This is a genomic window from Mesorhizobium sp. M0663 (genome assembly GCF_040320585.1).
Taxonomy (GTDB): Bacteria; Pseudomonadota; Alphaproteobacteria; order Rhizobiales; family Rhizobiaceae; genus Mesorhizobium.
In genome coordinates, this window is sequence record NZ_JAMYPX010000023.1 from 1 (window position 1) to 96,407 (window position 96,407).

Genomic DNA, 96,407 nt, shown 5'->3' on the forward strand with positions numbered 1-96,407 from the left:
TGATCGCCGCTATCGCGGTCGCCGCGGCGTAATTATATTCCTCCAGCCGGATGACGATCAGAAGCGGCGCGATCTCGGATTTGAACGGCAGGTTGCCGGCGATGAAGATGACGGAACCGTACTCGCCGACGCCGCGCGCGAAGGCCAGCGCGAAGCCGGTGACAATGGCTGGCGCGAGGCCCGGAAGCAGAACCCGGGCGATGATCTGGAAGCGGTTGGCGCCAAGGGTGGCGGCCACTTCCTCGACCTCCTTGTCGATCTCCTCCATGATCGGCTGGACGGTGCGCACGACGAAAGGCAGGCCGATGAAGATCAGCGCGATGACGATGCCGAGCGGCGTATACGCGACCTTGATGCCGAGCGGCGCCAATAGGCTGCCGACCCAGCCATTCGGCGCGTAGAGCGCGGTCAGCGCGATGTCGGCGACCGCCGTCGGCAGCGCGAAGGGCAGGTCGACCATGGCATCGACGATGCGGCGGCCGGGAAAGCTGTAGCGCACCAGCACCCAGGCGACGATCGTGCCGAAGACGACGTTGACGGCGGCGGCAATGAAGGCGGTACCGAAGCTGATTTTAAGCGCGTTGATGGTACGGCGATCGGTGACGATCGCCCAGAAGTCGGTCCAGCCGAGCGCCGCCGATCGCCAGACCAACCCTGAGAGGGGGATGAGGATGATGGCGTGAGGTAGGCAAGCGAGAAGCCGAGCGTCAATCCGAAACCCGGAATGACGCTCGGCTGTCTGAACCGCCACCCCGCCTTGGCGGGTGTCGTCCGGATCTAGATTTTATCTTACTGCGCTGGCTTGTAGATCTGGTCGAATATACCACCGTCGCCGAAATGGTAAGGCTGCGCCTTCGTCCATCCGCCGAAAATTGGATCGTCGATGCTGATCCGCTTGATTTCCGGCAGTTTGGCGAGATCCTCCGCAGGCACCAGGTCGGGCTTCGCCGGACGGTAGTGGTTCTTGGCGATGATCGTCTGGCCTTCCTTGGAATAGAGATAGCCCAGATAGGCTTCGGCAACTTTGCGTGTGCCCTTGGCATCGACATTGGCGTCGACAACGGCGACCGGCGGTTCGGCGAGGATCGAGGTCGGCGGGATGACGATTTCGAACTGATCGGCGCCGAACTCGTCCAGCGCCAGATAGGCCTCGTTTTCCCAGGCGATCAGCACGTCGCCAAGGCCCTTTTGCGCGAAGGTCACGGTAGAGCCACGCGCGCCGGTGTCAAGCACCGGAACATGGGAATAGAGGTTGCCGACGAATTCCTTGGTCTTGGCCTCGTCGCCGCCATCGTTGGTGTTGGCCCAGGCCCAGGCCGCGAGGTAGGCCCACCGGCCACCACCGGAGGTCTTGGGATTGGACGTGATCACCTGGACGCTGTCCTTTGTGAGATCGCCAAAATCGTGAATGCCCTTCGGGTTGCCCTTGCGGACGAGGAGGACGATGGTCGAGGTATAAGGAGCCGAATTGTTCTCGAACTTCGTCCGCCAGTCGGGATTGATCTTCTTCGTTTTCGAGACGATCGCGTCGATGTCGCCTTGCAGCCCCAGCGTCACCACGTCGGCGTCGAGGCCGTCGATCACGGCGCGCGCCTGGGCGCCGGATCCGCCATGCGACTGCTGGACGGTGACGGTCTCGCCCGTCTCGCCCTCCCAGTGAGCGGCGAAGGCCTGGTCGAATTGCTTGTAGAGCTCACGCGTCGGGTCATAGGACACGTTGAGAATGGTGGTATCGGCAAACGCGAAACCGAGCGTGCCGAACTGGACAGATGTGGCGACCAGCGCGCCGAGCAGTTTCCTGAAATGAGGTTTGGTCATTTCCGCCTCCGTTGAACTCGCGCCAAATCTACCGAATTGATAGAATTTAGATGCATTCACTGTTGCCTTTTTTGGCCTAGTGAAGCAATTTTTCGCCTATTTTACTCTAAATGAGGAATGTTTTTCCTCACACAGCGTGACTCGGGATCCTGGGCTCCCGGAGGCGATAATTAGAAACCGCCAGCCCTTCGGCAATGGCCGCGCAGGGTCAACGAGGGTTTCATCCCACGGTGGCCGGCGGAGCTACTCGGCGCCGACGGGAAAGTTGAAGCGTTCTCTTGGAAACGGCTCGTTTTCCAGCGTGAAGTGCCACCATTCGCGGGCATAATTGTTGAAGCCGCCGGCGCGCATCGCCTCGACAAGTCTTTCGCGTTTGCCGCTACTTCACTGGCGAGCGGTCGGTGAGCCGTTTCGCTCGCCGGGTCGAACACTCGAAGCCAGTGCCGAAATCGAGCATATCGACATCGGTCGCGCCGCAGGCCGGTTTCGGCGCGCTCTTGTGGTCGGTCCGCGCGATCGCGACCTCGACTGTCGATCCGCGCGAATGGGTGGACAGTTCGCCGATATAGCCCTTGGCGATGAGATCCTTGGCGCTTGATGTCACGATGGCTGCCCGTATTGACGTCCGCTGCACTCACCAAGGACGACCCCAATTGGACTGCGCATATTACGCACGCATGGCAACACTGCGCCGCGGTTGCTAGGGGGGGAAAGCAGAGTTGAATGGCGAAAGATTGAGGGTCCAATCGTGATGCGGCGGCGCCCAAATTTGCGACAGCGCGCCAACGGGCAAAGACGACCCCGAGCGGAAGTTCGTTCGTCGAGGGCGAATTCACGCCGATGACCCGAACCCACCCTTCCCGGGGCGATTTGGCGGCCCGAAAGCTGACCTTTAGCGGAACCGGCGGTCGTGACCCTGAAGCGACATTCGCATTGAGGTGGACAGCGAGTCTCGTTGACTGGCTGCCGCATCGGCGCATAGTCGTCGACCAGCACGATGCCCCATTTGGGGAACAGTCGTATGAGGGGAGGCAGGCCATGGAAGTCGCCGGTGGCGCTGGTGCCGACGTTCACGTCCCGTATATTCTCGTCCATTCCGATCGCGAGATCAGGCGTCTCAGCCATCAGGCGGGCATCATTAACCCGATCACGCGAAAAATCTTGCTCTCTGCGGGCATGAGCCCCGCGATGCGCGTGCTCGACGTGGGCTGTGGCGCGGGTGACGTTACATTCCTGGTTTCCGAGATGATTGGCAGCGGAGGTCAGGTCATTGGCGCAGATCGGGCTCCAGCGGCCCTGGCGGCGGCGGAGCGGCGCGCGGCGGCGCATCCAATCCAGAATGTCAGCTTCCGTGAAGGCGATCCCGCGGCACTTTCGTTCGACCGACCGTTCGACGCCGTGATCGGCCGCTACGTTCTGATGTTTCAAGCCGATCCTGTGGCCATGCTGCGTGGCGTCGCTCGTCATCTCCGGCCTGGAGGGACCATCGTCTTCCATGAGCCGGATTGGGACGGCTGTCGATCCAGCCCGCCGGCGCCGACCTACGACCACTGCTGTCGATGGATCGTCGAGACGTTCCGGCGCAGCGGTATCGAGACCAATATGGGTATCAAGCTCGATGCGGCATTCCGCGCGGCTGGATTGACCGCGCCCCTCAATGCACATGGAGGCGGTTGTTGGGGGAACTAATGGCGGCTTCGACTGGTCACACCAGACCGCCGAACTCATTGTCACGATGCTGCCGGAAATCCAGAGCCGGGGCGTTGCGACGGCCGCTGAGGTCGATATTGAGACTTTGGAACAGCGCATGCAGCGCGAAATCGAGGCGGGTAGCGTGATCGTGAGCCGCTCGGAAGTGGGCGCCTGGTCGCACGCCTAGAGCTAGCCATGACACTGGGCGGCTGCCTCTCACGAACGACTAAGGCGCATGTCCGCTCTTGGCGCGATCGAGGCGATGCGGACTTCGCCTACTCAGCAGCCGCCAGTGCGGCTTGGTTGGGTGGTTCTCTGCCGTCTGTCTCCTCGAGCGGAACGAGCAGGCAGCGCCATTAACGGACTAAGAGTGGATTCTTAGCCCGCACTTAGGGTCCGTACAGAAATTTTCGAATCGATTAGATTCATTAGGCCGCGGCAATTGGCCGAATCCCGTCAAGGAACTGAAGCAGTTATTGCCATACGGGCCCTTAGTAGCCCCGCTCAAGATTTACGAGATTGGTGATGTCATTGCCCAACTTGATCTGCTCGCACAGACCTGCCACCTGCGCTATGCCCGAATCGACCCAATAGCTTGCCACATGTGGTGTGATGGTCACCTTCGGATGGGCCCATAGCGGACTCGCCTGGTCGAGCGGTTCCGAGGTAAAAACATCGAGGCAGGCGCCTGACAGTTGCCCAGCGTCAATGGCGTGCAGAAGTGCAGCCTCGTCGACGTGTGCTCCGCGTCCGACATTAACGAGGTAGGCGCCGCGCTTCATCAGACGGAAAGTTTCGGAATTAAGTATTCCTCGAGTTTCGGTGGTCAGCGGCAGCGCGCACACGACGAAGTCTCGTTCAGCCAAGGCCTCCTTAAGCGCTGGGGCACCAGCGTAACAGGCCACATCGGCGATTTGCTTAGGGTTGCGGGACCATGCCGCCGTGCGATATCCCAGCTCGGCGAAGAGTCGCGCGGCCCATCCACCGATACGCCCAGCCCCAAGGATAACGATGCGGGTCTCGCTGGTCTTCCGTGGCGCGATCGGGCGCCATCTCTTCTGGGTCTGTTGGAGAGCATATTCAACGACATGGCGTTGCCGGCACAGTACTCTGAGAACAATGTACTGCACAACCTCAGAGGCAAGTTCGCGGGTCGCCAAACGTACGACGCCAACGCCCGCAGGCAGCTCACCCAGTTGCAAGCCGTCTATGCCCGCGCCGAGATAGGCAACTGCACGCAATCGCGTCATACCTTCAAAAAACCTGCGCGGCGTACCCTTATCGATCAGCACCAAGTCAATGTCGCCGGGATCGCCGTGATGGGGCCATAACCGGAAGTCGAGGCCCGAAACGCGCGCCTTGAGAGATCGCGCCCACTCCCCCGCGTCGATATAGTCGGGGTAATCATTCACCATCAGTAAAGTGAGTGCTTTCACCACTACCTCCTAAACACTCTGTTCGACGTACATCAGCCGGAATGGATCGAAGCGGCTATCCGGGCACGCCAGCCATGCGCATCGCCTCTGCGAAGTGATCACGATCTTCTTGACGACGGAATGGGTTGTTGTCGAGCAGAAGCTGGATGCATCCTTTGGCTGCTTGCTCAACGCCCCCCGGCCTTGCTTTCAGCCTCGCTACTGCTTTTTCCGCCCATAGCTTTGCCTCGGCAAGCCTATCAAGCTTGGCAAGTATAGCTGCGCCGAAAAAAGTCGAATCGATAAAGTAGTCGGGGACTCTGATCCGCGCGGCTAGGGCCTCGGGATACCGCCTTGCGGTAAATAGGGCAGTCGCCTGAAAGGCGATATACCAATCGGGGTATCGTGGATTGAGACGCATTGCCGCTTCGCCGCAGGCAACCGCCTTTTCCCCTTCTCCATACATTGCGAGCATGTAGCTGGCATTGGCGAGGCTGTCGGCATCGTTAGGGTTGAGCATGATGGCGCGATCCACATGTTTCTTCATGCGCTCATAGTCGCCCCGATAGAGGCAAGGCCATGCCAACGCGATGTGGGCTTGATAATCGGCTTCATCGAGCGCGAGGGCCCGTTTGGCGCAATCAAAGGCCATGTCATAAGCGCCTCTACCTTCTGCCGCAATTAGCAAATCAAGCGCTTCCATCTGGTAGGTCACCGCTAAACCGGAATAGGCGCGCGAAAAGCTTGGGTCTGTGGCAGCAGCCTTTTCGAAGTGTTGGCGCGCTTCAAGATTGTTCTGACCCACCGTCCACAAGAGATGTTTGCCGCGCAACCAATGGTCATAGGCGATGAGGTTTTCAGGGTGCTTACGCTTAGCGCGTTCCAAGGAATCGTCTTCGAGGCCCACCGCCAGCATGCCCACGATCCTCTGGGTTATCTCGTCCTGAACCGCAAACATATCGGCAATTTCTCGATCATAGCGCTCCGCCCAGATGTGGCTGCCGGTCTCAGCGTCGATGAGCTGCGCGGTTATGCGCAGACGATTCCCGGCGCGACGAACGCTTCCCTCGAGTACATAGGTCACGCCCAAGTCGCGTGCCACGTCGGGGATCTTCATCGTCCGTCCCTTGTAGGTGAACGAGGAATTGCGGGCGATGACGGACAGCGACCGAAAGCGCGAAAGTTCGGTAATGATGTCCTCTGTGATGCCGTCGGAGAAGTACTCCTGCTCTGGATCGCCGCTCCTATTGACAAACGGCAAGACGGCGACCCACGGCTTATCGGGTAGCGACAGTGCGCGACGCACCAAGGCAGAGGTATCGGCTGGGCGCACTCGGCAAACGCGCACCAGCTGCTCGATGTTCTTCAGCGCCTGCTCGCCCATATCCTCGAACTGCAGATCGAGCCGGTTGCCCAGGTGGTCACGCACTGTGCCCGACACCGCTATGCCACCGGCCGGGGCGACGCTCTCAAGCCTAGCCGCAATATTCACTCCGTCTCCGAAGATGTCCTCGCCCTCGACGATGACATCGCCCAGGTTGACCCCGATCCGCAGTCGGATCGCGCGGTCCTCTGGCATGTCGGCGTTGCGCGCCTCCAGCCGCCGCTGGATGTCGACCGCACAGGCAACGGCGTTAACAACGCTGGGGAACTCAGCCAGAACCCCATCGCCGGTCGCCTTGAAAATCCTACCCATGTGTTCGGCGATCTTTGGATTGACCAGCTCGGCCCGCAGCGCCCTCAGCGTAGTCAGCGTGCCCATCTCGTCATGGCCCATGAGCCGGCTGTAACCGACCACATCGGCAGCGAGTATGGCGGCCAAACGGCGCTGCACGGCGCTCTCGACCACGCTCGGACTCCTCCCACGTGTGACGGCTCCGCTTTGGAGCCCAATCAACTACACAATACCAGCGCCTTATGTCAGGGCAATCGGGCGCTCGGATATGACGCCTCCCATCGGCAAGCCATTAGAAGCTACGACACGTACGGGCGGAATGACAGCTTTGGGTCATGGCCGTGAATTGACCCGGAGCAAGCGAGCTTCTGCTTAGGGTCGACTCTGGCCAGTGCGTGAAGGTCGGCTTAGGAGGCGCGACTCGAATGGCGCGAAATGGCGCGTCCCGCTGGTTCGAACATCCGCCCTCGAGAACGCCCTAAATGAGCGTCAAACGACTTGGTTGGGTGTTTTTTTGCCTTCCCTCTCGCCGATTGGAACGAGAAAGGAGCGCCAAATCCTGACGTACAGACGAACGGTCGATAAGGTCGCGATCCTGACCCACATTTCCAGTGCTTCTTCAGGCGGCCTTCAGAACTGTCTTTCTGACGAGTGCGATTTTGCACTCATCGATGAAAGCTGGCAAGAAATGGAGCGCAATCCAAGAACTGGCTCCGGCCGCAAGCGCTAGCGGAGAAGCTATCTCAATCCGGCCCGCCGTGCACCTTCGCGGATGGCGACAAGCGCGGGCGGATTGGTGACCGGATAGGTTCTGATGAACACCTCGACGGTAAAGCCGGGGAATTCGCTCGCCAATCGGGCGGCGATCTTCGCGGCCTGTGGTACTTCGTCGAGCATCGCATGTCCCATCGACTGGAACAACAGGGTGGCCGGCGAGTCGGGCGGGCTCTGCTGGAACGCCACGACGCTCTCCCGGTAGCGCCCGACCACGAAATTCGTGCGACCAAGCATGCTGAAGTACCAGAGCGGAGCTAGCGGGTTGAGACGTAGAGCCCTCTGGATCAACATGCAGCCCTGCTGCGGATCACCTGTCACCAGTGCTCGGCTTCCGGCAATCATCGCCAGCGTATCGGCATCGTCTGGAGCGGCGGCCAAAGCGCGATCGAGTTCCTCGGCAGCGGCTCCCAAGTCGCCTCGCGCCGCGCGAATGTCGGCCATGCCCTGACGGGCCATGCTGTCTCCCGGATCGAGCAAAAGAGCTTGTTCCATGCACGAGTACCAGCGTTCCAGCGAGACGGATGGATTACTCGCGTACCAGGCTTCGACGGCGTAAGAAAATCCCAACGTCAACCAGGCTCGCGCCAGCCCCGGGTCGAGTTCGACTGCGCGCGACAAGAGACGGATTGCTTCCACGTTCGAGGTGCGGGTGAACACATTGTGCTGTTCGACGCCGAGCAGATAGTAGTCATAGGCACCCAGGCTGGCGGGCGGCTTGCGCCGGATGACATCCCGTCCAAGGTGGGCAAGCTTGCCGCAGCAGCTGACAAGGACATTGACGACGTTCTCGGTGACCATGTCTTGCGTAGCAAACAGATTGTCGGCCGATTGATCGTATCGCGCCGCCCAAAGACCGGCACCACTCCTCACATCGACAAGCTGCACCGAAATGCGGAACTGCTCGCCGGTAGCCTGAAGGCTCCCTTCGAGCAAATAGTCGGCATTCAACCCCCGACCGATGGAGCGCAGATCATCGCGCCTTCCCTTGAACATCAGCATCGTCTGGCGGGCAATCACCGCAAGGGCGGAGTAACGCGCGAGATCGACAATAATATCGGCGGACAAACCGTCGGCAAGCCTTCCCCAACGCTCGTCCGAGCTCAAATTTTCAAAGGGCAGGACCGCGATGACCGGTGGCCCGGAGCCGCCGGGCGACAGACCCTCGAAACGAGCTTGTCCGGACTCTTGCCGGCTCTCACTCGAGAGCAGGCTTGCCAACGCCACTTTGCTGCTAACGCCAAGCTTTCGATAGACCACCGACAGATGGGTTCGAACGGTGGTCGGCGCGATGAACAGCGTCGCGCCGATCTCACGATAGGTCATGCCTTCGGCGAATTTCGCAGCGACCACCCGCTCCCGGTCCGAAAGCCCGGTCAGAGGATTGCCGACTGCGTCAAGCATTGCGTCATTCCGATCCGCGGCGCGTATGGTCGGGAACGTACCGATTTCGCGACACAGCGAAAATACTACAGATGCGGCACCAAAAACACTCCATCTGTACGATCCCGCCAAGTCGTTGCCGCTCCTAGCATCCACGGATCCACAACACGTTGCCCGGTTCACTGTCCAGGCCAGGCAAAATGTCAGGAGGCATCCATGAGAAAGTCATCCGCAGTCGCCGGCATGCTGGTGCTGGCTCTTTCGACCGCGCCAAGTCTCTCCGGCGAAACGACGCCAGTGGGAACGCCAATCTCCATAGAAGCGGTAAGGCTTGCCAGCGACCGCGTCTATTCCGATCTCTTGCGCCGTGCCTATGCGAATGGCTGGCGATACCCACCCGAGCAAATCAAGAGCGGCTTCAAGCGGCATTTCGAGGAAACGAGGCTGCAACTGATCGATCAGGGCTACATCATCGTGCCCGATGTATCGGAAAGTGCTTCGCAGTGACGTTTCTCCGGATCGGGTCTTTGATCACGGCGTGCCTTCATCGGTAATCGCACCCCGCGGCCTTCGTTACTCGTCTTTAGCTGGCGCTGCCGCCAATCCGCCGGACGCGGAGCGAGCGAATGCCACGATTGCCGTCAATCCGTGATGTAGTCGACTATGGCGGCCAGGCGCGCGGCGACGACCGCGCTCATACTGGTCTGTCCCAAAGAGCCGTGCGGTGTGATGGCGAGCAAAACGAGATCGAAGATGTGCCGGCGGATGATCTCACGGGCTTCCGCAGAACCGTTGAGTGGATGCTTTTCGAGTGTGCAGAGATAGCCGCGTAGCAATTGCAGCGCCTCGGATACCCTTGGCACGCGCTGCATGACCGCACAGTCGAGCCCGGCGCCAAGACACCACTCCATCTGGCAAAACGCCAGGGGCAACGCGAAGTTGCCGACTATCTCATGTCGCACGGCGTCGTCTTGCCAACGCCGGCCCCGATCTCAACGAAGTTGGCTTCTGCCGATGTCGAGAAGGGCCGGACCTACTTCACCCGCGCGTGTGACCGTTGCCACAATGCCGAGCCACTGGGAGGGAACAAAACGGACCGAACTTGTGGCGTCGTCGGCCGCGATAAGGCATCCATGGCAAAAATGCGTTACTCCGACGCTTTGCTCGGCTGGGAAGGCGTGTGGACGTAAGAGGACCTGAACAGATATCTCTTCGGGCCCATGCTCACCACGCCGGGCGTTAAGATGGGGATACCTGGTATCTCGGACGAGACCGAACGGGTCGACCTGATCGCGTACTTGCGCACACTCAGTGCAGGCCGATGCCGCCACCCTGAATCGATGATCTCTTGCACAAGTACTGCTACGGACCTGCGTCGGCGGTGATGTCACATAAAGGAGATGGGCTGTCGTTGTGACTTTTGAGAATGATTTCAGGCGATCACGCCGGCAGCAGCTTTCCATTGCGCCATGGCATTCAGGCGGTGAAGATGGATCTGAAAGGGGGCGCGTTTTGAACGGGGCGGGACGAAGAGATTGCGGACTGCAGAGAAGGTCGAGACGAAACGCTGGAGGCTCCCCGGTGATCGAAAGCCTTGCATCATCCGCTCTCGTTTTCGCAGTGGCACATGCGAATTCTCCGCTCTGTTGTTCAAGCCCTTGTGCGACCGGTGCTCGACGCCCGGCATGACTTGACGCCGCGTGCTCCATAGGAGCCGAGCTTGTCGGTGATCATGCGCTTCGGCACCTGGCCCTGCTTTTTCAACAGCCGTGTCAGCAAGCGCCTGGCGGCCTTGGTGTTGCGCCGGGTCTGGACGATCTCGTCGAGCACATAGCCGTCCTGGTTGACGGCCCGCCATAACCAATGCTTCTTGCCGGCGATCGTGATGGCGACTTCGTCGAGGTGCCAGATATCATTTCGACTGGGCTGCTTGCGGCGCAGGCGCCGAGCGTAGTCCAGCCTGAACTTCTTTCCCCACCGACGGATCGTCTCGTAGGAAACGACAATGCCGCGCTCCAGCAGCATTTCTTCGACATGGACGCAGGCTCAGCGGAAATCGATAATACAGCCACACCGCGTGGGCGATGATCTCGGGTGGGAACCGATGCCGTTTGTAGCTGATCTGCGAAGTGTTCATCCCCAGCATCTATCGCAGCGATCCCTGACACGCGGTTGCCGTGACAACGCCCCTAGGCCTCGCTCGATAGCATATTGCGAGCGGCATAGAGTTCGCCAATGAAGTCGGTGATCAAAGTCGAATTGATGCCGTCCGGCGGGCGCAGGAGTAGCGCGCGGAAATTGACGGCTGGCTCGAATGGCCTGGCCAAAATACTGCCGATCATGCCGTCCGCAATGACGGAAGGATTGACCAAGCCGATCCCCATGCCCTTCGCTGCGAGGATGGCGATGGTCAGGCCGTAGGGCGTTTCGATCAGGATGCGCGGCCGCACCCCATGCGCGGCCAGGATCTTGTCCATCGCAAGCCGAGCCGTATCTTCCGGCGACAATGCCAGGAAGGCCTCGTCGGCGAGATCGGCCGGTGTGATTATCTGCTTCCGCGCCAGCCGGTGGTTCTTCGGCATCACGCAGACGGCGCGCGGTGTGGTGAAGACGCTGTGCAGCACGCCGCTGGTGTCGACCTCGTCGGCCGCGAGCCCGATATCGAAACTGCCAGAGGCGACCAGGTCGCGCACGATATTGGAGGTGCGGACCTGATAGCTGATTCGCACCTGCGGATGCCGGTGCGAGAACGCTACGATCGCGCGCGGCACCAGCCCATGCCCGAGTGCCGACAGGGAGGCGACGCGGATGGTACCGGTGCCGACCTCCTTGATCTGGGCCGCCCGCAGCTTCAGCCGGTCGAGCCCGACCAGGTTGGCTTTCACCTCGGCATGGAACAACTCCCCTTCGCGTGTCGGCACCAGCCTGCCACGAATGCGGTCGAAAAGCCTGAAGCCGAGTTCAGCCTCTAGCTTGGCTAGCGAACGGCTGATGGCCGGCTGCGAGGTGTCGAGCAGCGCGGCCGCCGCGCCGGCGCCGCGCGTGATCATGATCGCGTTGAAGACATCGATGTCGCGCAGGTTCATAGTGCAGCCCATATCAAAAGCGAATTAACTTTATCGCTGCGGTCATAGATGGCAATGGATGAGCCCGCTAAGTTTCGCCCATGAACCGACGCGACGACACTTCACATGTCCATCCTCCCAAGCGCTCCGAGGAACCGTTCCAGGCGGTGGCGATGCCGGTCGAGCGAGCCTCGACCGTTGTCTTTGACGATCTGGAATCGTTCGAGCTTCGCGTCGAGCGTCTGTACGACGGGTTCAGCTACGGACTTTACGGCACACCGACCAGCCGGCAGCTCGAAGATCATATCGCCGTGTTGGAATGCGGATCGCGGGCTCTCGTCGTCCCGTCGGGCATGGCGGCCATGACGCTGGCGACCATGGCTGTCTGCCGTGGCGGCGAAAGCGTTCTGATCCCGGAGACGCTCTATGGCCCGGCGCGCGACATGGCCGAGCGTTTTCTTGGCCCACTCGGGATCGAGGCGGTTTCCTACGATCCACGGCTGGACGCAAGTATCGCGGCCATGATCGACGGCAGAACGCGGCTGGTCTGGGCAGAATCGCCTGGCTCAGCCACCTTCGAAGTTCAGGATGTGCCAGCCATCACGGCCGCGGCCCACAAGGCCGGCGCGCTCGTTGCGGCCGACAACACCTGGGCCTCGCATCTGCTGTTCAAGCCGCTCGCTCATGGCGTCGACATCTCGATGCAGGCGCTTTCCAAACACGCCGGCGGCCACGGCGACCTCTTGATGGGCTCGCTCGCAGTGCATGACCATGCCCTGTTCCGGCGCCTGAAGGATACAGCGCGTTTCCTTGGCTATGGCGTCTCGCCCGAGGATTGCGCGCTGTGCGAGCGCGGCCTGATGACGATGCCGGTGCGCATGCGCCACGCCGACGGTACAGCGCGCAAGATTGTCGCCTGGCTGTCGGGGCGCCCGGAAGTCGCGCAGATCTTGCATCCTGCGGAACCTGGCCATCCCGGCCACGCGGTCTGGAAGCGTGACTTCGCCGGATCGGCGGGCGTGTTCTCCTTCGTGCTGCGGCCGGAACTGGCGCCACTGCAATCCGATGTTCTGCGCAGCCTGCGGCTGTTCAGGCTCGGCGCAAGCTGGGGCGGCGTGCATTCGCTGATTGCCGTCAGCGATCCCCGCAAGGGCCGCGCCAGCCTCGACTGGCTGAAGCCCGGCCCGGTCTGGCGCCTGTCGATCGGCCTTGAGGCGCTCGAAGATCTTCTGGCCGACCTTTCTCAGGCCTTCGAATTTTTTGCTGAAGCGCGGCGCAACGGAACCGCCGCGGCCGACGTCAACGCCGCAGAATGACGACAACTCAACGAGAAGGGGAAGATTATGAAACATCAAGGTTTGAAATGGCTCACGGGTCTGGCGATAGGATTGGCCAGCCTGACTACGGGCGCCGTGGACGCCAGCGCGCAGGCGGTAATCAACAAGATCAAGGAGCGCGGCTATGTCAGCTGCGGCGCCAGCCAGGGCGTGCCCGGTCTCTCCCGGCCCGACGAGAAGGGGTATTATCGCGGCTTCGATTCCGATATCTGCCGCACTTTCGCGGTCGCCATCCTCGGCGACAGAGACAAGATCCGTTACGTGCCGCTTAACGCAGGCCAGCGTTTTGCTGCGCTGCAGACTGGGGAAATCGACGTTCTGTCGCGCACATCCACGATCACCTACAGTCGCGATACGGTTGTCCGCTTCGTCTGGATCAATCTCTACGACACGGACGGCATGCTCGTGCGCAAGGCCGACAATATTACCGAGCCCAAACTGCTGGACGGAAAGACCGTTTGCCTGCAAGGCGGTGGCAGCCTGACCGAGAAAGCGATCGAGGAAACCGAGGAAGAGTTCGGGATCGCGATGGAGAAAGTCTATTACGACTCGACCATTCAGGCGCGCGACGCCTTCTTCGGCGGCCGCTGCGATTCATACGTCACCGACGGCACCGCGGCAGCCGGACAGCGTGCCTCGGTGGCCAAGAACCCCGACGACTACGACATCATCAAGGTCGGCAAAGCCGCCGAACCCAATGGCGTCGCGGTCGCCCGCGGCGACGATCAACTCTTCGACGTCGTGCGCTGGACATTGAATGCCCTGTTCTGGGCCGAGGCCAACGGCATCACCTCGCAGAACATCGATGAAAAGCTTGCCTCGGGCAGTCCGGAAGTCAAACGCGTGCTGGGTGAGGAGCCCGGTTTCGGCAAGCCGCTCGGATTGGACGACAAGTGGGCCTACAACGTCATCAAGCAAATGGGCAACTACGCCGAGATCTGGGACCGCAATCTCGGCAAGGACAGCCCGCTAAAGGTCGAACGCGGCCTGAACGCGTTGTGGAAGGACGGGGGCCTCAACTATCCTTTCCCTTGGGATTGAGCCGCATGATGGAGGGGAACGGGCCCGGCGCTCCCCTTCCCTGCCAACGCCGCGAACCGTCGAGGTCGACATGCTGAGCGACGCCAGGACCAGATCGATCATCATCCAGTGTGCCCTGGCCGCCGCGGTTGCCGCTTTCGCTGCCCTGCTCGTCAGCACGACTTTCGCCAATCTCAGGGCACGCGGCATCCCGATCGGCTTCGATTTCCTGACGATGCCGTCAAGGATCGTCATCTCCGAAGCAATCCTCACTTACAAGTCGCGGGACCCCTATTACTGGGCGATCGCGACGGGGCTCGCCAATACGGTCTTCGTCTCCGCGGTCGTCATCGTCTTTTCATCCGCGCTCGGCCTCGTCGTCGGCATCACCCGGCTGAGCAGCAATCCCCTGGCGGCGGGCACCTGCCGCGTATGGGTGGAGGTTGCACGCAATTCACCGCCGATCGTGCTTCTGATCTTTCTCTACTCGCTGTGGTGGAAGGTGCTGCCGCCGGTCGGCGAAGCGCTCAATCCGCTGCCAGGCGTTTACGCCTCCATGCGCGGCTTTGTGGTGCCGGCCGTCAGCATGGACGTCGCCACCGCGGGATTGCTCGTCATTGCTCTCGCCCTGGCACTGGCGGCCGCTGGCTGGGCGGCGGCGAGACGAGGATGGCTGCCACCGCTGACCGCGCCGGCGATCCTCGCGGTTGGCATTGCCGGGCTCTGGCTTGCCGATGCGAAGTTCTCCGTCGACTGGCCGACCTTCACTGGGTCGAACTTCAAAGGCGGCAAGGACCTGACGCCCGAACTCAGCACCATCCTCATCGGGCTGACCATCTACACCACCGGCTTCGTCGCCGAGATCGTGCGTGGCGGCGTGCTTTCGGTCGGCCGCGGTCAGTGGGATGCAGGTCATTCGCTCGGCCTGCCACGCGGCAAAATATTGCGTCTGATCATCATCCCGCAGATGCTGCGGGTGATCGTCCCGCCGCTCAACAGCCAATACATCAACGTCGTCAAGAATTCGACGCTGGCGATCGCGGTCGGCTATCCGGACTTCCTTGCGGTCATGAACACCATCATCAGCAAGTCCAGCCATTCGATCGAGGGCGTATTCATCATCCTCGGCGTCTATCTCGCCCTCAACCTGAGCCTCTCGAGCGCGGCCAATTGGTACAACCGTCGCATCGCCATCGTGGAGCGCTGAACCATGAAGGCCCTGTCTCTTCCCCTTCCGGCCGAGCCAATGCCAGGACAGATCCGCTTCGGCGCCTTGCGGCGGTCCGCCAAGCTCCTGTTCGGCACGCCACTCAATGCCGTCCTGACGCTGTTGTTCGGCGTTCTGCTCGTCGCCACGGTACCGCCGATGCTGCGCTGGCTGGTAATCGACGCCGTGCTGTTCGATCCCAATCCAAGCGCCTGCCGGGTGGCCACCGGAGCCTGCTGGAGCTTCATCTACGCCAAGTCCGGGCAGTTGCTGTTCGGCATCTATCCGCTCGACGAACGCTGGCGCCCCGCCATCGTCTGCGTGCTTATCCTGGCGCTGCTTGCCTGGTCGGTGCGGCCCGCCAGCTGGGCGCCGCGGCTGGCAGCGCTCTGGATGGCGGCGCTCGTGTTGATCTTCTGGCTGATGGCCGGCGGTTTCGGCCTAGCCGAGGTTCCGACCTCGTCCTGGGGCGGCCTGCCGGTGACACTCATCCTCACCGTCGTTGCCATCGGCGTCGCCTTCCCCGTCGGCATCCTCCTGGCGCTGGCCAGGCGCTCGACCATGCCCATGATACGCATCGGCGCTGTGGTCCTGATAGAATCGGTGCGCGGACTACCGCTCTTGTCCATCCTGTTCGTGGCATCGATCATGATGCCGCTGTTCCTGCCCGAGGCCCTCTTGCCTGACAAGTTCGTGCGCGCGCTGGTCGCCCTCACCATCTTCGCCGCGGCTTATCTCGCCGAGGTGATCCGCGGCGGCCTGCAGGCCATCCCGAATGGCCAGTACGAGGCCGCGGCGGCGCTCGGCCTGCCCTTCTGGCGCACGCAATATCTCGTCATCCTGCCGCAGGCGATCCAGGTGGCGATCCCGGCGCTGGCCAACACCATCATCGTCATGATCAAGAACACCAGCCTGGTCCTGGTGGTCGGCCTGTTCGACCTGATCAGCTCCGGTAAGGCGGCGCTGGCAGACCCGGACTGGCCGTCGCCGGCGGCCGAGACGTTCCTGTTTATCGGGGCGATCTTCTTCGCGCTCTCCTTCTCATTCGCCCGCTTCGCCGACTTCCTGGAGCGGCGCGGCCCGACCGCTCACTAGGAAATGCCTTGATGTTATCGTCCGCCCCAAGGCGCGTTCCGTCCATGCCCGATCCCAGCGCTCCGCCTGCTATCCAAATGACCGGCATGAATAAGTGGTACGGAAACTTCCATGTGCTGAAGAACATCAACCTGACCGTCCATCGCGGCGAGAAGCTGGTGATCTGCGGTCCGTCCGGCTCGGGCAAGTCGACGATGATCCGCTGCATCAACCGGCTGGAGGAGCATCAGCAGGGGCAGATCGTCGTCGAAGGCGTCGAACTCAGCAACGATTTGAAGCAGATCGACGTAATCCGCAGTGACATCGGCATGGTGTTCCAGCACTTCAACCTGTTCCCGCATTTGACCATTCTGGAAAACCTGACACTGGCGCCGATCTGGGTGCGCAGGATGCGGCGCGGGCAAGCCGAGCAGACCGCCATGCACTATCTGGAGCGGGTGAAGATCCCGGACCAGGCGCATAAATATCCCGGCCAGTTGTCCGGCGGCCAGCAGCAGCGCGTCGCCATCGCCCGTGCGCTCTGTATGAGCCCGAAGATAATGCTCTTCGACGAACCGACCTCCGCCCTCGATCCTGAAATGGTCAAGGAAGTGCTCGACACCATGGTCGCGCTGGCCGACGATGGCATGACGATGCTGTGCGTCACGCACGAGATGGGATTTGCCCGCCAGGTCGCCGACCGCGTCGTCTTCATGGACCAGGGCGAGATCGTCGAGATGAACACGCCCTCCGAATTCTTCTCGCATCCGCGTCACCAGCGCAGCAAACTGTTTCTTGCCCAGATCCTGAACTAGCGAACCTCTCCCGCCAGCCCATGCGCCGGCCGGATGGGCAGACGCAAATCAGAAATCCATCCGGGGCCTGGTCAGCGCGCAGCGACCTGCCAGACCGCGACGCCGGCCCAGGATCAGGCCGGCGACGCCTTCGATGCTGCGCGAGATAATGTCGAACAAGCGCGGCCGACTCTCGAAGGAATACACCAGGCGTTCGCGAAACAGGATCGACAGCGCCGCGAGTTCCGGCCATTGGTAGATGTTCGGCCCACAACTTCTGCACGTCGACGATCCTGGCGGTGGGCGCTCCGGTCCTGTTTCGAAGATAATGCGCCGCCGGCCGGCGCAGGCACAGCTGCCACGTATTGCAGCAGAGGGCAGAGGACGAGAACGTCGTCCACAACGCAACTCTCGACTCGAAGTCGTAGCTGCATCATATGGCCTGTTCACCAAGCGGACTTTGGGGGCTAGCACGAAGTCGGGCACCCACTTTGGCACCTCCACTTGCGCGAGCAGTAGTCCGCTTTCCTTCGCAAATGCCATGTGGCAAGACGGATGGATGGCGGCGGACAGCGAACATAAAAGCATCTCTGCGAGAGCGTTGGGCATCGCATTATCAGCTGCTGCCCTCGTGCCGCATTTCACAACCCCAGCCTTTGCCCATGCTTCCGAGCGCGGCTATGTCATGCTCCTGCCGACCGGATATTATGTCGTGGGCGGGGCGGTGGCCGTAGCCGCGAGTTTTCTGGTTCTGGCTGTCCTCCCGCCCAGGCTGCTCGAACGCATTTCGGCATCCCGCCTGCCAATTGGTCAATTCGGCGACGCCGCGCGCATTTGGATCAGCACGCTCGCCTTCGCGGTTCTCGCCATACTCGTGGCGGCGGGAATTCTCGGCAGCCGAGATCCGCTGTCGAATCCACTTCCGCTAACGGTGTGGACGCTGGTCTGGGTCGGACTGACATTGCTTCAGGGCGTATTCGGCAATGTTTGGTCGTGGACAAACCCGTGGTACGGGCCGTGGCGCATTTTCTCCAGCGTCTTCCCGGCATTCCGCGATCGCACAATGCCACAAGGACTGGCTTACTGGCCGGCGTTGATTTTGTTTGCAAGCTTCGCCTGGTTCGAGCTGATCTATCCGGCGCCCGAAGATCCGGCGCGGCTTGCGTTCGCTCTCATGGCCTACTGGCTCTCGACCTTCGTCTGCATGATCATCTTCGGCTACGAAGGCTGGAGCCGGCGCGGCGAGTTTCTGTCCGCGTTCTTCCGCATGGTGTCACGCTTCGCCATCGTCGAAACGACGCCGGACCACCCAAGCGGGGGGCGCGCCCTCTCACTCTGCTGGCCTGGAGCGAAATTGTGGAGCGCGCAAGCCTTACCGGCGAGCGGTATGCTCTTTCTGTTGCTGACGTTGAGCTCGGTGTCCTTCGACGGTCTGTCGAAGACCTTCTCTTGGCTGGGCGCGAATGGTGTCAATCCGCTCGAATTTCCGGGGCGCTCGGCATTAGTCGGAATCAACAGCGCCGGTCTTGTGCTGATGTTTATCGCACTTGTCGCCGTGTTCTTCGCCGCAGTGTTTGTCGGTGAGCGGTTGGCCGGGAGCATCTCTTTCGGAAAAGCGGTCGGGCTCCTTGTCTGGTCGATCGTCCCGATCGCGCTCGCCTATCATTTTTCCCACTATCTGACGGCCCTCCTGGTGAACGGCCAGAATGCGATCGTCGCTATTTCGGATCCGTTTGATCGGGGATGGAACCTATTCGGCACGGCGCACATGAATGTCGGGGCGGGAGTGATCATGGGCTCCGATGCAGCGTGGATCATCTGGAACTTTCAGGCGGCGGCGATCATCGGCGGCCATATACTTGCCGTTCTGGTCGCGCATGGGCTGGCGTTCCGTTTGCATCCGGCGCGCAGCCGCGCGGCGCTCAGCCAATTTCCGCTGACCGTTTTTATGGTCGGATATACGGTTTTCGGGCTGTGGCTGCTGTCCACGCCGACGGCCGTCTGACGGCCGCAAGCCACGTATCGGAGGCGTTGGTCGACAGACCTCACGGCGGTGTATCGCGACCTCAAGGACATGCGTCGAACAAAGCCGGTGGTTGGTGAATCGGCAACGCCGGCAGTGCAACTGACTGCTTCACAGTTCTTCGGCCTGATATCTAAGCCGACGGGACGCCCTCGGTGGCCAGACGCCGGAAGATCTGGTCGACTTGTTGCGGCGGCAATTTGGCGCCGCCGTCGAGCCACCAGATCAGCACCGACAGAAAGGCACCCACGACGAACTGGACGATCAGTTCGTTCGGCACGACATCGGGAAGCTTCCTGTCCTTGTTTGCGGCAAGCTCCGCGCGCACGAGATCGCATAGAATCTCGCGGATGCTGCCGAGCACAATAGTCCCACCGCGGCCCCCGGCCAGAGCTCGGTAGAGATCTATATGTTCACGCGCGTGCTCGAACATACCGAGCACGAACCCCAAGCTGCGATCTTTCAGCTCGCCTGGCGCTGCAACCGCATGCCGCTGGCGTTCGACCAGCATGGCGCGCAGATGATCGTCCAGGCCGCTGCGCTTGAGGTCGTCCTTGCTGGTGAAGTGCGCGTAAAAGGTCGATCGGCCGATGTTTGCCTCATTGCAGATGTCCTCGACGGTAATTGCTTCATATCCCTTTCTCAGGATCAAAGTGATCAGCGCATGGTGAAGAGTCGACCGGGTCCGGGCGACACGGCGGTCTATCGTCTTTTCCGTTCCCATGAGCTTTTTCCGTTCAGATGGCAGAGGACCGTGCGGTACCGGACATTCTGCCGCGAATGGTCGTTGACGCGTTCCCGGATACCATGTCAGTTTCCGAACATGATGTCCATCAACCGGCGAGAGTGGCCAAGGAGTCTCTGATGAGAAAACATGGGCATAACAACAGCGGAGCCGGCGCCCCCGGCCGCGTCATACATTGGGCAGCACGCTACGATCTGATGACTTGGCTGTTCACCTTAGGCCGCGAACGCGCCTTTCGCGAAAAGATCCTCCGGTTGACGCAGCTCGAACCTGGAGAGTCCGTCCTCGATATAGGGTGCGGGACGGGAACGCTCGCTATACTTGCCAAGCAGCAGGTCGGGCCGACGGGCACCGTGCACGGGATCGATGCGTCACCGGAAATGATCACCAGGGCGGGTGCGAAGGCTCGAAGAGTCGGTCTGAAGGTCACCTTTGAAAAGGCCGCCGCCCAGGCATTACCGTTCCGGGATGCCGAATTCGATGTCGTAACGACGACGCTGATGCTCCATCATCTTTCTGGCGATGGACGTAATCAGATGGCTCATGAGATACACAGAGTCCTGAAGCCATCCGGTCGCGTACTCGCCGTCGACTTCGTGCAAGCGCCACAGGATGGAGGCTTCATCGATCGTTTCCACCGTCACGGCGTCAGCACAGTCGACGACATCATAACGGAATTCCGGGACTCGGGTCTCAACATCGTCGCTAGCGGCGCGGTTGGCACGAAGAACCTGCAGTTCGTGCTAGCCACGGCGGCCGCCGACGTCGCCCGTATTCGCGACAGGTTTGTCGCTCTCGGCACGGAAGAACCCTCAGGCCCGGCACGGCCTGCAGCCATGAGCCACCTGCACACCATAGGCCTAGTGCTAGGCATCGTCGTGCTGATCGCCATGCACGCAGGCGCGCCCTGGTGGCTATCGTGGCGCGGTCTAAGCGACGCCTCAAATCCGATCTCTTACACAGTGATCGCACTCGTGGCCCTTTTCGTAATCTTCAAGATCGGATTTCTCGGTGGCCTGCATCGGTGGAGCAGAGGCCGCCGCCAGCGTTGAGGCCGCTTGCTATTACGACATCGCGTCTCGCTACGGCTTGTTGGACACGCAGGAGTTCACCTTTTTCACACCCGGCGCGAATCGCGCGTCCGCTCCGGCCTCCCCGCCGTGCGAGGGTGGTGGTAGGCCAATCTAATCCCGTCGCAGCGAGATCAGACGCCGGCAGACGGCGCTTAACGTTATTCTCGGAAGACCAACTGCCATTCGTTGTCAGATCACCGGGCGGTGATCACTCTCAGCCAGATGGCAGGCGGCGACGCCGCTATGAGGAACGGGACGCAGTTGGGGCTCGTCCAACTGGCAGATATCCATCGCCACCGGACAGCGCGTGTTGAACCGGCAGCCCGGCGGTGGATTGCTCGGGCTCGGCGGGTCGCCTGCGAGGATGATGCGGCGGCGGTCGGCCTCAATGCGCGGGTCAGGCGAAGGAACTGCGGACAGCAGCGCCTGGCTGTACGGATGGGCGGGTTCGCGAAACAGCGGCCGTGCCACGCCAGCTTCGGCGATGCGGCCGAGATACATCACAGTCACGTCCGAACAGACTTCGCGCACGATTGCGAGGTCATGCGCGACAATCACGATGGTAAGGCCGAGCTGTCTTTGCAGCGATGTGAACAGATTGACGATCTGCGCCCGGATCGAGACATCGAGCGCGCTCAGCGGCTCGTCGCAAAGCAGGATCGATGGTTTCAAGGCAAGCGCACGGGCGATCGAAACGCGCTGGCGCTGGCGGCCGGAAAGCGAGCGCGGCAGGCGGTCGAGCACGGTTTGGGGCAGCGCGACCAGGTCCAGAAGCTCGGCGATGCGCCGGGGTCGCTCGGCGGAGGAACCGAGGCGATGGATTTGCAGTGGTTCCTCAAGCGCCTGGCAGACAGTCTGCCGCCGGCTCATCGAACCCAGGAAGACGAACTGGACCTCCCGGCTGAACGACTTCCTGTCTGACTTCAACCATTCGGCGCGGTTTCTGCCGGCGATCAGGACCGTGCCTTCGCTCTCCTTCTGCAGGCCGACGATGGTGCGGGCGAGCGTCGTCTTTCCGCAGCCTGACTCGCCGACGATGCCGTGGAAGGCTCCGCGCGGAATGCTCAGATCGATGCCGTCGACCGCCCGGACCGCGCCCGTTCCCTCGCGGTTCTGGAAATGAACCTTCAACCCCCTGACCTCGATTGCGGCGGGATCAGACATGAACTGCAATCCCCTCTCGCCTGATCACGACCGGGCAGGCCACGCGATGCGGATTTGCCGAGACCGATATCGACTGCAGCGGCGGACGGTGTTTTCGGCAACCTGGTTCGACCAGTTCGCAGCGGTCGGCGAAACGGCAACCCGGTTCCAGCCTGATCTGGCTTGGCGGCAGGCCCGGTATCTCGCGGGTCGTCGCCCTTTCGTCGGACCGAAAGTCCGGCACCGATGCAAGCAGCCCGCGCGTATAGGGGTGAACGGGCCGCGTCAGGACGTCCATGGCGATTCCCTGTTCCGCTACCTGCCCGGCATAGAGCACGATGACCCGGTCGGCGACGGAGGCGACCACGGCGATGTCGTGCGTGACCAGCACCACAGCAATGCCTTCCTCGCGCTGGATCTGGCGGATGAGCTCCAAGATCTGTGCCTGGACGGTGGCGTCCAGTGCTGTGGTGGGCTCGTCGGCGATCAGCACGTGCGGTCGGGCCGCGAGCGCCAGCGCGATCATCGCGCGCTGCAGCATGCCACCCGACATTTCGTGGATAGCAATGGTAGCGGTCCTCGGGGTCGGGAATGCCTAAGCGCGCCAACAGCGACACCGCTTGCCTGCGGGCAGCCTCGTACGACAGGCCGGCGAAGCGGCGCGCCTGGCGTGCCAGTTGCGGGCCGATCTTCAGCATCGGATTGAGCGCGCTCATCGGATCCTGAAAGATCACCCCAAAGTAGCGGCCGCGAAGCTCGGACAGTTGCCTGGGCCCCAGCCGATCAGGTCGCTCCCGTCGGCCTGAGCCGTCCCGCGCATCGCTACAGTCACGCCTTCGGGCAGCAGGCCGAGAGGGCCGAGCGTCATGACCGTTTTTCCCGAGCCGCTTTCCCCGACGACCGCCACCGTTTCGCCGGGCCGAACGCTGAATGAGACGCCATCGACCGCCCGGACGGATACGGAAGTTGCATAGAGATCGATGATCAAATTCTCGACGCGTAAATTGGCTTGTCGTCGTCATGTCGAACCCGTTCCCGTTTCGACGGCATCGCGCTCGGCCTCTTCGCGAGCCCGCGCCAGCTTGCGCTTGCGCAGCATTCCCCCGCGAACCGGCCGCGGCACCTTTTGCAGCGCAAATGTTTCACCCAAGAGGTTGAAGCTGACTACAACCAGCGTCAGGGCTAGACCAGGGAGGACGACGAGGCGCGGGAACTCCTCGATGTAGCTCATGCCGTCGACAAGCATCTGGCCCCATTCCGGCGTCGGCGGTGCAACGCCCAGGCCCAGAAAGCTGAGCGTCGCGATGGCCAGCACGAGGGCGCCGGCATCGGCGCTGGCGGGTCCTCACCCCGAAACGCGAAGATGAGGATCGTCAAAAGGTGCCGATCAGCCCCAGCCCGGCCATCCACCAGATGTGCCAGATCAGGGCGAAACCAATGACGACGGCAAAGAAGGCGTTGACGACCCCGACTGGACTGTTCTTCGGTACTTCGATCGGCTCGTACGGGCGCGGTGGCACCGGTTGAGCTTGCTGTGCGTTGGCGCGTTGCTTCGCGACCCAGTAGCTGTCGCGCTCGGCCACATGCGGCAAGACGGCAAAGTTCCAGGCCGGCGGCGGCGACGCCGTGGACCATTCCAGTGTGCGACCGTCCCAGGGATCGCCGGTGACACGAAGCATCTCGCGGTCGCGGATCGAGACAACCAGCTGCACGATCTGGCAGACGATGCCGCCCAGAATGATAACGGCTTATTCGACCACTCGCAACCAGTGTGACCTGCCAACCATGTCTCACGAGCAATGGCAGGCACTTAAGCCAACGCTACAAGAAGCGGAATAATAACCGGCAAGAGGATCCTCCCGGCCCGCCTGAGTAACCAGGGCTGCCGACAGAGCGCTTTCCCACTCACTGCCGGCCCGGTACCGGAAGGAAGGAGCGCAAATCTCTGCTTCGCCACCAGAATGCGCAACGCATCAGGTCCCGCACGCTCAGCTAGATCTGACGTTTAATCATGCGGCCGAGACCCGTTTCGCGAATAGGTCGCCGGCGAACCTGCACGCCGCCTTGTGCATTGAGCTTACTTCTTGCGACACAGGCTCAGCCTCCGCACAAGCTTCCACTGAAAGGGGACACCGCGTCCTGAAGAAACAGCCGGAGGGCGGATTCGTCGGACTTGGGATTTCGCCCGTGATCAACGGAGGGTTGCGCCGACGTTCGGTGGCAGGATCAGCCTCGGGGACAGACGCGAGAAGGAGTTGGGTGTAGGGATGGCTCGGATTCCGGTAGACCTCTTCCGAGCTACCGCTTTCCACCACCTTGCCGAGATACATCACGTAGACCCGGCTCGCCGCCTGCCTGACAAGCGCGAGGTCATGCGCGATGAAGAGGCAGGACACGCCGAGCTTCTCTCTGAGGTCGAAGAATAGGTTCATGACCTGCGCCCGTATAGACAAGTCTAGCGCGCTGACCGGTTCGTCGCAGATTAAAACCCGCGGCTCTACGGCCAGCGAGCGCGCGATCGCGATGCGTTGCCTCTGGCCGCCTGAGAGTTCACGGGTGAATCTGTCCCGGACCGTCGTCGCCAGACCGACTTGGTTGAGGAGCTCAGCGATCCTCCCCTCGCGTTCCGTTTGCGAACGCAAACCTGCAATGATGAGGGCTTCGTTTATGGCTTCGCCCACAGTTTGGCGATCATTCAGCGATGCATAGGGGTCCTGGAACACGTACTGAACTGCCCGACGCGCTTCCCGCAGACGGCGTCCACTCAAGGAGCCGAGGTCGACGCCATCAAAAACGACACGTCCGGATTGGGGTTTTTCCAAGCCGACGATCGAACGGCCGAGCGTGGACTTGCCGCAGCCAGACTCCCCCACCAAGCCGACGATCTCGCCTTGATTGAGGTGGATTGAGACGTCGTTTACCGCTTTGATCGTTTGGCCACGTTTGGCACTTGGAAAGCTGGTGACCAGATGCTCGACTTCGAGTACCGCGCTCATTATGCGCACTCCTTCGCCCGAATATTCAGAACGGGACAGGCGGCTGACACACCCGGAACTGCCGTCGGCAAGAACGGCGGTCGCCGCTCGCCGCAGGCATCCACAGCATATCCGCAGCGGGCCATGAAAGCGCACCCTGTGATCGGCGCGCCAAGGATGGGCGGAACGCCCGGCAATCCACGGAAACGCGATCCGATTGCGTCCTGTTTCCTCGGAATTGCCTCGATGAGGCCCATCGTATAGGGATGCTGCGGCTGAGAGAGTACACGCTCGGTCGGTCCGGTTTCGACGTGGCGCCCCGCGTACATCACCATTACGCGGTCGGCCGCGCCCGCCACGACACCCATGTCATGCGTGATCAAGATCATGGCCATGTCCATTCTGGACTGGATTTCCTTCAGCAGTCGGAGGATTTGCGCCTGGACCGTCACGTCGAGCGCGGTGGTCGGCTCGTCGGCTACGAGAAGTGTCGGCTCGGCGGCAATGGCGATTGCGATCATGACACGCTGTCGGAGACCGCCCGAAAGCTCATGGGGATACTGCTTGAGGCGTATTTCGGGGTCGGACATCCCGACCATCTTGATAAGTTCAAGCGCCCGGGTTTCCGCAGCTCTTGCTGTCATGCCGAGGTGAAGCTCGGCTACTTCGGCTATCTGCCGTCCGACCCGGCGGGCGGGATTGAGCGCGCTCATCGGGTCCTGGAAAATGAAGCCAATGGATTTTCCGCGCAGGCTGCGAAGCGTTTCATTGTCCGATCCGACGAGCTGGCGGCTGTCGAACAAAATGGTGCCCGATATATCCGCCTGGACGCCCACGGGCATCAGGCCGAGAGGCGCAAAGCAGGTGACCGTTTTGCCGCTACCGCTTTCTCCCACAATCGCGAGGGTCTCTCGGCGGCTCAGTTCATAGGCTACTCCGTCGACTGGGCGGACCACGGTATGCGCCGTCAGCAGGTCTATGGTCAGATCTTTGACGCGGAGTATCGGTTCAGAACTCATGGCCGTGCCTCCTTGGCCCAGAATGCGGTTACCCGGCGGCGGGCCGCGAGCATCCGGGAGGTCAGCGGCTTCGGAACTCTGTTGAGGGCGACCGCTTCACCGAGGATGTTGAATCCGATGACAGCTAAAGTCAGGGTCAGTCCCGGCAGGATGACCTGGCGCGGATCGGACTCGAGATATGGAAGCGCGTCGACCAACATCTGTCCCCATTCAGGCGTCGGCGGCTGGATGCCCAGCCCGAGGAAGCTCAACGTTGCGATTGCGAGCGCGACTGCTCCGGCGTCGGCCGTGGCATATACGAGCACCGCCCCGATCGTCGTGGGAAGAAGATGGACAAAGTAAATGCGAACGGGACTTGCGCCCAATACTCTTAGGGCCTCCATGTGGGGCTTGTTCATGGTGTTGACAGCCACGGCCCGGCTAATGCGGGCGCTACCCGGCCACCAGGCGAGCGCGAGCGCGAGGATCATGTTCCAGTAGCTGACTCCGGCAATGCCGATCACCGCAAGTGAGACGATGAGGCTGGGGATTGCCTGGCCGACGTCAACGATGCGCATCAGCAGTTCGTCCGTCCAGCCCCGCCGGTATCCGGCAATCGTGCCGATGGCGATGCCGATGGCGTGCGCGCACACAAGGACGAGACAGACTCCGACCAGCGACGTCCGAGCCGCCACAATCAACCTGCTCAATGTATCGCGCCCGAGATGGTCGACTCCGAAGGGATGGGCGAGCGTCGGGCCCTGGCCAGCGATCAGCAGGTCTTGCGCATTGGGATCATGTGGCGCGATGTAGGGTGCGAGCAGTCCCAACAGAACGAACGCGCCGATAGTAAATACCGCCGAGCGCGGGAAGGCGCCAATGGCCTTCAGGAGTGGTCTGACTGGCTGCATGTTCAGCTCCTTTGAAGTCTAAGGCGCGGATCGGTCAGCGTAATGCAGATGTCGACCACGACGTTCAGGATGATGAAGAACGTGATGAAGACCAGAAGGCAGGCCTGCACGACCATGAAGTCGCGGAATCTCACCCCGGTCAGGAAGAGGTCGCCGATGCCCTGCCAAGCGAACAGAGGTTCGACAACGACCGCGCCCACGACCATCGTCCCGATCTGCGTTCCCAAGGCGTTCAAGTACGTCGGCGCGATGTTCGGGATCGCGTCGCGAACCAGAATACTCGTCCTTGACAGTCCTTTGCTCATGGCCGTTAGGACATAGGGTTTGGCCATCGCCGCCTCGAAGCCAACTCGGACGACGCGGCTCAGAACTGCTGCGGGAAGAAATCCCAGAGTGAGCCATGGAAGCACCCAACTGACGGGTCCGGCAAACCCGAAGGTCGGAAAGACGTGCCACGTGACCGAAAAGGCGTAGACCAGCAGTGCTCCGACGAAGAAGGACGGAGTCGAAGCGCCCAGAAGAGCGCTCCCTCGGGTGACCACGTCTGGCGCCCTATGTGCCCAGAGCGCGCCTACGAAGCCGACGAACAGGCTCAGCAAGAAAGCCACGACCGCTCCGCCCGCAACGAGGGTGGCGGTCGCGGCAAGGCGGCTCTTGAGGGACGCGCCGACCGCCTCGCCCGTCTTGTAGGAAATGCCGAAGTCGCCGTGGATCGCTCCGTTCAGCCAGAAGCCGTAGCGTTCGAGAAGCGGCTTGTTGAGCCCCAATTCCTCCTCGACCTTGGCGATATCGGCTTTGGTGGCCGTCGGCGTCCGCAGCTCGGCGATGAGTATCGCCACGTTGCCCGGAGCGGATACCACGAGCGCGAAGCATAGAACGGACGCCAGAAACAGCAACAAGACTGCGTTGCGGGCCCTTTTAGCGATGAAGGCGAACACGGCCGTATCCTACTCCGCCAGTGTGATATTCTCGTAGGGCATGTCGTACTCGGTCGCGGGGCTCTGGAAGCCCTTCACCCGAGCGGCATGCGCCCATATGCCCGGAACGAAGAGCAGCGGCGCGATGGCGTCGTTGTCGTGCAGCCAGTCATAGACCTTCTGTAGAGCTGCTTCCATCTCGCCTTCGGGCGCGGACATCGCGGCGAGCACCAACGGATCGAGGTGCTCGGGGTCGATGAAGAGCTTGCCGTCCACGCCGTTGTCATAGGTGGATAGGAACAGGCCCACCACAGTCCCGAAAGGTTCGTATGGCGCGCCGAACGTCTGGAAGAAAGCGAGATCGAACTTGCGCTCCGGAATGTCGCTGTGCCGCGACGCATGATCCACCGAGCGGATCGTGAGCGTGACGCCAATCTCCTGGAGCTCGGACTGGATCACTTCCGCGACGGATCGGGACCCCGGTACTTGCTCCTCGCTAACGACCAGTTCAATGGCAAGGTCCTTGCCGTCCTTCTGCCTGACAGGCCCCCCGACCCAGCCTGCCTCCTCGAGCAGCGACTTTGCGGTCTCGGTATCCCGCCTAGGCACATCGAAGCGCTTCCCCGAATACGGAACGGTTTCGGAGAACAGGTTGCCAGTGGAGGTCGCCAGACCGCGGTAAAGCACTTGCGAGATCGCAGCCCGGTCGATGCCGAGGTTGATCGCCTTGCGGACTTTCGGGTCCCTCAGCGCTTCGACGCGGGAAGTGTTGAAGGCCATAATCATTGTGGTGGTGCCGGGATGGATGACGACGTCGATGCCCGCTCCCTTCAGCGTCTCTGCTTCCGTTGCGGTCAAAGGCGACACAAACGCTCCGCCGATCAGATCCACGTCACCCGCGCGCAACGCTGCCATGCGGCCGCGCGAGTCCGGAAGGACTTTTACCTCAAGATATTTGAAAGAGGGTTTGTCACCCCAGTAGGCGTCGAAGCGCTCGAAGGCACTGCCCTCATTCCCGGCAGTCGCTTGATGCCACGGTCCCGTGCCGACGGGTGCCTTATAGCTACCGTCCCCAGAGACCGACTTGGGGCTGAGGAGCCTGACTGGCCGGACGTAAGCGAACTCCTGGAGCAGGCCGAGGACCGGTTCCTTGAACCGGACGTTGACGTGATCGTCGTCGACGATGTCCGTTCCGGCGTAAAGCCGGGACGAATTCATCCAGTTGTTCGCTTCGAGTCCGATCCACCTCTTCAGGTTCCATTCCACCGCCGCGGCGTCGAACGGAGTGCCGTCGTGGAAAGTCACGCCCTTGCGCAACGTGAGCTTAAGCAGCCTGCCCCCGTCTTCGACCGACCATTCGGTCGCCAGCCCTGGCTCGATCTTACCGTCATGGCCGTATTTAACCAGCGGCTCGAAAACGAGGTCCTGAACGCCCCACAGGCCGGTGTATTTGTGAGGATTGATATCCCCGGCGGGCTTGGCGATCGCGATGCGAAGCGTGTCCTTAACCTCTGATGCCGCAACGATTGACGGCAGGATGGAGGATAGCGCCGAAACTCCCAGCAGTTTTGAGACGTCCGCCAGCAAGGAGCGCCTATCTATTCGCATGAATTCGTTGTTGTTGTTCATTGTCATTCCCCTTTTTGTGTTCACTCACAGCATTGATTGCCGGATGTTTTCTTTGCCGAACCGCTCGTCGTCGATCCGTGCTTGGATTTGGGCCAACATTTTCTCGAGATCGGCCATGAGATCGTCGTGCGATTCCAACCCCACGCTGAACCGCAGAAGGAGGTCCTGCCCACTCCAGGTCGTCGCGGAGCGGTTGCTCTTCACGGGCATGGGGGCAACGAGGCTGCGTGTCCCACCCCACGAGGCGCCGATGGCGAACGTCTCTAGCGTATTGAGCGCCTCCGGCACGTGCGGCAGTGCTTCGGGAACCAATTCCACGCTGAACACTCCGCTCGCGCCGAGGAAGTCGCGCTTCCAGAATTCGTGCCCGGGACAAGACGGCAGGGCGGGGTAGAGCACACGCTCGACGGCTGGGTGGCCGCGGAACCAGTTGATCATCGCCGTCGCGCCGTCGTGCGCGTGTTTCATTCGCACGCCAAGAGTCTCCATGCCCCGCAACACCAAAGAGGCGTCGTCGGGGGAAACACCGATCCCGGCGCGCCCCATAGTCGCCTTGAGCGCGTTGAAAAGCTGCTCGGAAGCCACCGTGATCGACCCCATCAGCACGTCGGAATGGCCCGAGATATATTTGGTGAGCGCTTCGGTCACGATGTCGGCCCCATGTACGAGGGGCTTGAAGTTAAGAGGGGTCGCCCAGGTGTTGTCGAATCCGACGAGCGCGCCGTGCCGATGCGCGATCTCGGCAATCCGCGGCAGATCCTGGACTTCCATGGTCGTCGAACCGGGGGACTCGCACCACACCAGTTTCGTGTTCCCGTCGATCCGACGTTCGAGCCCCTCGGGCGAAGTGGGATCGTAGTACTCCGCTCGGACGCCAAACTTTGCCAGATCGGTGTTCACAAAATCACGGACCGGGGGATAGGCCGTGTCCGCCACCAGTACCTTGTCTCCGGCATTGAGGACGGCGAGCATTGCGATTGCGTTTGCGGCCTGGCCCGATGGCGCGAGAAGCGTCCGGTGACCCTGCTCGAGCTGAGTGATCTTTTGCTCCAGTGTACGCGTCGTCGGGGTGCCGTAGAGGCCGTAGGAATAGCCGTCAGGCCCTCGCTGGCCGCGAGTGGCGTAGGCTGCGGCATCCGCGAATACGATCGTCGAAGCCCGATGGACGGCTGCACCCAGAGCCTCGAAGCCGTCTGTTTTGACTTTGGGGGTCACAACGCATTGGGTGAGATCGTTCATGCTTGCTCCTCATGTGTTCGAGACAGTTACAGCATGACAAAACCTATTCCGTCCAATATCAAGATCGGGATGTGCTATTCTCTCAGGTTATAGGTGCGCCATGAATCTTCGCCAGATCGAGGTCTTCCACGCCGTGATGACGATTGGAACCGCCTCACGCGCCGCGGAGATACTACGCATCTCACAACCTGCGGTGAGCAAGGCCGTCCAAGAACTGGAGCGCGACATCGGTTTCGCGCTCTTCCACCGCATCAAAGGACGGATGTCGCCGACGGCAGAAGGCAACCTGTTTTTCAGGGAAGTGGAGACCTCATTCTCCGGCCTCATCCATTTGAAAGGGGCCGCGGCGCGGATTCGCGACTTCGGTTCGGGGGAAATCCGGATCGCAAGTCTCTCCGCATTAAGTACGAATGTAATGCCAAAGGCATTAAAGGCATTTCAACACCGTCACCCTGACGTTGCGATCACCTTTCAGGCAAGGCTATCCTCGGAAGTCAAAGAACTCGTCGCCTCCGGCCAGTTCGACGTCGGCCTGGCGGCGGACGAGATCGATCTTGCGGGCGTCGAAGCCCACCCATTCCGGAACTACCGGGTCGCGATCGCCATGCCCAAGGGCCATCCGCTAGAGGGGAGGGAAGTGATCCGTCCCGCCGATCTCCATGGGCAGGCCTTCATCGCGTTGGCTCCGGAGGACACTACGAGACGGGAAGCAGAGGCCATCTTCGCTGATCACGGCATCAAGCCCAAAGTGGTTCTAGAAACCCCCTATTCCACCACCATCTGCTCGATGGTCAATGCGGGGCTTGGATGCGGAATGGTCAATCCTTTGACTGCCCTTCCCTATCTCAACGGAAACCTCAGCCTCCGTCCATTTCTCCCGGGAATCTCCTTCCGAACCCTTCTGTTGTTGCCACCCAACCGACGTCCATCGAGAGTAGTTAGCGAGTTTATCGAGCAGCTGATGCGTATCGCATTGGAAATTGATGGGGCTGTCCAAACTTGACTTCACTTTCGTGAACGTCGGCTTCTGGGCCCCATGCCGTCACCCGCCAGGCCGCAATTAGGATAGCGCGCCTCGCTCAGCCGCAGCAGCGAAATTGGAACTGGGAGTTCGATGAGTGTGGGGAAGGCGGTAGCGCTCTCCCGCTACCATCACTGCAGCGCTAGGCGTTGTTCCTGGTTTACGATTTGGCAGGTTGAGAAGCTCCGCCAGTGCACCGCGAACTTTCAGCTCAACCTGTCCCCTACCCTCCATCGGAATGATCTCGATCCCTGTGACCAGTGAGCGGATGATCCTCGCCGCCTCGTGCCGCTCACACTCGTCGGATTGCAACGCGTCCTGGAGCTCGGATACTTGCCGACGGTAAATCGTTACCGCAGCCGGATGAAACTCCACAATGCTTTCCGCGGCCGCCATCGCCTGAAGCTCTCGGGCTAGATTCTCCTTTTCGCGCTCGAGGTCCAGTAGCTTCGATTTCATGCTGGTCGTCGCGACACCGTCAGCGATGGCATCGACGATGTTAGCGATCTGCCTGTCGATGCCGGCATGCCGCCTTTCGACTTCCCTTTGCCGCTCGCGGTTCATGGCGTTCAGTCGCTTATGCTCAGCATGATATTCAGCAAGGAAGCCCGCAATGGCATCTGGCGCCAGCAAGCGCCGCTGGATGCCTTCCAGCACACGCTTCTCACGCTCGCCAACACGGATCGTCCTGTTATTGGCACAAGTGCCTTTCTCACGGTGCGCGGCACAAGCAAGCTGGTCTCTGTTCTTCACCGTATACGAAGCGCCACAGCAGCCGCACCGCACAAGCCCCGAGAACATGTGCTTCGGCCGTCGGCGGTGATGGAGTTTCATGCCTCCATAAAGCTTCTTGCGGACTTGCACCGCATCCCACAGCTCATCGTCGATGATACGCAGATGCGGTACTTCGACGACCTGCCAAGTTTCCGGCAGATTCGGCCGCGAGATGCGCTTCCCAGTCTCGGGATCCTTGCGCATTTGAAGACGATTGAAGACGAGCAGCCCGATATAGGCTTCGTTGTAGAGAAAGCCGCTTCTCCGCTTGAGATTGCCATTGATGGTCGAGGCGCCCCACGCACCCCCAAAGGGTGATGGGATACCTTCCTTGTTGAGGCTTCCAGCTATCGTACGTGCCGATTGACCAGCCGCGAACTCCCGAAAAATCCGACGCACGACCTTGGCTTGATCCTCATCGATCTCGCGCCGACCGCGGATCGGTTCGCCGCGTTTCATCGAGCTTTTTGACCACGCGATAGCCGTAGGAGAGGCCGCCGGCGTTGTAGCCGTTCAATATGCGGCCGCTTTGGCCCCGCCTGATCTTGGCGGCAAGATCGCGCAGGAACAACGCGTTCATAGTTCCTTTGAGGCCCACGTGCAGTTCGTCTACGGCACCCTCAGAGAGAGTGACGATCCTGACACCGGCAAAGCGCAGTCGCTTGAAGAGGCCGGCTACGTCTTCCTGGTCGCGTGACAGGCGATCGAGTGCCTCGGCTAGAACGATCTCGAATTGCCCGCTTTGAGCATCGGCTAGAAGCCGCTGGATGTCTGGTCGACGGATGATGCTTGCACCGGATACGGCGGCGTCGGCATAGGTCCCAACGACAGTCCACCTCTCCCTGGCCGCGCGCTCTCGGCAAAGCCGCAGCTGATCCTCGATAGAGGCTTCGCGCTGGTTATCGGATGAGTAACGAGCGTACAGCGCGACACGGGTCATGAACCGCTCCTCTTCCTCTCGTTGCTATTGTCCGCCGCCGTCCCCATCCTCCCCTTCTGACGGTGTTTTCTCAAGAGGATGAACTTTGTTGCCGTTGGCCGCCTGCAATTCCTCGAATGCTCCCGAGCAACCCGCCGACCCAACAAGCGGGCGATCGACAGGACGGCTCGTTCAGCCATGTCTCGTGCCGACATGTCAGCCCTGTAGTCGTGGCTTGCACTGTCGTTCCCAGGTTTGGCCTCGTCCACCATGGCATGCCCGCTCTTCTGTGTAGATCGAGGGCATTGAGCGGCGTGATGGATCAGCAAGACAAGTTCAGTTGTCGCGCCGTCGTAGTGTGGCGTGCAAATACTTAAGCGCTGCGATTTGGAATACCGAAGGCAGACTAAATTGCCAAAAGCTCGGCCCCCTTGCAATATCGCACGCGATATCCAATATGTCTGCATGAGACTGCTTCTCGATACGGCGACCATGGTGGCTGGGATCCGAAGTGACGCTGGCGCCTCGCGCCAACTGTTGGTCGCAGCTTTGGAACGCCGGCTGACGCTCATCGCTTCGGTGACGTTGATGATCGAGCACCAGGCGGTGATGACAAGGCCCGAGCACCTTGGGGCCTCCGGCCTGTCGGCCGAGGATGTGAACGCGTTGCTAGATGCCGTGGCGGCCGTCGCCGAGCCGGTTCGCCTTCTCTTCCTCTGGCGACCCGCCGTGCGCGACCCGGACGACGACATGGTGCTGGAAGCTGCGGTAAACGGACGGGCGGACGCTATAGTGACGTTCAACCTACGCGACTTCGGCAAAGTGGCCGAGCGCTTCGGTATCTTGGTCCTGTCGCCGGGCGAGGCGCTGAGACGATTGGAGGGAAAGACATGAGGAGAAGCAATTTCGCGCTGCGGCTTCAGCTCTCGCTTCTCGATGAGGCGCGCAAGGTGGCGGAGAGCGAGGGCGTGCCGCTCAACCAGTTCATTAACGTGGCAGTCGCCGAGAAGCTTTCGGCGCTGCGCACGGAAAGCTACTTTCAGGAACGCGCTGCCCGTGCCGACATCCCCAAGGCGCTGCACATCCTGAAGCGGGCCGGCAAAGGGAAGGCGCCAATCAAGGGCGACGAACTGCCGGAGTAACCCAGCCTGAGGGGTGGAGCGGTATCGTTCGTATCGCAGCCTTGCCTGCGTCCGAAGCGGCCGCCGGGCCGAAGACTGCCAGTCAAGGCTGGCGCAGCACGCGCCACAGCGATGCGGCTCTGGCCTTGACGGGCTGGCTTCGGTCCGGCGTTCTCTCGACAAGCGGGCAGTTCTCTTGCCGGACATAATCTCCCCATCTATCGGGAAGAGTCTGGACGAGCCTTGCCGGACGCTGCTTCCGCCACGGCATTGGGCGAACCCGCTTGAAGATGGGCGAATACCCGAAACCAGAATCGATACTCCTGTGTCCGCCCGTCGCAACGCGCCGACACGGCGCCCCAGGCGATTGCGGTTGCGGCTGTCTTTCCTCACAGGGCTGTCGCTGCCTCTGCAGCTTCAGGCCACGGTCCATTTGTGCACGGCGGCATCGCGGTTGAAGGCATCCAGCAGATCGGGATCGCTCACCGCCGGATGGTGATATGCCGCAAGAGTGCTCTGTGCTGGCAATTCCTGGCGGTTGAAGGGTGACGTGAGGCAGACGCTTCGCGCAAGTTGAGGGGTTCTCGGCTGAAGCCGGAAGTTGGGTTGGATGGGCTTCATAGCTCGCCTCCTTCTTCGTCTTTCAGGCGCGGAAACAGCAGCCAGCCCGCCGCTTGCCGAGCTTGCGACGCTGCTCGCCGCGAATGAACTGTTCCGGCATCGGTCTGCTCGGCGATGAGCACCAGATCGCTGAGCGCCGAGCGGATTTGCGGCCAAGGGAACACGGAGCATTCCTCCCAGGCTTCGCCCTCGCGCAACACGGCATCGAGCTTGCCTGCCACACCGGCGAGAGTCGTAGCGGGGGTCGTTGAGAACGCTTCCAGCAGATCCTGTGCCCGGTCGCCAGCCTCGCACTCGGCCTTGAGCGCGGCGGTGTAACCAGCCTCCTCGGCAGCTGCATCCCAGCGAGCCTGATGTGCCGCAAAATCAGCTTCGGCCTTCTCGCGGAGAGCTGCCATATCCGGCCCCTCGCCGAGCACTTCATTGAGCGCCTCGATCGAGTGGACCGCCACGTCCTCACCCTCGGGCACGCAGACGGTCGCACAAGGAAAGCCGACGCTCGAGACAAGCCTCGCCTCCAGGCGCTGCTGCTTGCGGCAAAGCCGCTCGGTCAGCTTGTGGGCGGTCTCCCATTCCCGCCAAAGCGCCAGCGCAGGGTCGGGGAGCATACTCGTTGCCGCTGTGTTGCCGACAAGCGCACTTTTCTCAAGCACCAAAGCGGTGGACGTGATCATCCCTCCCGCAAGCACTCGCCTGCGGGTGACGAAAGCCAGAGTCATGCTATTGTCGGAATCAGCCACGATCCGAGCTCCTATCAGCTTGGGTTGTGGTCAGGCTGCTGAGGGTGGTTGCACACCAACAGCAGCCGCTTTCAAGCGAAAAAATCGTATCAGCGGTACGATATTGAAAAAGCGGCTACAACAAGAATCGTATCACGGTTACGAAATGAATGCAGTTCAGTGCAAAATGGCACGTGTCGCGTTGGGCTGGGGAACTCGAGAGTTAGCCCTAAAGGCAAACGTATCTCCCGATACCATCGCGCGGTTGGAAAGAGGCGAACAGCTAAAGAATTCAACCCTCGCCGAAATTCGTGCAGTCTTCGAAGCGGCCGGGATCGAATTCATTCCAGAGAACGGTGGCGGCGCTGGTGTTCGCTTGTCACAGCGTTCCGCTGGCGAATGACAATCGGCTTTTTTGAGCCGCCGCACATGTGCGGCTAGCGGCCCAAATGGGCGCTTCAGCGCCAACAGGCGAACCAAGACGTACGTCCGCAATGGGCCTGATCCCGGACCTTCGCACCGAGCTCTCACATGTCCGCTCGCGTGCTGGGTACCCTAGCAGCGGACGGTCTGCTCGGCCCCATTTCTGCCCCCTCGGACCGCGTGGGTAGTGGGAGAAATACGGCCCGATTCCATTCATCCGCTCCCGGCTGTCGCAAAAGTTATATAGCGCAAACGATGACATAGGGGTTCTCAGTTTCATCCTGTCGGGTGCAGCATTGCACAGTTCGCTTGCCGACAACTATTCCTGCTGGAATTGACAGGGCCAATCTTCAGGCCTCGTCAAGCCAGAAGGCAACTCGGTCCGGGCGTCTCCGCAAGCCATGTTGAGCTGCCACTGGGACAGACCCGCCGAATTGGAAAGATCGACGCCCTCGATACGGGTCAGAAAGAAAAAGGCGCGGTCAAAGTCTATCGGCGCGGTGAACGTCGCTCCTCGGAAGTCCGCCCGTGCGAGATTGGCAAACGAGAAGCGGCTGCCGCTGATATCGGCGTCATGGAACTGCGCACGCCCCAATTCTGCCTTTGTGAAATCAACATTGGTCAGATTGGCGCCCTGGAAATTTGAGCGCTGTATTTCCGCGCTCGCAAACACAGCGCCCTGCGCGTCCATACGGCTGAAGTCGGTCCTGTAGGCCTCGATTCTGTCGAACCGGGCGCCTTTGGCGGTCGAGTCGGCCAGGGAAGCACGCACAAGCGTTGCCTTCTCAAGATTTGCCGCAAGGAGATTGCTGTTCCTGAGGTCGGTCGAAGTGAAATCAACACCGAACAGGTTCGCCCCGCTCAGGTCCTGTCCTTCTAGCATGAGAAGCTTCTTGTCACACTCGTGCCAATTGACGCCAGGCGTCGCGGCTGCGTCGCAATTCTGAGCAGCAGTGGCGTTCTGCCAAGCAAACACAGTGCAAACCGCTAGAACCAAGCCGGACGCGCCGTGAGCTCTGGTTCGTCTCAAAGTCATTGTTGCTGGACCTCTGCCACTCGCCGATACTCAACCTTACCACATCTGCTGACACTCGAGCCACGGTGACCACCGCCGTCACAGTTAGCGCATTTCTCATATTCAAGCTTTGATGTTGATCAACCGATCAACCCGCGCGTAGGGCGCGATTTGCGAGCGCCTCCCCATATCATCGGCGGTCCAGCAGAGATTCATTTGTCACAGGCCAGGCGCTTCATTCCGCAGGTATGCTTGACTAAGCCGAGGAGAGCGGTCGTTAGGATGGCGCGGTCGCGTGCCAAGATTGGCCTCCGCTCTGGACGTTTGTGTCGCTAATGAGGAGCCTGCTCGGGTGCTGATCGCCACCGCCGGCGTCCGCTGCCGACAAGCGTGAATCCGCTTGGTTCCGCACCGATCGGTACTTCCCGACGGCGAGGTTGACCCCGCACGGGGTGCTCGTCGCGTATCCTGATTCCGCTGTCGCATGAACCCCACGACTTCGCTTAGCGAGGCCGAAGTTGATCTCTGCCATCTACGTTGATCTCTGCCATCTACCAGGTCGAACCATCAACCCCGTATATTTGTGTCGTAAGCTGACGTGCCGCGAATACCCCGTTTTCGGTAGGCGGGCTTTATGGCGGGCGCCCAACCTATTCTTGTATTTTTATTGATGTAAACAATGACTTATGGCGGTGAGGGAGGATTCGAACTCCGCGCTTGGAAGAGCGTCCTTCTCGTCTTCACCGTGCAGGCCGGTTACTCTGGGCGGCAGAGTGCCCTTCCGCGCTTCGTTTCCGATATCAGCGCCGGCAACTGACCAAGGCATAGCGGGCTCGTAACGATAAGGACGGTTCTCGCTATTTGAGGACCGCAACGGGTTGGCGAGTCTAGTCTCAGCGATCAAGCCCGCGCTCTGGACGAGGTCCCATCCTCACAGAATGTTCGCCCACCGGGCCAAACGTGACGCAACGGAACGGATGGTTCACCCGTAAGGTCTTGGGGAGATTGCGAAAGGAGACCAGCATATGACCTGCGAACGAGACGTCGGCACGTTCGAAGAGCCCGTGACCGTTTTGCTGTCCTCCGGCAAAGTCAGTGTTTCGAGCACCCGCGAAGCCGCCGAAATGCTGCTTTACCACTGGCCCATTGGAGAAACCGGGCGCCGCATCCAGGCTCGCATGGCGTGCATGAAGGTGCTCGGCGGCGGCAGCGCACCGGAGATAGCGCGCGTGGCATTTCTCAACGCCGCCAAGGAAGCGAAAATCCTGACTGCTTGACATCTCGTCAACGCGTGCCCCACCACTGTCCATCGTGCATCACTCTTGCAGCGGCCATTACATTTGTGCAAACATCGTGCGTCGATCATGCGGAGACGCCGAATGCTTGCGCGAGAAGGCTGGAGCCGCGGAGCTGCACTCTACGTCGACCCGCGAGTTGACGCGCTCTGTGGCGAATTCCACGTAGAGATCGTCCCCAAGGGCCGCTATCCGAAAGAAGGCCAGACGCGCGCCGTCGGCTCCATCCGCCGGCTGATCGACAATCATGGCGCTGAGCATGCACGGTTGGTCCTGTGTGTTCTGGCTGAGGGCCGCGGCGAACCACGCGCTCACCGAAGAAAGCAGCCTGACGGTCGTCTCTGACTTGCTGCTGGCCGGTCCGGACCTGGTGGAGCAGGGCATGGCCGCCGTGCTCGAGATTTTCGACGCGATCCCGCTCGGCGCATACATGGCGATCGTCAATGAGCTGCGCGGCCGCGTTCATCAGGGGCATGCGCTAGCTGGGATCCTTACCGGCGCCTCCGGGAGAGCTCGCTAACGCAAAGGAGACTATTCGGTCCCGGATGGCCAAGGCGGACGCCAGCGAGGCTGAAAAGGGCCGGCAGGGCTTCACCAAGCGCCAGCGCAGCCGCGAGGAACTGATCGCATTCGGCAAGAGGATGCTCGCGGTCAAGGCGTCAGTGCCTCATGGCGAGTTCGGACCATGGCTGCGCGATCAGCCTATCACGTACGATTTGGCTTTGCAGGCGATGCGGCTGGCCCGCGGCTGCTGACTAGAAGCGATCGGCCGAACCAAAGAAGAGGCGCTCCCTTGTTTCGCGCCGTATCCCCATCTAGCCTGCACTATTGTCAGTTGAGGTGACGGGTATGAAACAGAATCAGGTTGGCATTCAGCGATCATTCGCAAGCAACGCATTGGCCATCGGGCTTTTTGATGTCGAGCATATCTCTGGCAGGGTGCACTACAGTCTCAAATAGCGGTGCGGACGGTCGACGCCGCCGTCCGGCACCTATACGGATATTGTCGTTGTGACGGTCACCTTTTGAGATAGGCGCATGGAGCCGGCGCTTGCTGGGGATTGCTCAGGCCCGGCACGATGCTCCGCCCGACCCCCTACTCGTGCCGGGCACACTCCTCCGGCTCGTTAGTCACTGCTCTCAAGCGGCTCCCCTATCTCGAAGACGCTCCCGCGTGCTGAGCAGGCGGTTGATCAATTGACAAGCAGCGTGTGATCGTAAGGTTTCGCCAGCAGTGGTCCTCCATCGCACCAGCCTCCCGCATCGGCTGCGGCGTCCGATACCCTGACGTGAGGATCACCTTCACGCAAGGAGATCGGTGGGCGTATCCGGGCGGGCGCGTTGCGCAAGTCTATCAACTTTCGGAAGGCTCCTGAAGTCCTGGCGCTTACATCGTCGTTCCCGAAGGTCTGCATTCCGGCGTGTAACCAAACGTCGGCAACTGGCGCTCCTTGTCCTGCTGGTGCAAGCGTTTCCCCACCCCCGCACCGTACTGCGGTCGGATTCAGGCATCTTGCCGGAACTCACGATAATCGTCATCCTTGCCAGCCCGACGGCCAGCGTTCCGACCGGTCGTCACGGAGTGCCCGCCCTTGCAAGAAGACGACGCCGGAAACGCATTCCAAGAGGCGATCCTCGCTTCGGTGGTTCGCTCATCGCTCGACTGCGTGATCGTCACGGACGAAGCCGGATTGGTTGTGGAATTCAACCCGGCGGCCGAGGAGACCTTCGGCTATTCGCGCGCTGAAGCGGTCGGCAGACAGATCTCGGAGCTCATCGTCCCGCCGCATCTGCGCAAGGCGCACGCAGATGGGCTTGCGGCCTATCTTGCGGGTGGCGTCCCGCTGTTGCTTGGGCGTCGCACAGAGCAGACTGCCATGCGAGCGAACGGCACCGAGTTTCCGGTGGAACTCACGATCACCGAAGCCCGGAGCGGCAAACGTCGCTTCTTCACGGCGAGCTTGCGCGACCTGTCGCAGCGCCAGGCTGCCGACGCCGCTCTGCGTGCCAGCGAAGCCCGATTGGCGGCGTTTATGAAGCATGCTCCCGTAGGCATGTACCTGAAGGATACCGACGGTCGCTATCTGGTCGCCAATCCGGAAATGGGAAAGGTCTTCGGCCGGCCGGCCGAGAGCGCAATCGGATTAAGCGCGGCCGACATTTTCGGGCCCCAGGAAGCCGCGATGATCGCGGAAAACGATCGCCGCGTCCTGGAATCAGGACAGGCGATTGCAATTGAGGAATTCCTAAGCAACGCGGCCGACTATGCCTGGAGCCTTGTCGTCCGCTTTCCCGTTCTGGGAGCCGATCAGCAGCAGGCGCGCATCGGCGGCTTCGATATCGACATAACCGAGCAGAAGCGCGCAGCCGAGCGCCTGCAGCAAAGCGAGCGGCGCTTCCGAGACCTCACTCACTATCATCCGGTTCCGGTCGTTTTCATAGACTCGCGAACGAGGCAGCTGATTAACGCCAATCCCGCCTTCCGCGAGATCATGGGTATAGGCCCGGATGACGAGGACAGCTTCCGGCAGCACCGCTGGTTCGCCACACGGGAAGACTATCGGCGCCTCAAAACCCTGTCACGTCAGCAGCCGCGCGCCGACGGCGTGGAGGCTCAACTTCGGCGACTGGACGGCTCCGCGTTTCCCGTGTCGCTGAGTTGGCGCCACATCGAGATGGACGAGCGACCGGTGATCGTCGGCAGCATTCTTGATCTCACCGCAACCAAGGCGGCTGAAGCCGAACTGGCGCGGTCGCGTGAGGCATTGGCTCAGAGCGAGCGGCTCAACGCACTTGGTTCGCTGCTTGCCGGCGTTTCGCACGAACTCAACAACCCCTTGGCGGTCGTCGTCGCGCAGGCCCAGTTGCTGGAAGAATTTCTAGGCGGAACCGCCCACGCACAGCGGGCCGGCAAGATCAGACTCGCCGCCGAGCGCTGCGCACGCATCGTGAAGACCTTCCTGGCAATGGCGCGACAACGCCAGCCGGAGCGCCGCAGTACCAACATCAACGATCTGATCCGCGCAGTTCTCGATATCGCCGGCTACGGTTTGCGCACGGCGGGCATCGAGGTGCAATGCCGGCTCGCCGAGGGCCTGCCGCCTCTGGAAGTCGACCCTGACCAGATGCATCAGGTGTTCTACAACCTGATTGTCAACGCGCAACACGCCCTGCAGGAGATACCCGCACCGCGGCGGATCGAGATCGAAACGTCGCTTGAAGGCAATGACCTCCAGATCGTGATCGCCGACAATGGCCCCGGTGTGCCCGCCGAGATCCGGAATCGCATTTTCGATCCGTTTTTTACCACCAAGGCTCAGGGTGCCGGCACCGGGATCGGGCTCGCTTTCTCGCTCAGCGTGGTGCAGTCGCACAATGGACGGCTGGCCCTGCTTGACCGTGCGGACGGCGCGCATCTCCGGTTGCTGTTGCCGGTGGAGGCCTGCACTTCGTCAGATTCAGTCGAAGGTGTTGCGGCGCACTCGGTCGCGGGCATCGGTTGCACCGCCCTTGTGGTCGATGACGAGCGGGAGGTTGGAGAAACGATGGCAGAACTACTAGAGGCTGAAGGTTTTGCCGTCAGGATTGTCGAGGACGGCGCCGGCGCCAAGGCAGCGCTGATGAGTGCTGTTTTCGATGTGATCTTTTGCGATCTGCGGATGCCGAACATCGACGGCCCCGCCTTGTTCGACTGGGCCTGTCAGGCAACCCCGGGCATAGCGGAGCGATTCGTTTTCGTTACCGGCGACACGCTCGGCGGCGCTGCGGCGCGCTTCGTTGAACGGGCCGGTCGACCAGTTGTCGAGAAGCCGTTTTCGCGCGATTCTATCCGCCGGGCACTAAGCTCGTTGGCAGACGTTCCGCGCTAGCCAACGACCCTCTTTGCGCGCTGGCGCCTTCGGACAACACCGCAGCGTCAGCGAACACGCATCGCAGTCCAGCTTGCTCGCGCAATACCGCATAAAACCTTTTTCTTCGACACTGCGTTGGCGCATGGGCTCGGATTATATCGCGATGGAGCGTCCTCCGTCTCAATCGGGTCGACTCAAGCCGTAGCGCGAAGGTCAGGTTTGGAGAAGCGCCGGGAATGGCAGCTCCTGGCGCTACCCGGGCGGCGGGCGATTCAGCTGCTCTGAAGGCCGAGGTGAGCGTCAAAGGGCCGACTCGGGTCAGTGCTTGCCTTAGAAGTTCTCCGAACGAAGGGCAGAGAAGGGTCGGAACGTTGCCATTCGTCTCATCGATGGGAACGAGCAAGTGGCGCCAATTCCCGACCTTGGCAGTCAACGTTGCGAGTGTCGTGATCCGACCCCCAAAGCGGTCGTCACATAGTGCGGCGAGCAGGGTGAATTCTACGGCTATGTCAGGAATGCCCTGGCTGCTAACAAAGTACTGTCAGGAGCAGTGTGCGATAAGGCTTGTCGGGGCCTTCTGGGGGTGAGACGATGACGAGCTAGCCCTACGTTCGTTCCAGCGATGCAGCGAACCAGTTGCTGGCAACACAGCAAACGCATCATAGGAGGGTGATCATGGCGGACTTTCCGGTCAATCCGCTGAAGCTGGCGCTGGTCAACATTGACTTGCAGAACGTGTTCGTCGAGGGGACGCCGGCTGCGGCTCCCGATGGCCCGGAGGTGGTGGCCCGGGTCAACAAGCTCGCGGCCGTCTGTCGCCAGGCAGGCGTGCTGGTCATCCACACCGCCCACGTCATCCGGCCCGACGGTTCGAACGCGGGAGTGATGGGCGAACTTATCCCGCCTACCCACGAGGGGATGCTCGCCGAAGGCTCGTTCCCCGCCGCGTTCCACAAGGACCTGAAGATCGAGCCGAGCGACATCGTGCTGAAGAAGCCTCGCTACGGCGCCTTCCACGGCACCGACCTTGAGGTCACCTTGCGCTCGCGGGGCATCGACAGCGTGATCATCACCGGCATCGCCACCAATGTCTGCGCCGAAACCACCGCCCGCGAAGCCGCCGTGCGCGACTTCCGGGTCTTCTTTCTTAGCGACGGTACCTCCACCGCCGGTATCGATGGCGTCCCCCGGGACGTTCTGGTGCGGACGACCTGCGCAGTACTAGGCCTGGCCTTCGCCCAAGTGCTCACTGTCGATCAGATGATCGACAAGATCAAGCTGGCTTCATCGGCCGTCTCGGAGCGAGTGACGGCTCCCCACCCAACCGCGACGTAGAACGCTTCGTGGCTGTGCAGCAGAGCCGAATCCTTCGGGCGGTTCGGTCGTGTGGGGAACGGAAGCCCAGGGCTGGCACGGGGAACAGCCGCATTGCGGACAGAGCGGACGTCGGCCAGCCGATCCCGAACCTATGCCGTGCGGACCGCAAGATGGTTCTTCGGAACCCAGCCGGTCCGGCCTTCCGCGCGGCATAGAACCCTCCTCGACGCCGTCACGATCTGTCCCCGCTTACATGTGAGTTCCATGGCCGAGTAGTCTTCTCCTGCGACGTGCTTGCCGTTGATCGTTTTCACCAGGCTGTCCGGTATCCACCCTTCCTTGCCAGCCGGGCTTTTTGCCCAAAGCCACGTGTGGCCATCCCAAATATCTGGCGACCGCTCAGTTCAATCGTTTCACCGGCACTAAGAACTACCGGCGCATGATACGTCGCCGTCCAGTCTTCTGTGACCTCATATTGCATCGCCTGAGCGCTCAACCCTTCTCATCAAGGCCATATCCGTGTGGGCAGTGCTACCAAACAGTTGAGGCGGAGCAAAGGCTGCAAAGCGCTCAATCGAGCCGTTCATCATCCCGGACGCCAATGACAGCAACGGGTCAGATCGCGTCATGCGACGTTCCCAACTGGATGACGGCAAAGGGTCGAACTCGGTCGTTCAGAGTGATTGGGTTTTGGCGGCTAGAGCGGCCCGGCATGAGGTGGTCCGGACTGTGAACGAGGGGTGTCGGCAGAGCGCGTCTCATAGGGGGCCCACAAGCCAGTGCCACCCCCCGCCGACAAACCCCGGCGGGCGGGTGCCTCGGGGACACGATGGTAGATTGCCAATGCGTTCGCGCGTGTGGCCTTAAGTCGCAAACTATTGGCTTCAGAAGCAGGACGTCGGGCTTCATTGACGGTGCTACCAACACCATATGGTGATCCATAGCCCTCCAAAACGAGACAAGCTCGCCCCGACGGGTCGCACTGCGGCCGTCAGCCGGCAATTGCCATGAACTAGGAAACCATCATGCCTGAAAATATCAGATTAACTTCGAGAGATGTCCCCCTCATTCAGCTAGGCCTCTATCAGTGCCGCTTCCCGGTGAGCGAAGACCCGTCAGTACCCGGCGGTTATCGTTTTTGTGCTGGGCCAACTTCGCCGGATCGCGTCTACTGCGATCACCACCACAATATTGTGACCGCCGTGGACCCTCGTCGAGCCCGTTCGGGTCTTCACCTCGCTCAACGACGCGCCGCGTAAATCTGGCTGGCGGCGGCCTCCCGGCCAGGCGCTATGCGCTCCAAGGCCTTGGCTACGTCCGTCGGCTCGGTCTGGCCCATCCTCCCTTATGCCGTCTTCGCCGATGTATCCCCCGTCGCCCGATTGAGAACGACGACTTCTCGCCGAAGCGATCGCTTCGGAATGCCGTCGTAGTCCGACCAGAAGCTCCGTGTGCTTTTGTAGAGGTCGAGGGTCCAATCCAACGTCTCCGACGGTGATCGTGACCAGGTCGCAACCCCGCAACTTGCTGTCGATCGCGAGATTGAACAGTCAATCTGGTATGCGGTGGGCATGTCGAGGGATGGATGAGTAGCAGTCAACAACGGGCGCCGATTGGCCCGTGCCGAAAAGTCCTGCCAATGCTGCTGCTTCCGCTTCGATGTCGAGCATGCGATATTGTACCTGTCTGAAGCGCGCCGCGAAAGTGGTGTCCGCTTTGGGTCATTCCTTCGCCTCCAGCAGGATTCGGTACTCGGGCGGCGCCTTCAGCAAGGAGTCGATAGCGCCACTTGCCAACCTCAGCACCTCTAAGCGCGAACGTCTGGTGTGATGCCCGATGCGCGAGTTCGTAGGGCATCTCGCTGTTACATCGCGGTGACAAAAGCACCGCCACGGTGGCATCAATCGGTTACGCAGGGCAGGAAATATCTCCGGCCTTCTGGGAGTGGCGTGTCAGCGTCTCTACAGGCTGCGTGGGCGTGTCGTCGCTTGGCTGTTAGCGCGGCGACTGGAACGCTCCACGCCTCGCAAGCGGGATAGCGAAATCTCGTGAAGGCAAGGTCGAGCTGCGTTCTGCGTTCTGAATCGTCGACGGGCGGCGACTGGGAGAGATGGATACCATGCACACGGGGAGTCAGGAAGTTGGCAGGACATGGACGCGGGGCGGCCCGCGTGCAGGCGCTTGGCTGAGTGGTGCAATGGCCACGCAGCGCCACCTCGCAGCGATCCTGGCTTGCGACGTGGTCGGCTATTCGCGCCTGACGGAGCGGGACGAGCGCGGCACGCTCGAGCGGCTGAAGACGTACCGCAAGGACCTCCTCGAACCGCTGGTCTCTGAGCACCGGGGTCGGATCGTCAAGCTCACCGGCGACGGCATGTTGTGTGAGTTCGCGAGCGTCGTCAACGCGGTGGCCTCGGCGATGGCGATCCAGCAGGCCCTGGCAGAACACGAGGCGGAGATGCCCGAGGAAGAGCGGATTCGCTTGCGCATCGGCGTCAATCTCGGCGACGTGGTCTGCGAGGAGGACGGCGACCTCTACGGCGACGGGGTCAACATCGCCGCCCGCCTCGAAAGCATCGCCGATCCCGGCACCGTGGTCGTCTCGGGCACCGCGTACGACCACCTTCAGGGCAAGCTCGACTGCGGCTTCACGCCGCTCGGCAACCTGCGCCTCAAGAACATCGAGCGGCCTGTGCGCGCCTACCGCGTCGAGAGCGACGCCAGCGCCTCGGTGGCTGCACCGCCTCCCTTGCCCGAGAAACCCTCGATCGCGGTTCTGCCTTTCACAAACATGAGCGGCGATCCCGACCAGGAATACTTCGCCGACGGGCTGGTGGAGGACATCATCACGGGATTGAGCCGGGTGAACTCCTTCTTCGTGATCGCCCGCAACTCGTCGTTCACCTACAAGGGCCGGGCGGTTGACCTGCGCCAGGTCGGGCGCGAGCTGGGCGTCCGCTACGTGCTAGAAGGCAGCATCCGCAGAGCAGGATCGCGGGTGCGCATCAGTGGGCAGTTGGTGGACGCGATCAGCGGGCACCATGTCTGGACCAACCGCTTCGAGGGCGACGTGAGCGACATCTTCGACCTGCAGGACAAAGTGACCGAGAGCGTCGTCGGCGCAGTCGAACCGAGCATCCGGCTGCAAGAGATCAAACAGGCGCGCATGAAGCCGACCGAGTACATCAGCGCCTACGACCTCTACCTTCGCGCGCTGCCGCGCTTCTACAGCATGACGCGCGAAGGCTTTGCCGACGTGCGCCGGCTCACCAACGAGGCGCTCAGCATCGACCCTGGCTTCATCCTGGCGAAGGCACTCGGCGCCTATATCCGCAGCCTATCCGTGAGCCAGTGCTGGCACGAGCCGGACGATACCCGAGTCGCCGCGCGCATGGCGCGCGAGGTACTGGCGGAAGCGCGCGACGACCCCACGAGCCTACGCTTCGCCGCGCAGGTGCTCGCCTACAGCGCGAAGGACTACGAGGTGGCGCTGGGCGCGATCGAGCGATCCCTGATGCTCAACCCCAATTCGGCGCAGGGCCATACGGGCAGCGGCTGGGTGAACGCACATTCCAGCCGCCCGCTCGTCGCCATCGAGCACTTTCACAGGGCAATGCGGCTGAGCCCGGTCGACCCCGAAAAGGGCATCGCGCTCTCCGGCATCGGGATGAGCTACCTGATGCTCGAGCGCTACGAGGAAGCGCTGGCATGGGGAGAACGTGCGCTGCACGAGATGCCTAACTACGGCTCCTCGCACCGGGTGGTGATCATGGCGCTGATCAAACTCAACCGGCTGGACGAAGCGCAGGCGGCGGCGCGGCGGCTTATGAAGGCGTTCCCGACCTACACGCTCACCCTGCAGAGACAGATCAACCCGTGGCTGGACGAGGTGTTCGCCGAGCGTTACGTCGAGGCGCTGGGCATCTCCGGCGTGCCGGAGTGATCGTCGCGGTTGCAATGCCCGGCGAGGCGACGTTCCCTTGACCCCTTCGCTTCTGGAAGGACAGTTCTCTGGCCGGCTTGTCTGAGGACTGAGCGCGTAGAGCAGCCGTGAACAGCCGGCAAGCTCTCCGTTGGGTTCGCGTCGAACTTCCGGTTTCCAGCCCACTGCGACATTCCGACAAAGGCGCTCGTCTCTCCCTTTAGGAGAGCATGACTTTTCCCGCCACCGGCGCTAGCTGCTGCCGTGGTCCCTCACGACTTGGCTGAGGTAGAGCACTGGCCAGGCGCAGCTGGTCGGGGTTGCGCAGCCTGGTCGGGTGCGGTTGAGTTCAAGGGCAAATCCGGCAACGACAACCAGCCGTCGTGACCGACGGCGCCGCGCCTGCTTCCACAGGGCGGCGGCCGCCAGCCCAGCCGGGTCAGGGTTAGTAGTGAAAAGAGGGGGGAAAGGGCGGCTCTGCCCCCTCTCCCCTGCAAGGGGAAAATCGGTCTCCCCGTCCTTCCTCCGCGCGGCCAGGGCCGCGCTCTGTGCAGGATCGACGCGGATCCACATACGCGGATCGGCGCCGACCCCCGGCTTCGCCTTCGGGCGGGTGATCCCCGTCCGATTTGTCGTCTTGCCCCCTCTCCGCCGCTGTTCCGCACGAGCTCGGGAGCAGGAGCGGGGCTCCTGCCCCTTCGGGCAGGATTTCGCTTCGCGGGAAAAAGGGAAATCAGGAGAAAGCATCATGACCGAGACCATAACCATTTCATTGAACAAGCTGGACGTAGACCCGAAGAACGTCCGCAAAACCTATAGCGCCGAGGGTATCGCGGCGCTGGCAGCGAGCAACAGGGCCGATGGCTACAGGCTGCTGCAAAACCTTGTCGTCAGGAAGGGCGACAAGAAGGGCCGCTATTTCGTGAGCGCTGGCGGGCGACGCCGCGCAGCACTCAATCTGCTGGCCGAGAAGGGAGAGATCGCGAAGGATTCCCCGTTGAATGCAAGGAGCGAGCGGGAGGGGACGCGAAGGCGACCAGTCTTGCCGAAAACGTCTTGCGCGAGGACATGCACTCGGTCGACCAGTACGAGGCGTTCCGCGATCTGGCGGACGAAGGCAAGTCGGTCCCCGACATTGCCGCACGGTTCGGCGCGGCCGAAACGATTGTGCGCCGCTGCCTTGCCCTTGGTCGCGTGTCGCCGCGCCTCTTGGAAGCCTACCGCAACGAGGACATGACCTTTGAGCAGCTTTCGGCCTTCACGATCAGCGACGATCACGAGGCGCAGGAACGGGTGTGGAATGAACTGCCGGCGTGGAACCGTTACGCGCAAAACATTCGTTCCGCGCTTGCTGGCGGGGCGTTCGGGCAAGCGACAAGAGGGTCAAATTTCCTGGGTGGGCTGGACGCCTACGAGGCGGCAGGCGGGAGCGTCAGGCGCGATCTGTTCGATGACAAGGAAGGCGAGGCGGTTTCGCCGTCGATGTCGTGAAGCTGGACGCCCTTGTCGCAGCCAAGCTTGAAAGCGCTGCCCGTCGCGGCTGTCTGCACCTTCCATTAGGCCGTTTCGAGCCGGCTGAACCGAACCGGGATGAGTTTCCGGGTCCCGAGCTGCCCTGCCGCATCCTTGTCGATGACAGTCAGAAACTGTGCTTCTTCAGATCCCAAAGGCAGAACCAGGCGTCCCCCCGGCTTGAGTTGCTTCAGTAAAGCCGGGGGGGTCTGCTCAGCCGCCGCCGTGACCAGGATCTTGTCGAATGGGGCGTGCTCGGGCCAGCCACGAGACCCGTCTCCGACACGAATGCCGACATTGGCTAAGCCGAGGCCCTGCAGGAGAGCCTTCGCATGGATTGCGAATTCCTCGATGATTTCGACGCTCCAAACTTGCCCGGCGAGCTCCGCAAGAATTGCGGTTTGATAGCCCAGGCCGGTGCCGATCTCGAGCACCGCCTCGTGCGGTTGCGGCGCAAGGAGATCGGTCATGAGAGCGACGATGAACGGCTGCGAGACGGTTTTATCGAAGCCGATCGGCAGGGGCATGTCCTGGTAGGCATAAGCTGCAACCGAGGCTGGAACGAAGAGATGCCGCGGCACTCGCCGCATCGCTGCCATCACCCGCTCATCGAGCGCCGCCTTGCCGAGTTCTTCGCTTGCAAGGTCGGTATGGATTGCAATCATCTCGACCATGTGCCTGCGTAGGATCGCCAGATGCTCTTCGTTCATTGGCTTCATGACAGTCGGGCTTTTCCTCAACCAGGCTTGATGCCACAGTAGTCTTATATCCCGTTCAGTCACAGAAACGCCCGCCATCGTTTCCAGTTGCGGGTGCCCAACGGCAAGTGGAGGTGATTTGGGCGTTGCGTTTTGGTCGTTATCGACCACGGCGCGTTCGCAGAAACGAACTCAGACGAACGCACGACTGTTGAGGTGAGGGAAGATGCCGAGTGCAGCCCTCATCGGCAAGCGTTTCGATGAATTCGCCATCCGTTCCAGGCGGAACGCGGGCAACGACGTTTGAGGTGCGCCTCACAATATTGGAAAGCACCCTTCGCGCCTTGCCTGGGCCGATGTTGCGCTGCATGTGCTGATAGACGGCCAGCAGCAGGACGATATCGTATTTCGGCAGAAGGATATTGCCGAGGCGCCGGCTGCCAAGATTTAGGCGATCGAACCGGGCATGTACCGGGGAGCCCCTCAATAACATTTTTGCCGTTTCGATATGAGGTTTGGCAATGTCGATCCCATGGATCGAACTGGGTCTTAGCTTGGATATCTCATAGGCGACGACACCCATGTTGCAGCCAATATCGAGAATTTCCTTGTCGGCACAAAGTGGCAAGCGAGCCGAACAGCCAGTCGCTAATGCCCTTGAGGTCGTGGTTCCCGCCAAGGTTGGACCGGGCCGAACCTCGTTGCGGACAGAAAGACTCTCGGCGAGCACGCCGTCGAACGTCATCGCCGAGAGCTGGTTTTGCCAACGTCGAAGACGGCGATATTCGCGCCGTCCGCCTCCTGCCCGTCATGCATTGGGTCAGATCAGACCGTATTGGCGAGCCTTGTTGCGCAGGAAAGGCAAGCCATTGCCCATCACTTCGGCCTCGTCCTTCGCGACCGGCCGCCAGACGGAGAGGCCATAGGAGACTTCCGGCGGCATGTTGATGAAGCTTTCCATGGCAAGTCCGCCCTTGAAGCCGATCGCCGCGAGCGTTGCGTAGATCTCGTCCCAGGGGCAGTTGCCGGTGCCCGGGGTGCCGCGATCGCTCTCTGACAAGTGAATGTATTTCAGGTGCTCACGAGCGGCCAGAATACCATTGGCGGCCCCCTTCTCCTCGATGTTCATGTGATAGGTGTCGAGATGGACAAAGATGTTGTCGGCGCCGACTTTCTCGAGCATCCAGACGGCCTGCGCCCCGGTATTTATCAGGTGGTTCTCGTAGCGGTTCACCGCCTCGATTCCGAGCTCTATGCCGCGCGTCTTGGCGTGCTTGGCGGCGACGGTCAGCACATGCGCGATGTTGTCGTATTCCTTGTCGGTGGGTGGCACGCCGGTGCGTTCACCGATACCACCGAAAATCACACCGGAAAGCGCCAGAGCGCCCATCTCTGCAGTCTTGTTGATGGCCACTTTGAGATGTTCGATGGCGGCATCCGGCCGCACCGAGGCCCAGGCCCGCTCCGGCAAGCCAAGCGAGCAAACAGCTGGAAGATTGTGCTTTTCGAGCAAGGCGCGCGTATGCGCGGCATCGACCGCCGGCGCGTTCAGAAGCGCGATCTCGATAAAGTCCATGCCGTATTTGACGGAAGCGGCGATCGCCTTCTCTGCGCCCGCCCGGTCCCAGTTCATCGTCCACATCGAGGTGTGGACCCCAAAACCATGCATCTAACTCACCCTTTGTTTGTGTTTAGGAACTTTAGGCGCCCAGCAAGCCAGCGCAGGATCATCACGGTGATCATCAAAATGCCCCAGACCGCCGTCGCCAGATGCTGGTTGGCGCCCATCAGATTGAGTCCCGAGGACAGAAGCTGGAGCACCACGAGCGCGACGAAGACAGGGATCACGCGACCGAAGCCGCCGAACGGATTGACCCCGCCAAGAAAGCAGGCAAGCACAGTGATCAGCAGGTAGGACTCGCCGTGGCCGACACGCACCGAATTGAAGCGCGCCAGCATGATGATACCGGCGACCGCGCACATCGCACCGGACAGTGTGTAGACCAGAACCTGCACCTTGCGTGTATTAATGCCGGAGTAGCGCGTGGCCTCGATGTTGGAGCCGATCATATAGGTGTTGAAGCCTAGCTTCATGCGTGTCAGCAGGAGCTGCCAGATCAGCACACAGGTGATGAAAATGAGCAACGGAACCGGGATACCAAGAGTCGAACCGTAGCCGATCGGCGCCAGGAAGCTGGGAAAGCCGGACACGTCGCCGCCATGCGTCAGGAACTCACCGAGACCGCGCAGGAAAATCATCATCGACAGCGAGACCAGGATCGGGTGAGCCTTGGTGTTGGCGATGACGAGCCCCATGATCAGTCCACTAAGTGCTCCGACCGCAAGGGCAAGGATCGCGCCAAGGACAAAGGCACCGATGCCCGCGTCGACGCCGCCCTGGCTTTGAAGGATCCAAGCGAGCGTCAGCCCGGCGATGTTGGCGGTGAAGGTGATGGCCAGGTTCAGGCCGCCGGTCAGGATCGGGAGCAGCATGGCGAGTGTGAGCAGGCCGAGCTCCGGCAGCTGGTAGGCGACGGAGCCAAAAGTGGCCCGGGAAAGGAAGTTCGGTGCGGCAATGCCGAACACGATCATGACTACCACGAACGCAGCAAGCGGACCTGCCAGTTCGGGGCCAAGCAAGTTGCGGACGCGTTCAATCACAGCCGTCATGAAGGCACCCGCCGGCTTTTCAGGAACGGCAGCAGGCGTTCGATGCTGGTGTTCGACAGGGTAATGGCGGCTAGGATGATGGTGCCGACGATCATCTTGAACGCGAAAGGCGACACGCCCATCAAATTAAGTCCGTTCTGGGTGATCGAGACCAACAGAACGCCAAGAATGCAGCCGAGCACGCTGCCTTTGCCGCCGCCAAGCCGTGCACCGCCAAGGACCACGGCTGCCAGGACGTCGAGTTCGCGCCCATATAGGGCGTTAGGCACGACTTCCTGCGCGTAATGCGCTTGGACGAGACCGGCGATGCCTGCCATCAGGCCAAGCCAGCCGAAGGCGATAAATTGCATGGCCCCAACATTGATGCCGAAGCGGCGCGCGCCTTCCGGATTGTCGCCAAAAGCGTAGAGTTGGCGACCAGTGGTCGTGCGCGTGATCAGCCCCCAGGTAGCGAATACGCACATGGCCATAATGAGCACGGGTAGGGTGATCTCCGCCCAGGTGCCGTCAGCCATCTCGCGCTCGAACAGCACCACGCGGGTGGTGAGCCAGTCCGGCAGATTGTAGATCGAAACGCCGCCTGTGAAGAACATCAGCAAGCCGAAAAAAATGTTGAAGGTCGAAATCGTGGCGACGATCGAGATGATCCTGAACCTGTGGATCAGGAAAGCATTGATGCAGCCCAACGTGACGCCCAATGCGCCAGCGATGGTGAGGCCGACAATCCAATTCCCGCCGCCGATCCAGCCAAGGACTATTGCCGTCAGATATTGCACCACGGAGGCGGCAACCGCGAAGGAGATGTCAATGCCGCCGGCAATCAGCACGACGAGCAGACCGACGGCGAAGATGATGTTGACCGAACTTGTGTTCAGGAGGTCAAACGCATTGCCGAGGGTGAAGAACCGGTCTGTCGCAAACGACAGAAAGGCGCAGATGACCGCGATCACGGCGAGCAAAGCCAGCTCTGTTGCATGAGAGCGGACAAACCTACGCATAGACCGCCTCTTCGATCGCCTGGAGGGACGTGGCGCCGGGAATATATTCGCTGACAACGCGCCCCTGAGCCATGTGCAGCACACGGTCCGCGTTGAAATAGACTTCCGGTACCTCGTCCGAGATCAGGATAATCGACAGGCCGCTGTCGGCCAGCTTGGAAACGATATTGAATATGCCGGCACGCGCGCCAACATCAACACCGACCGTCGGTCCGTCGAGGATCAGCAGTTTCGGTTGAGTGGCCAGCCATTTTGCAATGGCGACACGTTGCTGATTTCCCCCCGACAGGGTCGAAACCGCGTCTTCCTGCATTCCGATCCTAACGCCGAGATCCCTTATCCAGCTACTGACCAGGGACCTTTTGCGATCGCTCGAAATGAAACCGCCCGAAAGAACCTTGTCCAGCGAGGCAATGACAATGTTGTCGGCAATTGATTGGGGCTGAATGAGGCCGAGCGACAGCCGGTCTTCCGAAAGATAGGCGACGCCGGCGGCGATCGCGTCACGGTTGGAACCGAAGCGAACGGGCCTGCCATCCAGCACAACAGAGCCGGACCTCGGCTTGCGCATGCCGAACAAGGTCAACGCCAGCTCGGTGCGCCCTGCCCCAAGCAGGCCGGTGACGCCGAGCGTCTCGCCGCGCCGGACCGTCAATGACACATCCTCGAATTCACCGGGCCGCGACAGCCCTTTAACCTCAAGCATGACCGGGCTCGTGCTCAAATCGCGATGCAGGACGGAATAGTCGAAGGTCTTACCGGTCATCAGCTCGGTGATGCGCGATTGGGTCAGACCTTTGGTCGGATACACGCCAACCAAGGCGCCGTCGCGCAGCACCGTCACACGGCTGGAGATTTCGAGAACCTCCGCCAGGCGATGACTGACGAACACAACGGCAACGCCCGACGCCGACAGATTGCGCACAATGTCCAGCAGATAGTCGGTTTCAGATTGGGTGAGCGAGGCCGTCGGCTCGTCCATGAAGACAAGCTTCGCTTCGCCGACGAGCGCGCGCGCTATAGCTACGATCTGCCGCTGTGCGATTGGAAAATTGTGGAGTGCGAGATCGACATCGAGGGTAACACCAAGACGTTGCAAGGCGTTGGTCGCGACACGCCGCATTTCGGCATAGTTCACCAGTCGCGGCCAGCGGCCGATGACAGTCTGGAACGCGATGTTCTCGGCGACGGTCATCTCGGGGAACAGGGCGAGGTCCTGCCAGATGACCTGAATTCCGCCGGCCTGCGCCGTCACCGGTGACATATGGGCGTAGCTCTGGCCGTCATAGTCGATCTCGGCGCCGGCCTCGGGCCTGTACACGCCAGTGATGACCTTGATCAGCGTGCTCTTGCCTGAACCGTTCTCGCCGGCGAGGCAATGCACCTCGCCCGGCAGAACCTCGAAGCTGACATTCTTCAGCGCCTTGACGCCGCCAAACGTCATGTTGACATTTCGGAGCGATAGCAGCGGCCGTGACGCGGAGCCATCGGGTGCCTGATCAGCCATCGAGTTGAACCTGGATCTAATCGCGTTGACACATCCTCAGCCGGGCCGGCTCGAGGCCAGCCCGGCTGCCACAGCCTTGCGAGGCTTTACAGGCCCATCGCCGCAAGGCCGTCGACAGTGTCCTTGTTGATCGGGACCAGCTGATCGACGATGATGTTATGGTTTTCGAAGTCGGGCTTGACTGTCCCTAGCCCTTCGATCGTATCGCCATCCTTGACTTCTTTGCCCTTCATGAGCTGGTCGGCCAGCGTGACGAAAACCTCACCCGCCTGCTTCGGATTCCACATGAAGCCGCCGGAGATCGCGTCGCTCTTGATGAGCTTCTGTCCCTGCCCCGGCGAGAATGGGCCGAGCACGAATATCTGGCCCACCTTCCGGCGCTCTTCGATTGCGCGGCCAGCGCCGATCGGGCCTTGGCTGCCGAAGGCAAGGAAGCCTTTCAAGCCGGGATTGGCGGAAATCAGGTCAAGTGCAGTGCTGCGGCTCTTGTCCACATCCTCGGCGACGCCATAACGATCGCCGACAAGCTTCATGTCCGGATGGTTCTTCTTCAGATACGCGATTGCCGCATCGGCCCAGGCATTGTGCAGCGGCACCGTCAGCGAACCAACGAAGACTGCATATTCACCTTTGCCGCCCATCTTGTCCGCCAAGAGCTTGGCATGAGCCTCGCCGAAGCCGGTCGCGGACGCGAGTTCGAAATCCCAGTCGGCGCCCTTCTGGCCGGGCGATTCATGCGTGATGACGATGATGCCGGCGTCCTTCGCCTTCTGCAGGACAGGTTCAAGCACCTTCGCGTCATTCGGCACGACACCTATGACCTTGACGCCCTGTGCGATCAGATCCTCAATGGCGCGAACTTGCAGTGCCGGATCGGCACTAGTCGGGCCAACCATGAATGCGTCGACGCCGAGCTTCTGGCCGCGCTCCTTGATCCCCGCCTCCATTGCGTTGAACCAGGGAATGCCGCCGATCTTGACGACGACGCCGACTTTGCCGGCCTGCTGAGCCATGGCAGCGATTGATCCGCCAACCATAAGGGTCGCGGCGAGCGCCGCGATCATGATTTTTTTCATCTGTACTCCTCCCATAGCGTTCCCAAAGGGAACATACGTCCGCCACCGATTTGTGCTTGCACAATCGATGGTGCAAAAACTATCTTGCATCAAGATGCGCTCGTCAAGGGAGATATTGCTCCAGCGGGATATTGCTCTAAAGAGACCCTCCGGAGGGCCACATGGATCAGCAGGTCAAGAAGAAGGCGACGATCTATGATCTGTCCGTGCTATCGGGCAGTTCGCCGTCGACCGTGAGCGCGGTGCTGAATGGCACTTGGCGCAAGCGCCGCATCAAAGAAAGCACGGCGGAAACAATTCTCAGCCTCGCCGAACGCCACCAGTACACCACCAATCTGCAGGCGCGAGGCTTGCGACGGTCGCGATCGGGCCTGGTCGGCCTGATGCTGCCCATCCACGACAATCGCTACTTCTCCTCCATGGCGCAGACATTTGAGGGACATGTGCGCAGCCGCGGTCAATGCCCGGTCGTGGTCAGTGCCAGCCGCGACCCGGAAGAGGAACGGCGGACCGCGGAGACGCTGATTTCCTACTCAATCGACCAGCTCTTCATCGTCGGCGCCACCGATCCGGACGGCGTGCACGAGGTCTGCGAGGCGGCGGGACTGAGGCATGTCAACATCGACCTACCGGGAGCAAAGGCGCATTCGGTGATCAGCGACAACTATGAGGGCGCGCGGATGCTGACGGAGGCAATCATCCGCCAATTCGGCAATGATGACCCCCTGCGGCCGGACGAGCTGTTTCTGTTTGGCGGCCGCAACGACCACGCAAGCCGCGAACGCATCGCCGCTTTCCATGCGACCAAAAAGGCACTGTTGGGCGCCGACCCTGATGACGGAGTACAGTCCTCCGGCTATTCGCCCGACATAACGTTGCGTGCCTTCGAGGCATTTTGCCAACGCCGTGGCAAGCTGCCGCGCGCATTGTTCATCAATTCGTCGATCAATATGGAGGGTCTGCTGCGTTTCATGGCGGGCCGGCCGGCGGAGATGTTTAGCGAGCTTGTCGTCGGTTGCTACGACTATGACCCATTCGCCTCTTTCCTGCCCTTCCCCGTAATCATGGTGCGGCAGAATTTTGAGGCGATGATTGCGAAAGCGTTCGAACTGATCAATGAACCGCCGACGGCCCCGCAGATTTTCCTGATTGCGCCGGAGTTGATCCAACCGAGGTCCGCTTTGAAAGGGCCGCTCGACACGCTGAAGGATATAGCGTGAGCGCCCCGAGAACGGGTCTTTGCACAGCTCCCCGCACGCAGGTATCAAGACCCGAGACGTGTAGCGTCGTTATGGAAACCAGCGGCGGTTCGTACCTCACAGGGGTGCGCGGCTTTGCCTGTTCATGACGTGTGCACGGCTCTGATCTGAACCGGTCGGATGCAGCCGGCGTCGATCCCGTCGGGCAGGGCTCCGGGAACTGTCCTGTCCCTTGACAGTGGAAACCTGATTTCGGGCCAGTCCAACTGGCGGTTACTAGACGTATGGCCAACTCATGCGCCTAAGTTTGTCTACGGCTCGCGCGCACCTGGCAAGCCCGCCCACCCAAGTCCCCGCTTGGTGCAACAGCGCCCGTCCGGCCCCGCCGCACCCAACCGTGCGGCGGGCTTTTTTCCGCGGTGGAACACCGGCGCGCAGGGAAGTTCGGCAAAGGCAGCAAACCCTTCGCCTCACAGTATTGCTGCGGGATCGCTTGTCCTGTCGCCCACGTGTCCATCGACAAGGTCATATCGACCGACAACGCTCGCTAGGGCTTCCCGATGATGGGAGTCATGCTTGGTCCTTTCTCGGCAGAGAGCCGGCCACAAGCCGAAGGCGTTCATAAAGAACAGCCTCGTCGAACTCGCCGTCCGAGAAGAGTGCCATTGCGGTCATGCTCAGGCGCTCCGCTTGCTGGCTACTAACCGAGATACCGGCCTCGGCGCAGACACGATGAAAGACCACTGTTTCAACAAGGCCAAATCGCCAGGATAATATGCCACTCATTGAGACAGGCCCATGGCAGCTGCTTCGACGATCGCCTCGGTTGCTCTTCGTCGGATGCGACCAAACAAGGCGCAGCCTGCCTAATTTGCTTCAGTGCCGTTTTCATCGAAACTGTGTCGCCATACTCGGCCCTATTTAGAAATGCAGCGATGCTCCTAGAACTGGAGTTACCCTTTGCGCATTGCTCATCCAATCCATCCCCAAAGACACGCCCCGTTGGGACTATTCCCGATTGGCTTCAATTGGATGTAACAAACGTACGGTTGCTCCACCGTTGCTTAGCCGCTCAGTCCGGAATATTGGCGAAAATTTATTCGGCCTGCGTCTTAATGCGATGGCTGTATTTGGAGTGCGGGTGCATGCTACGGAGCTCTGGCCTTGGCCGGCTGTCCTTTATCGAATTCCAAATGCCCACATTGGTCGAGAAGCCACCCAGGACCTTGCAGGCCTTCAACCTCCCACACCTACGGCAAGGGTGGTCCTGTTCTAAGCGCTCGTTCGACGAACCTCGGCAGATCATCGTCGGTAGCGGGCCTACCTCTTCCGAGGCGGCGCCACGTCCTCGAGTCCAACATTTGCGAGTAGAGCGTCAGAGCCTCATAGCGAAGCCAGATGCCACGTCCGTCCAGCTCAGCGTCGTGAACAACAATGTCTCGCTATATGGGGACTATGACTTTGACGTCGCTATTGGCCTGGTCGAGACGGACGCGAACGGCGCCATCAGGTATGAAGATGGCGGCAGGCACCGTGCACGAGTTCGCTATACTATCCGGCATATGTGAGCGTAGGTGCGCGAAAATATCCCATGGAGATGCCTCTGCACCGGTCCAGTATGCTGCCGTGGTCTTCGGCGGCCTGATGGCGGGGCTGGCAGCGCGTTTCTTTCTGTCGGCCAAGCGGCGCGTTTCGTGCCGGACATGACCAACCGACGCGGCTGGCTGGCGATCATCATCGTCATCGCCGGCCTGTGGCGGCCCTACCCGATTTTGGTAGCGGCACTAGTGTTTTCCTTCCTCGATGCGCTGCAATTGCAAATCCAAGGCATCGGCATAGCCATTCCCTACCAATCTATGTTGATGATGCCCTATGTTGCGGCGATCATCGCGCTGATGATCCGTCGCTCGCGGGCCAGCGCCCCGGCCATGCTCGCGTGCCGTACGCACGGGAATAGGGCAGCGCTGTCCGAAGTCGCTGCTCGCTTTCAGTATTCCCGACCAGCACGGCTGCCGACATCGAGCGCGTCCAAGCTTGTCTGGAGGCGATGAAAGCGAAGCTTGCCGGCTTGATATTTGCGGGGAATAGGGTTTGTTGCGGAATAATGAATTATTTGCCTGCTTGGCAATAAACAGTTCATCCATTTCAACGTGCGCCATTAGACAAGAGGAAAACTCGATGACCGTTTCTCCAGACCAAAACGACCAGGCTGATCTCGTACGAATTACCGCCGACATCGTTTCCGCCTATGTTTCGAACAATCCTCTGCCGGTCGGCGAGTTGTCGAAGCTGATCGGGGACACCCATGCCGCTTTGCAAGGGGTCGGCAAGCCCGTGGCTCCGGCCGCAGTCAAACTGGAGCCCGCGGTGTCGATTAAGATATCGGTGACACCTGATTTCATCATCTGCCTGGAAGACGGGAAAAAGTTCAAATCTTTGAAGCGGCATATCAGAACGCATTACAATCTGAGCCCTGACCAATACCGTCAGAAATGGAACCTGCCCTCGGATTATCCGATGGTGGCGCCGAACTACGCGGCTACCCGCTCGGCCCTGGCGAAATCGATAGGCCTGGGGCGCAAGGCAGCAGTGCCAGCAATAGCTGCGGCAGAAAAACCAAAACGAGCTGTTCGCACCGCGGCAGCGACAACCGCAATCAAGTCGCCGGTGAGGAAGGCGCGCAAGGCACCCGTTAAAGCTTAGAGTGCTGCACCCGACGTATGTGCTAGTCAGCAGCGGACCTGAACATGGCGAAGCCCCGCCTTTTGCGGCGGTGCTCCGTTTGGGCGGATGACTCTGCGGTGGGGCGGGACCAGATGAGGGAGAACTCGCCCTCGGTCCCGGTTTCGACCAGGCTCGCATAGATCGGAGCGGGGAAGCTCGGATCATCGAGCTTGACCGAGTGATAGTCGCGGCCCGCGCGCGAGGTCTTCTTCCATGCGGCGCCGAACTCGGTAGCGCCGGCGAAGATGCGGAAGCATTTCTCATTCGACTTCGACCGGGGTGAACCTCACCGTCCTTCACGCCGAGGTGGCGGCGATCCGAAGTGACGCTGGCGCCTCGCGCCAGTTGTTGGTGGCGGCTTTGGAGCGCCGGCTGACGCTCATCGCTCCGTGCCGTTGGTGATCGGTACCAAGCGGTCAAGACAAGGCCCGAGCGCCTTGAGGCTCCCAACCTGTCCGCCGAGGATGTGAACGCGTGCTAGCTAAGCGCGGGGTTCTGTCGGCAATTTGTCAGTAGGCGCGTAGAAGCCTGCTTCGATCTGGTCACGCGGCGCATCTGCGACCTCCGAAACGAACGACCTGCGGGACGTTCGATGTTCGACCTGCTGCATGGGTCCTCCAACTTTTGCGGGCCATGACGTCGCATACTCCCGGCGCAAGATAAAATCGAAGTCATCATACGAAAATTCAGCTTCCGAGGGCGAGATTGCTAAAGTCATCATGTGCCCTCTGCTATGCACCGCATCTCGCTCGCCGGTCGGCTGCGCGCTTTTCCAGCAGGCAGAACTGCGGGCGATGGCGGCGATGATTGTCCTCGGATAGCGAGCTGAGCGCGTGCAAGCCGCAGGTATCAATTAGCGGACATCAGCTCAATGCAGTAATCGGCCGAAAGGGGCCCGCCATAATTCGCCTGGCCTATTCGAAGGAATAGGTAAACCCTTGGCCTGAGGCGCCAACCGTGACCTTCGTCATCTTTTCGCCCGTGAGCGACCGGTTCAGCACGCCGCGGCTCAGTTCCGGAAGAAGCGTGTTGGTTAGGATGGCGTCAATCATTCTGCCGCCGGATTCGATCTCCGTGCAGCGGGTCTTGACCAGATCCATTACACCGTCGCCGATCACCAATTCCGCATCGTTGGTCGCGCGCAGCCGGCGAGCAATCTTGGCGAACTGATGACGGGTGATCGCTTCGATCATCGAATCCGAAAGCGGAAAGTAGGGGATGGTCACCACCCGGCCGAGAAAGGCCGCAGGGAAGACTTTCAGCAATGGGCTGCGTAATGCGGTGTCCAGTTCGTCGAGCCCTGCCCGGACCGTGCCATTCCTTGTCCGGTCCATAATCACTTCGGAGCCGACATTCGACGTAAGAAGGATCAGCGTGTTCTTGAAATCGATGCGTCTACCTTCACTGTCGTCCATCATCCCTTTGTCAAAGACCTGGAAGAAGATTTCGTGCACGTCTGGATGCGCCTTCTCGACCTCGTCGAGCAGGATCACCGAATAGGGTTTGCGTCGCACCGCCTCGGTGAGAATTCCTCCCTTGCCGTAGCCGACATAGCCGGGCGGCGCGCCCTTCAAGGTAGAGACCGTATGCGCCTCCTGGAATTCAGACATGTTGATCGAGATCAGGTTCTGCTCTCCGCCGTATAGCGTTTCGGCCAGTGCCAAGGCGGTTTCGGTCTTGCCGACGCCCGAGGGGCCGCAAAGCAGGAATACACCCACCGGCTTTTCCGGAGCGCCGAGACCGGCGCGGCTGGTCTGCACGCGCTTGGCGATCATCTCCATGGCGTGATCCTGTCCGACAACGCGCTCGGACAGAGTGGCCGCGAGCCGCAGCGCCTTCTCGGTCTGACTCGACAGCATCCGCCCCGTCGGGATGCCCGTCCAGTCCTGGACCACGGCCGCCACGGCGTTGCGGTCGACCGATGGCAGGATCAGCGGTGTTTCGCCTTGCGCCTCGGCCAGTTCGCTCATCAGTTCGCGCAGCCGGGCGAGATCGGCAGCCGGATCGGGAGGAGAAGTACCGCCTCCCGCCGCAACCTTCGTCCCGGCGTTGGACCGTTCGGTCTCCGGCAGGTCCACGCTCTCTGTCTCAGTGGCGGCCTCCTGCCCTTCCACGGCATCGAGAGGCACGCCGTCACCGCGTAGCCTGGCGCGCAGTTCGAGTATCTCGGCCACCAGCGCCTTTTCGCGCTCCCAGCGCTGTTGCGCGGCTGCTAGCGTGCGTTCGGTCTCAGCAAGCCCAGCCTCGACCCGTGCCTGCCGCTCAGCCACTTCGATGCCGATTGCAGCCTCGCGGCCGATAATGCCGCGCTCGACCTCCAGCGCCTGACGACGGCGCATGATGTCCTCGACCTCGGCCGGCGTGGCGTGCTGCGATACGGCGACACGCGCGCAGGCGGTGTCGAGAAGGCTGACCGCCTTGTCCGGCAACTGCCGCGCCGGGATGTAGCGATGCGACAGGGCGACCGCCGCGTCGATCGCCTCGTCCAATATCTGCACTTCGTGGTGCTGTTCGAGAACGCCGGCTACGCCGCGCAACATGAGGATGGCAACCGATTCCGAAGGCTCGTCGATCTTTATCACCTGGAAGCGGCGGGTCAGTGCCGGGTCTTTCTCGATGTGCTGCTTGTATTCCGACCAGGTCGTTGCCGCTATCGTGCGAAGTTCGCCGCGCGCCAGCGCCGGCTTGAGCAGATTGGCAGCGTCGCCGGTTCCGGCAGCACCACCGGCACCGATCAGGGTATGAGCTTCGTCGATGAAGAGGATGACCGGCGCTTCAGAGGATTGAACTTCGTCGATTACGGCCTTCAGCCGCTTTTCGAATTCACCCTTTACGCTAGCGCCTGCCTGCATCAATCCAACGTCGAGCATGCGCACGCTCACTCCCTGCAGTGGGGGCGGCACATCGCCTTTGGCGATGCGCAGAGCAAAACCCTCCACGACTGCGGTCTTGCCGACACCCGCCTCCCCGGTCAGGATCGGGTTGTTCTGGCGGCGCCGCATCAGTATGTCGACAATCTGCCTGATCTCCGGATCGCGGCCGACGACCGGATCAATCTTTCCGTCGCGGGCGCGCTGAGTCAGGTCGGTGGCATATTTGGCCAGTGCCGAATCCCCGCCCGGAACCCGCCGCGGCGCCTCTGCCGCGGCGACCGTAGGCGAAGCGCCGGCTTCGAGTGAGCCCTCCGTGATATCGGCGAAGCGCGCCACTACGGCGTCGGCGTCAATTTTGTCGAACTCGCCGCTGATCTTCGACAGCAGGCCTTCCAGTACCGGTGTCTTCAGGCAAGCAAGCAGAACATGTGCGCTGCGAACCTCCTCCACGCCGAATTCCAGTGTTGCCAGATTCCATGCCTCCTGGATGGCGTGGAAGATATGGTCCGAAAACTCTTCGATCGAGGTTGCGCCATAAGGCAGTTTGTCCACCGCGCGCGTCATATCGGCCGTAAGTCGGCTCGCATCCAGTCCCGCATCGGCGATCATCATTTGCACATCCGAGCGGTCGGAGAGCACGAGCTGCTCAATTAAGTGGACGAGTTCGACGTAAGGATTGCCGCGCAGCTTGGCGCTGTCGGCCGCTGCCTTGAAGGCGCGCAACCCTAGAGGATTGAGCTTGCCGACCAGTTCCTTGCGCTTGAAACTCTGCGATGACCGGCGCTGTTCCATCGAACGTGCTCCTGCACTCTGCAAGTGGATAACCTGCCACATAAGCAGCCGCTTGACAAAGTGCGGGATGAACAAAGGTTTCGATCCCCGATTATGCGGGCTCCCATCATTGGTGGAAGATCCTGCATCGCCGGCTGCAAACAACCACGAGCCTGAGATCCCAGGCACGACATTTCCGGTCCAGGGCTCGGCAATCACGCCTTTCGGATTCCACAATCAAGACAAGGCTGCATTAGCTTTTGTTAATTTTTCCGCACTCGCTGAATTGTGGAAAAGCGCAACCGTGTGATAACGTAGGGGCAGGTCGGCCTCAGGGCCGGCGACTGGGGGATCGGTGTGATCGACGTCGCACTCTGGCTTGCTCCGCTCGACGGTGAAAATCCGTCGGGAGAGGATTTGCGTAACGATCCGGCGTTTCACGAACTGGAGCGCCTGACGGAGCCCCAGGTCAAGGTTGTCCATGACGGCAACAACAGGCCGGTCTCGCAAAGCACCATTCCCGTTGACTGGCCAGCAGTGCTCACCAAGGCTGAGGAATTGCGCGCGCGTGGCCGCGACTTGCGCCTGATTGTAATTGTCACACGCGCACTGGCCAACGAGCAGGGACTGGCCGGGTTGGCGCAGGGTCTGACGCTTATTGGGCGGACGTTCGACCTGCATTGGGAAACCATGCACCCGGCGCTGCGCCCCAACACGTCGCCTCGCGAGGCCGCCTTGCGCCGCATCAACGCGCTGCTCGACCTTCAAAATGGTCAGGACGGGCTGCTGGCCAACCTGCGGCAAATGACTTTCTTTGCGCCACGCTCGATCGGGCCGATCAGCGGACGCGACCTGGAACACGCTGCGCTCGACGACCGCGTCATGCTGCAAGAAGCAGCGTCAGGATTGAATGCGGCCGAAAAGGCAGCGCTTGTCAGTGCGCACGGACAACTGTTGAATCGGGTCCGTGCCGGGTGCGCGGCACAGGCGGATCAAGCCAATGAGGAAATGCAGTCGCTCATCGCCAATGCGCGCGCGGCGGTCGCGGCACTGGAAGCCATCGAGACAGCCCTCAACGCTCGCCTTGAAGGCAGCGGCGGGACCACCGTTCCGGAATTAAAACGGTTCCTGCAGCGTTTGTTGACAACCCTCGAGCGCAACTCGGCTGCCGGCGCGATGGCGAATGGCTCGGCAAAGCCGTCCCCTTCGCTTGCAGAACCGGTAATGCCTGCCCGAAACGGTCATGGAGCCGATGCAATGGCAAGTGTGGCTGGCTGCGCGGACTCGAGCACCGGACTCCCTGACAGGATTTCATCGCGCGACGACGTGGTGAAATGCCTGGACCTCGTAGTCGCCTTTTATGACCGCACCGAACCGTCGAGCCCGATTCCCCACCTCGCCCGCCGTGTGCGCCGGATGGTGCATATGGATTTTGTAGAACTGATGGAAGATCTCGCCCCGTCGGGATTGAAGGAGTTCCGGCTTCTTGCCGGCGTTCCCGATGCCAAGAAGACGGCTCAGAAGGATGAAAGGTAGCAAGCAATGCCAGCCGAAAGCAAAGCCAAGGTCATCGAACGAAATCGCGCGCCGCGGGTGCAGATCGCCTATGACGTGGAAACCTATGGCAGTCCAACGACAATCGAGCTGCCGTTCGTCATGGCCGTCATGGCGGACCTTTCAGGCGCTTCGCAGACCAAGGAAGCGTCGAAGTCGATACTGGACCGCTCCCTTGTCGAGACCGATGCGAACCGTTTCCCGCGTTTCATGGAGGCACTTGGACCACGCGTGAAAGCCCGCGTGAAGAATACGCTGCCCCAGGCCGAAGGCGCCGAGCGGGACGAGGAGCTGGCGCTCGACCTCACCTTCACCAAGATGGGCGATTTTGCGCCGGACAAGATTGCCGAGCAGGTGCCCCAATTGGCCGAAATCCTCAAGATGCGCCGCCAACTCGAGGAACTTCTCGGCTTCATGGACGGGCGCGTCGACGCCGAAAAGCGTATTGCGCAACTGCTGAACAATGAACCGCTTCTTGGCCAGATCGCCAGCCAGGCACTGGCGGACGACAAGGCAGGGGAATGACCATGGCCGAACAGCAAAAAACCGCCGCCGTCGCCGAGGCGGAAACCATTGATCTTGGAGAATTCAGCGGACTCCTCGAGAAGGATTTCAAGGTCAAGAAGGACGACAGCGAAAAGCTGCAGCAATTGGTGCGCAATCTCGCACTTGCAGCGCAGACACGTTCCGATACCACGACCATCTCGTCGAATGCGATCAAGTCGATCAAGTCGCTGATTGCCGGAATCGACAAGATGCTTTCCGAACAGGTCAACGAGATCCTGCACGCGCCGGAAGTGCGCGAAATGGAGGGCACATGGCGTGGCCTGTGGTATCTCGTAAACAATACCGAGACGGATCAGAAGCTGAAGATCCGGGTGATGAACATCTCCAAGGAGCAGCTGGCCGACACGCTTGAGGATTATGAGGGCCAGATGTGGGATCAGAGCCCGATCTTCAAGAAAGTCTACACGGACGAGTATTCGATGCTTGGCGGCGAGCCGATCGGCTGTGTGATCGGTGCGTACGAATTCTCCAACCACCCGCGCGACGTCGGTCTGCTGCGCAACATCTCCGGCATCTGCGCCTCAGCGCACACGCCTTTTATCGCAGCTGCCTCGCCTCGCCTGTTCCGCATGGATAGCTGGCAGGAATTGCCGAATCCGCAGGACCTGCAGCAGATCGTCTCCAACCCCGCCTATGCCTCCTGGCAGTCGCTGCGCGAGAGCGAGGATGCACGCTACATCGGCCTGACCATGCCTCGCGTTCTGGCGCGGCTGCCGTATGGCACCGATACCGTTCCGGTGAAGGGCTTCACCTTCGAGGAGGAGGTGCATGGCGACCACAATAAATATGTCTGGATGAACGCTGCCTTCCCGATGGGCGTGAACATAAACCGCAGCCACAAGCTCTATGGCTGGGGTACGCAGATCCGCGGCGTCGAAAATGGCGGCACGGTCCTCAACCTGCCAGTGCACAGCTTCCCGACCGATGATGGCTCGATAGCGATGAAATGTCCGACGGAGGTCGCCATCGACGACCGGCGCGAGGCGGAGCTGGCCAAGCTCGGCCTGATGCCCATCCTGCATCGAAAAAACACCGATCTCGCCGCCTTCATTGGCGCCCATTCGCTGCAGGACGACGAGACAAGGGCGGGACGGCTGGTCGACCCCGATGCGCAGGCCAACGAGCGGCTGAGCGCCAACCTGCCCTACCTTTTCCCGGTCTCGCGCTTTGCCCACTACCTCAAGGCGATCGCGCGCGACAAGGTCGGTTCGTTCAAGGAGCGCTCCGACATGCAGATCTGGCTGACCGAATGGATCAACCGGTATGTGCTGGCCAACCCGGCGTTTGCCGATGACAAGGCGCGCGCCAAGCGCCCGCTCGCCGCCGCCGAGGTTCAGGTGGACAGCGTGGAGGGACGCCCAGGCTACTACAATGCCCGCTTCTATCTGCGCCCGCATTATCAGCTGGAGGGTATCAATGCCTCGCTCCGGCTGGTTTCGGAACTTCCGTCCGTAAAGACTTGATTTGCAGCAACAACATCTTGGTTTTTGAAAGCGGTGGAGAAAGACAATGCCCACAAATACGAAGATTGATGGCTTTCTAAAGGTTCCGGATATCAAAGGTCCAAGCACTCGTGATGGCCATGAGGACGAAATCGAAATCCATGGGGTCGATTACAAGATGATCGCACCCTATGATCCAAACTCGCTCTCGCGCCGCGGTCGTGTATCCTTGGGTATGATCAAGTTCACCAAGCATTATGACAAGTCCTCGCCCTACCTGAAAAAGGCGCTGTTCGAAAACAAGGCCCTGGACGAAGTCGTGTTTTCGGCACGGCGGACCATTGATGGCGAGACCAAGGATTACCTGGTCGTCACACTCACCGACGCCTCGATCATGGAATACGACATGTCGCAGGCCGAGGATGAGGAGGACCTGATCGAGGAAGAGGTCAGCTTTGCCTACAAGAAAATAAAGTTCGTCTACGACGACAACGACGAAATCGAAATGGATGTCTATGTCGGCAAGTGAGGCCCGGCGGCCCGGCGCGGACAAGTCGCTGGGTAGCGGCAGCTCGCGAGCAAAGCGCGAAGCCGTCCAGCCCTCTCTATGGGACCGCCTCGTAAACGATCTGCCGGGTATGACCTCCGAGATAGACGGGCTGCGCCAGGCACTGCAGGACGAGCTTGGCGCGGAGCGGCTGGACAATCTTGTTGCGGCCAGCGCGCGGCTCATCGACGCCGACGCGGAGTTGGCGGCCGACCAGAAGCGGCGTCTGCATCGCCTGGCCTTTCAGAGCCAGCACCGCGCTGAAATCGAAAGCCGCGGCGTGGTGGTGTCGGCGCGTGTGCTCAAGGAAGCCGTGCGGCGCGATGTCGAGGCTTTGTTCAATACCGAGCGCTTCGAGGCCGTTCCGCTGCTTTCCGACCTTGAAAGCGAACAGGCCACGGACAACCCACCGTCGCTCGCCGATTTTCCGGAGGTGCGTCGCAGCGTCGTCAATTACGGAGTGCCTTCCTTCTCGGGCCGTTCTTCCCGCGACTTTGATCGCGAGGCCCTTGCGCGCGAGATCCGCTCGGTGCTTGCCACCTTCGAGCCGCGTCTCAAGGACAGTGCAACAAAGGTTGCCGTAACCCTTGGCGACAAAACCGTGGGCCTGAGGATCGAGATAGATGCGGTGTTGATCATGACGCCCACGCCCGAACGTATGCGCCTGCGCACCACGATCAATCTCGATAACGGCTTGGCTCGGACCGAATTTAGGGAAGCCTGAGATGGACCGGGTCTTCGTAGAATATTACGAGGAGGAACTGACCCATATCCGCGCGCTCGCGGCAGAATTTGCCGACATGCATCCCGCGGTGGCGCGCAACCTTTCACTCGATACGGTCCCCTGTCCGGACCCTTACGTCGAGCGGCTGCTTGACGGCGTTGCTTTTTTGGCCGCGCGGACCCGACTCAAGGTCGATGCGGAACGCTCGCGTTTCTCGCGCGCCGTCCTTGATGTTCTCTATCCCGATCTTGTCACGCCGGCGCCGGCAACGGCCGTGGTGGTGTTCAAACCCGGCCAGCAGGTCCAGACAATGATTGGGGGCCATGTCGTCAAACGCAATACGCGTCTGGTTTCCAGCCTCCAGCCAGGCCTGTCGACGCGTTGCACGTTCACCACCGCCCAGGACATCACGCTGTGGCCGATTGCCATCACCTCGGTCGGCTATTTTCAGGATCGCAGCGCCTTGGCTGCAGCCGGCATCGCGCGGATCGGCGGTGTGGATGGCGAGGCGGCGCTTCGCATCACGCTGGCTCGTACCGGAAAAGGCAAGCTCGACGAACTGTCGCTCGACCGGCTTGATCTCTACTTTTCCGCGCGCACCAAGGCACCACTGCTTTTCGACGCGATTTTCGGCGCCTGCGCGGCCGTTGGTGCACGGCCGGAAGGCAAGGCCAACCCGATATCGCCGTTGCCGGTACCTGAAATGGTCGGCATCAACGATGACGAGGCGCTGATGCCTCGTACACGTCCGACCTTCGAAGGGTACCGTCTTCTGCGCGAATATTTCATGATGCCGGAGCGCTTTCATTATGCTCGGGTTTCGGGATTGCAGCCCATCGTGCGCACATGCACAGCCGAACTCGAGATAATCTTCATCTTCAGGCGTCCGGTGCCTGAAGTTGCCGATGTGACGGCGGCCGATTTTGAACTTTTCGCAACGCCGATCATCAATCTGTTCGAACGTGAGTGCAACGTCGTCGAGCTCGATCCACGCAAGACGCGGCAGGTGCTGCATGCCGACCGCACGCGAGCGCGGGACTTCGAAATCTATCGGGTTATCCGCGTCGAGGACGCCGACAGCGAGGGGAGCGACGCCGCAATCCCGGAGCTCTTCAGCCTGGGACAGAACCGCGGCAGCGGTTGGGTTTATTCCACCGAACGGCGCCCACGCCGCCCGACGGAGGAGGAACGGCGCGACGGCCTCACCCGTACTTCATACACGGGCGACGACGTTTTCCTGGCGATTTCGCGTCCCGCGGAAAGTCCTCCGAACCGGCCGCTGAAGCGCGTCGACGTCGTGGCGCTCTGCACCAACCGCGATCTGCCGATTCTTGACGACAACCCTACCTTGACTCTGGAAGCCGGCGATCCGGTCGAGACGATCCGGCTTCTCGGCGCATTGCGCCCGCCTCGCCCAGCCATCCCCGCAGCGCTGCCGGCGGGCGCGGCGGGTGAATCGCGAGCCGACAATCTCGCCTGGCGGCTTGTAGCGCAGCTCGCGCTCAACTTTCTAAGCCTTGCAAAAGAAGGTCGCGGCGTCGATCCGCTGCATGCGCTGCTTGAGCTTTACGCCGACAGGGGAGACCCGAGCCTCGCCCGCAATGTGCACTCGATCGTGCGCATCGACTCCCGGTCGGTCATCGAACGGCTGCAGATCGATGGGCCGATGTGCTTCGGACGAGGCACGGAGGTGACATTGCATGTCGATCAATCGGTTCTGGCGGGGCAGAGCACCTTGCTGCTTTCGGCCTTGCTGGCACGGCTGTTTGCCCGTCATGCCGGAATAAACGGCTTTGTGCGAACCCGCACATGGCTGCTGCAGAAGCAGGAGGATGTGCCATGGCCCATGACGCCCGGCAATCGCTACCTGATCTAGACAAGCCTGGCCGGTCCGAAGAGCTGTCGGATGCATTCGACTTCTTCGAGTTGTTGCGGCGACTCGAACGAAGAGGCGGGCTGTTCGGCTATTCCGGCCCGCCGGAGCGCGAGCCGTCGCGGCTCGGGCAGCATGTCCGTCTCAGCTTTTTCGCCAAGGACTTGGCAGAATTCCGCGAAGCGACTGACAAAGCGCCCGCTCGGGTCACGGTCGCAAACATTGGTCTGATGGGGCCTGAAGGTCCGATGCCCCTGCATTTGACGCGCTGGGTACTCGATCGCCTGTCGCAACGCTGGTTCACCGGCGCCGATGCGCAGCAGACCAGCGACACGACGTTCATGGACTTCGTCAACATTCTTCAGAACCGCATGATTGCGCTGTATTACAGGGCGTGGGCGGATGCGCATCCGGCGGTTCAGGTCGAGCGCCCGGTAGGTGGGCGCGTTCGCGCCATGCTTGAAGCCATGGCGGGAATAGGGCTTCCCGGCACCTACAACCCCGAACTGGACGCAGTGAAGCTGCGCCAGGCCGCTTCGCTTGCCAATCAGGTCGACGGCCCCGAGCGGCTGACATTGTTCCTGGCTGAGGCGTTCAAGGTGCCGGTCCAGATCAGGGAGTTCATCGCTGCCTGGATGACCATACCAGCCGCGCTCCAGACCCGCGTTGGCAAAGCCTACGCAGGGCTCGGTCGGGAAGCGACGATCGGTCCGCGCGTCTTCAACCGTCAAAGCAGGATCGAGCTCCGCGTCGGCCCGCTGGGCTATGAGGAGTTCAAGGCGTTCCTGCCGGGCGGTCAACGCCTCAAATTGTTCAAGCAAGCCGTTAGGGACATGGTCGGCGCATCGCTCGACGTCGATCTGCGCATCGTGCTGGCGCGCGATGCCGTTCCGCCGCCGCGTATTGGAACCGTGCAACTCGCCCGGACCGCGTGGCTTGCGCGGCCCGCTGAAAGGGGCGATGCTGACGACATGCGGCTGCGGACACTAGTCGGCTGGCGGCAGGAAGGGGCGGAGGTCGCGGCATGAGTCTGCTGCTGACGCTGGAGCAAGGGCCACGCACCCAGGCGGTACGGCAGACCCGGCTTGACGAGGGGGAACTGGTGATCGGCCGCAGCGCGGACGCCGGCTGGCAGATCGACGATCCCGACATGTTCGTTTCGCGCGCCCATTGCAGGATCAGCGGTGGGCGCGACGGATATTTCGTCACCGATACGTCGAGCAGCGGATTGTTCATAGACGACTCCGACAGCCCGCTCGGCGCCGGCAAGTCGACGCGTCTTCGCAATGGCATGCGGCTGAGACTGGGCGATTACATCGTGCATGTCGATCTGCAGACGTCTAGTGCCCAAGCTACAGCAGCAGCCGCAGCGCCGGTTCCGGAGCGCTCACCGCTGGCGTCTCGGGCGCCGGTCAGCATCGGCCGTGACGATTTCTTTTCAGCCGCCGTGGAAGAGGAGCCGCAGCGGCCACGTCCAGCCGAGCTGCCGAACCCGTTCGAGCAGCCGATCCCGGGTGCGTTCGAACGCGCCAATTCCAGACAGCGCAGCTCGCCTGCTTTCGACGACCCGTTCAGCCTCGATCCGATCGCAACACCAGTATCCAAAGGCACCGCAAACTATCCAGAACCAGCCAGCGCACCCAAGCAGACAGACCCATTTGGCCTCGAGTCGGTGTCGTTCCCCAACGGCGCTACGGAGCCTGCGACGGCAAAGCTGCCGGAATTCAGCGACGACTTCGGTTTTGGTCCAGCCACAGCGCCCAACCCGGGAAGCGGCGCCAGCTCAACCGGGCAGCGCGAGGGCGACGCCCAGCCACAGCAAGCGGCCAATCCCTGGGACGTGCCCGTGCGAGGGGCAGATGCCCCTCCCCCAATACGGGCAGGCGCAGCCGCCAGCCCAGCCCGCCAGCCGCCTGCGAGGCAGCACGCCGACATGGCGCTTCGCACCGCATTCCTGCGCGGTATGGGTGTCGCGGAAGCCGATTTTCCCGGGCGCGACGCCGTCGCCGAGATGGAAAAGTTCGGCCGCGAATACCGGCTTATGATGGAAGGATTGATGCAGCTGCTGCGCAAGCGTGCCGAAGAAAAGGGAAATGCCCGCGTTGCCCAGACAATGGTCGGAGCCTCCGAGGTCAATCCACTCAAGTTTCTGCCCACGGTCGACGACTCAATCGTGATGCTTATCGCCGAACGCAGCCCCGGATTTCTCGCCGGCGAAGCGGCTATCGCGGATGCGGTTCGCGATCTGGCACAGCATCACGTGCGCGCCTGGCGCGGCGTGCAGGCTGCCTTGCGGCGGATGGTCGACCGTTTTGAGCCGGCAGCCATCGAAGAAGAGCTGAAATCGAGTTCCGCGATCGGCACGCTGTTGTCGGGCGGGCGCGGCGCCAGGCTGTGGGAGCTCTACCAGAAACGCCATCGTGAAATCGCCGAGAGCGCGGAAAAGAGCTTTCTCGGCGAAATCGGCGCCGATTTTCGGGATGCATATGAGGAGGAGTAAGACATGATCGATCGACGAGAATTTATCGTTGCCTTGGGTGCGACCGGGCTGCTTACGGCCTGTCAAAGCGCCGGGCCGCCAAAACCGTCGGTCATCACGGTCAAGCTGACAGGAGCGGCCGGCATGAACCCTGGACCAGGCGGCGGCGACCGGCCTGTGACGATGCTGGTCATGCGGCTGCGCAGCACCGGTAAGTTCAACTCTGCCGACTACTTTGCCTTGCAGGGGGATGCCGGCTCGGCACTGGCAGGTGATCTCATCGGATCCGACCAGATTGCCGTCGCGCCTGGAAAAACTGCGACCAAGACCATTACGGTCGAACCGGATGCGACGGCCCTGGGCTTCGTTGCACTTATCCGTGAGCCTGGCGGGCGAAACTGGCGGACGACCAAATCGGTTTCGTCCGGATCAAACTTTACGATCAATGTCACACTCGGCAGCGGCGGCATTTCCGCCTGACGGCCAAGGCAAGGGGAGCTCGATGCAGAGAGTAGCCGGATGAGCGATGCAAACAGGGTGCTGTGGTCCGAGGGCCTTTTTCTGCGGACCCAGCATTTCCAGCAGCAGGATCGTTTCTTCGAGGCGACTGTGCGCGGCGCGTTGCAGGCCGGCCAGTTGCATACGTTCGGCTTTCAGCAATTGACCCTGGATAAGGCATTGCTCGATGCCGGCCAGATCTCGATCCTGTCTGCACGAGGCATTTTCCCGGACGGAACCCCCTTCTCCATTCCGGATCTGATGGACGCGCCGCGTCCGCTGCCGGTCACCCCGGATACAGGCGCCGGCCCAGTGCTGGTCGCCCTGCCCCTCGAGCCGGCCGGCGGCGTTGGCTTCGATCCGGCGCATGCGTCACCCAGCGGTGCGCGCTATCATGGACGGATCGTTTCGGTGCGCGATGCCGTCCAGGGCGGTTCAGATCCCGAAGAAATCGAAATCGCCCGACCGCAATCGCTGTTGCTTGCACCCGGCAAATCGGTCGGCGGCTATACCGCCCTGCCGATAGCCGACATCAAGGGGGTTCGTGCCGATGGCGGCGTTTCGCTGGACGAGACGTTCCTGCCACCGGCATTGGTTACCGGTGCAGTGGCCTGGTACCGGCAACTGCTTCTGGAAGTCGTCACAGGCCTCGACCAGATCGCCGAGGCGCATGGCAAGATGGTCATGGGCGGGCCAGGGCGCAGTGTCGAAGACCTGTTGATGCTCAACCTCGCCAACGCGGCGCGTCCGCGACTGGCCCATATGCTGGCGCAGGATGTCTTCCATCCGGCCGAACTTTACCTGGAACTGGCCGGGCTTGCCGGCTCGATGGCGACCTACGGCTCGAGCGCGCGGCGACTGGGCGAGCTGCCGGCTTACGATCACATGGCGCCCGGCCCACCGTTTTCGGCGCTGGCGGATGCATTGCGCTCACTGATCCTGAGCCTGCGCTACATCGAGCCGAAATCGCGCGCGCTGCCCGTCATGCGCCATTCGACCAATGTTTGGAAAATCCGCATCGACAATCCGAAGCTGCTGGTGGCCAGCCGGATCGTCATCCGGGTCGGTTCGGAACTGTCGGAGGACGCGCTACGGAAGATATTCGTCAACCAGGCGACCGTGGGCTCGGCGGATGAGTTCGAGGGCCTGTGGAAGTCCCGCCTGCCCGGCATCCCGCTGAAACCGCTTCATTCGCAACCGCGCGAGATTCCTTACGACGGCGATCGGCTGTGCCTTGAGCTCGACCAGAAAAGCGAGCACTGGGCATCGCTGCTCGGTGCCCCAGGCTTCGTCATTGGCGTTTCGGGTGTACTGCCGAGCGAACCGCAGGTGGACTGCTATTCGGTGAACAGGTGAAACCATGAGCCGGGATGATCCTTTCGGACTGTCGGAGGATCGCGAACGCACTCGCATCAGGCTGACCGGCACGCCGATGCCGCGACCGATGGCGGCATCCTTGCCGGGCGGGCCGGTAAAACGCTCGCGCACCCACCCGAACGGCCTTGTCAACGCCTTCGCGCCCCTGCTCGAGTTTGCGCCGGAGCTTGAGAGCGCGCTGCCACCGGAGAATCCGGAAGTGTTACGCACTCGGCTGCTCGAAGAACTGGTTCGGGCACGCGACACGGCAATGGCGGCGGGGTCGTCGATGGAACGGGCCGATCAGGCAGCATGGGTGGTGGCGGCCTTGCTCGACGATCTCGCCCTGAACACGCCCTGGGGCGGGGCCAGCGCATGGCCGCGTCAGCCGCTTGTGGTCATGTTGCGCGGCGACGTCGACGCCGGCACGCAGTTCTTCACACGGCTTGATGAACTGGAACGCCATCCGAACCGCGATCGCGAATTGCTGGAACTCCAGTATGACTGCCTGGCACTCGGTTTTCGCGGCAAGTATCGCGTGCCCGGCCGGTCGGGCGATCGCTCGCTCAATGCCGTTCGTGTGGCCGCGGCACGTTTCCTGCGCGATGCCGACGCCGAGAATGCACCGCTGTCGCCGAACTGGAAAGGCGTCATCGCATCCGACGAGCCGCAGCGCTTCATCGTTCCGATCTGGGTGATGGCCCTGGCCGCGGCGGTCATCGCCACCGCGACCTATGTCGGGCTCTCGATGGGACTAAGCAGCCAGGCGGTTGAGCTTTCAGCGCTGGTCCACGCCTTGCCGCCGCCGACCCGTGGCGACATCAGCCGCGTGTCGCCGACGGTCGATGTCCCGCCGCCGGAGACTGTGGATTTTGCACTACTGCCCGAATTTGAGGCCGGGGCGCCGGGCAATCTCAGATCGGCTCTCAGCGGCACGGAGAGCGTTTCGCTGGCCAAGCTGGTCATCCAGGCCTCCAACCCCGAACTGTTCCAGTCGTCGCGGCCAACACTGACGGAAGGATTCGAGCCGCTGATCGGCTCGATCGCCAAGGTGATCCTCGCCAATCGTGACCTGATCGGCAACATCACTGTGGTCGGACATACGGACGGCGTCCCTCTGCAAAGAACCAATCCGCTGTCGACCAACCAGCGACTGTCAGAGGCTCGCGCCCAGACCATTGCCGACATACTCGTACAAAACGGAGTGCCGCAGGAACGCGTCCATTCCGAGGGCCGGGCAGCCACGGATCCAGTGGCCGACGACGGCACGCGCGAGGGCCGGGCCCTGAACCGGCGCGTTGAGGTGCTGGTGGAAAAAAGGCTGTGAGATGTTCATCCTGCGCTTCCTCTGGGCGGTCCTGACATCGCGCTGGCTGTGGACACTGATTGGCATCACACTGCTTTCCTTTGTGATCTGGGTATTCGGGCCGATCGTCAGGGTCGGACCCTACGACCCTTTCGCCTCCGACAATGTGCGCATCGTCATCATCGCGCTGCTGGTCATCTTCTGGCTGATCTGGCTGATCGCCGCCCAGCGTCGGGCGATCCGTGCCAACCGTATGTTCGTCGCCGAAATCGCCGCGCCGGCGGTAGACAAGCCACTCAGCCCCGGCGAAGAGAATGTCGCTGCCGTCGGAGCCAAGTTCGGCGAGGTCATGGCCGAGTTGAAGCGCCGCAAACTGGGTGGTCGCAAGTTCCTGCGCGAGATGCCCTGGTACGTGATCGTCGGACCGCCGGCCACCGGCAAGACCACGGCCTTGCGCCAGTCGGGGTTGAATTTTCCGATCGACCTGACCGACGACCTGCAAGGGGTCGGCGGCACGCGCAATTGCGACTGGTTCTTTTCGGAGAGTGCGGTTCTGATCGACACTGCAGGCCGCTATGTCCAACAGGAGAGCCAACCCGACGTCGACGCAGTGGAGTGGCTGGGCTTCCTCGACCTTTTGAAGAAGCACCGGGGCCGTCGGGCGCTCAACGGGGTGATCGTCGCGCTTTCGATCGATGTGCTTTCGGAGGGCGACGACGCCATCAAGGCGCATGGCCGCAAGATCCGCCGTCGGCTGGCCGAGCTCAACGACCGCCTCGAAATCCGCCTTCCGGTCTATCTGATGCTGACAAAAGCCGACCTGATCAAGGGGTTCGAGCCTTTCTTCGGCGGTTTGTCGACGGCTGCGCGCGAGCAGGTCTGGGGGACTACGTTCGCACTCGACGCGCATGTCGATGCAAAGACCATCGAGCGGGAAATCGCGACGTTAGCAACCGAGCTCGAGCGGCGGCTGGTGCCCCGGCTGGAGGACGAAGACAAGCTTGCTGCCCGCGCCGAAATCTTCAGGTTTCCCGCCCAACTCGCCAGCCTGTCCGAGCCGATCCAGGTACTGATCGAGGCGATGTTCGGCGAAAGCCGGTATGAGGAGGCCGCCTGGCTGCGTGGCCTTTATCTGACGTCGGCGACCCAGGAAGGGGCGCCGATCGATCGGCTGACCGCAGCGCTGTCTGCCTCCTTCGGCCTTCCGCCGCGCCGGGCGTTGGCCGCGCCGCGTGTCGAAAAACGCAGCTTCTTCCTAAAGAACCTGCTCACAGAAGTCATCTTCAAGGAAGCCGGCCTAGGCACCTTCGATCCGCTGGCGCAACGCCGCCGCGCCTGGATCTGGCGTGGCGCGGCCGCCGCATGTGCCGCAGCCGCCCTGCTGGTCAGCGGCCTATTTACCTGGTCCTACTACGACAACCGCAACGCGATCACGGCCCAGGCAAGCCAGTTCGAGGCGCTGCAAACGCCACTGACCTCGGCCGCGGCAAACCCGGCATCCGTGGAACAGCCTGCCATCGATGTCGCCCTCAGTGCCATGGATGAGGTCGCAAATGCCCGCACCCCGCCGCCTGGCGCAGCACAGGATTTGCTGGGGCCATCATCCTCGGCGGAACTGGTGCGGGCACAGACCGACACTTACGACCATGCTTTGCGTAACGTTCTCGAGCCGCACATGGTGGCGCTGCTCGAAGCGACGATGTGGCGGCAGATCCGCGATCCGGATTTCATGCTTGGCGCGCTGAAGACCTATCGCATGATGACCGGCCTTTCTCAGATGGATCCAGACTTCGCCCAGAGCTGGTGGGTCAACAGTCTGCCTGAATTCGCCGCGGCTGCCCCCTTTCCGACAGCTGACGCCGAAGAGCACCAGCTTGCCGCGATCCGTCGCATGGCGGTTGACGCCAGTTATATCGCCCCGGACCAGGCACTGGTTGCAGAGGCACTGAAAACCGTCTGCACGATTTCCTTGCCGGCGCGTGCCTACAAGCAGCTGCTGGCCGACCCGGCGGTGGCTGCGCTCAAGGAATGGATTCCTGCCAACTTCGCCGGCCCCAACGGCGCCAAGGTCTTTGCGCGGCGTTCCGACAAGACGCTTCGGGTCGGCATTTCGGGAGCATTCACCTATGCCGGCTTCCATGACGCCATTCTCGACCGGGTCGAGGATGTCGCCGCCCAGGCAGCACTCGACCGGGCGGTGTTCGCCGGCGGTTGCTCGGAAAATTCCGAAACCTCGGTGTCGGCGCTGTCAGAGGATATTCTGAAGCTTTATTACGACGACTATATCGCGCAATGGGACAGCTTCCTGCGCGACATGAGGCTCGCGCCATTGACCGACCTCAATGTCGCCAGTGAGAACCTCAAGGATCTTTCAAGCGCCGACTCCGCGCTGAAGCGCCTGGTTACCGCGGTGGTCCAGGAGACCGAGCTTACGCGATCCGATGAAGCGCCGACAAACGACAAGGCCGCGGCGGCAGGTGGCTCGAAACTGCTCGGCAAGCTGGGCAAGCTTGGCAAGATCGTAAAAACCGGAGCAAAGCTTTTGCCGCGTGCGGGCTCCGCCGACGAAGTGGATCTTACCGGCAGTCTGGTAGCCGAGCATTTCAAGCCGCTCAAGGGTGCCATCGCCGAGGTCGACGGCCAGCCGCCGGCGCTCGACGCCGCCATCGTCGCGCTCACCGCACTGTCCAACGTGCTGCAGACGGTGACGGCCAATCCCGATCCTCAGGACGCCATCAAGAAGCAGGGCGGCCTCGCCGAACTGACTGGAGCGGTTGCCAGACAGGCGCAGATCCTGCCCGACCCGATCGACGATTGGTTGGGCGGCATTGCCGGCGATACCAGTGGCCTGACGCAGAAGGCGGTCACCTCGGAGCTCAACGCCATCTGGCGCGCCGACATCCTGCCGTTCTGCCAGGCAGCACTCAACAACCGCTATCCTTTCAGCCCGGACAGCGCCGTCGACGTCAATGTCCGCGACTTCGCCCGCCTGTTCGGACCGGCAGGACTGATCGACACCTTCATCAACGACCATCTGATCAGCTATGTCGACACGTCAGCGCAGCCATGGAAATGGCGCGCCGATTTCGGCCTTGATCCTTCGGCACTGGCCGCGTTCGAACAGGCAAGGCGGATCCGCGATGATCTCTTTCCCGGCGGTACAGGCCCGCTGATGAGCTTCACGCTCGAACCGAAGGACCTGTCGCCCAATGTCGCGCGCGTGACGCTCAACCTCGATGGCCAGAACCTCGTCTATTATAACAATGCAACGAGGCCGCAGCCGATGACGTGGCCCGGCAAGGACGGCACAGGGGTCATCTCGCTTGCCTTCCAGCCGATCGATGGCTCGCCCGAAATCTTGCTCAACGAAACCGGCAGCTGGGCGTGGCTGAGAATGTTGCGCAGCGGTCGCTTCACCGGCACCTCGCTGTCGGACGTCTACAGCCTGCGCCTGGGCACCAAAGGCATGTACGCCGATTTCCAACTCAAGGCGGCAAGCGTCGAGAACCCCTACAATCTTCAGATGTTCAAGAAGTTCTCATGTCCGCCCCAGATATGATACTGCCCGGCTTTTACGGCAAAATGCCTGCTACCGGCGATTTCGTCACGCGGCGGCTGCCGGGGGATTTTGTGCGCGTCTGGGACCGCTGGCTGGCGCAGCATATTGTGCCGCTGATGGGCTCGGAAACCTGGCCGCGCGGCACGGCGCTACGGTTCCTAACGGGTCCGGGCTTTGTCGACGCGTCGGCGGGCATTATCTTGCAGAGCGTCGATAGGGTTGGCAGGCAGTTTCCGTTGAGCATCGTCGCGCAGCTTTCTGAGGCTTCCGTTCAGCTGGCTCGCGCCGATGCGTGGTTTTCCGGGATCGAAGAAGCGGCCGTCGCCGCCCAGCAGGGCGAGCTGACGCCTGGCGAATTGGATACCGCTTTAAGCGCACTGCCAGTACCGCCTGGCGAGCCGGGCGAAGAGGTCATCAGCGATATGGTGATGTGGACAGCGCGTTCGGACATTTTCGACGTCGATCCGCTGTCGCCGCAAGCTACGCTGGAGCAGATCTTTGCCGCCAACTGGGAGACCAGTTGATGCAGATCTGGAACCAGATGGGGTATCCGCACGAATTCACCATGGGCATGGACAAGGCCGGCCATGAGTGGATCGTCGTGGTGGTCAAAGGCACGTTCGACTTTCCCGCCACGCCCGGCGGACCGGTACAAAAATCGGTGGAACAGATTCCGCTGGTCATGGCCGACACGCACACCGGCGTGCCTGGTTATTCGGCCACGTTATGGGAAACCGATTTCGCCTTCCGCAAGCCGCGTTGTGACGTGATTGCCAATGCCTTTGCCTATGCGCCGGGAGGACGTCCGGCCGAACGCGTGCCGGTCGGCATCAAGGTGGGCAATTGGTCGAAGCTCTTCGAGGTCGTGGGCCACCGCGAGTGGCGCTCCGTCGGGCCAGTGTTTACTGCCACGTCGCCACAGCCCTTCTTGCGCATGGCAATTTCCTACGATGTCGCCTGGGGTGGCACCGACCGGCTCGATCCAGAGGACAAACTGCCAGCGAGTTACAAATACAACCCGGTCGGCACCGGCTGGTCGCGAACCAAGAACCAGCGCCTCATTCCCGGCCTGCGGCTACCGAATACGCAAGCTGTCGGTGAAGAAATCCGCTCGCCATTCGGCGACTATAAGCCGATGAGTTTCGGTCCGATGGGCCGCGGCTGGCCGGGACGCATCGAATTTGGCGGCACCTATGACCAGAACTGGATCGACAATGTCTTCCCCTTCCTGCCCCAGGATTTCGACGAGCGCTACTTCCAGATGGCACCGCCGGACCAGCAGATCGACCTGCCAAGAGGTGGCGAAGAAGTGCAACTGGTGAATCTGACACCTGACGGGCGGGTGAGTTTTCGGCTGCCATCGACAGCATTGCCGTTGACGCTGTTCGAGGGTAGGCAGAAGGCCCCCGAGCGCGTCACCTTTCCAGACACTGTCCTCTTCGACCCGGAGAACAGACGCTTCTCGTTGGTCTGGCGCGTATCGCAGCGCATTCACCGTACTATTCTCGATTTCAGCGAATGCTGGATCGGCCCGCCGACCGAGGCAATGGTGCGGATACGAGCTGCGGCTCGTGCTTATTCTCGCTTCGATGAAACAACTGCGGCGCAGAAGGCGGAGAACACGTGAGGCCGGCACTCGACATTCTTTCGGTCGGCATGGTTACGGCGGTTGGCCTTGACGCACCATCGGCTTGCGCAGCGATCCGGGCTGGGATTGATGGCTTTCAGGAAACGCGTTTCAAGGATGAAAATGACGAGTGGCTGATCGGCGCGCCGGTACCTCTGCCACGCAATTGGATCGGCGAGAAACGAATGGCGCATCTCGCCGCAGGCGCAATTGTCGAGGCATTCGAAGAAGTTCCGGAAGCGCGTGGGCAAGCCGCGCTGATCCTTTGCTTGGCAGAGGAAGACCGCCCAGGGCGGCCGGTAAGAAGCACGCTGCGTCTGCTCGACCGTATCGCCGAGATCACCGAAGTCGAAAAGCATTCGCGGTCACGGGTGGTTGCCCATGGGCGACCGTCCGGACACGTGGCGCTTGATCATGCGCGTCGGATGATTGTATCGGGCGAAATACCATACGTGATGGTTGCCGGCGTTGATAGCTATTTGACGACCTTGGCCACGACGTATTACCTTAAGGAGCGTCGACTCCTAACGTCCGACAATCCAAACGGGTTTATTCCTGGGGAAGCGGCGGCGGCAGTCCTGTGCGGGCCACCGAGGCGGGGGGGATTTCGGCTAGCGGGACTAGGCCTTTCGCGCGAGGCGGCCTCTATTTACAACAAGCAAGACTTGCCGCTCAGGGCGGACGGTATGACGTCCGCTTATCGCCATGCGTTGGGTGAGACTGGAATAGAGATGAACCGCCTCGGCTATCGAATTTCAGATCTCATCGGCGAACAGTATTGGTTTAAGCAGACGGCGCTGGCATCGATACGGCTGGTGCGCAATCCGTGTCCGTCCCAGGATCTGTGGTCGCCTGCGGAAACCCTCGGCAATGTTGGTGCGGCGGTCACGCCTCTGATGCTCGGAATGGCACTAATGGCGGCAAGAAAGAACTACGCGACGGGGAACCCGGTGCTTGTCGAGTCCTCCAACGATGCAGGCGCTTGTGGAGCTGCCGTGCTGGCTGCGAGGGCCGCCTGGTGACTGTCTTCGCCAACGGACTGGAGGTGGCCGCAAAGGCCCAGGGCAACAAGGTCATCGCGGCCTTTCCAGATGTCTGTTTCACTCCGCCCGAAAATCCAGCGACACCGCCAGGGGTACCGATCCCGTATCCGTCATTTGGAATGGACTCGGATACTGAGAAGGGCACCGGTACCGTCAAAATCGGCGGAGAGAACATCACCCAAAAGGACAAATCGGACTACAGCAAGACCACTGGCACGGAAGCCGGCAGCGCAGCCAAGAAAGGAGTCATCTCGTCCACTAACACCAGTAAGGAATACGCGCGAGCGTGGTCAAGCAATGTAAAGGCGGACAGCCTCCCTGTCAGCCGGTTCTCAGATATCTCGACAAACAATCATACAAGCGATCAGGTTGGAAACACACCTCCGCAGGCTAAGGTGGGGAGACCGGGACCTGGTGGCGGGTCGGCGCCAAAGACCAAGTGCCCGTGCTGCGGGACAGAACCCGCCCACGCCAATCAGGTGAAAGCCAACGGCGAGATGTGTGATACTGTCCCCGAGGCCGAATACTACAAGGAGCGCATGCAGCGGGCGAACGCTAAGATCGTCAATATTGAGGAAACAGCCAAAGCCGGTACGTTAGGCTTGGTGCCCCGCATGAAAGCGTGGGATCAGTACGAAAAACGCAAGGAGGCGTCTAAGACCGTAGCAAATGCACGAGCAACGGGAGAAAAATGCCCAAACCTGCATGAGGAGGATAAAGATTGCGGTGTCCACTTCAAGGGAACGCGTAGCTATTCCGAAATTCTTGAGCAAGCAGACCCGGAAAAGAAGAGAGAATTAGAAACCAAGCACGCTGGAAGAAAGAACGAAAAAGACCTTATTCACGTCGACATACTGCATCATGTCCGTACAAAAATACTTGGAATTACCGATTCTGTGAAAAAAGCGATAATAAAACGGGACGGCAAAGGCACCGGAACAAACACGGGCAAAGTGCACCACATGACCCCCATAGATGCCGGTGGATGTCCCGATTCCCCCAAGAACTTGATAGGCCAAGGCGCCCTTTCCGGCGAATGCGACAAAATCAATGAGGCGCAAGGCACGCTTCAAGGAATAAACCCTTATCCATGACATTCTCGGCGCGCGGCAAACTTTTCCACTTCGGGACGAACGAGTTTCGCAGCCGTTCGACGCCAGCCGGAGCGCGGCTGCTGCAGATATTTGAAGAGTGCAAGAAGGGAAACTTCGCATCATCTGCAATGTTTCCAACAGTCTTCGAAGCCTCCCCCTCGGTGGAAGTAGTTATCGACGCGTTTGCGCTGTTGCCGTACGTCACACCAAGGACCTTGCTCCTGGATGTGGCGGACCCAATTCGCCAATCGCTGCAGCAAGATAGCCAATCCATTGAATGGCTCTGCATCGCTCTCTCAAGGAGCGGCATTTTGGATGCGACGCAGAAGGCGGTCTGGTTCTACAGAGATGAAGTCACCGTCGACAGCGATACCGACCTTCCATACCATTTGTCGATCACCTTGGAGGCTTCGGTCGGAGATATCTTCGATGGACCGCAAGTTGTGCCGGATTCGATCGATGAGTATGAACCTGGGCGTCGCCAATATGACGTAGTTGAATACGCGAAAGCCGTTGAGCTAAAAATCAATGAGATCCGTGCAAATTTTCCTAATTCTTCGCGCCAGTCCTTTCTCTACGGCAAGCCCGTAAACATTGAGGATCTGGCGCTCAATTTGTTGAATACCCTTGGGGAGACCTATGACAACGAAGACGTCGTTACCGCCAGAAACCTAATAGAGGCATTCACCGGATTCGACCTTTCGCAATTTTACAAGAATATTCAGCTGAACCGAAAACCTGCGGCCGCTGCCCTTGAGCAACTCTTCGACGAAGTCGACCTGTTCGAATTCAGACCGGGAGTTCGCTATTTCTTTGGGAGGGAAATACCAGACTGACCAGGAGCACGTACGCTAGCCGCAACCGATGTGCCCGCATTGGTGAGATATTTTCGAACCTTCTCAAGATTGAGATCGACGATGCGAACAGTCGATCTGGTCGTCAGCATTCGAAGGACGAAAAGCTCTCCAGCCTCAGGAAACTCGTCGTAGCGCTCCTTGACGATTTCCTTTCCCGCATCTCCGGCCAACCGCAGCCCATCCAGATGTGCTTCTAGTCTCTCGACCAATCTAGCCATCCGCTCATCGTCCATCTCGGGATTTTCGCCGGGATGCAGCAGATTGTAGTCGTAGACAGTCCATAGAAACGCCGCCATTTCGGCGTGCTGGCGGACGATTTCGCGTAGGATGGGCGCCGGCATCAGTTCAGATTCACGGAACCGCCCCGGATACGATTCGCGGCACTGGCATGACTCGTCACATAGGTGCCGCGAATGGTGATGCGGCCATCCTTTTCCATGATGATCACGGCCTTGCCACAGCGCAGTTCGATGCGTTCCTCGCCTGTGATTCTCACCCGTTCGCCGTCGCGGACGACATGAGGAGCTACCGATTTTCCCTTTGGTTCAACGATACGCCCGACAATTAGTGGCCGGCCTAGGTCGCCGTCCTCAAACAACAATGCGACCTCGGAGCCAATCATATCGGAATTCAGCTCAGCGAGACTACGAGCCGGAAGGGCCGTATCCTTCGGATTGCCCGGAAACACAACGAGCGGGCCACCTTCGCCGAAACCGAGAAAAATCCCGATTACGACGCCTTCGATTCGTTCGATGATCTTTGCCACCTGACGGTTTCCTCAGTTTTGTTTGATTTCCGAACCCTTCATGACAATGTCACCGGACGCTTTGGCGAATATCTTGCCGCTGCCGGTTATTGTTATGTCCTTTCCTTTGATGCCGATCGTTCCATCCTTCTTCATTATAATGGAGGCGTCGCCGCATTTGATCGTGATCTCGTCTCCGGCGTCTATGACCAGCTTCTTCCCGACACCAATCGAGCCGTCCTCGGCAATGGTAATCCCGCTGCCCTTTGCTATCTTGAGCGCGTGGGCTCCGCCGATATCGGTGATATCATCCGCGGCTACCTTGGCTGTCCGAGCCTTGCCGATCTCTGTTGATTGCCCACCGCCGATGTTGACGCTCTGGTTGCCAGTTATGTCGATGCCCTGGTTGGCTCCGATCTTCCAACTGTCGGAAGCGCCGATGTCGTGACTTTGGCCGAGACCCACGCTGACCGACCGTGTCGCCCCGATAGTGTTCATCTGCACCGCCCCGACGGTTCGGGTCTCGGCGGCGCCGACCGAATCGATACGAGCCGCGCCAACAGTGATTGTTTGAACTAATCCTACGGTCTGCGAATGGTTGGCATCGATATTCTCGGTCGAATTCGCCACAACGTGAATCGTCTCGTTCGATCCGACCGTCAGCGACCTGTTCACCCCCACCGTCTCGGTATCGTTGTTGCCGATATCCGTGGTCTGGTCGACGCCCACCTTGACCGTCTTGTTGTTGCCGACGTCCTCGTCGAGGTTGTGGCCGACGGAGTGCTTGGCGTCGTGGTCGATGCGGTCGGACTGGTCGTGCTGCACAAGCTTGGTGCGGTCGTTCTTGATCAGAAGGTTGTGGTCCTTCTGCGCCTGGAAATTGACCAGTTCGGAGCCGGCCTTGTCCTCGAACATCAGCTCGTTGTAGCCGCCGCCGCCTTTCGACGAGTCGGATTTCCAGCCGGATTGCGTGGCGCTGCCCGGCAGTCCGTAGGGCGGCATCTGCGAGGCGTTGTAGACCCGGCCGGTGATGATCGGCAGATCCGGGTCGCCTTCGATGAAGTCGACGATCACCTCCTGGCCGATGCGCGGGATCTGGATGAAACCCCAGCCGCTGCCGGCCCAGGTCTGCGAGACCCGCACGAAGCAGGAGCTGTTCTGGTCCTTCTTGCCGAGACGGTCCCAGTGGAACTGCACCTTCACCCGTGCATATTTGTCGGTGAATATTTCCTCGCCGGACGGGCCGACCACCGTCGCCGTCTGCGGGCCGCGCATGATCGGCCGTGTCGTGACCCGCGGCGGGCGATAGGCCAAGGCGGTCGGCGCCACGCCGAGGATCACCTTGAAGTTTTCGCTTTCGACATCGGCAAGGGCTCTGTAGCCCGGATCGAACAGCCTGTATTCGGCGCTGACCACCAGATACTCCTGGTTCTGGTCTTCGCGCGGAAAACCGTCCAGCTTGAACGTGCAGCCGGAATACAGGCCGCGCACGGTGCCGACTGCAGCAATGCGCTGGTGCACCGCCTGGATTTCCTCGCGCCGGATTGCCGCCAGGCTGTCGCCGCGGCCTACTTCGAGATGCGCGCCGGGCTGACGGTAATTTTCACCCGTAGCCAGCTTATGACTGAACGGCTGGGCCGATTTGGCCATCAGGTCGGCGCCCGGCTTCTTGAAGTCATAGTCGGTATGGACATAGGCGCCCGGCCGCACGGAGCTGCCCGGAATCCATTCGGTGATGTATTCGACATCGCGCCGGGAGCCCTGCCCTTCAAAGTGATAGGGCACCTTCTCGTACCCCGGCGCCGGCTTGAGCTTGTTCATGGCATCGGCGAGCACAAGCGTGTGCTTGCCCTCGCCATGCTCGAAGAAATACAGGATGCCCTCATGCTCGAGCAGCCGCTGCACGAAGTCGAGATCGGTCTCATCATATTGCACGCAATATTCGCGCGGCGGATAGGAACCTTGCAGGCGTTTCTCGAATTTTGCCGTGCTGTATTTCGAGAAAACCTCTTCGACGATTTCGATGACGCTCATGTTCTGGAAAATACGGCAGTCGGTAGTATTGCCGAGAAACCAGAGCCATGGCCTGACGACTGCTTCGTAATAGGCCAGTCGATCCTCGATCCGGGTGAGGCGAAACTCCGACACGATGCCGCTGAACCAGCGCTGGGGGTCGGCTTCACCTTCGATCGAGACGGGGCCACCCAGCATCTCCAGCGGATCGATATCGTGGCTGGGGCTCACGAACCCGACCGTATAGGCCAGACAACGACTGATCTCATCGCGCCCGACGAGATGTGTAAAGGTCAACAGTTCAGCGCCAACTGGCGTTTGCACAACCGTGGCACGTTGTTCACTTGGCATGGGTCGTGCCCCTCCTCGGCCTGGCGGCCAGCCCAGTGGATTTGAAGATCCTAATCAGGAACTCGAAATCACATCAAACCCTGATGGTTGCCAGTCCATTTCGAGCGTACCACATGTTTGTTGTGCAGGCCAAAGCTGACCACGAATAGGACCGACTGGGATGCGAATATTGGGATTAGCCACGCTAAAAACATGGAGTATCCTGTCGGCAAGGCCGCCAGCGATCACACAGGCGATTTCGCATGTTAATCAGTCTGCAGATCAGCAACGTTGATGCCCTGCCCGCTGGCGTGTCGCCCGGCTACAGATCGCGTAATCGCAGCTTCAAAATCGGGCGCGAACATTGCGACTGGATCTTGCCCGACCCTGACAAGTTCATCTCCGGCCGGCATTGCCAGATCCGATACGAGGCAGGCGCGTTTTGGCTGCACGACATTTCGCGCAATGGCACTTTCATCAATGGATCGAGCCAACGCATCACCGGTCCGCGCCGGCTAGACCACGGCGACAGGCTCCTGGTCGGCCGCTATGTCATCCTTGTATCGATTGACGACGAGCACGCAACGCCAGGTCATCCGGAGGCTGACCGAGGTTCGACGCAACGACACATGCCGGTCGCGGCCGATCGGCTGCCCGATTCCGGAGGCGAGCCTTTTTTCAGTTCGGCAGGGCGATGGCTCGGGCAAGCGCCGCCATCGACATCGTCGCCGCCTGCAACCTTGCCTTCGACGACAGACGAGGTGCTGCGGGAAATTGCAATCGCCGCAGGCATTTCGCCGGAATTGTTCCAGTTGCGTGATCCGCATGAAGTCGCTGCCGAAATCGGCGCGGTGCTGCGCACGGTGGTCGAGCAACTGGCCATGCTGCTGAAGGCACGTGCGGCTGCAAAGACATTAACCAAGAGCCCACACCGGACGATGATAAGCTCCGCTGAAAACAATCCTCTCAAATTTGTCCCAGGCACCGACGACATACTCGAAATCATGTTCGCGCGGCGCAGGGCCGGCTATCTCGATGCCAGGCACAGCATCGAGGACGCATTCCGCGATCTCAAGGCGCACGAATTTGCCACCTATGCCGCTATGCAAGCAGCGCTCTCGCGACTGGTTGATGACCTTTCGCCGGAGGCGATCGGTAAAAAGCTCCCGCCGACATCGTTTACCTCGAAGAAGGCCCAAGCATGGGACGCGTTTGTCGGGACGTGGAGGAGCATGGAGGAACCACACGAAAACGGCATGCTTGATATATTCTTGGCCTATTTTGGCGAAGCGTATGCAAAAGCTGACAAGCAAAAATAGACCGGCCCAACAGATTGCGGCGCTTTAGCAGACGAAGAAAAACGCATCGGCGCGCCGCATCATGTTCCAATCGACAACATCTGGGACTACGATCACATACGACAGTTCGCCAAGCGGGTAAGCCTGATTGACCTGGGGGTCTGCGGCAAATGTCACATTGCGGCGCCATTGTTTCTTGTAGCTCCGGACCGCCTTGCCGGAAGGACCATTGCCTGCCCTATCCAGCCAGGAAAGATCTGGCGCCTCTCGCACGCGAGCGCGGACACTGCACGGCAGCGGCATATCGGCGATGAGTTCGAAGGACGATCCTTTCGGCCCGGTCCGCAAGACCGTCATCCGCACCAATCCACGACGCGGGCAGAATGCGAAACCAGCCGCAAACGAACCGATTGCGAAGACCGTCGCGCCCCCGCATGTCAAGGAATCGACAGTTTTCGATCCTGACATAGGTCGGCATATGCCGCCGGACTGGAGATCCGGAACCATTCTTTATCAGGGAGCATCGTCCGGTACAGCGGTCAGAGCCGAGGCGGCCGGGTCAAGGCCGAGCATTCAGCAGGAGGTGCTGCTCGGCGCCGCAGACACGGTAAAATATTCGACGGCAAATCCGATCCTCGCTGGGTCAGCACCGTTGCTCGTCCTGTTCGGGCATCTCAGGCTCGTGCCGGTCGAAAGACAGGCGGCGCCATTGGCCGAACATATCGCCGAGGCGATGGAGAGGTTCGACTGGACGCTGGAGAAGTCAGGGGTTACCGAAGAGGATGCGCGGATCGCGAAGTTTGCCCTTTGCGAAACGGCCGACGATCTTGTCGGCAACCTGCCTTGGGCCGGCGAGGACACCTGGGCACAGCACAGTATGCTGTCGCGGTTCTTTCACATCGAGCCCACCGGCGGCGGCTTTTACGAAGCACTGAACAAGGTGCTGGCCAATCCTGAGCCACACTTAGACCTGCTCGAGCTGATGCATGTCTGCCTATCCCTGGGATTTGAGGGCCAGTATCGTGGCCTGGCGCGCGACGATACCAGTCTCGAACCTGTGCGGCGCGACGTCTACGAGACGCTTCGCTACTTCAGGGCCCGCGCCGGAGAGGACATCTCCCCCCGCTGGCAAGGCATGGCCGCTATGATGGTGCCGTCTTCGACCCGCCTGCCGCTCTGGGGAGTTGCTGCAGCGGCGTCAGCCCTGGTGACGGCCGCGTTTTTCACGTTGCGGGCGTTCATGACCGATGAAGGCGATGCTGCAGCCAGACAATTGCTGGCGCTCAATCCCTCGACGACTGTGACGATCGAGCGCGCCAGTGTGGTACCCCCACTCGCCAAACCGGTGACAGCCGCCTCGCCTGCCGTGACCGGCCAGATCGACCGCATCCGCTCAGCACTGTCCACGCAAGTCGAGCTCGGCGGGATGACCATCGGCACAAAAGGCGACTTCATCGTAGTGGAGATCAACAATCAATTGTTGTTTCAGCCGGGGAAGACCGAAGTGAAGCCCGACTTTCTGCCACTGGCCACACAGATTGCCGCAGCCCTTGAGCACGAGCCAGGGCCAATCACGATCGTTGGCCACACGGATAATGTGAAACCACGGAAATCAAGCACGTTCAAATCGAATTTTGACCTTTCGGTCGCCCGCGCGAAGGCTGTTGAGACAATGATCGCCGCGAAGCTTAGCGATCCCTCGCGAGTAACCGCCGAGGGCAAGGGCGAAGATGAGCCAATTGCCGACAATGCGACGTCCGAGGGCCGCGCCAAGAACCGCCGTGTCGACGTGATGATCCTCAAGGAGGAAACGCTGTGAACACCGCCGGTGGGAAACGCCAATGATGCGTTGGCTGCCGCGGATATTCAGCACGGCCGCGTTGGCCGGTTTTGCGGCGGCGATCTGGTTTGCTGGACCTTTGATCCGCTTCGCCGATATCCGGCCGCTGGGACCTGTCTGGTTGCGTGCGACAATCATCGGCACGATCATGGCGACCGCGGCCCTCGTTTACGGAGTGCGCGCTTGGCATGTGAGAAAGGCGCAAAAAGCGATCGAGACGGTCATTGCCCGCAACGACGGGCGCAATGACGATTCACCGGTGCTCGAGGCGCGCATGAGTGAGGCCATCGCAACACTCAAGCGGTCGAGCGGCAAGCGCAATTTCCTTTACGACATTCCCTGGTACATCGTCATTGGCCCGCCGGGCGCCGGCAAGACGACGGCACTGGTCAATTCGGGTCTGAATTTTCCGCTTGCCGGTTCAGGACACGCCCAGCCGGTGGCCGGTGTTGGCGGCACCCGCTCCTGCGACTGGTGGTTTACCGAAAAGGCTGTGCTGATCGACACGGCGGGACGCTACACCACGCAGGATTCCAATGCTGGAAGCGACAGCAAGAGCTGGCTTGCGTTTTTGTCACTGCTCAAAAAACACCGCACCAGACAACCGATCAACGGGGTTATCCTGGCCATCAGCCTTGCCGATCTCATCAGCCTCGATGACCAGCAGCTTGACGCCCATGTCGTTGAAATGCGCAGTCGCCTGAGGGAGATCCACGAGACGCTGAAAATCCAGTTTCCGGTGTACCTGCTGTTCACCAAGGCCGATCTTGTTGCCGGCTTCATGGATTATTTCGGCAGTTTCGAGGAGCCGCGCAGGCGCAAGGTCTGGGGCGCGACATTCCAGACCACGGACCGCAACAAGAACATGGCCGGTGAGGCTTCGGCCGAATTCGATGCACTGGCGATCCGCTTGGCGGACGAGATGCCTGATCGCCTGCAGGAAGAGCCTGACCCGGTCTCGCGCATATCGATCTTTGGCTTTCCGGCCCAGTTTTACGCGCTCAAGGGCCGAATTGCCAATTTCGTGACCAGCCTGTTCGATCCGGTCCGTAGCCAAGTGAACGTCAGCTTGCGTGGGCTCTACTTCTCGTCGGGGACCCAAGAGGGAACGCCGATCGATCAAGTGTTGGGCGCAATCGGCCGCAGTTTCGGCAACAATTCCCGCCCCCACCTGTCCGGGACCGGCAAGAGCTTCTTTTTGCACGATCTCCTGACTGATGTCATTTTCGCCGAATCCGGATGGGTTTCCTATAACCGAGCGAGCGAGAGGCGGGCAGCGGCCCTCAGATATGGCGGCTTTGGCATCATAGCCTTGATCACTGCAGCGGCCCTTGGCGCGCTCGGGATGAGCTTCATGGCCAACCGCTCGCTGATTGCCTCCACGACGCAGGCCACGAGCCAATATCGCGAGACAGCCGACGCTCTGCTCAAAAGCACGACGGTCACCGATGTCGACCTTGAAAACGTCATCGGGCCGCTCGACCAGTTGCGCAACATGCCGGCCGGTTTTGAAACCAGTGACTTACCGACCCCGATCGAGGAAACGATCGGCCTTAGCCAGCGGGAAAGGCTTCTTTCGGCATCGACAACGGCCTACCGGCAAGCACTGGAACGAATGTTGCGGTCGCGTCTGCTTGTGCAGGCGGAGCGGACCGTCCAGGCGACGACGGCTGAGCCCGCCGCGCTCTACGAACCGCTCAAGATCTACCTGATGCTCGGCGGCAAGGCACCCAAGGTCGATGACGCATTGATCATCTCCTGGATGAAGCAGGATTGGGAACAGAACCGGTATCCAGGCGAGAGCAACCGCGAAGGACGTGCGCAGCTCGAAAAGCACCTGCGCGCCATGCTTGCGTTGGACGATGCCTATGATCCGGTTTTCGAACTCAACCAGCCGCTTGTGGAAGCCGCCCAACGTTCACTCGGGCGCATGAGCCTTACCGATCGTGCGTCCGCATTGATCAAGTCGGCGGTGTACGCGGCTGCGCTGGACGATTTTTCTGTTTCGCAAAAAGGCGGGCCGGAAGCGCAGCTTGTGTTCGAGCGTGTCGATGGCGGCGATCTGTCGAAGCTCCGTATTCCCGGTCTCTACACCCATGCCGGATTCAACAACTTTTATCTCGGACAGCTTTCGCGCATTGCGCAGACACTCGTCGACGACCAGTGGGTCCTGGGCGGTGGCGGCGAGCAAGGCGGGATCGATCAGGAGTTGCTCCAGCTCGGCCCCGAACTTCTCGATCGCTACGGCAAGGAGTTCGCAGCCGCGTGGAACAGCGTTCTCGATGGTTTGAAATTCAAAGCCATGCTGAACGACAAGCCGAACTATGTCGCGCTTTCCGCCGTTGCCTCACCAAGCTCGCCGATCGAACAACTTTTTACCGCGATTGCCGAGGAAACAGCCCTGGCGCGCGACCCTGTCTCCGGCGATGACTCGGGCACTGGGGTGATAGCCGGCACCCTCATGCGCCAGTACCAGGATGTCGCGGACATGGCCAAGGGCCTGGCTCGCATCGGCATTCAAATTAGCTCCGCAAAGTCGCAAAGCCGTGCCGGTACGGGGTCCGCGAAATTTCAAAGCCAGAGCCCTGGGGCAAACATCGAAGCGCAGTTCAGGTCCTTCCAGGCTCTGGTAAGCGGTCCTTTTGGACACCGACCCATGGATGCGCTGACCCAGAATTTTCGCGACATCCACCAGAGTCTGCAACTGGCAACCGAGGTCCCCTTGCAGACGGAACGTGTCAACGCCAACCTGCAGCTGCAGATAGCCACCCTTCGCGCCAATGCATCGCGTCTGCCCAAGCAACTCGGCAGAATGGTCAACGCAACTGCAGACGAATTTGAGGGCAACGCGGCTGAAATTTCCTTGACGAATTTGAACGAGATGCTCGACCAGGCCGTCACGCAGCCCTGCGAGAAGGCGGTCAACGGCCGCTACCCCTTCGCCGGCGATGGTACCGAGGATGTTGCGATGGCGGACTTCGCCAAGTTGTTCTCTCCAGGCGGCCTGATGGACCGGTTCTTCGCACAAAACCTTGCTTCCTTGATCGACATGAGCGGCCAGGACTGGAGCTGGAAACGGGATGCGCGCTTTGGGCGCGACCTGTCGAAGTCGACGCTGAAAAACTTTCAGCTGGCTGCTGAAATCCGCGGCGCATTTTTCCCGTCGGGCGGCTCAATGCCGTCGGTCAACCTGACCTTTACCCCGTTCTCGCTGAACGGTGATGCAGATACTGCGGTGCTCGACGTCGATGGCCAGATCGTCCAGAGCAATCAGGCGGGTAACACGCCAAGCACGGTGTCCTGGCCGAGCGGTGCGGCCTCGGCATCCGCCAGTCTGAGACTGATGCCGGAAATGCCGGGCCGCGAATCCGTTATCAGCTTCGAAGGGCCGTGGTCGCTCAAGAGGTTGCTGGACAAGGCGACGATCACCAGCAAAGACGGCACTGTTGAGGCGCGCTTCGTAATCGGCGGACGCGACGTCAGCTACACGATCCAGACCGGTTCCGGACCCAACCCCTTCTTCCTTCCCGCACTTTCCGCATTCAGCTGCCCGAAGGCGTTTTGAGAGGATTTGAGCCTCACCTGGTGCAACTAGGGCGCCAAAGCTGCTGCGATCCCGCGTCACGGGCTCAAAGCTAAATTTCGATACTTTAATATTCCAGCCTGTGGCAAAGTGGCAGCAGCGAGCGCCTGAAGGTGCGCCGCAGAGGACGCTTTGAGAAGCGCTTGGTGGCAAGGTGAGCGATGTCGCCCTTTCCTTTGAAAGCTTCGGCGTGAGCCACAATGGCTGTGTCCGTGAGCACAATGAAGACAACTATCTAGTCGAGCCACGAACCGGCCTGTGGGTGGTGGCCGACGGAATGGGTGGACATGAAGCCGGAGAGGTCGCTTCAGCCAGCATTGTCGATCATCTGGCCACGATCGGCATTGCCAGTTCCGCCCCGGATCTTCGTGCGCGCTTCGAAGACAGGCTGAGCCGCGCCAACGCCGAGATCCGCAGGATCTCCGAATCTCGCGGCATAACCATCGGCTCCACCGTTGCCGCCCTGTTGGCGATGGATGGGCGATTTGCCTGCCTGTGGGCGGGCGACAGCCGGGTTTATCTGGTCCGTGATGCCTCGATCTCGCAGATCTCGAGGGACCACACCGAAGTTCAGGAACTTCTCGATCGCGGCATGATCAGCGCAGCCGAGGCGCTCACCTGGCCGCGCCGCAATGTCATCACGCATGCCGTCGGCGTCAGCGACGAAATCGTCATCGATTTCCAGCAAGGCGAAATTATGCCGGGAGACATCTTCGTGTTGTGCACAGATGGGCTGACGGCGCATTTGACCGACGCCGAGATCGGGGCCGTGGTGGTGTCTGCGACGCCTCAGGCGGCTTGCGAAAATCTGCTGCAAATGGTGCTGGCGCGGGGCGGAACAGACAATGTCACCATTGTGCTGGTGAAGTTCGCAAACGGGCACAATGGGCACCCCCCCTACCCTGATCTGTCCAGAGCGGAGGGTTGAGGCTGATGAGCGCCGACGACAAGACGCGAATATCGCCGCAGCTGGCCAATACCGCCGTCGGCACGCAACTCAGCGGCATCTACGAACTTGACGAGCGGATCGCATTCGGTGGCATGGGCGAGGTCTACCGTGGCCACAACATCCAGACTGGCGACCACGTCGCGATCAAGATCGTCCTGCCCGAATTTGCCCGCGATCCGACGATCTTGTCCTTGTTCCGCAAGGAAGCGTCAATCCTCAATCACCTGTCGCATGATGCGGTCGTGCGATATCACGTCTTCACCATCGATCCCGGGATCGGCCGTCCCTACCTTGCGATGGAATTTGTCGACGGCGAGTCGCTGTACGACATCGTGCGACGTGGCCCGATGCCGACTGACGAGGTACGCAAGCTCTGCCATCGTCTCACGTCGGGTCTGAGCGCCGTGCATCAAGCGGGAGCAATTCACCGCGACCTTTCCCCCGATAACATCATCCTGCCGGGGGGTAGAGTCGACCGCGCAAAGATCATCGATTTCGGTATTGCGCGATCGGCGACCGTCGGCGGGGACACCCTGATCGGCGGAAAATTCGCGGGAAAGTACAACTACGTTTCGCCCGAACAGCTGGGGCTGTACAGCGGCGACGTCAGCGAGCAATCCGACATCTACAGCCTGGGGCTGGTGCTGGTTGCCGCTCTGCGCGGGAAGCCGATCGACATGAGCGGGTCGCAATTCGAGATCATCGAAAAGCGCCGGACCGTGCCCGACCTGTCCGACATCGAGGACGATTTTCGTGGCATTGTTGAAGCCATGCTGCAGCCGGATCCGCGAGACCGCCCGGTGAGCATGGCGGAAATCGCCAGAATGACGCGTGACGAGGACGAAGGGACAACGCCACCAACGTTCGTCCCGACCCGCGATCGGCCGGGTTTGCCACGAGCGGGGCAAACACTTGCGCCTGAGTCCAAGGCCCAGCCTTCCTATGATTTGGGGCGTGACGCGCCTGCGACGGCAAGTTCAGGTGGGCAGCGCTTCGTCCCGCATGTCCGGCCTGCGCTGCTGTCCGAACCGCGGGCTTCAGCAGTCGCCAGCCCGCCCCCCCCGGGGGCGCCGGGGGGGGCGGGGGAATACCCCAATCACCCACACCAACGGGGTTGTGGGGTTGGGCCCCAGGGGAGCCGGGGCGGGGGGGGGCACGATTTGCAGGGGTTTTTTGACGCGACACCCCCC

General features: G+C 61.1%; 85 protein-coding genes and 6 pseudogenes. 49 read left to right on the forward strand and 42 right to left on the reverse strand.

Annotation, left to right across the window (positions count from 1 at the left end; genetic code table 11):
* The 4 genes and pseudogenes from cysT to NKI54_RS27560 all read right to left on the reverse strand — a co-directional run.
* A pseudogene (cysT, locus tag NKI54_RS27545) lies at window positions 1-777 on the reverse strand (sulfate ABC transporter permease subunit CysT); the annotation flags it as partial.
* Between the two features lie 12 nt (window positions 778-789).
* A complete protein-coding gene (locus tag NKI54_RS27550) occupies window positions 790-1,818 on the reverse strand; it encodes a sulfate ABC transporter substrate-binding protein (protein WP_023722473.1) in 1,029 nt (342 codons plus the stop codon).
* Window positions 1,819-2,061: 243 nt separating this feature from the next.
* Window positions 2,062-2,169, reverse strand: a complete 108-nt coding sequence (locus NKI54_RS27555) for a M15 family metallopeptidase (protein WP_023722474.1) — start codon at window positions 2,167-2,169, stop codon at window positions 2,062-2,064.
* 28 nt (window positions 2,170-2,197) lie between these two features.
* On the reverse strand, window positions 2,198-2,422 hold the full coding sequence (locus tag NKI54_RS27560; RefSeq protein WP_352579813.1) for a M15 family metallopeptidase domain-containing protein: 225 nt from the start codon (window positions 2,420-2,422) through the stop codon (window positions 2,198-2,200).
* A gap of 434 nt (window positions 2,423-2,856) precedes the next feature.
* Between NKI54_RS27560 and NKI54_RS27565 the strand changes: the two genes are divergently transcribed.
* Both NKI54_RS27565 and NKI54_RS27570 read left to right on the forward strand, forming a co-directional pair.
* Window positions 2,857-3,507, forward strand: coding sequence for a class I SAM-dependent methyltransferase (locus NKI54_RS27565; RefSeq protein WP_352692746.1), 651 nt, complete (start codon window positions 2,857-2,859; stop codon window positions 3,505-3,507).
* Complete coding sequence (locus tag NKI54_RS27570; RefSeq protein WP_352692747.1) at window positions 3,476-3,697, forward strand: hypothetical protein; 222 nt, start codon at window positions 3,476-3,478, stop codon at window positions 3,695-3,697. The genes NKI54_RS27565 and NKI54_RS27570 overlap by 32 nt, the downstream gene beginning before the upstream one ends.
* Before the next feature lie 304 nt (window positions 3,698-4,001).
* Here the strand turns inward: NKI54_RS27570 and NKI54_RS27575 are convergent, their stop codons facing one another.
* The 3 genes from NKI54_RS27575 to NKI54_RS27585 form a co-directional block, all read right to left on the reverse strand.
* Entirely contained in the window at window positions 4,002-4,946 is a 945-nt protein-coding gene (locus NKI54_RS27575) for an NAD(P)-dependent oxidoreductase (protein WP_352457236.1), read from the reverse strand.
* A 55-nt stretch (window positions 4,947-5,001) separates the two neighbouring features.
* Window positions 5,002-6,774 (reverse strand): adenylate/guanylate cyclase domain-containing protein, encoded by a 1,773-nt coding sequence (locus NKI54_RS27580; RefSeq protein ID WP_352692748.1) that lies wholly within the window; start codon window positions 6,772-6,774, stop codon window positions 5,002-5,004.
* A 564-nt stretch (window positions 6,775-7,338) separates the two neighbouring features.
* Complete coding sequence (locus tag NKI54_RS27585) at window positions 7,339-8,778, reverse strand: LuxR C-terminal-related transcriptional regulator (RefSeq protein ID WP_352692749.1); 1,440 nt, start codon at window positions 8,776-8,778, stop codon at window positions 7,339-7,341.
* A gap of 195 nt (window positions 8,779-8,973) precedes the next feature.
* Between NKI54_RS27585 and NKI54_RS27590 the strand changes: the two genes are divergently transcribed.
* Window positions 8,974-9,264: a hypothetical protein gene (locus tag NKI54_RS27590; RefSeq protein ID WP_023722481.1), complete on the forward strand. Its 291-nt coding sequence runs from the start codon at window positions 8,974-8,976 to the stop codon at window positions 9,262-9,264.
* A 134-nt stretch (window positions 9,265-9,398) separates the two neighbouring features.
* Here NKI54_RS27590 and NKI54_RS27595 read toward each other — a convergent pair whose 3' ends face one another.
* From NKI54_RS27595 to NKI54_RS27605, 3 genes and pseudogenes are all read right to left on the reverse strand, one after another.
* Entirely contained in the window at window positions 9,399-9,719 is a 321-nt protein-coding gene (locus NKI54_RS27595; RefSeq protein ID WP_352692750.1) for a hypothetical protein, read from the reverse strand.
* Window positions 9,720-10,189: 470 nt separating this feature from the next.
* Window positions 10,190-10,894, reverse strand: a pseudogene (locus NKI54_RS27600) (IS6 family transposase).
* Window positions 10,895-10,946: 52 nt separating this feature from the next.
* The gene (locus NKI54_RS27605) at window positions 10,947-11,843 is read right to left on the reverse strand and encodes a LysR family transcriptional regulator (protein WP_352692752.1); all 897 of its coding nucleotides are present in this window, start codon (window positions 11,841-11,843) and stop codon (window positions 10,947-10,949) included.
* Between the two features lie 80 nt (window positions 11,844-11,923).
* Here NKI54_RS27605 and NKI54_RS27610 point away from each other — a divergent pair, with 80 nt between their 5' ends.
* The 6 genes from NKI54_RS27610 to NKI54_RS27635 all read left to right on the forward strand — a co-directional run bounded on the left by NKI54_RS27610 (window position 11,924) and on the right by NKI54_RS27635 (window position 19,259).
* Complete coding sequence (locus tag NKI54_RS27610) at window positions 11,924-13,138, forward strand: trans-sulfuration enzyme family protein (protein ID WP_352692753.1); 1,215 nt, start codon at window positions 11,924-11,926, stop codon at window positions 13,136-13,138.
* A 27-nt stretch (window positions 13,139-13,165) separates the two neighbouring features.
* The gene (locus tag NKI54_RS27615) at window positions 13,166-14,200 is read left to right on the forward strand and encodes a transporter substrate-binding domain-containing protein (protein ID WP_352692754.1); all 1,035 of its coding nucleotides are present in this window, start codon (window positions 13,166-13,168) and stop codon (window positions 14,198-14,200) included.
* Between the two features lie 70 nt (window positions 14,201-14,270).
* Window positions 14,271-15,386 (forward strand): amino acid ABC transporter permease, encoded by a 1,116-nt coding sequence (locus NKI54_RS27620; RefSeq protein WP_352692755.1) that lies wholly within the window; start codon window positions 14,271-14,273, stop codon window positions 15,384-15,386.
* A 3-nt stretch (window positions 15,387-15,389) separates the two neighbouring features.
* Window positions 15,390-16,481 (forward strand): amino acid ABC transporter permease, encoded by a 1,092-nt coding sequence (locus NKI54_RS27625; protein WP_352692756.1) that lies wholly within the window; start codon window positions 15,390-15,392, stop codon window positions 16,479-16,481.
* 44 nt (window positions 16,482-16,525) lie between these two features.
* Window positions 16,526-17,275 (forward strand): amino acid ABC transporter ATP-binding protein, encoded by a 750-nt coding sequence (locus tag NKI54_RS27630; protein ID WP_352836702.1) that lies wholly within the window; start codon window positions 16,526-16,528, stop codon window positions 17,273-17,275.
* Window positions 17,276-17,813: 538 nt separating this feature from the next.
* Entirely contained in the window at window positions 17,814-19,259 is a 1,446-nt protein-coding gene (locus tag NKI54_RS27635) for a hypothetical protein (protein ID WP_352692758.1), read from the forward strand.
* Window positions 19,260-19,410: 151 nt separating this feature from the next.
* Here the strand turns inward: NKI54_RS27635 and NKI54_RS27640 are convergent, their stop codons facing one another.
* The gene (locus NKI54_RS27640; RefSeq protein ID WP_352692759.1) at window positions 19,411-20,001 is read right to left on the reverse strand and encodes a TetR/AcrR family transcriptional regulator; all 591 of its coding nucleotides are present in this window, start codon (window positions 19,999-20,001) and stop codon (window positions 19,411-19,413) included.
* A 56-nt stretch (window positions 20,002-20,057) separates the two neighbouring features.
* Between NKI54_RS27640 and NKI54_RS27645 the strand changes: the two genes are divergently transcribed.
* The gene (locus NKI54_RS27645) at window positions 20,058-21,074 is read left to right on the forward strand and encodes a methyltransferase domain-containing protein (protein WP_352692760.1); all 1,017 of its coding nucleotides are present in this window, start codon (window positions 20,058-20,060) and stop codon (window positions 21,072-21,074) included.
* 210 nt (window positions 21,075-21,284) lie between these two features.
* On the opposite strand, the gene NKI54_RS27650 is transcribed toward NKI54_RS27645, so the two are convergent.
* The 11 genes from NKI54_RS27650 to NKI54_RS27700 form a co-directional block, all read right to left on the reverse strand.
* Window positions 21,285-22,259: an oligopeptide/dipeptide ABC transporter ATP-binding protein gene (locus NKI54_RS27650; RefSeq protein ID WP_352692761.1), complete on the reverse strand. Its 975-nt coding sequence runs from the start codon at window positions 22,257-22,259 to the stop codon at window positions 21,285-21,287.
* Window positions 22,252-22,806, reverse strand: a complete 555-nt coding sequence (locus NKI54_RS27655; RefSeq protein ID WP_352692846.1) for an oligopeptide/dipeptide ABC transporter ATP-binding protein — start codon at window positions 22,804-22,806, stop codon at window positions 22,252-22,254. Before NKI54_RS27655 ends, NKI54_RS27650 begins: the two co-directional genes overlap by 8 nt.
* 162 nt (window positions 22,807-22,968) lie before the next feature.
* Window positions 22,969-23,226, reverse strand: coding sequence for an ATP-binding cassette domain-containing protein (locus tag NKI54_RS27660; protein ID WP_352579534.1), 258 nt, complete (start codon window positions 23,224-23,226; stop codon window positions 22,969-22,971).
* A 30-nt stretch (window positions 23,227-23,256) separates the two neighbouring features.
* Window positions 23,257-23,553: an ABC transporter permease family protein gene (locus NKI54_RS27665; protein WP_023722500.1), complete on the reverse strand. Its 297-nt coding sequence runs from the start codon at window positions 23,551-23,553 to the stop codon at window positions 23,257-23,259.
* Between the two features lie 58 nt (window positions 23,554-23,611).
* Entirely contained in the window at window positions 23,612-23,950 is a 339-nt protein-coding gene (locus NKI54_RS27670) for a hypothetical protein (protein WP_023680722.1), read from the reverse strand.
* Window positions 23,951-24,247: 297 nt separating this feature from the next.
* Entirely contained in the window at window positions 24,248-25,234 is a 987-nt protein-coding gene (locus NKI54_RS27675; RefSeq protein WP_352692762.1) for an ABC transporter ATP-binding protein, read from the reverse strand.
* Window positions 25,234-26,232: an ABC transporter ATP-binding protein gene (locus tag NKI54_RS27680; RefSeq protein ID WP_352692763.1), complete on the reverse strand. Its 999-nt coding sequence runs from the start codon at window positions 26,230-26,232 to the stop codon at window positions 25,234-25,236. Before NKI54_RS27680 ends, NKI54_RS27675 begins: the two co-directional genes overlap by 1 nt.
* Window positions 26,229-27,122, reverse strand: a complete 894-nt coding sequence (locus NKI54_RS27685; RefSeq protein ID WP_023680719.1) for an ABC transporter permease — start codon at window positions 27,120-27,122, stop codon at window positions 26,229-26,231. The genes NKI54_RS27680 and NKI54_RS27685 overlap by 4 nt, the downstream gene beginning before the upstream one ends.
* Before the next feature lie 2 nt (window positions 27,123-27,124).
* Entirely contained in the window at window positions 27,125-28,060 is a 936-nt protein-coding gene (locus NKI54_RS27690) for an ABC transporter permease (RefSeq protein ID WP_352692764.1), read from the reverse strand.
* A gap of 9 nt (window positions 28,061-28,069) precedes the next feature.
* Window positions 28,070-29,626, reverse strand: a complete 1,557-nt coding sequence (locus NKI54_RS27695) for an ABC transporter substrate-binding protein (RefSeq protein ID WP_352692765.1) — start codon at window positions 29,624-29,626, stop codon at window positions 28,070-28,072.
* A 66-nt stretch (window positions 29,627-29,692) separates the two neighbouring features.
* Window positions 29,693-30,907, reverse strand: a complete 1,215-nt coding sequence (locus NKI54_RS27700) for a trans-sulfuration enzyme family protein (RefSeq protein WP_352692766.1) — start codon at window positions 30,905-30,907, stop codon at window positions 29,693-29,695.
* 100 nt (window positions 30,908-31,007) lie between these two features.
* Between NKI54_RS27700 and NKI54_RS27705 the strand changes: the two genes are divergently transcribed.
* Window positions 31,008-31,910: a LysR substrate-binding domain-containing protein gene (locus tag NKI54_RS27705; RefSeq protein WP_352692767.1), complete on the forward strand. Its 903-nt coding sequence runs from the start codon at window positions 31,008-31,010 to the stop codon at window positions 31,908-31,910.
* 57 nt (window positions 31,911-31,967) lie between these two features.
* Here NKI54_RS27705 and NKI54_RS27710 read toward each other — a convergent pair whose 3' ends face one another.
* Window positions 31,968-33,161, reverse strand: a complete 1,194-nt coding sequence (locus NKI54_RS27710; protein ID WP_352692768.1) for a recombinase family protein — start codon at window positions 33,159-33,161, stop codon at window positions 31,968-31,970.
* Window positions 33,118-33,642: a recombinase family protein gene (locus tag NKI54_RS27715; protein WP_352692769.1), complete on the reverse strand. Its 525-nt coding sequence runs from the start codon at window positions 33,640-33,642 to the stop codon at window positions 33,118-33,120. Before NKI54_RS27715 ends, NKI54_RS27710 begins: the two co-directional genes overlap by 44 nt.
* Window positions 33,643-34,086: 444 nt before the next feature.
* Between NKI54_RS27715 and NKI54_RS27720 the strand changes: the two genes are divergently transcribed.
* Both NKI54_RS27720 and NKI54_RS27725 read left to right on the forward strand, forming a co-directional pair.
* The gene (locus tag NKI54_RS27720) at window positions 34,087-34,515 is read left to right on the forward strand and encodes a putative toxin-antitoxin system toxin component, PIN family (protein WP_352692770.1); all 429 of its coding nucleotides are present in this window, start codon (window positions 34,087-34,089) and stop codon (window positions 34,513-34,515) included.
* Window positions 34,512-34,763: a toxin-antitoxin system HicB family antitoxin gene (locus NKI54_RS27725; RefSeq protein WP_352474558.1), complete on the forward strand. Its 252-nt coding sequence runs from the start codon at window positions 34,512-34,514 to the stop codon at window positions 34,761-34,763. Before NKI54_RS27720 ends, NKI54_RS27725 begins: the two co-directional genes overlap by 4 nt.
* A gap of 197 nt (window positions 34,764-34,960) precedes the next feature.
* Here the strand turns inward: NKI54_RS27725 and NKI54_RS36535 are convergent.
* From NKI54_RS36535 to NKI54_RS27735, 3 genes and pseudogenes are all read right to left on the reverse strand, one after another.
* A pseudogene (locus NKI54_RS36535) lies at window positions 34,961-35,119 on the reverse strand (Y4oE-related protein); the annotation flags it as partial.
* Window positions 35,120-35,159: 40 nt separating this feature from the next.
* A complete protein-coding gene (locus tag NKI54_RS27730; RefSeq protein ID WP_352692771.1) occupies window positions 35,160-35,363 on the reverse strand; it encodes a hypothetical protein in 204 nt (67 codons plus the stop codon).
* Complete coding sequence (locus NKI54_RS27735) at window positions 35,360-35,971, reverse strand: hypothetical protein (RefSeq protein WP_352692772.1); 612 nt, start codon at window positions 35,969-35,971, stop codon at window positions 35,360-35,362. The genes NKI54_RS27730 and NKI54_RS27735 overlap by 4 nt, the downstream gene beginning before the upstream one ends.
* Window positions 35,972-36,248: 277 nt before the next feature.
* Here NKI54_RS27735 and NKI54_RS27740 point away from each other — a divergent pair, with 277 nt between their 5' ends.
* Window positions 36,249-36,485, forward strand: coding sequence for a helix-turn-helix domain-containing protein (locus NKI54_RS27740; protein ID WP_352692848.1), 237 nt, complete (start codon window positions 36,249-36,251; stop codon window positions 36,483-36,485).
* A 339-nt stretch (window positions 36,486-36,824) separates the two neighbouring features.
* On the opposite strand, the gene NKI54_RS27745 is transcribed toward NKI54_RS27740, so the two are convergent.
* Window positions 36,825-37,541, reverse strand: a complete 717-nt coding sequence (locus NKI54_RS27745) for a pentapeptide repeat-containing protein (RefSeq protein WP_502898256.1) — start codon at window positions 37,539-37,541, stop codon at window positions 36,825-36,827.
* A gap of 1,004 nt (window positions 37,542-38,545) precedes the next feature.
* Here NKI54_RS27745 and NKI54_RS27750 point away from each other — a divergent pair.
* The 5 genes from NKI54_RS27750 (at window position 38,546) to NKI54_RS27770 (ending at window position 44,001) form a co-directional block, all read left to right on the forward strand.
* Window positions 38,546-38,797 (forward strand): DUF982 domain-containing protein, encoded by a 252-nt coding sequence (locus NKI54_RS27750; RefSeq protein ID WP_352692774.1) that lies wholly within the window; start codon window positions 38,546-38,548, stop codon window positions 38,795-38,797.
* Between the two features lie 265 nt (window positions 38,798-39,062).
* Window positions 39,063-39,335 carry a hypothetical protein gene (locus tag NKI54_RS27755; protein ID WP_352692775.1) on the forward strand — a complete coding sequence of 91 codons (273 nt, stop codon included), beginning with the start codon at window positions 39,063-39,065 and terminating at the stop codon, window positions 39,333-39,335.
* A 25-nt stretch (window positions 39,336-39,360) separates the two neighbouring features.
* A complete protein-coding gene (locus tag NKI54_RS27760) occupies window positions 39,361-39,570 on the forward strand; it encodes a hypothetical protein (RefSeq protein WP_352692776.1) in 210 nt (69 codons plus the stop codon).
* Window positions 39,571-40,407: 837 nt separating this feature from the next.
* Complete coding sequence (locus NKI54_RS27765) at window positions 40,408-42,684, forward strand: hybrid sensor histidine kinase/response regulator (protein WP_352692777.1); 2,277 nt, start codon at window positions 40,408-40,410, stop codon at window positions 42,682-42,684.
* Window positions 42,685-43,341: 657 nt separating this feature from the next.
* Window positions 43,342-44,001 carry a cysteine hydrolase family protein gene (locus NKI54_RS27770; RefSeq protein ID WP_352692779.1) on the forward strand — a complete coding sequence of 220 codons (660 nt, stop codon included), beginning with the start codon at window positions 43,342-43,344 and terminating at the stop codon, window positions 43,999-44,001.
* Between the two features lie 131 nt (window positions 44,002-44,132).
* Here the strand turns inward: NKI54_RS27770 and NKI54_RS27775 are convergent, their stop codons facing one another.
* Window positions 44,133-44,249 carry an SH3 domain-containing protein gene (locus tag NKI54_RS27775; protein ID WP_352692850.1) on the reverse strand — a complete coding sequence of 39 codons (117 nt, stop codon included), beginning with the start codon at window positions 44,247-44,249 and terminating at the stop codon, window positions 44,133-44,135.
* A 1,931-nt stretch (window positions 44,250-46,180) separates the two neighbouring features.
* Between NKI54_RS27775 and NKI54_RS27790 the strand changes: the two genes are divergently transcribed.
* The 3 genes and pseudogenes from NKI54_RS27790 to NKI54_RS27800 all read left to right on the forward strand — a co-directional run bounded on the left by NKI54_RS27790 (window position 46,181) and on the right by NKI54_RS27800 (window position 49,396).
* Window positions 46,181-47,926 (forward strand): adenylate/guanylate cyclase domain-containing protein, encoded by a 1,746-nt coding sequence (locus NKI54_RS27790; RefSeq protein ID WP_352692781.1) that lies wholly within the window; start codon window positions 46,181-46,183, stop codon window positions 47,924-47,926.
* A 727-nt stretch (window positions 47,927-48,653) separates the two neighbouring features.
* Window positions 48,654-48,815: pseudogene (locus tag NKI54_RS27795) on the forward strand (hypothetical protein); the annotation flags it as partial.
* Between the two features lie 146 nt (window positions 48,816-48,961).
* Window positions 48,962-49,396 carry a ParB/RepB/Spo0J family partition protein gene (locus tag NKI54_RS27800; protein ID WP_352692856.1) on the forward strand — a complete coding sequence of 145 codons (435 nt, stop codon included), beginning with the start codon at window positions 48,962-48,964 and terminating at the stop codon, window positions 49,394-49,396.
* A gap of 65 nt (window positions 49,397-49,461) precedes the next feature.
* Here NKI54_RS27800 and NKI54_RS27805 read toward each other — a convergent pair whose 3' ends face one another.
* From NKI54_RS27805 to NKI54_RS27835, 7 genes are all read right to left on the reverse strand, one after another.
* Complete coding sequence (locus NKI54_RS27805) at window positions 49,462-50,136, reverse strand: protein-L-isoaspartate(D-aspartate) O-methyltransferase (protein WP_352453098.1); 675 nt, start codon at window positions 50,134-50,136, stop codon at window positions 49,462-49,464.
* A gap of 139 nt (window positions 50,137-50,275) precedes the next feature.
* Window positions 50,276-50,860, reverse strand: a complete 585-nt coding sequence (locus tag NKI54_RS27810) for a class I SAM-dependent methyltransferase (RefSeq protein ID WP_352692783.1) — start codon at window positions 50,858-50,860, stop codon at window positions 50,276-50,278.
* A gap of 75 nt (window positions 50,861-50,935) precedes the next feature.
* Window positions 50,936-51,784, reverse strand: a complete 849-nt coding sequence (locus NKI54_RS27815) for a sugar phosphate isomerase/epimerase family protein (RefSeq protein ID WP_352692785.1) — start codon at window positions 51,782-51,784, stop codon at window positions 50,936-50,938.
* A 5-nt stretch (window positions 51,785-51,789) separates the two neighbouring features.
* Window positions 51,790-52,785: an ABC transporter permease gene (locus NKI54_RS27820; RefSeq protein ID WP_352692787.1), complete on the reverse strand. Its 996-nt coding sequence runs from the start codon at window positions 52,783-52,785 to the stop codon at window positions 51,790-51,792.
* Window positions 52,782-53,783 (reverse strand): ABC transporter permease, encoded by a 1,002-nt coding sequence (locus NKI54_RS27825; RefSeq protein ID WP_352692789.1) that lies wholly within the window; start codon window positions 53,781-53,783, stop codon window positions 52,782-52,784. The genes NKI54_RS27820 and NKI54_RS27825 overlap by 4 nt, the downstream gene beginning before the upstream one ends.
* Window positions 53,776-55,290 (reverse strand): sugar ABC transporter ATP-binding protein, encoded by a 1,515-nt coding sequence (locus NKI54_RS27830; protein ID WP_352692791.1) that lies wholly within the window; start codon window positions 55,288-55,290, stop codon window positions 53,776-53,778. The genes NKI54_RS27825 and NKI54_RS27830 overlap by 8 nt, the downstream gene beginning before the upstream one ends.
* 86 nt (window positions 55,291-55,376) lie before the next feature.
* Complete coding sequence (locus NKI54_RS27835) at window positions 55,377-56,366, reverse strand: autoinducer 2 ABC transporter substrate-binding protein (protein ID WP_352692793.1); 990 nt, start codon at window positions 56,364-56,366, stop codon at window positions 55,377-55,379.
* Between the two features lie 161 nt (window positions 56,367-56,527).
* On the opposite strand from NKI54_RS27835, the gene NKI54_RS27840 reads away from it, so the two are divergent.
* The 3 genes from NKI54_RS27840 (at window position 56,528) to NKI54_RS27850 (ending at window position 60,268) form a co-directional block, all read left to right on the forward strand.
* A complete protein-coding gene (locus NKI54_RS27840; protein ID WP_352692795.1) occupies window positions 56,528-57,586 on the forward strand; it encodes a LacI family DNA-binding transcriptional regulator in 1,059 nt (352 codons plus the stop codon).
* A gap of 1,673 nt (window positions 57,587-59,259) precedes the next feature.
* Window positions 59,260-59,616 carry an ABC transporter permease family protein gene (locus tag NKI54_RS27845; RefSeq protein ID WP_352692797.1) on the forward strand — a complete coding sequence of 119 codons (357 nt, stop codon included), beginning with the start codon at window positions 59,260-59,262 and terminating at the stop codon, window positions 59,614-59,616.
* 127 nt (window positions 59,617-59,743) lie between these two features.
* Window positions 59,744-60,268: a Ros/MucR family transcriptional regulator gene (locus tag NKI54_RS27850; protein WP_352692799.1), complete on the forward strand. Its 525-nt coding sequence runs from the start codon at window positions 59,744-59,746 to the stop codon at window positions 60,266-60,268.
* Between the two features lie 91 nt (window positions 60,269-60,359).
* Here NKI54_RS27850 and NKI54_RS27855 read toward each other — a convergent pair.
* Window positions 60,360-60,542, reverse strand: a pseudogene (locus NKI54_RS27855) (DUF736 domain-containing protein); the annotation flags it as partial.
* A 661-nt stretch (window positions 60,543-61,203) separates the two neighbouring features.
* Window positions 61,204-63,954, reverse strand: a complete 2,751-nt coding sequence (tssH, locus tag NKI54_RS27860) for a type VI secretion system ATPase TssH (protein ID WP_352692801.1) — start codon at window positions 63,952-63,954, stop codon at window positions 61,204-61,206.
* Window positions 63,955-64,021: 67 nt separating this feature from the next.
* Here tssH and NKI54_RS27865 point away from each other — a divergent pair, with 67 nt between their 5' ends.
* From NKI54_RS27865 to NKI54_RS27950, 18 genes are read left to right on the forward strand one after another with little or no spacing between them, the layout of a single operon-like run.
* A complete protein-coding gene (locus NKI54_RS27865) occupies window positions 64,022-64,243 on the forward strand; it encodes a hypothetical protein (protein ID WP_352692803.1) in 222 nt (73 codons plus the stop codon).
* A gap of 47 nt (window positions 64,244-64,290) precedes the next feature.
* On the forward strand, window positions 64,291-65,469 hold the full coding sequence (tssA, locus tag NKI54_RS27870; protein ID WP_352692805.1) for a type VI secretion system protein TssA: 1,179 nt from the start codon (window positions 64,291-64,293) through the stop codon (window positions 65,467-65,469).
* A gap of 6 nt (window positions 65,470-65,475) precedes the next feature.
* A complete protein-coding gene (tssB, locus tag NKI54_RS27875; protein ID WP_352452817.1) occupies window positions 65,476-66,012 on the forward strand; it encodes a type VI secretion system contractile sheath small subunit in 537 nt (178 codons plus the stop codon).
* A 2-nt stretch (window positions 66,013-66,014) separates the two neighbouring features.
* Window positions 66,015-67,517, forward strand: a complete 1,503-nt coding sequence (tssC, locus tag NKI54_RS27880; protein WP_023720342.1) for a type VI secretion system contractile sheath large subunit — start codon at window positions 66,015-66,017, stop codon at window positions 67,515-67,517.
* 46 nt (window positions 67,518-67,563) lie between these two features.
* Window positions 67,564-68,025 (forward strand): Hcp family type VI secretion system effector, encoded by a 462-nt coding sequence (locus NKI54_RS27885; protein ID WP_023678576.1) that lies wholly within the window; start codon window positions 67,564-67,566, stop codon window positions 68,023-68,025.
* Complete coding sequence (tssE, locus tag NKI54_RS27890; RefSeq protein ID WP_352692808.1) at window positions 68,012-68,767, forward strand: type VI secretion system baseplate subunit TssE; 756 nt, start codon at window positions 68,012-68,014, stop codon at window positions 68,765-68,767. Before NKI54_RS27885 ends, tssE begins: the two co-directional genes overlap by 14 nt.
* Before the next feature lies 1 nt (window position 68,768).
* The gene (gene tssF / locus NKI54_RS27895; RefSeq protein WP_352692810.1) at window positions 68,769-70,643 is read left to right on the forward strand and encodes a type VI secretion system baseplate subunit TssF; all 1,875 of its coding nucleotides are present in this window, start codon (window positions 68,769-68,771) and stop codon (window positions 70,641-70,643) included.
* A complete protein-coding gene (tssG, locus tag NKI54_RS27900) occupies window positions 70,607-71,668 on the forward strand; it encodes a type VI secretion system baseplate subunit TssG (RefSeq protein WP_352692812.1) in 1,062 nt (353 codons plus the stop codon). The genes tssF and tssG overlap by 37 nt, the downstream gene beginning before the upstream one ends.
* On the forward strand, window positions 71,665-73,140 hold the full coding sequence (gene tagH / locus NKI54_RS27905) for a type VI secretion system-associated FHA domain protein TagH (RefSeq protein ID WP_352692814.1): 1,476 nt from the start codon (window positions 71,665-71,667) through the stop codon (window positions 73,138-73,140). The genes tssG and tagH (NKI54_RS27905) overlap by 4 nt, the downstream gene beginning before the upstream one ends.
* A 3-nt stretch (window positions 73,141-73,143) precedes the next feature.
* On the forward strand, window positions 73,144-73,599 hold the full coding sequence (gene tssJ / locus NKI54_RS27910; protein ID WP_352692816.1) for a type VI secretion system lipoprotein TssJ: 456 nt from the start codon (window positions 73,144-73,146) through the stop codon (window positions 73,597-73,599).
* A 39-nt stretch (window positions 73,600-73,638) separates the two neighbouring features.
* Entirely contained in the window at window positions 73,639-74,973 is a 1,335-nt protein-coding gene (gene tssK / locus NKI54_RS27915) for a type VI secretion system baseplate subunit TssK (RefSeq protein WP_352692818.1), read from the forward strand.
* A gap of 4 nt (window positions 74,974-74,977) precedes the next feature.
* Window positions 74,978-76,300, forward strand: a complete 1,323-nt coding sequence (gene icmH, locus NKI54_RS27920) for a type IVB secretion system protein IcmH/DotU (protein WP_352692820.1) — start codon at window positions 74,978-74,980, stop codon at window positions 76,298-76,300.
* 1 nt (window position 76,301) lies between these two features.
* Window positions 76,302-79,838, forward strand: a complete 3,537-nt coding sequence (gene tssM / locus NKI54_RS27925; protein ID WP_352692822.1) for a type VI secretion system membrane subunit TssM — start codon at window positions 76,302-76,304, stop codon at window positions 79,836-79,838.
* Window positions 79,820-80,362 carry a type VI secretion system-associated protein TagF gene (gene tagF / locus NKI54_RS27930; RefSeq protein WP_352692824.1) on the forward strand — a complete coding sequence of 181 codons (543 nt, stop codon included), beginning with the start codon at window positions 79,820-79,822 and terminating at the stop codon, window positions 80,360-80,362. Before tssM (NKI54_RS27925) ends, tagF begins: the two co-directional genes overlap by 19 nt.
* Entirely contained in the window at window positions 80,362-81,465 is a 1,104-nt protein-coding gene (locus tag NKI54_RS27935; RefSeq protein ID WP_352692826.1) for a DUF2169 family type VI secretion system accessory protein, read from the forward strand. Before tagF ends, NKI54_RS27935 begins: the two co-directional genes overlap by 1 nt.
* Window positions 81,462-82,487, forward strand: a complete 1,026-nt coding sequence (locus NKI54_RS27940; RefSeq protein ID WP_352692828.1) for a beta-ketoacyl synthase N-terminal-like domain-containing protein — start codon at window positions 81,462-81,464, stop codon at window positions 82,485-82,487. Before NKI54_RS27935 ends, NKI54_RS27940 begins: the two co-directional genes overlap by 4 nt.
* Window positions 82,484-83,602 (forward strand): DUF4150 domain-containing protein, encoded by a 1,119-nt coding sequence (locus NKI54_RS27945; protein WP_352692830.1) that lies wholly within the window; start codon window positions 82,484-82,486, stop codon window positions 83,600-83,602. Before NKI54_RS27940 ends, NKI54_RS27945 begins: the two co-directional genes overlap by 4 nt.
* On the forward strand, window positions 83,599-84,438 hold the full coding sequence (locus NKI54_RS27950) for a hypothetical protein (RefSeq protein ID WP_352692832.1): 840 nt from the start codon (window positions 83,599-83,601) through the stop codon (window positions 84,436-84,438). Before NKI54_RS27945 ends, NKI54_RS27950 begins: the two co-directional genes overlap by 4 nt.
* On the opposite strand, the gene NKI54_RS27955 is transcribed toward NKI54_RS27950, so the two are convergent.
* Genes NKI54_RS27955 through NKI54_RS27965 form a run of 3 tightly spaced genes read right to left on the reverse strand, consistent with a single transcriptional unit; the run spans window position 84,408 to window position 87,568 of the window.
* Complete coding sequence (locus NKI54_RS27955; protein ID WP_352692834.1) at window positions 84,408-84,800, reverse strand: hypothetical protein; 393 nt, start codon at window positions 84,798-84,800, stop codon at window positions 84,408-84,410. The genes NKI54_RS27950 and NKI54_RS27955 overlap by 31 nt on opposite strands.
* Complete coding sequence (locus NKI54_RS27960; RefSeq protein ID WP_352692836.1) at window positions 84,800-85,225, reverse strand: DUF6484 domain-containing protein; 426 nt, start codon at window positions 85,223-85,225, stop codon at window positions 84,800-84,802. The genes NKI54_RS27955 and NKI54_RS27960 overlap by 1 nt, the downstream gene beginning before the upstream one ends.
* A 12-nt stretch (window positions 85,226-85,237) precedes the next feature.
* The gene (locus tag NKI54_RS27965) at window positions 85,238-87,568 is read right to left on the reverse strand and encodes a type VI secretion system Vgr family protein (protein ID WP_352692837.1); all 2,331 of its coding nucleotides are present in this window, start codon (window positions 87,566-87,568) and stop codon (window positions 85,238-85,240) included.
* Window positions 87,569-87,810: 242 nt separating this feature from the next.
* On the opposite strand from NKI54_RS27965, the pseudogene NKI54_RS27970 reads away from it, so the two are divergent.
* Together NKI54_RS27970 and tagH (NKI54_RS27975) are read left to right on the forward strand one after the other, a co-directional pair.
* Window positions 87,811-88,032, forward strand: a pseudogene (locus NKI54_RS27970) (FHA domain-containing protein); the annotation flags it as partial.
* Window positions 88,033-88,176: 144 nt separating this feature from the next.
* Entirely contained in the window at window positions 88,177-88,866 is a 690-nt protein-coding gene (gene tagH / locus NKI54_RS27975) for a type VI secretion system-associated FHA domain protein TagH (protein ID WP_352692852.1), read from the forward strand.
* A 24-nt stretch (window positions 88,867-88,890) separates the two neighbouring features.
* On the opposite strand, the gene NKI54_RS27980 is transcribed toward tagH (NKI54_RS27975), so the two are convergent.
* Complete coding sequence (locus NKI54_RS27980; protein ID WP_352692857.1) at window positions 88,891-89,202, reverse strand: hypothetical protein; 312 nt, start codon at window positions 89,200-89,202, stop codon at window positions 88,891-88,893.
* Window positions 89,203-89,323: 121 nt separating this feature from the next.
* Here NKI54_RS27980 and tssL point away from each other — a divergent pair, with 121 nt between their 5' ends.
* The 4 genes from tssL to NKI54_RS28000 form a co-directional block, all read left to right on the forward strand.
* Window positions 89,324-90,664, forward strand: coding sequence for a type VI secretion system protein TssL, long form (tssL, locus tag NKI54_RS27985; RefSeq protein WP_352692854.1), 1,341 nt, complete (start codon window positions 89,324-89,326; stop codon window positions 90,662-90,664).
* Between the two features lie 22 nt (window positions 90,665-90,686).
* The gene (tssM, locus tag NKI54_RS27990) at window positions 90,687-94,250 is read left to right on the forward strand and encodes a type VI secretion system membrane subunit TssM (protein WP_352692839.1); all 3,564 of its coding nucleotides are present in this window, start codon (window positions 90,687-90,689) and stop codon (window positions 94,248-94,250) included.
* A 172-nt stretch (window positions 94,251-94,422) separates the two neighbouring features.
* Window positions 94,423-95,196, forward strand: coding sequence for a PP2C family protein-serine/threonine phosphatase (locus tag NKI54_RS27995; protein WP_352692841.1), 774 nt, complete (start codon window positions 94,423-94,425; stop codon window positions 95,194-95,196).
* Window positions 95,197-95,201: 5 nt separating this feature from the next.
* On the forward strand, window positions 95,202-96,407 hold a 1,206-nt coding region (locus tag NKI54_RS28000; protein ID WP_352692844.1), incomplete at its 3' end, for a serine/threonine-protein kinase.

Excerpts from the sequence above, each read along its gene's own strand:
- NKI54_RS27585 (WP_352692749.1), bottom strand. The coding sequence starts at position 8,778 with ATGCTTGACGCAGTCGGCAATCCTCTGACCGGGCTTTCGGACCGGGAG.
- NKI54_RS27710 (WP_352692768.1), bottom strand. The coding sequence starts at position 33,161 with ATGAAACGCGGCGAACCGATCCGCGGTCGGCGCGAGATCGATGAGGAT.
- tssF (WP_352692810.1), top strand. The coding sequence starts at position 68,769 with ATGGACCGGGTCTTCGTAGAATATTACGAGGAGGAACTGACCCATATC.
- NKI54_RS27950 (WP_352692832.1), top strand. The coding sequence starts at position 83,599 with ATGACATTCTCGGCGCGCGGCAAACTTTTCCACTTCGGGACGAACGAG.
- NKI54_RS27850 (WP_352692799.1), top strand. The coding sequence starts at position 59,744 with ATGACCGTTTCTCCAGACCAAAACGACCAGGCTGATCTCGTACGAATT.
- NKI54_RS27815 (WP_352692785.1), bottom strand. The coding sequence starts at position 51,784 with ATGCATGGTTTTGGGGTCCACACCTCGATGTGGACGATGAACTGGGAC.
- NKI54_RS27980 (WP_352692857.1), bottom strand. The coding sequence starts at position 89,202 with ATGACGGTCTTGCGGACCGGGCCGAAAGGATCGTCCTTCGAACTCATC.
- tssB (WP_352452817.1), top strand. The coding sequence starts at position 65,476 with ATGCCAGCCGAAAGCAAAGCCAAGGTCATCGAACGAAATCGCGCGCCG.
- NKI54_RS27840 (WP_352692795.1), top strand. The coding sequence starts at position 56,528 with ATGGATCAGCAGGTCAAGAAGAAGGCGACGATCTATGATCTGTCCGTG.
- NKI54_RS27645 (WP_352692760.1), top strand. The coding sequence starts at position 20,058 with ATGGTCGTTGACGCGTTCCCGGATACCATGTCAGTTTCCGAACATGAT.
- NKI54_RS27865 (WP_352692803.1), top strand. The coding sequence starts at position 64,022 with ATGAACAAAGGTTTCGATCCCCGATTATGCGGGCTCCCATCATTGGTG.
- NKI54_RS27935 (WP_352692826.1), top strand. The coding sequence starts at position 80,362 with ATGCAGATCTGGAACCAGATGGGGTATCCGCACGAATTCACCATGGGC.
- tssJ (WP_352692816.1), top strand. The coding sequence starts at position 73,144 with ATGATCGATCGACGAGAATTTATCGTTGCCTTGGGTGCGACCGGGCTG.
- NKI54_RS27965 (WP_352692837.1), bottom strand. The coding sequence starts at position 87,568 with ATGCCAAGTGAACAACGTGCCACGGTTGTGCAAACGCCAGTTGGCGCT.
- NKI54_RS27570 (WP_352692747.1), top strand. The coding sequence starts at position 3,476 with ATGCACATGGAGGCGGTTGTTGGGGGAACTAATGGCGGCTTCGACTGG.
- NKI54_RS27700 (WP_352692766.1), bottom strand. The coding sequence starts at position 30,907 with ATGAACGATCTCACCCAATGCGTTGTGACCCCCAAAGTCAAAACAGAC.
- NKI54_RS27775 (WP_352692850.1), bottom strand. The coding sequence starts at position 44,249 with ATGGAACTCACATGTAAGCGGGGACAGATCGTGACGGCGTCGAGGAGG.
- NKI54_RS27630 (WP_352836702.1), top strand. The coding sequence starts at position 16,526 with ATGCCCGATCCCAGCGCTCCGCCTGCTATCCAAATGACCGGCATGAAT.
- NKI54_RS27565 (WP_352692746.1), top strand. The coding sequence starts at position 2,857 with ATGGAAGTCGCCGGTGGCGCTGGTGCCGACGTTCACGTCCCGTATATT.
- NKI54_RS27790 (WP_352692781.1), top strand. The coding sequence starts at position 46,181 with ATGGCCACGCAGCGCCACCTCGCAGCGATCCTGGCTTGCGACGTGGTC.
- NKI54_RS27760 (WP_352692776.1), top strand. The coding sequence starts at position 39,361 with ATGGCCAAGGCGGACGCCAGCGAGGCTGAAAAGGGCCGGCAGGGCTTC.
- NKI54_RS27650 (WP_352692761.1), bottom strand. The coding sequence starts at position 22,259 with ATGTCTGATCCCGCCGCAATCGAGGTCAGGGGGTTGAAGGTTCATTTC.
- tssL (WP_352692854.1), top strand. The coding sequence starts at position 89,324 with ATGCCGCCGGACTGGAGATCCGGAACCATTCTTTATCAGGGAGCATCG.
- NKI54_RS27620 (WP_352692755.1), top strand. The coding sequence starts at position 14,271 with ATGCTGAGCGACGCCAGGACCAGATCGATCATCATCCAGTGTGCCCTG.
- NKI54_RS27825 (WP_352692789.1), bottom strand. The coding sequence starts at position 53,783 with ATGCGTAGGTTTGTCCGCTCTCATGCAACAGAGCTGGCTTTGCTCGCC.
- NKI54_RS27625 (WP_352692756.1), top strand. The coding sequence starts at position 15,390 with ATGAAGGCCCTGTCTCTTCCCCTTCCGGCCGAGCCAATGCCAGGACAG.
- NKI54_RS27590 (WP_023722481.1), top strand. The coding sequence starts at position 8,974 with ATGAGAAAGTCATCCGCAGTCGCCGGCATGCTGGTGCTGGCTCTTTCG.
- NKI54_RS27610 (WP_352692753.1), top strand. The coding sequence starts at position 11,924 with ATGAACCGACGCGACGACACTTCACATGTCCATCCTCCCAAGCGCTCC.
- tssG (WP_352692812.1), top strand. The coding sequence starts at position 70,607 with ATGGCCCATGACGCCCGGCAATCGCTACCTGATCTAGACAAGCCTGGC.
- NKI54_RS27725 (WP_352474558.1), top strand. The coding sequence starts at position 34,512 with ATGAGGAGAAGCAATTTCGCGCTGCGGCTTCAGCTCTCGCTTCTCGAT.
- icmH (WP_352692820.1), top strand. The coding sequence starts at position 74,978 with ATGAGCCGGGATGATCCTTTCGGACTGTCGGAGGATCGCGAACGCACT.
- tssH (WP_352692801.1), bottom strand. The coding sequence starts at position 63,954 with ATGGAACAGCGCCGGTCATCGCAGAGTTTCAAGCGCAAGGAACTGGTC.
- NKI54_RS27955 (WP_352692834.1), bottom strand. The coding sequence starts at position 84,800 with ATGCCGGCGCCCATCCTACGCGAAATCGTCCGCCAGCACGCCGAAATG.
- NKI54_RS27835 (WP_352692793.1), bottom strand. The coding sequence starts at position 56,366 with ATGAAAAAAATCATGATCGCGGCGCTCGCCGCGACCCTTATGGTTGGC.
- NKI54_RS27830 (WP_352692791.1), bottom strand. The coding sequence starts at position 55,290 with ATGGCTGATCAGGCACCCGATGGCTCCGCGTCACGGCCGCTGCTATCG.
- NKI54_RS27735 (WP_352692772.1), bottom strand. The coding sequence starts at position 35,971 with ATGCTCCCCGACCCTGCGCTGGCGCTTTGGCGGGAATGGGAGACCGCC.
- NKI54_RS27685 (WP_023680719.1), bottom strand. The coding sequence starts at position 27,122 with ATGCAGCCAGTCAGACCACTCCTGAAGGCCATTGGCGCCTTCCCGCGC.
- NKI54_RS27605 (WP_352692752.1), bottom strand. The coding sequence starts at position 11,843 with ATGAACCTGCGCGACATCGATGTCTTCAACGCGATCATGATCACGCGC.
- NKI54_RS27820 (WP_352692787.1), bottom strand. The coding sequence starts at position 52,785 with ATGACGGCTGTGATTGAACGCGTCCGCAACTTGCTTGGCCCCGAACTG.
- NKI54_RS27675 (WP_352692762.1), bottom strand. The coding sequence starts at position 25,234 with ATGAGCGCGGTACTCGAAGTCGAGCATCTGGTCACCAGCTTTCCAAGT.
- tssK (WP_352692818.1), top strand. The coding sequence starts at position 73,639 with ATGAGCGATGCAAACAGGGTGCTGTGGTCCGAGGGCCTTTTTCTGCGG.
- NKI54_RS27770 (WP_352692779.1), top strand. The coding sequence starts at position 43,342 with ATGGCGGACTTTCCGGTCAATCCGCTGAAGCTGGCGCTGGTCAACATT.
- NKI54_RS27705 (WP_352692767.1), top strand. The coding sequence starts at position 31,008 with ATGAATCTTCGCCAGATCGAGGTCTTCCACGCCGTGATGACGATTGGA.
- NKI54_RS27680 (WP_352692763.1), bottom strand. The coding sequence starts at position 26,232 with ATGAGTTCTGAACCGATACTCCGCGTCAAAGATCTGACCATAGACCTG.
- NKI54_RS27745 (WP_502898256.1), bottom strand. The coding sequence starts at position 37,541 with ATGACTTTGAGACGAACCAGAGCTCACGGCGCGTCCGGCTTGGTTCTA.
- tagF (WP_352692824.1), top strand. The coding sequence starts at position 79,820 with ATGTCCGCCCCAGATATGATACTGCCCGGCTTTTACGGCAAAATGCCT.
- NKI54_RS27550 (WP_023722473.1), bottom strand. The coding sequence starts at position 1,818 with ATGACCAAACCTCATTTCAGGAAACTGCTCGGCGCGCTGGTCGCCACA.
- tagH (WP_352692852.1), top strand. The coding sequence starts at position 88,177 with ATGCCGGTCGCGGCCGATCGGCTGCCCGATTCCGGAGGCGAGCCTTTT.
- NKI54_RS27640 (WP_352692759.1), bottom strand. The coding sequence starts at position 20,001 with ATGGGAACGGAAAAGACGATAGACCGCCGTGTCGCCCGGACCCGGTCG.
- NKI54_RS27615 (WP_352692754.1), top strand. The coding sequence starts at position 13,166 with ATGAAACATCAAGGTTTGAAATGGCTCACGGGTCTGGCGATAGGATTG.
- NKI54_RS27755 (WP_352692775.1), top strand. The coding sequence starts at position 39,063 with ATGGCGCTGAGCATGCACGGTTGGTCCTGTGTGTTCTGGCTGAGGGCC.
- NKI54_RS27810 (WP_352692783.1), bottom strand. The coding sequence starts at position 50,860 with ATGACGTTCGACGGCGTGCTCGCCGAGAGTCTTTCTGTCCGCAACGAG.
- tssE (WP_352692808.1), top strand. The coding sequence starts at position 68,012 with ATGTCGGCAAGTGAGGCCCGGCGGCCCGGCGCGGACAAGTCGCTGGGT.
- NKI54_RS27635 (WP_352692758.1), top strand. The coding sequence starts at position 17,814 with ATGGCGGCGGACAGCGAACATAAAAGCATCTCTGCGAGAGCGTTGGGC.
- NKI54_RS27715 (WP_352692769.1), bottom strand. The coding sequence starts at position 33,642 with ATGACCCGTGTCGCGCTGTACGCTCGTTACTCATCCGATAACCAGCGC.
- NKI54_RS27750 (WP_352692774.1), top strand. The coding sequence starts at position 38,546 with ATGACCTGCGAACGAGACGTCGGCACGTTCGAAGAGCCCGTGACCGTT.
- NKI54_RS27720 (WP_352692770.1), top strand. The coding sequence starts at position 34,087 with ATGAGACTGCTTCTCGATACGGCGACCATGGTGGCTGGGATCCGAAGT.
- tagH (WP_352692814.1), top strand. The coding sequence starts at position 71,665 with ATGAGTCTGCTGCTGACGCTGGAGCAAGGGCCACGCACCCAGGCGGTA.
- NKI54_RS27885 (WP_023678576.1), top strand. The coding sequence starts at position 67,564 with ATGCCCACAAATACGAAGATTGATGGCTTTCTAAAGGTTCCGGATATC.
- NKI54_RS27555 (WP_023722474.1), bottom strand. The coding sequence starts at position 2,169 with ATGCGCGCCGGCGGCTTCAACAATTATGCCCGCGAATGGTGGCACTTC.
- tssM (WP_352692822.1), top strand. The coding sequence starts at position 76,302 with ATGTTCATCCTGCGCTTCCTCTGGGCGGTCCTGACATCGCGCTGGCTG.
- NKI54_RS27740 (WP_352692848.1), top strand. The coding sequence starts at position 36,249 with ATGAATGCAGTTCAGTGCAAAATGGCACGTGTCGCGTTGGGCTGGGGA.
- tssM (WP_352692839.1), top strand. The coding sequence starts at position 90,687 with ATGATGCGTTGGCTGCCGCGGATATTCAGCACGGCCGCGTTGGCCGGT.
- tssC (WP_023720342.1), top strand. The coding sequence starts at position 66,015 with ATGGCCGAACAGCAAAAAACCGCCGCCGTCGCCGAGGCGGAAACCATT.
- NKI54_RS27805 (WP_352453098.1), bottom strand. The coding sequence starts at position 50,136 with ATGAAGCCAATGAACGAAGAGCATCTGGCGATCCTACGCAGGCACATG.
- NKI54_RS27730 (WP_352692771.1), bottom strand. The coding sequence starts at position 35,363 with ATGAAGCCCATCCAACCCAACTTCCGGCTTCAGCCGAGAACCCCTCAA.